The organism is Piscinibacter defluvii, from assembly GCF_004011805.1.
GTDB classification, from domain to species: Bacteria; Pseudomonadota; Gammaproteobacteria; order Burkholderiales; family Burkholderiaceae_C; genus Piscinibacter; species Piscinibacter defluvii.
Window position 1 is genome coordinate 280,324 of record NZ_RCHJ01000003.1, and the last position, 111,335, is coordinate 391,658.

General features: G+C 70.1%; 111 protein-coding genes and 1 tRNA gene (2 of these 112 only partly in view). 67 read left to right on the plus strand and 45 right to left on the minus strand.

Annotated elements, in window-relative coordinates; translation table 11 throughout:
- The 12 genes from D9C15_RS10800 to nirB form a co-directional block, all read right to left on the minus strand.
- On the minus strand, positions 1-242 hold the beginning of the coding sequence (locus tag D9C15_RS10800; protein ID WP_127997453.1) for a sugar phosphate isomerase/epimerase family protein. Its footprint begins 520 nt before the window's first position; only the first 242 of its 762 coding nucleotides appear in the window; its start codon is at positions 240-242; its stop codon lies off the left edge, out of view.
- Between the two features lies 1 nt (position 243).
- Positions 244-1,017, minus strand: coding sequence for an amino acid ABC transporter ATP-binding protein (locus tag D9C15_RS10805; protein WP_127997454.1), 774 nt, complete (start codon positions 1,015-1,017; stop codon positions 244-246).
- Positions 1,018-1,048: 31 nt separating this feature from the next.
- Positions 1,049-1,831 carry a transporter substrate-binding domain-containing protein gene (locus D9C15_RS10810; RefSeq protein ID WP_127997455.1) on the minus strand — a complete coding sequence of 261 codons (783 nt, stop codon included), beginning with the start codon at positions 1,829-1,831 and terminating at the stop codon, positions 1,049-1,051.
- A gap of 38 nt (positions 1,832-1,869) precedes the next feature.
- Positions 1,870-2,523, minus strand: a complete 654-nt coding sequence (locus D9C15_RS10815; RefSeq protein WP_127997456.1) for an amino acid ABC transporter permease — start codon at positions 2,521-2,523, stop codon at positions 1,870-1,872.
- A gap of 12 nt (positions 2,524-2,535) precedes the next feature.
- Positions 2,536-3,207: an amino acid ABC transporter permease gene (locus tag D9C15_RS10820; protein ID WP_127997457.1), complete on the minus strand. Its 672-nt coding sequence runs from the start codon at positions 3,205-3,207 to the stop codon at positions 2,536-2,538.
- A gap of 93 nt (positions 3,208-3,300) precedes the next feature.
- Positions 3,301-4,359 carry a LacI family DNA-binding transcriptional regulator gene (locus D9C15_RS10825; protein ID WP_127997458.1) on the minus strand — a complete coding sequence of 353 codons (1,059 nt, stop codon included), beginning with the start codon at positions 4,357-4,359 and terminating at the stop codon, positions 3,301-3,303.
- A 97-nt stretch (positions 4,360-4,456) separates the two neighbouring features.
- Entirely contained in the window at positions 4,457-5,587 is a 1,131-nt protein-coding gene (locus tag D9C15_RS10830; protein ID WP_127997459.1) for a sterol desaturase family protein, read from the minus strand.
- A 43-nt stretch (positions 5,588-5,630) separates the two neighbouring features.
- Complete coding sequence (cobA, locus tag D9C15_RS10835) at positions 5,631-6,404, minus strand: uroporphyrinogen-III C-methyltransferase (protein WP_127997460.1); 774 nt, start codon at positions 6,402-6,404, stop codon at positions 5,631-5,633.
- Positions 6,401-7,354, minus strand: a complete 954-nt coding sequence (ybiB, locus tag D9C15_RS10840) for a DNA-binding protein YbiB (RefSeq protein ID WP_127997461.1) — start codon at positions 7,352-7,354, stop codon at positions 6,401-6,403. The genes cobA and ybiB overlap by 4 nt, the downstream gene beginning before the upstream one ends.
- Positions 7,355-7,384: 30 nt before the next feature.
- Positions 7,385-10,168, minus strand: coding sequence for a nitrate reductase (locus tag D9C15_RS10845; protein ID WP_127997462.1), 2,784 nt, complete (start codon positions 10,166-10,168; stop codon positions 7,385-7,387).
- 1 nt (position 10,169) lies between these two features.
- Positions 10,170-10,517 carry a nitrite reductase small subunit NirD gene (nirD, locus tag D9C15_RS10850; RefSeq protein WP_127997463.1) on the minus strand — a complete coding sequence of 116 codons (348 nt, stop codon included), beginning with the start codon at positions 10,515-10,517 and terminating at the stop codon, positions 10,170-10,172.
- Positions 10,517-12,952, minus strand: coding sequence for a nitrite reductase large subunit NirB (gene nirB / locus D9C15_RS10855; protein WP_127997464.1), 2,436 nt, complete (start codon positions 12,950-12,952; stop codon positions 10,517-10,519). Before nirB ends, nirD begins: the two co-directional genes overlap by 1 nt.
- A 56-nt stretch (positions 12,953-13,008) precedes the next feature.
- Here nirB and D9C15_RS10860 point away from each other — a divergent pair, with 56 nt between their 5' ends.
- Positions 13,009-14,715: a bifunctional protein-serine/threonine kinase/phosphatase gene (locus D9C15_RS10860; RefSeq protein WP_127997465.1), complete on the plus strand. Its 1,707-nt coding sequence runs from the start codon at positions 13,009-13,011 to the stop codon at positions 14,713-14,715.
- Between the two features lie 17 nt (positions 14,716-14,732).
- On the opposite strand, the gene D9C15_RS10865 is transcribed toward D9C15_RS10860, so the two are convergent.
- Positions 14,733-16,028 carry an MFS transporter gene (locus tag D9C15_RS10865; RefSeq protein WP_127997466.1) on the minus strand — a complete coding sequence of 432 codons (1,296 nt, stop codon included), beginning with the start codon at positions 16,026-16,028 and terminating at the stop codon, positions 14,733-14,735.
- Positions 16,029-16,375: 347 nt separating this feature from the next.
- Between D9C15_RS10865 and D9C15_RS10870 the strand changes: the two genes are divergently transcribed.
- Positions 16,376-17,650, plus strand: coding sequence for a type IV pili methyl-accepting chemotaxis transducer N-terminal domain-containing protein (locus D9C15_RS10870; protein ID WP_127997467.1), 1,275 nt, complete (start codon positions 16,376-16,378; stop codon positions 17,648-17,650).
- Positions 17,651-17,814: 164 nt separating this feature from the next.
- Positions 17,815-18,855: a GGDEF domain-containing protein gene (locus D9C15_RS10875; protein WP_127997468.1), complete on the plus strand. Its 1,041-nt coding sequence runs from the start codon at positions 17,815-17,817 to the stop codon at positions 18,853-18,855.
- A 33-nt stretch (positions 18,856-18,888) separates the two neighbouring features.
- Here D9C15_RS10875 and D9C15_RS10880 read toward each other — a convergent pair whose 3' ends face one another.
- A complete protein-coding gene (locus tag D9C15_RS10880; RefSeq protein WP_127997469.1) occupies positions 18,889-19,704 on the minus strand; it encodes a sulfite exporter TauE/SafE family protein in 816 nt (271 codons plus the stop codon).
- Positions 19,705-19,932: 228 nt separating this feature from the next.
- On the opposite strand from D9C15_RS10880, the gene D9C15_RS10885 reads away from it, so the two are divergent.
- The 5 genes from D9C15_RS10885 to D9C15_RS10905 are packed head-to-tail and all read left to right on the plus strand — an operon-like array spanning position 19,933 to position 25,527.
- Complete coding sequence (locus D9C15_RS10885; RefSeq protein WP_205854775.1) at positions 19,933-21,453, plus strand: acyl--CoA ligase; 1,521 nt, start codon at positions 19,933-19,935, stop codon at positions 21,451-21,453.
- Positions 21,454-21,494: 41 nt separating this feature from the next.
- Complete coding sequence (locus D9C15_RS10890; protein ID WP_127997471.1) at positions 21,495-22,490, plus strand: Bug family tripartite tricarboxylate transporter substrate binding protein; 996 nt, start codon at positions 21,495-21,497, stop codon at positions 22,488-22,490.
- Between the two features lie 4 nt (positions 22,491-22,494).
- The gene (locus tag D9C15_RS10895; protein ID WP_127997472.1) at positions 22,495-22,995 is read left to right on the plus strand and encodes a tripartite tricarboxylate transporter TctB family protein; all 501 of its coding nucleotides are present in this window, start codon (positions 22,495-22,497) and stop codon (positions 22,993-22,995) included.
- A gap of 10 nt (positions 22,996-23,005) precedes the next feature.
- A complete protein-coding gene (locus tag D9C15_RS10900) occupies positions 23,006-24,520 on the plus strand; it encodes a tripartite tricarboxylate transporter permease (RefSeq protein ID WP_127997473.1) in 1,515 nt (504 codons plus the stop codon).
- Positions 24,517-25,527: a 2-dehydropantoate 2-reductase gene (locus D9C15_RS10905; protein ID WP_127997474.1), complete on the plus strand. Its 1,011-nt coding sequence runs from the start codon at positions 24,517-24,519 to the stop codon at positions 25,525-25,527. Before D9C15_RS10900 ends, D9C15_RS10905 begins: the two co-directional genes overlap by 4 nt.
- Here D9C15_RS10905 and D9C15_RS10910 read toward each other — a convergent pair.
- The 9 genes from D9C15_RS10910 to D9C15_RS10950 form a co-directional block, all read right to left on the minus strand.
- The gene (locus D9C15_RS10910) at positions 25,518-26,282 is read right to left on the minus strand and encodes a fumarylacetoacetate hydrolase family protein (RefSeq protein WP_127997475.1); all 765 of its coding nucleotides are present in this window, start codon (positions 26,280-26,282) and stop codon (positions 25,518-25,520) included. The two genes, D9C15_RS10905 and D9C15_RS10910, sit on opposite strands and share 10 nt — an antisense overlap.
- Before the next feature lie 4 nt (positions 26,283-26,286).
- Positions 26,287-26,748 carry an EVE domain-containing protein gene (locus D9C15_RS10915; RefSeq protein ID WP_127997810.1) on the minus strand — a complete coding sequence of 154 codons (462 nt, stop codon included), beginning with the start codon at positions 26,746-26,748 and terminating at the stop codon, positions 26,287-26,289.
- 240 nt (positions 26,749-26,988) lie between these two features.
- Complete coding sequence (locus D9C15_RS10920; protein WP_127997476.1) at positions 26,989-27,309, minus strand: cell division protein ZapA; 321 nt, start codon at positions 27,307-27,309, stop codon at positions 26,989-26,991.
- Positions 27,306-27,527: a DUF904 domain-containing protein gene (locus D9C15_RS10925; protein WP_127997477.1), complete on the minus strand. Its 222-nt coding sequence runs from the start codon at positions 27,525-27,527 to the stop codon at positions 27,306-27,308. The genes D9C15_RS10920 and D9C15_RS10925 overlap by 4 nt, the downstream gene beginning before the upstream one ends.
- 137 nt (positions 27,528-27,664) lie before the next feature.
- Entirely contained in the window at positions 27,665-28,273 is a 609-nt protein-coding gene (locus D9C15_RS10930) for a GAF domain-containing protein (RefSeq protein WP_127997478.1), read from the minus strand.
- A gap of 73 nt (positions 28,274-28,346) precedes the next feature.
- A complete protein-coding gene (gene nth / locus D9C15_RS10935; RefSeq protein WP_127997479.1) occupies positions 28,347-28,985 on the minus strand; it encodes an endonuclease III in 639 nt (212 codons plus the stop codon).
- On the minus strand, positions 28,982-29,653 hold the full coding sequence (gene rsxB, locus D9C15_RS10940) for an electron transport complex subunit RsxB (protein WP_240668365.1): 672 nt from the start codon (positions 29,651-29,653) through the stop codon (positions 28,982-28,984). The genes nth and rsxB overlap by 4 nt, the downstream gene beginning before the upstream one ends.
- A gap of 7 nt (positions 29,654-29,660) precedes the next feature.
- Positions 29,661-30,953: a polyhydroxyalkanoate depolymerase gene (locus tag D9C15_RS34015; protein ID WP_127997481.1), complete on the minus strand. Its 1,293-nt coding sequence runs from the start codon at positions 30,951-30,953 to the stop codon at positions 29,661-29,663.
- Between the two features lie 142 nt (positions 30,954-31,095).
- Positions 31,096-32,307, minus strand: a complete 1,212-nt coding sequence (locus D9C15_RS10950; protein WP_127997482.1) for an amino acid aminotransferase — start codon at positions 32,305-32,307, stop codon at positions 31,096-31,098.
- A 100-nt stretch (positions 32,308-32,407) separates the two neighbouring features.
- Between D9C15_RS10950 and uvrB the strand changes: the two genes are divergently transcribed.
- The 9 genes from uvrB (at position 32,408) to fdx (ending at position 40,502) form a co-directional block, all read left to right on the plus strand.
- Positions 32,408-34,525, plus strand: coding sequence for an excinuclease ABC subunit UvrB (uvrB, locus tag D9C15_RS10955; protein WP_127997483.1), 2,118 nt, complete (start codon positions 32,408-32,410; stop codon positions 34,523-34,525).
- Entirely contained in the window at positions 34,522-35,010 is a 489-nt protein-coding gene (locus D9C15_RS10960; protein WP_127997484.1) for a low molecular weight protein-tyrosine-phosphatase, read from the plus strand. The genes uvrB and D9C15_RS10960 overlap by 4 nt, the downstream gene beginning before the upstream one ends.
- A 175-nt stretch (positions 35,011-35,185) precedes the next feature.
- A complete protein-coding gene (iscR, locus tag D9C15_RS10965) occupies positions 35,186-35,719 on the plus strand; it encodes a Fe-S cluster assembly transcriptional regulator IscR (protein ID WP_112183273.1) in 534 nt (177 codons plus the stop codon).
- Between the two features lie 25 nt (positions 35,720-35,744).
- The gene (locus D9C15_RS10970) at positions 35,745-36,965 is read left to right on the plus strand and encodes an IscS subfamily cysteine desulfurase (protein ID WP_127997485.1); all 1,221 of its coding nucleotides are present in this window, start codon (positions 35,745-35,747) and stop codon (positions 36,963-36,965) included.
- A 22-nt stretch (positions 36,966-36,987) separates the two neighbouring features.
- Positions 36,988-37,392, plus strand: coding sequence for a Fe-S cluster assembly scaffold IscU (gene iscU, locus D9C15_RS10975; protein ID WP_112183275.1), 405 nt, complete (start codon positions 36,988-36,990; stop codon positions 37,390-37,392).
- Between the two features lie 8 nt (positions 37,393-37,400).
- Complete coding sequence (gene iscA, locus D9C15_RS10980; RefSeq protein WP_112183378.1) at positions 37,401-37,724, plus strand: iron-sulfur cluster assembly protein IscA; 324 nt, start codon at positions 37,401-37,403, stop codon at positions 37,722-37,724.
- Positions 37,725-37,781: 57 nt separating this feature from the next.
- Positions 37,782-38,300 (plus strand): Fe-S protein assembly co-chaperone HscB, encoded by a 519-nt coding sequence (hscB, locus tag D9C15_RS10985; protein ID WP_127997486.1) that lies wholly within the window; start codon positions 37,782-37,784, stop codon positions 38,298-38,300.
- A gap of 4 nt (positions 38,301-38,304) precedes the next feature.
- Positions 38,305-40,161: a Fe-S protein assembly chaperone HscA gene (gene hscA, locus D9C15_RS10990; RefSeq protein ID WP_127997487.1), complete on the plus strand. Its 1,857-nt coding sequence runs from the start codon at positions 38,305-38,307 to the stop codon at positions 40,159-40,161.
- A gap of 2 nt (positions 40,162-40,163) precedes the next feature.
- Positions 40,164-40,502 carry an ISC system 2Fe-2S type ferredoxin gene (gene fdx, locus D9C15_RS10995; protein WP_127997488.1) on the plus strand — a complete coding sequence of 113 codons (339 nt, stop codon included), beginning with the start codon at positions 40,164-40,166 and terminating at the stop codon, positions 40,500-40,502.
- Between the two features lie 157 nt (positions 40,503-40,659).
- On the opposite strand, the gene D9C15_RS11000 is transcribed toward fdx, so the two are convergent.
- The 6 genes from D9C15_RS11000 to D9C15_RS11025 form a co-directional block, all read right to left on the minus strand.
- Positions 40,660-41,460, minus strand: coding sequence for an ABC transporter ATP-binding protein (locus tag D9C15_RS11000; RefSeq protein ID WP_127997489.1), 801 nt, complete (start codon positions 41,458-41,460; stop codon positions 40,660-40,662).
- A gap of 16 nt (positions 41,461-41,476) precedes the next feature.
- Positions 41,477-42,379 carry a nitrate ABC transporter permease gene (gene ntrB / locus D9C15_RS11005; protein ID WP_127997490.1) on the minus strand — a complete coding sequence of 301 codons (903 nt, stop codon included), beginning with the start codon at positions 42,377-42,379 and terminating at the stop codon, positions 41,477-41,479.
- Between the two features lie 24 nt (positions 42,380-42,403).
- A complete protein-coding gene (locus tag D9C15_RS11010) occupies positions 42,404-43,642 on the minus strand; it encodes a CmpA/NrtA family ABC transporter substrate-binding protein (protein WP_127997491.1) in 1,239 nt (412 codons plus the stop codon).
- A 278-nt stretch (positions 43,643-43,920) separates the two neighbouring features.
- Entirely contained in the window at positions 43,921-44,556 is a 636-nt protein-coding gene (locus tag D9C15_RS11015; RefSeq protein ID WP_127997492.1) for an ANTAR domain-containing response regulator, read from the minus strand.
- 49 nt (positions 44,557-44,605) lie between these two features.
- Positions 44,606-44,881, minus strand: coding sequence for a hypothetical protein (locus tag D9C15_RS11020; RefSeq protein WP_127997493.1), 276 nt, complete (start codon positions 44,879-44,881; stop codon positions 44,606-44,608).
- Positions 44,882-45,027: 146 nt separating this feature from the next.
- A complete protein-coding gene (locus D9C15_RS11025; protein WP_127997494.1) occupies positions 45,028-45,402 on the minus strand; it encodes a DUF4902 domain-containing protein in 375 nt (124 codons plus the stop codon).
- A gap of 152 nt (positions 45,403-45,554) precedes the next feature.
- Here D9C15_RS11025 and D9C15_RS11030 point away from each other — a divergent pair, with 152 nt between their 5' ends.
- The 5 genes from D9C15_RS11030 (at position 45,555) to tsaD (ending at position 51,117) form a co-directional block, all read left to right on the plus strand.
- Positions 45,555-46,268, plus strand: a complete 714-nt coding sequence (locus D9C15_RS11030; protein WP_127997495.1) for an autoinducer binding domain-containing protein — start codon at positions 45,555-45,557, stop codon at positions 46,266-46,268.
- Between the two features lie 149 nt (positions 46,269-46,417).
- Complete coding sequence (locus D9C15_RS33375; RefSeq protein ID WP_164886706.1) at positions 46,418-46,582, plus strand: hypothetical protein; 165 nt, start codon at positions 46,418-46,420, stop codon at positions 46,580-46,582.
- Positions 46,583-46,673: 91 nt separating this feature from the next.
- Positions 46,674-47,915: an HlyD family secretion protein gene (locus D9C15_RS11035; protein WP_164886707.1), complete on the plus strand. Its 1,242-nt coding sequence runs from the start codon at positions 46,674-46,676 to the stop codon at positions 47,913-47,915.
- A gap of 2 nt (positions 47,916-47,917) precedes the next feature.
- The gene (locus D9C15_RS11040; protein ID WP_127997497.1) at positions 47,918-50,044 is read left to right on the plus strand and encodes a peptidase domain-containing ABC transporter; all 2,127 of its coding nucleotides are present in this window, start codon (positions 47,918-47,920) and stop codon (positions 50,042-50,044) included.
- Positions 50,045-50,073: 29 nt separating this feature from the next.
- A complete protein-coding gene (gene tsaD, locus D9C15_RS11045) occupies positions 50,074-51,117 on the plus strand; it encodes a tRNA (adenosine(37)-N6)-threonylcarbamoyltransferase complex transferase subunit TsaD (RefSeq protein ID WP_127997498.1) in 1,044 nt (347 codons plus the stop codon).
- Between the two features lie 14 nt (positions 51,118-51,131).
- On the opposite strand, the gene D9C15_RS11050 is transcribed toward tsaD, so the two are convergent.
- The gene (locus D9C15_RS11050) at positions 51,132-51,536 is read right to left on the minus strand and encodes an Hsp20/alpha crystallin family protein (RefSeq protein ID WP_127997499.1); all 405 of its coding nucleotides are present in this window, start codon (positions 51,534-51,536) and stop codon (positions 51,132-51,134) included.
- Between the two features lie 88 nt (positions 51,537-51,624).
- Between D9C15_RS11050 and D9C15_RS11055 the strand changes: the two genes are divergently transcribed.
- The 24 genes from D9C15_RS11055 to D9C15_RS11170 all read left to right on the plus strand — a co-directional run bounded on the left by D9C15_RS11055 (position 51,625) and on the right by D9C15_RS11170 (position 74,905).
- Positions 51,625-52,902, plus strand: a complete 1,278-nt coding sequence (locus D9C15_RS11055) for a branched-chain amino acid ABC transporter substrate-binding protein (protein WP_127997500.1) — start codon at positions 51,625-51,627, stop codon at positions 52,900-52,902.
- Entirely contained in the window at positions 52,899-54,050 is a 1,152-nt protein-coding gene (locus D9C15_RS11060; protein WP_127997501.1) for a pyridoxal phosphate-dependent aminotransferase, read from the plus strand. The genes D9C15_RS11055 and D9C15_RS11060 overlap by 4 nt, the downstream gene beginning before the upstream one ends.
- 143 nt (positions 54,051-54,193) lie before the next feature.
- Positions 54,194-54,457, plus strand: coding sequence for a 30S ribosomal protein S15 (gene rpsO / locus D9C15_RS11065; protein WP_127997502.1), 264 nt, complete (start codon positions 54,194-54,196; stop codon positions 54,455-54,457).
- Between the two features lie 203 nt (positions 54,458-54,660).
- The gene (pnp, locus tag D9C15_RS11070) at positions 54,661-56,784 is read left to right on the plus strand and encodes a polyribonucleotide nucleotidyltransferase (protein WP_127997503.1); all 2,124 of its coding nucleotides are present in this window, start codon (positions 54,661-54,663) and stop codon (positions 56,782-56,784) included.
- Positions 56,785-56,797: 13 nt separating this feature from the next.
- Complete coding sequence (locus D9C15_RS11075; RefSeq protein ID WP_127997504.1) at positions 56,798-57,784, plus strand: NAD(P)H-quinone oxidoreductase; 987 nt, start codon at positions 56,798-56,800, stop codon at positions 57,782-57,784.
- Between the two features lie 19 nt (positions 57,785-57,803).
- On the plus strand, positions 57,804-58,547 hold the full coding sequence (gene tpiA, locus D9C15_RS11080) for a triose-phosphate isomerase (protein WP_375138774.1): 744 nt from the start codon (positions 57,804-57,806) through the stop codon (positions 58,545-58,547).
- A gap of 34 nt (positions 58,548-58,581) precedes the next feature.
- Positions 58,582-59,007 carry a preprotein translocase subunit SecG gene (gene secG / locus D9C15_RS11085; protein WP_127997506.1) on the plus strand — a complete coding sequence of 142 codons (426 nt, stop codon included), beginning with the start codon at positions 58,582-58,584 and terminating at the stop codon, positions 59,005-59,007.
- Positions 59,008-59,159: 152 nt separating this feature from the next.
- Positions 59,160-59,244: transfer RNA gene (locus tag D9C15_RS11090), tRNA-Leu, on the plus strand.
- Between the two features lie 14 nt (positions 59,245-59,258).
- Positions 59,259-59,618, plus strand: coding sequence for an NADH-quinone oxidoreductase subunit A (locus D9C15_RS11095; RefSeq protein ID WP_127997507.1), 360 nt, complete (start codon positions 59,259-59,261; stop codon positions 59,616-59,618).
- Between the two features lie 15 nt (positions 59,619-59,633).
- Positions 59,634-60,110, plus strand: a complete 477-nt coding sequence (locus D9C15_RS11100; protein WP_112183298.1) for a NuoB/complex I 20 kDa subunit family protein — start codon at positions 59,634-59,636, stop codon at positions 60,108-60,110.
- A 10-nt stretch (positions 60,111-60,120) separates the two neighbouring features.
- Positions 60,121-60,717, plus strand: coding sequence for an NADH-quinone oxidoreductase subunit C (locus tag D9C15_RS11105; RefSeq protein ID WP_127997508.1), 597 nt, complete (start codon positions 60,121-60,123; stop codon positions 60,715-60,717).
- 85 nt (positions 60,718-60,802) lie between these two features.
- Positions 60,803-62,056, plus strand: coding sequence for an NADH-quinone oxidoreductase subunit D (locus tag D9C15_RS11110; RefSeq protein WP_127997509.1), 1,254 nt, complete (start codon positions 60,803-60,805; stop codon positions 62,054-62,056).
- A gap of 7 nt (positions 62,057-62,063) precedes the next feature.
- Positions 62,064-62,546, plus strand: a complete 483-nt coding sequence (gene nuoE, locus D9C15_RS11115) for an NADH-quinone oxidoreductase subunit NuoE (protein ID WP_127997510.1) — start codon at positions 62,064-62,066, stop codon at positions 62,544-62,546.
- A gap of 2 nt (positions 62,547-62,548) precedes the next feature.
- On the plus strand, positions 62,549-63,913 hold the full coding sequence (gene nuoF / locus D9C15_RS11120) for an NADH-quinone oxidoreductase subunit NuoF (protein ID WP_127997511.1): 1,365 nt from the start codon (positions 62,549-62,551) through the stop codon (positions 63,911-63,913).
- 5 nt (positions 63,914-63,918) lie between these two features.
- A complete protein-coding gene (nuoG, locus tag D9C15_RS11125; RefSeq protein ID WP_127997512.1) occupies positions 63,919-66,243 on the plus strand; it encodes an NADH-quinone oxidoreductase subunit NuoG in 2,325 nt (774 codons plus the stop codon).
- Between the two features lie 13 nt (positions 66,244-66,256).
- Entirely contained in the window at positions 66,257-67,321 is a 1,065-nt protein-coding gene (gene nuoH, locus D9C15_RS11130) for an NADH-quinone oxidoreductase subunit NuoH (RefSeq protein WP_127997513.1), read from the plus strand.
- Between the two features lie 10 nt (positions 67,322-67,331).
- Positions 67,332-67,829, plus strand: coding sequence for an NADH-quinone oxidoreductase subunit NuoI (nuoI, locus tag D9C15_RS11135; RefSeq protein ID WP_112183305.1), 498 nt, complete (start codon positions 67,332-67,334; stop codon positions 67,827-67,829).
- A 43-nt stretch (positions 67,830-67,872) separates the two neighbouring features.
- Positions 67,873-68,502, plus strand: a complete 630-nt coding sequence (locus D9C15_RS11140) for an NADH-quinone oxidoreductase subunit J (RefSeq protein ID WP_127997514.1) — start codon at positions 67,873-67,875, stop codon at positions 68,500-68,502.
- Positions 68,499-68,816 (plus strand): NADH-quinone oxidoreductase subunit NuoK, encoded by a 318-nt coding sequence (gene nuoK, locus D9C15_RS11145; protein WP_127997515.1) that lies wholly within the window; start codon positions 68,499-68,501, stop codon positions 68,814-68,816. Before D9C15_RS11140 ends, nuoK begins: the two co-directional genes overlap by 4 nt.
- A 7-nt stretch (positions 68,817-68,823) precedes the next feature.
- Positions 68,824-70,851: an NADH-quinone oxidoreductase subunit L gene (gene nuoL / locus D9C15_RS11150; protein ID WP_127997516.1), complete on the plus strand. Its 2,028-nt coding sequence runs from the start codon at positions 68,824-68,826 to the stop codon at positions 70,849-70,851.
- Positions 70,852-70,864: 13 nt separating this feature from the next.
- Positions 70,865-72,343 (plus strand): NADH-quinone oxidoreductase subunit M, encoded by a 1,479-nt coding sequence (locus D9C15_RS11155; protein WP_127997517.1) that lies wholly within the window; start codon positions 70,865-70,867, stop codon positions 72,341-72,343.
- Positions 72,344-72,355: 12 nt separating this feature from the next.
- A complete protein-coding gene (nuoN, locus tag D9C15_RS11160; RefSeq protein WP_127997518.1) occupies positions 72,356-73,837 on the plus strand; it encodes an NADH-quinone oxidoreductase subunit NuoN in 1,482 nt (493 codons plus the stop codon).
- 14 nt (positions 73,838-73,851) lie between these two features.
- Positions 73,852-74,448, plus strand: a complete 597-nt coding sequence (locus D9C15_RS11165) for an NUDIX domain-containing protein (RefSeq protein WP_127997519.1) — start codon at positions 73,852-73,854, stop codon at positions 74,446-74,448.
- 25 nt (positions 74,449-74,473) lie between these two features.
- Positions 74,474-74,905: a DUF1178 family protein gene (locus D9C15_RS11170; RefSeq protein ID WP_127997520.1), complete on the plus strand. Its 432-nt coding sequence runs from the start codon at positions 74,474-74,476 to the stop codon at positions 74,903-74,905.
- Positions 74,906-74,912: 7 nt separating this feature from the next.
- Here D9C15_RS11170 and D9C15_RS11175 read toward each other — a convergent pair whose 3' ends face one another.
- Together D9C15_RS11175 and D9C15_RS11180 are read right to left on the minus strand one after the other, a co-directional pair.
- Positions 74,913-76,313: an FAD-binding oxidoreductase gene (locus D9C15_RS11175; RefSeq protein ID WP_127997521.1), complete on the minus strand. Its 1,401-nt coding sequence runs from the start codon at positions 76,311-76,313 to the stop codon at positions 74,913-74,915.
- On the minus strand, positions 76,310-76,708 hold the full coding sequence (locus D9C15_RS11180; protein ID WP_240668366.1) for a DUF2069 domain-containing protein: 399 nt from the start codon (positions 76,706-76,708) through the stop codon (positions 76,310-76,312). Before D9C15_RS11180 ends, D9C15_RS11175 begins: the two co-directional genes overlap by 4 nt.
- A gap of 22 nt (positions 76,709-76,730) precedes the next feature.
- Between D9C15_RS11180 and D9C15_RS11185 the strand changes: the two genes are divergently transcribed.
- Positions 76,731-77,978: a YihY family inner membrane protein gene (locus D9C15_RS11185; protein WP_127997523.1), complete on the plus strand. Its 1,248-nt coding sequence runs from the start codon at positions 76,731-76,733 to the stop codon at positions 77,976-77,978.
- Here D9C15_RS11185 and D9C15_RS11190 read toward each other — a convergent pair whose 3' ends face one another.
- The 4 genes from D9C15_RS11190 to D9C15_RS11205 are packed head-to-tail and all read right to left on the minus strand — an operon-like array spanning position 77,979 to position 81,709.
- A complete protein-coding gene (locus D9C15_RS11190) occupies positions 77,979-79,265 on the minus strand; it encodes a GGDEF domain-containing protein (RefSeq protein ID WP_127997524.1) in 1,287 nt (428 codons plus the stop codon).
- A complete protein-coding gene (locus tag D9C15_RS11195) occupies positions 79,265-79,594 on the minus strand; it encodes an Mpo1-like protein (RefSeq protein WP_127997525.1) in 330 nt (109 codons plus the stop codon). The genes D9C15_RS11190 and D9C15_RS11195 overlap by 1 nt, the downstream gene beginning before the upstream one ends.
- 13 nt (positions 79,595-79,607) lie before the next feature.
- Positions 79,608-80,408 carry an alpha/beta fold hydrolase gene (locus D9C15_RS11200; RefSeq protein WP_127997526.1) on the minus strand — a complete coding sequence of 267 codons (801 nt, stop codon included), beginning with the start codon at positions 80,406-80,408 and terminating at the stop codon, positions 79,608-79,610.
- Positions 80,408-81,709, minus strand: a complete 1,302-nt coding sequence (locus tag D9C15_RS11205) for an O-acetylhomoserine aminocarboxypropyltransferase (protein WP_127997527.1) — start codon at positions 81,707-81,709, stop codon at positions 80,408-80,410. Before D9C15_RS11205 ends, D9C15_RS11200 begins: the two co-directional genes overlap by 1 nt.
- Before the next feature lie 90 nt (positions 81,710-81,799).
- Between D9C15_RS11205 and D9C15_RS11210 the strand changes: the two genes are divergently transcribed.
- The 7 genes from D9C15_RS11210 (at position 81,800) to D9C15_RS11240 (ending at position 91,478) form a co-directional block, all read left to right on the plus strand.
- Positions 81,800-82,264, plus strand: a complete 465-nt coding sequence (locus D9C15_RS11210) for a CBS domain-containing protein (RefSeq protein ID WP_127997528.1) — start codon at positions 81,800-81,802, stop codon at positions 82,262-82,264.
- Between the two features lie 95 nt (positions 82,265-82,359).
- Positions 82,360-83,460 (plus strand): chorismate synthase, encoded by a 1,101-nt coding sequence (gene aroC / locus D9C15_RS11215; RefSeq protein WP_127997529.1) that lies wholly within the window; start codon positions 82,360-82,362, stop codon positions 83,458-83,460.
- Positions 83,461-83,599: 139 nt separating this feature from the next.
- Positions 83,600-85,594: a methyl-accepting chemotaxis protein gene (locus tag D9C15_RS11220; protein WP_240668367.1), complete on the plus strand. Its 1,995-nt coding sequence runs from the start codon at positions 83,600-83,602 to the stop codon at positions 85,592-85,594.
- Positions 85,595-85,774: 180 nt separating this feature from the next.
- On the plus strand, positions 85,775-86,926 hold the full coding sequence (locus tag D9C15_RS11225) for an efflux RND transporter periplasmic adaptor subunit (RefSeq protein ID WP_127997530.1): 1,152 nt from the start codon (positions 85,775-85,777) through the stop codon (positions 86,924-86,926).
- A gap of 10 nt (positions 86,927-86,936) precedes the next feature.
- Positions 86,937-90,035 (plus strand): efflux RND transporter permease subunit, encoded by a 3,099-nt coding sequence (locus tag D9C15_RS11230; protein WP_127997531.1) that lies wholly within the window; start codon positions 86,937-86,939, stop codon positions 90,033-90,035.
- Between the two features lie 152 nt (positions 90,036-90,187).
- Entirely contained in the window at positions 90,188-90,658 is a 471-nt protein-coding gene (locus D9C15_RS33730) for a hypothetical protein (RefSeq protein ID WP_205854776.1), read from the plus strand.
- 37 nt (positions 90,659-90,695) lie between these two features.
- A complete protein-coding gene (locus D9C15_RS11240; protein WP_127997532.1) occupies positions 90,696-91,478 on the plus strand; it encodes a hypothetical protein in 783 nt (260 codons plus the stop codon).
- Positions 91,479-91,491: 13 nt separating this feature from the next.
- On the opposite strand, the gene gntR is transcribed toward D9C15_RS11240, so the two are convergent.
- Positions 91,492-92,514, minus strand: coding sequence for an HTH-type transcriptional regulator GntR (gene gntR, locus D9C15_RS11245; protein ID WP_127997533.1), 1,023 nt, complete (start codon positions 92,512-92,514; stop codon positions 91,492-91,494).
- 161 nt (positions 92,515-92,675) lie between these two features.
- On the opposite strand from gntR, the gene D9C15_RS11250 reads away from it, so the two are divergent.
- Genes D9C15_RS11250 through D9C15_RS11265 form a run of 4 tightly spaced genes read left to right on the plus strand, consistent with a single transcriptional unit; the run spans position 92,676 to position 96,020 of the window.
- Entirely contained in the window at positions 92,676-93,182 is a 507-nt protein-coding gene (locus D9C15_RS11250; RefSeq protein ID WP_240668368.1) for a gluconokinase, read from the plus strand.
- Positions 93,179-93,679: a TRAP transporter small permease subunit gene (locus tag D9C15_RS11255; protein WP_127997534.1), complete on the plus strand. Its 501-nt coding sequence runs from the start codon at positions 93,179-93,181 to the stop codon at positions 93,677-93,679. The genes D9C15_RS11250 and D9C15_RS11255 overlap by 4 nt, the downstream gene beginning before the upstream one ends.
- Before the next feature lie 5 nt (positions 93,680-93,684).
- Entirely contained in the window at positions 93,685-94,977 is a 1,293-nt protein-coding gene (locus D9C15_RS11260; protein ID WP_127997535.1) for a TRAP transporter large permease, read from the plus strand.
- 23 nt (positions 94,978-95,000) lie between these two features.
- Positions 95,001-96,020 (plus strand): TRAP transporter substrate-binding protein, encoded by a 1,020-nt coding sequence (locus D9C15_RS11265; protein WP_127997536.1) that lies wholly within the window; start codon positions 95,001-95,003, stop codon positions 96,018-96,020.
- 1 nt (position 96,021) lies between these two features.
- Here D9C15_RS11265 and D9C15_RS11270 read toward each other — a convergent pair whose 3' ends face one another.
- Complete coding sequence (locus tag D9C15_RS11270) at positions 96,022-97,236, minus strand: polyhydroxyalkanoate depolymerase (protein ID WP_127997537.1); 1,215 nt, start codon at positions 97,234-97,236, stop codon at positions 96,022-96,024.
- Positions 97,237-97,342: 106 nt separating this feature from the next.
- Here D9C15_RS11270 and D9C15_RS11275 point away from each other — a divergent pair, with 106 nt between their 5' ends.
- The 9 genes from D9C15_RS11275 (at position 97,343) to D9C15_RS11315 (ending at position 103,867) form a co-directional block, all read left to right on the plus strand.
- Entirely contained in the window at positions 97,343-98,065 is a 723-nt protein-coding gene (locus D9C15_RS11275; protein WP_127997538.1) for a glutathione S-transferase family protein, read from the plus strand.
- Positions 98,066-98,216: 151 nt separating this feature from the next.
- Positions 98,217-98,867: a cytochrome c biogenesis heme-transporting ATPase CcmA gene (ccmA, locus tag D9C15_RS11280; protein WP_240668369.1), complete on the plus strand. Its 651-nt coding sequence runs from the start codon at positions 98,217-98,219 to the stop codon at positions 98,865-98,867.
- Entirely contained in the window at positions 98,864-99,532 is a 669-nt protein-coding gene (ccmB, locus tag D9C15_RS11285) for a heme exporter protein CcmB (protein WP_127997540.1), read from the plus strand. The genes ccmA and ccmB overlap by 4 nt, the downstream gene beginning before the upstream one ends.
- Before the next feature lie 7 nt (positions 99,533-99,539).
- A complete protein-coding gene (gene ccmC / locus D9C15_RS11290; protein WP_127997541.1) occupies positions 99,540-100,295 on the plus strand; it encodes a heme ABC transporter permease CcmC in 756 nt (251 codons plus the stop codon).
- Complete coding sequence (ccmD, locus tag D9C15_RS11295) at positions 100,292-100,456, plus strand: heme exporter protein CcmD (protein WP_127997542.1); 165 nt, start codon at positions 100,292-100,294, stop codon at positions 100,454-100,456. Before ccmC ends, ccmD begins: the two co-directional genes overlap by 4 nt.
- A 4-nt stretch (positions 100,457-100,460) precedes the next feature.
- A complete protein-coding gene (gene ccmE, locus D9C15_RS11300) occupies positions 100,461-100,919 on the plus strand; it encodes a cytochrome c maturation protein CcmE (RefSeq protein WP_127997543.1) in 459 nt (152 codons plus the stop codon).
- A complete protein-coding gene (locus D9C15_RS11305) occupies positions 100,916-102,886 on the plus strand; it encodes a heme lyase CcmF/NrfE family subunit (protein ID WP_127997544.1) in 1,971 nt (656 codons plus the stop codon). The genes ccmE and D9C15_RS11305 overlap by 4 nt, the downstream gene beginning before the upstream one ends.
- A complete protein-coding gene (locus D9C15_RS11310; RefSeq protein ID WP_127997545.1) occupies positions 102,883-103,413 on the plus strand; it encodes a DsbE family thiol:disulfide interchange protein in 531 nt (176 codons plus the stop codon). Before D9C15_RS11305 ends, D9C15_RS11310 begins: the two co-directional genes overlap by 4 nt.
- The gene (locus tag D9C15_RS11315) at positions 103,406-103,867 is read left to right on the plus strand and encodes a cytochrome c-type biogenesis protein (protein WP_127997546.1); all 462 of its coding nucleotides are present in this window, start codon (positions 103,406-103,408) and stop codon (positions 103,865-103,867) included. The genes D9C15_RS11310 and D9C15_RS11315 overlap by 8 nt, the downstream gene beginning before the upstream one ends.
- On the opposite strand, the gene D9C15_RS11320 is transcribed toward D9C15_RS11315, so the two are convergent.
- From D9C15_RS11320 to D9C15_RS11350, 7 genes are all read right to left on the minus strand, one after another.
- Positions 103,857-105,185, minus strand: coding sequence for a metallopeptidase TldD-related protein (locus tag D9C15_RS11320; protein WP_127997547.1), 1,329 nt, complete (start codon positions 105,183-105,185; stop codon positions 103,857-103,859). The two genes, D9C15_RS11315 and D9C15_RS11320, sit on opposite strands and share 11 nt — an antisense overlap.
- Complete coding sequence (locus tag D9C15_RS11325; protein ID WP_127997548.1) at positions 105,182-106,639, minus strand: TldD/PmbA family protein; 1,458 nt, start codon at positions 106,637-106,639, stop codon at positions 105,182-105,184. Before D9C15_RS11325 ends, D9C15_RS11320 begins: the two co-directional genes overlap by 4 nt.
- A gap of 51 nt (positions 106,640-106,690) precedes the next feature.
- On the minus strand, positions 106,691-107,758 hold the full coding sequence (locus D9C15_RS11330) for an ABC transporter ATP-binding protein (protein WP_127997549.1): 1,068 nt from the start codon (positions 107,756-107,758) through the stop codon (positions 106,691-106,693).
- Between the two features lie 5 nt (positions 107,759-107,763).
- Positions 107,764-108,588, minus strand: a complete 825-nt coding sequence (locus D9C15_RS11335) for a carbohydrate ABC transporter permease (protein WP_127997813.1) — start codon at positions 108,586-108,588, stop codon at positions 107,764-107,766.
- 50 nt (positions 108,589-108,638) lie between these two features.
- Positions 108,639-109,484, minus strand: coding sequence for a carbohydrate ABC transporter permease (locus tag D9C15_RS11340; protein ID WP_240668394.1), 846 nt, complete (start codon positions 109,482-109,484; stop codon positions 108,639-108,641).
- Between the two features lie 163 nt (positions 109,485-109,647).
- Positions 109,648-110,892 carry an ABC transporter substrate-binding protein gene (locus D9C15_RS11345; protein WP_127997814.1) on the minus strand — a complete coding sequence of 415 codons (1,245 nt, stop codon included), beginning with the start codon at positions 110,890-110,892 and terminating at the stop codon, positions 109,648-109,650.
- A 203-nt stretch (positions 110,893-111,095) separates the two neighbouring features.
- A protein-coding gene (locus D9C15_RS11350) for a sensor histidine kinase (protein WP_127997551.1) crosses the window boundary here: on the minus strand, positions 111,096-111,335 show its 3' end. It continues 1,209 nt past the right edge of the window; only the last 240 of its 1,449 coding nucleotides appear in the window; the start codon falls outside the window, past its right edge; its stop codon occupies positions 111,096-111,098.

A 111,335-nucleotide genomic window follows, 5' to 3' on the forward strand; every position in this document is an offset into this window, starting at 1 on the left:
GCGTCGCGATCCAGGCTGCCGGCCTCGGACCACAGCCCCTCGGGGCTGGAGTAGACAAGCTGCAGCGGCCCGGCCGCGTCGGCGATGGCCGGCAACTCGGCCTCGCCGTCGACCAGCAGTTCGCCGCGCACCTCGATGCCGTCGGCGCCGGCCTGGGCGGCCAGGCGCGTGAACCAGGGCTGCCCGTGGCGCCGCACCTCGGCGGCTCCGAACGAGGACAGCGAGATCAGGATGCTGCTCATCTCAGGCATGCGCCGGCTGGCCGTGGTGCGAGCTGAGGATCTGGCCGAGGAAGGCCTGCAGCTTCGGGTGCTCGGGCTGCGCGAAGAAGCGCTGCGGCGGCCCCTGCTCGAGGATGCGACCGTCGGCCATGAAGATCACCCGGTCGGCGACGCTGCGCGCGAAGCCCATCTCGTGGGTGACGCACAGCATGGTCATGCCGTCCTCGGCCAGCGAGATCATCGTGTCGAGCACCTCCTTGACCATCTCCGGGTCGAGCGCCGAGGTCGGCTCGTCGAACAGCATGATCTTCGGGCTCATGCACAGCGCACGCGCGATCGCGACGCGCTGCTGCTGGCCGCCGGAGAGCTGGCTCGGGTACTTGTGGGCCTGGTCGGGGATGCGCACCCGCCGCAGGTACTTCATCGCCGTCTCCTCGGCCTCGGCCTGGCTCGTGCCGCGGGTGTGCATCGGCGCGAGCGTGCAGTTCTGCAGCACGGTCAGGTGCGGGAACAGGTTGAACTGCTGGAACACCATGCCGACCTCGCGCCGCACCGCGTCGACGTTCCTGCGGTGGTGGCCGGTGAGCTCGATGCCGTCGACGACGATGCGGCCCTGCTGCACCTTCTCGAGGTGGTTGATGCAGCGGATCAGCGTCGACTTGCCCGAGCCCGAGGGCCCGCAGATGACGATGCGCTCGCCCTGGCGCACGTCGAGGTCGACGTCGGTCAGGACCTGGAAGTGGCCGTACCACTTGCTGACCTTCTCGATGCGGATGATGGGATCTTGGGTGCTCATCGCGGTGTCCGGTGAGAGTGAAGGGGCAGCTTCAGTTGGCTGCCGGCAGCGCCGGCAGGTCGGACTGCAGCCACTTCTTGTAGAGCTTGCCGAGCTCGCCGTTGGCGGTGTTCTTCGCCACGAAGGCGTCGACCGTCTTCAGCAGGTCGGGCTGGCCCTGGCGCATCGCCACGGCCATGAACTGCTGCTTGAGCACCAGCTTGTTCTCGAAGGCGTCGCCGGCGCGCCGGGCGATCTGCGCGGCCACCGTCGTCGAGCAGCCGATCGCGTCGACCTGGCCGGACAGCAGCGCCTGCATCGCCGAGGCGTCGTCGTCGAAGCGGCGGATCTCGGTGCCTTCGGGTGCGATGGCGGTCAGCGCGGTGTCCTGCGTGCTGGCGCGGGCCACGGCGACGCGCACGCCCTTCAGGTCGGCCGGCGTCTTGATGGCCTTGGCCTTCGCGCCGTAGAGCACGATGGTCGCCGCGGAGTAGGGGCGCGAGAACTGCACCTGCCTGGCACGCTCGGGCGTGACCGCGAGCGAGGCCACCAGCAGGTCGACCTTGTTGGTCAGCAGGAACGGGATGCGGTTCGGGCCCGTCACCGGCACGAGGTTGAGCTTGACGCCCAGGTCCCTGGCGAGCAGCCTGGCGACGTCGGCGTCGTAGCCGTCGGGGTTGTTCGACGCGTCGACCGTGCCGTAGGGCGGGAAGTCGACCAGCATGCCGATCGTGATCGAGCCCTTCTTCCTGATCTCCTCGGCGGTCTGGGCCGAGGCGAACAGCGGAACGAGCGCGAGGGCCAGCGCGGCGGCGGCGAATTGGCGGCGGATCATGGACGAGTCTCCTGGGAGCATGGGGGGAGGTGAGGAGGTCAGCGCGCCAGCACGGCAGCGCGGCGTTTCTCGATGCGGCCGGCCCACAGCGAGAGCGGCCAGCACAGCGCGAAATAGATCGCCCCGACCACGCTGAACACGATCAGCGGCTGGAAGGTGGCGTTGTTGATGATCTGCCCGGCGCGGGTGATCTCGGTGAAGCCGATGATCGCGGCCAGCGAGGTGCCCTTGATCACCTGCACCATGTAGCCGACCGTCGGCGGCAGCGCGATCTTCCAGGCCTGCGGCAGCACGACGAGGCGCATGCGTGCGGCGTAGTGCAGGCCGAGCGCATCGGCCGCCTCCCATTGCCCGCGCGGGATGGCCTGGATCGAGCCGCGCCAGATCTCGCCCAGGAAGGCGCTGGTGTTCAGGATCAGCGCGACGCTCGCCGCGATCCACGGGCTGATCTCGATGCCCAGCACCGGGGCGCCGAAGAACACCAGGAACAGCTGCATCAGCAGAGGTGTGCCCTGGAACACCTGGATGAAGGCGGTGGCCAGGCGTTGGGCGACGAGGTTCTCCGCGGTGCGGGCGAGTGCCACGGCGAGCCCGCCGATCGCACCGCCGACGAAGGCGATCAGCGACAGCAGCACCGTCCACTGGGCGGCCTGCAGGATGAACCAGAAGTCTTGGAAGCCGAAGGTGCGCATGGGGGGCCTCGTTCAGCGGCGGTCGGGGTAGGACAGCGCGTGGCGCTGGATCAGGCGGAACAGCGCCGAGAAGGCAAGCGCCAGCGCCAGGTAGATGGCGGTGACGACGATGTAGATCTCGAAGCTGCGGAAGGTCTGCGACTGCAGGTTGGCGGCCACCGAGGTCAGGTCGTCGGCCGAGATCACCGAGACCACCGCCGAGCTCAGCATCAGCAGGATGAACTGGCTGGTCAGCGCCGGGAAGATCGCGCGCAGCGCCGGCTTCAGGATGATCAGCCGGAAGATCTGGTGCGCCTTCAGGTTGAGCGCCATCCCGGCCTCGATCTGCCCCTTCGGGATCGACTCGATGCCGGCGCGGATGATCTCGGTCGCGTAGGCGCCGAGGTTGACGACCATCGCCGTCAGCGCCGCGGTGTACGGCGACCAGCGCAGCCCGATCGCCGGCAGCGCGAAGAAGAAGAAGAACAGCTGGACCAGGAAGGGCGTGTTGCGGATCAGCTCGATGTAGGCCTGCACGACCCAGCGCAGCGGCCGCGGGCCGGAGGTCTTGGCCCAGGCGCACGCGATGGCGACCAGCAGACCGAGCAGCGTCGCCATCAGCGAGAGCTGCACCGTGATCCACGTGCCCTTGAGCAACAGCGGCCAGGCGGCCAGCACGTCGCCGAACTGAAAGTCGTAGTCCACCTGAATCGCCCTTTCGTCTGAAACCGGTTTCTAGTTTAGGAAACCGGTTTCAGAATGCGATCAGTGCAAACCCTAGGGTGTGGATCGGGGTGGTCAGGCGGCCGCGCCGGCCGGGCGCGACGAGGCCCGTTGCACGAGTCGCCCGGCCAGCAGGATCTGGCGCGGCGGCAGGTCGCGACCCTGCAGGCGTTCGAGCAGGCAGCTCGTTGCCACGCGCCCGATGTCGTCGGTCGGCTGCTCGATCGTGCTCAGGCCCGCACCGACCAGGGGGGCCCACTCGGTCTCGTCGAAGCCGACGAAGCCGAGCTCGCGGCCGAACTGCCAGCCCAGCCGCGCCACCGCGGCGGCGACGCGCAGCGTGACCAGCGCGTTGCTCGACAGCACCGCGGCCGGCCGCGCCCCGGCGCGCCGCTTCAGGTCGCGCAGCGCGCGGTCGAGTGCGGCGTCGTCGGCGTCGGCCAGCTCGATCGCGCGTCCGGCGCGACCGTCGTCGCGGGCGGCGATGCAGGCGCGGAACGCCGCTTCGCGTTCGATGCGCGAACTGACGCCGCTGACCGCCTCGGTCACGTACAGCAGTTCGCGGTAGCCGTTGCCGACGAGGTGCTCGACCGCCTGCCCGACGGCGTCGGCGTTGTCGAGCGAGACGAAGTCGGCCTTCATGCCGGGGTGCCGGCGATCGACCAGCACGGCCGGCTTGCCATGGCGTGCCACCTCGCTGGCGGCGCTCTCGTCGGCGCCCAGCGTGTTGAGGATGAAGCCCTCGACCTGGTAGGCCGCCAGCGCCTCGATGCCCTCGCGCTCGCGCTCGCTCGCGTTGCCGAGGTTGAACAGCATCACCAGATAGCCGGCCTGCTGCGCGGCCTTCTCGGCGCCGCGCAGCATTGCCACCGAGTACGGGTTGGCGATGTCGGCCACGACCAGGCCGATCAGGCGCGAGCGCCCGCGCTTGAGCGCCTGTGCCATCGGGCTCGGGACGTAGCCCAGGGCGGCAATCGCCTTCTCCACCTTGCTCGCGATCTCGGGCGTCAGCAGGGTGTCGCGGTGGTTGAGGAAGCGCGAGACGGTCGCCTTGGAGACGCCCGCGGCACGTGCGACGTCGGCGATCGTGGCCCGGCCCTCGGGCTTCGCATCGGCGGGAGTTCCGGGGTTCATCGGCGCGGAGTGTGAAACCAGTTTCACGACCAATGCTACCCAAAACGGACCGCCGGTCAAGGCGATCGTCGCCGGGCACGGCGCCCGGCGCCGTGCCTCAGCCCTTCCAGGTGAACGGGAAGGCGAGCTGGCGGAAGAACCCGTCGGGCACGTAGTCGCCCTGCACGCCGTAGCGCTCGGGCCAGTCGCGCCCGGACTGCACCGCGGTGCCGAACAGGTGGTCGAGGAAGGCGAAGTGTGCCGCGTAATTGCGGTCGATCGCGTCGTCGTCCTGCGAGTGGTGCCAGTGGTGGAAGTTGGGCGTGACGATCAGGTAGCGCAAGGGCCCGAGCCGCACGCTCACGTTGGCGTGGTTGAACACCGCCTGGAAGCCGACGATCACGATGTAGGCGTCGATCACGTCCTTGCTGAAGCCGAGCACGACGATCGGTGCCAGCACCAGCGTGCGCGTGATCAGCAGCTCGACGATGTGCTGGCGCGAGCCGGCCAGCCAGTCCATGCTCTTCACGCTGTGGTGCACGGCGTGCAGGCGCCAGAGCAGCGGGATCTCGTGGTACGCGCGGTGCGTCCAGTACTGCACCAGGTCGGCCACCAGCACGATCAGGAACAGCGCGACGAAGAAGTTCAGCCCCTGCACCCAGCCCCGCACGCCGTCGTGTGCGGCCCAGCCGAACAGCTGGTGCACCGCCAGGTTGGTGGCCAGCAGCACGAAGCCGACCACCATGTGGTTGACGATGAAGTGGTGGAAGTCGGTCTGCCACTCGGCGCGGAACACCGGCTGCTCGCGGCGCAGCGCGAACAGCTTCTCGACGAAGATGAAGATCAGCGAGGAGCCCAGCAGGTCGAGGATGAACCAGTCCAGGCCGATGTAGGGCGTGTGGTCGGCGAAGTCGGCCACCGGCACCTTGTGGCCGCCCAGCAGCGCGGACAGCACCACGAGCGCGAAGGCCGCCAGCGCCAGCCAGCGTGTGCGCCACAGCACGATGTTCAGCAGCGCCAGGCCGCCGGCCACGACCATCGACCAGTACAGCAGCGTGCGCATCGCCTCCACGCTGTAGCTCTTGCGCAGCTGGGGCGTGGTCAGGTACTCGGGAAAGTGGAAGGCCAGCACGCCGAGGAAGCACAGGATGGCGAGCACCAGCGCGATCACGCCGGTGATCATCCCGCTGCCCGGGCGCAGCGCGCCGTGCGAGGCGCTCAGGCGGTTCAGCTTGTCGAGTTCTTCCATGCGCAAACTCCTCCGCCGCGCATGGTAGGGGCCTGTCGTGCCGTCAGGCGGCCTGCTCGTGTTGCATTGGTTGTGGCTGCGTTGCGCCGGCGTGAACCAGGCCACGCAGCACGTCGCCGACGATCACCACCGCCGGGCTGCCGAGCCCGGCGGCCGCCACGTCCGCGGCCAGCGTGCCCAGCGTCGTGACGAGCTGGCGCTGCTGCGGCAGGCTGGCGTGCTGCACCACGGCCGCGGGCGTCGCGGCCGGCAGCGCCGCCAGCAGGCCACGCTGCAGCTCGGGCAGCGTCGCCACGCCCATGTAGACCACCAGCGTCAGCCCCTGCGCCGCCGCGGCGGCGAGCGTGGGCCAGTGCAGCGCCGCGTCGGCGCCGCGTGCGTGGCCGGTGACCAGCATCACGCCGTGTGCATGGTCGCGGTGCGTCAGCGGCGCGCCCAGCGAGGTCGCAGCCGCGAGGCCGGCCGTGATGCCGTTCACCACCGCGACCCGGATGCCCTGCGCACGCAGGTGCTCGGCCTCCTCGCCCCCGCGGCCGAACACGAAGGGGTCGCCGCCCTTCAGGCGCACCACACGCTCGCCCTTCAGGGCCTCGGCGGCCATCAGCTTCTCGATGAAGGCCTGCGGCGTGCTCGCACAACCGCCGCGCTTGCCGACCTGCACGATGCGCGCCGAGCGCCGCGCGTAGCGCAGCACGCCGGGGCCGACCAGGTCGTCCACCAGCAGCACGGTCGCCGAGCGGATGGCGCGCACCGCCTTGATCGTCAGCAGCTCGGGATCGCCGGGGCCGGCGCCGACCAGGGTGACCTGTCCGGTCATGCGGATTTCTCCTGGGTCTGCAGGTGCGCGACGGCGATCAGCGCGCGCGCCAGGCAGTCCACCTGCTGGGTGATGGGTGTCGGCGCCGGCTTCTCACCGCTGACGACCGACTGGATGTACAGCGCCGTGGTGGCCGCGTCGCACTCGCGCGGCAGCACCGGCAGCTCGGTCAGCACGCCCTCCTGCGCCGGGCGCGAGAGCTCGGGGCGCAGCTGGCCGGCCACGTAGACGTCGAGCCGCGGCGCGCGCCGCGGGTCGGCCACCGGCTCACCTTCGGTGCCGCGCATCAGCACCGCATGCGCGGCGGTGTGGGCCAGGAACTGCGCCAGCGTGGTGCCGTATTCCGGGTGCGTGTAGTTGACGACCCGCAGCGTCGCGCCGCTGCGGCAGGGCGAGAGCAGCTTGGCCACGGTGTGCCCGGGGTTGCGCAATCCGATCACCCAGCGTGCATCGAGCAGGTGCGCCAGCGGCGGGCACAGGGCCTCGGTGCGGATGAACACCGGCTCGTGCCGCGACCAGGCATGTTCGATGTCGGCCACGTCGTCCGCGCAGGGCAGGCCGAGGTCGTGGAACACCTCGGCGGTGGTGACGCGCCCCGGGTCGTGCTGCGGGCCGTGCACCAGCACCTGCACGCCTTCCTGCGCCAGCAGCAGCGCGAGCAGCGCCGTCAGGTTGGGCAGCTTGCGCGCGCCGTTGTAGGACGGCAGCACGATGGTCGGCCGGCTGGGGCGGACCGGGAGGCAGCGCTCCTGCACGGCCTCGAGGAAGCCGGCCAGCTCGTCGATCGACTCGCCCTTGATGCGCATGGCCACCGCGAACGCGCCGATCTCCAGCTCGGTGACGCGCCGGTCCAGCACCTGGCTCATCAGGTCGTAGGCCTGGGCCTGGGTCAGCGCCCGCGCGCCTTCCTTGCCACGGCCGATCTCCTTGATGTACGGGGCGATGCTCATGTCGGTCTCCGGGCGGCGATTCCGCAAACTCTATGCCGCCTGCTGGCGCAGCCGCACGATCCGTTTCAATTCCGGGATGCAGGATCCGCAATTGGTGCCGCAGCGCAGCGTGTCCTGCAGCGCGGCGAGCTGCGCCTCGGGCGAGCCGGTGCAGCGCGCCAGCGCCTCGCCGATGCGCGCCTCGGAGACGTCGAAGCAGCTGCAGACCTGGCGGCCGGCGGGCGCGACGGCCACCGGCGCCTTCGCCCCGGGCTGCAGCAGCGCGCGCCCGAACGCCTGCGCCGGCCGGCGCTCCTGCAGCAGCGGGCGGATCCAGGCCTCGGCGCTGATGTCGCCGGCCAGCAGGCAGGCCTCGAGCCGCGCCTGCGCGCCGTCGGGCACCAGCTTCATGCTGCGGCGCTGGCCGCGCCGCCGGTCGGCGTAGTGCAGCACGCCGGCGCGGTCGAGCCCGAGCAGCGCCTCGATCTGCAGCAGCAGTTCGTCGGGCGGTGGCTCGTAGGCGGCGGCGCGCAGCAGCACGCCGCAGGCCTCGCGCCCGAACGGCACGGCCGCCGCGTAGGCCAGCGAGCCGGCCAGCGCGAGCAGGCGGCGCTGCACCTGGGGTGCGGCGTCGGCCGGCAGCCAGGCCAGCGCGAGCAGCTTCCACGGCAGCTCGGCCTTGAGCACCTTGACGGCGGCATGCTTGAGCTCGGGCTGCTTCGAGCTCGGGCAGAAGGCCGGCACGGTCAGCGCGTTGATGCCGGTCAGGCGCTGGCCGGTGGCGCTGCAGCCGGTGACGAACTCCTCGCCCCAGTGCATCGGCGCGAACAGCTGCGCCGGGCGCAGCTGTTCGCTGGCGCGCACCGGCAGCACGATGCTGCCGCGCCGCGAGGTGACATGCGCCAGGTCGCCCTCGGCGAGCTTCAGGCGCGCCATGTCCTGCGCATGCATCTCGAGCGCCGGCTCGGCCACGTGGCCGAACAGCCGGCCGACCGTGCCGGTGCGGCTCATGCCGTGCCACTGGTCGCGCAGCCGGCCGGTGTTGAGCGAGAACGGAAAACGTGCATCGCGCGGCTCGGCCGGTGCGGCCCAGGGCGTGTCGACGAAGCGGGCGCGGCCGTCGGGCGTGGGGAACACGCCGTCCTCGTACAGCCGCGCACGGCCCTGCGTCGCGTCCGCGGGGAAGGGCCACTGCTGCGGTGCCGCCTCGAGCTGCGCCCAGCTCAGGCCGGTGATGTCGAGGTCGCGGCCGCGGGTCGATTCGCGGTGCTCGTTCCACACCGCCTCCGGCGCGCCGTAGGGGAACAGGCTGGGCCGGCCGGGCCGCAGCCGCGCCTCCAGCCGGCGTGCCACGTCCACCGCGATGGCCCAGTCGTGTCGCGCCTCGCCGGCCGGCCACACGGCCGGGCGAACGCGGCTGATGCGGCGCTCGCTGTTGGTGACGGTGCCGTCCTTCTCGCCCCAGGTGGTGGCGGGCAGCAGCAGGTCGGCATAGGCCGCGGTGGCGGTGGTGGCGAAAGCCTCCTGCACGATCACGAACTCGGCCCGCTCGAGCGCGCGCCGCACGGTGGCCTGGTCGGGCAGCGACTGGGCCGGATTGGTGCAGGCGATCCACAGCGCCTTCACCGCGCCGTCCGCCGCCGCCTCGAACATCTCCACGGCGGTCTTGCCCGGCGCGGCCGGCACGCTGTCCACGCCCCACAGCCGGGCGACCTCGGCGCGGTGTTCGGCGTTGCCGAGATCGCGGTGGGCCGAGAGCAGATTGGCCAGCCCGCCGACCTCGCGCCCGCCCATCGCGTTGGGCTGGCCGGTCAGCGAGAAGGGTCCCGCGCCCGGCTTGCCGATCTGCCCGGTGGCCAGGTGCAGGTTGATCAACGCGGCGTTCTTCGCGGTGCCGCTGGCGCTCTGGTTCAGGCCCTGGCAGTAGAGCGAGAGCGTCGGGCGGCGCGCGGCGCGGCCTTGCTCCAGGCCGGCGAACCAGCGCGCCGCCTGCACCAGGTCGGCCTCGGGGATGCCGCAGGTGGCGGCCACGTCCTTCGGCGCGAAGGCGCGCACGCGCTCGCGCAGGGCCTCGAAGCCGCTGGTGTGGGCGTCGATCCAGGCCGCATCGACCAGCCCCTCCCACAGCATCAGGTGCAGCATGCCGTGGAACAGCGCCACGTCGGTGCCCGGCAGGATGGGCAGGAACAGGTCGGCCATGTCGGCCGTCTCGGTGCGCCGCGGGTCGACCACGATCAGCCGCAGCGCCGGGTTGGCGCGCTTGGCGTCCTCGATGCGGCGGAACAGGATCGGGTGCGCGAACGCGGTGTTCGAGCCGGCGATGAACAGCGTGTCGGCGTGCTGCAGGTCGTCGTAGCAGGCCGGCGGGGCGTCTGCCCCCAGCGTGGCCTTGTAGCCGGCCACCGCGCTGCTCATGCACAGGCGCGAGTTGGTGTCGATGTTGTTGGTGCCCAGCAGCCCCTTGGCGAGCTTGTTGAAGACGTAGTAGTCCTCGGTCAGCAGCTGGCCGGAGACATACAGGCCGACCGCGTCGGGGCCGTGGTCGGCGGCGATGTCGCCCAGGCGTTGCGCGGCGAGGTCGAGCGCCGCGTCCCAGGCGATGCGCTGCGGCGCCGCCCCCCGTTCGAGCCGCTGCATCGGGTGCAGCAGGCGCGCCTGGCGCGTGATCTCCACCGTGGCCGTGTGGTGCAGCGTGCTGCCCTTGGTGCAGAGACGGCCGGCGTTGGCCGGGTGGTCCGGGTCGCCGCGCACGCCGGTGATCCGGTGCCCGTCGGACTCGATGATCACCCCGCAGCCGACGCCGCAGTACGGGCAGGTGGAGCGGGTCTCGGCCACGTCAGGCTTCGGTCGTCACGGCCAGGGTGGCGAGTTCTTGCGCGTCGAGCGACACCGTGCCGTTCTCGACCTTGACGGCGAACCTCGTCGTGCAGCCCTCGTCCGGCGCCTTGGCGCAGCCGTCGGCCAGCCCGATGGTCCAGTTGTGCAGCGGGCAGGCCACGCTCTCGCCGAACACGATGCCCTGGCTGAGCGGGCCGCCCTTGTGCGGGCAGCGGTCGAGCAGGGCGAACACCTTGTCCTCGGCGTTGCGGAACACCGCCACCTCGCCGCCGGCCGGCCGCGCCACGCGCCGCGCGCCGAGCTTCGGAATCTCGTCGACCCGGCAGATCACCTTCCATTCGCTCATCACAGCGCTCCCACCGGCGTGAACTGCCGCGTGTCGACCGCGGCCTTGTCGAACTCGAACCACGGATCGGGCTCGCCGTCGAGGCTGAACTGCAGCCGCTCCCAGAGCGCCTTGCGGCCCGCGTGGTCGTCGAGGATCTTCTTCTTCACGTAGTCGAGCCCGACGCGGCCGACGTAGTGGCAGGTGCGCTCGAGGTACCAGCCTTCCTCGCGGTAGAGCTGCAGGAAGGCGCCGCTGTACTCCAGCACTTCGGCCGCCGTCTTCAGCTTGACGAGGAACTGCGCCACCTCGGTCTTGATGCCGCCGTTGCCGGCGACGTAGATCTCCCAGCCGGAGTCGACGCCGATCACGCCGACGTCCTTGATGCCGGCCTCGGCGCAGTTGCGCGGGCAGCCCGAGACGGCCAGCTTGACCTTGTGCGGCGCGTACATGCGCCAGAGCGCGCGCTCCAGGTCCTTGCCCATCTGCGTGCTGTCCTGCGTGCCGAAGCGGCACCACTCCGAGCCGACGCAGGTCTTCACCGTGCGCAGCGCCTTGGCGTAGGCATGGCCGGAAGGCATGCCGATGTCCTTCCAGACGTTGACGAGGTCTTCCTTCTTCACGCCCAGCAGGTCGATGCGCTGGCCGCCGGTCACCTTGACCGTCGGGATTTTGTACTTGTCCACCGCGTCGGCGATGCGGCGCAGCTCGTCGGCGGTGGTCTCGCCGCCCCACATGCGCGGGATCACCGAGTACGTGCCGTCCTTCTGGATGTTGGCGTGGCTGCGCTCGTTGATGAAGCGGCTCTGCGGGTCGTCCTTCGCCTCCTTGGGCCAGGTGCTGATCAGGTAGTAGTTGACGGCCGGGCGGCAGGACGAGCATCCGTTGGGCGTGCGCCAGCCGAGCGTGTGGTAGACCGAATCGATGGTCAGCAGCTTCTCGGCGCGGATCGCCTCGCGCACCTCCTGGTGGCTGGCGTCGGTGCAGCCGCACATCGCCTTCTTGGTGGGCGCCTTGGAGTAGTCGCCGCCGGCGGTGAACATGAGCAGCTGCTCCACCAGGCCGGTGCAGGAGCCGCAGCTCGCGCTCGCCTTGGTGTGCTTGCGCACCTCGTCGAGCGTGAACAGGCCCTTGTCTTTGATGGCCTTGCAGATGGTGCCCTTGTTGACGCCGTTGCAGCCGCACACCTCGTCGCTGTCGGCCATCGCGGCGGCCCGCGTATTGCCCTCGTGGCCGGTGTCGCCGATGTTGCTCTCGCCGAACATCAGCTTGTCGCGGATGTCGTTGATCGTTCGGCCCTCGCGCAGCAGCTTGAAGTACCAGCTGCCGTCGACCGTGTCGCCGTACAGGCAGGCGCCGACCAGCTTGTCGTCCTTGATGACGAGCTTCTTGTAGACGCCGCCGTAGGGATCGCTCATCACGATCTCCTCGCAGTCCTTGCCGCCCATGAAGTTGCCGGCGGAGAAGAGATCGATGCCGGTCACCTTCAGCTTGGTGCTGGTCTGGCTGCCGGTGTAGCGGCCGATGCCGAACTCGGCCAGGTGCGTGGCGCAGACCTTGCCCTGCTCGAAGAGCGGCGCCACCAGGCCGTACGCGATGCCGCGGTGCGCCGCGCATTCGCCCACCGCGTAGATGCGCGGGTCGGTCACGGTCTGCATCGTGTCGCTGACGACGATGCCGCGGTTGCAGTGCAGGCCGATCTTCTCGGCGAGTTCGGTGTTGGGGCGGATGCCCGCGGCCATCACCACCAGGTCGGCCGGGATCTCGCTGCCGTCCTTGAACTGCACCGCCATCACGCGGCCGTTCCTGTCGCCGACCAGTGCCTGCGTCTGTGCGCCGATCATGAACTTCAGGCCGCGGTTCTCGAGCGATTGCTGCAGCAGCTTGCCCGCGGTGTCGTCGAGCTGGCGCTCCATAAGCCAGGGCATGATGTGCACCACGGTCACCTGCATGCCGCGCAGCATCAGGCCGTTGGCCGCCTCGAGCCCGAGCAGGCCGCCACCGATCACGACCGCATGCTTGTAGGTCTTGGCGGCCTCGATCATCGTGTTGGTGTCTGCGATGTCGCGGTAGGCGATCACGCCGTCGAGCTCCTTGCCCGGCACCGGCAGGATGAAGGGGTTGGAGCCGGTGGCGATCAGCAGGCGGTCGTACTCCTCCTCGGTGCCGTCGGCGGCGCGCACGATGCGGCGCCGCCGGTCGACCTCCACCACCTTCTTGCCCAGGTGCAGGCGGATGCGGTTCTCCTCGTACCAGGACAGCGGGTTGAGGATGATCTCGTCGACGGTCTGCTCCCCGGCCAGCACCGGGCTGAGCAGGATGCGGTTGTAGTTCGGGTGCGGCTCGGCACCGAAGACGGCGATGTCGTACAGGTCCGGCGCGATCTTCAGCAGCTCTTCGAGCGTGCGCACGCCGGCCATGCCGTTGCCCACCATCACCAGTTTCATCTTCTTCATGCAAGCCTCCGGACAGCGTCGATAGCAAGAGGGGTGCCACGAGACACAATGTCTGCATGACATTCGAGATCGAGGTCGGCCACGCGAGCCGCAACGGCCCGCGCGAGACGAACGAGGATTTCGCCGGCGCCACGCGCTCCGCGCCGGGCGACGCGGTGCCGGGGCTGATCGCGGCGATCGCCGACGGCGTGAGCAGCGGCGGCCGCGGCCGCGAGGCCGCGCAGACCAGCGTGATGGGCCTGCTGGCGGATTTCTTCGCGACGCCGGCCACCTGGGAGACCAGCGTCGCGCTGGATCGGCTGATCGGCGCGCAGAACGCCTGGCTCGTCGCGCAGAACCGGCAGCGCGGCGGACGTGGCGGCGAGCTCGCGCTGACCACGCTGTCTGCGCTGGTGCTGCAGGGCCAGCGCTGGACGCTCGCCCATGTGGGCGACACGCGCATCTGGCGCGTGGCCGGCGGCGAGATCCAGCAGCTCACGCTGGACCACGCCTTCAGCCAGCCCGACCTGCGCAACCGCCTGACGCGTGCGGTCGGCCTGGACGAGCTGCTGCACGTCGATTCCTTGCACGGCGAGCTGCAGCTGGGCGACTGCTTCGTGCTCAGCAGCGACGGCGTGCACGGCGTGCTCAAGCCACGCCAGATTGGCACGCTGGCCGGGCAGGGCAGTGCCGCGCAGGCGGCCGAGGCGATCGTCGAGGCGGCGCTGGCGGCCGGCACGCGCGACAACGCCAGCGCGCTGGTGGTGCGCGTGCGCGGGCTGGATGCGGCGCGCCTGGAGGACGAGGCCGCGCGCCTGCGTCACCTCGCGCCGCTGCCCCCCCTGCGCGTGGGTGACGCGGTGGACGGCTACACCATCACCGCGCTGGTGGCCGACACCGGCGTGCACCGGCTCTACCAGGCGCGCGACGCGCGCACGCAGCAGCTCGTCGCGCTGAAGACGCTGCACGAATCGCGCGCCGCCGACGCCGAGGAGCGCGCGATGCTGGCGCACGAGGCCTGGCTGTCGCAGCGCGTCACCGAGCGCGATGCGCGCGGCTTCGTGCGCAGCCACCCGGTTCACGAGGCGAGCGCGCTCTACACCGTGTTCGACTGGCATGGCGGCCAGACGCTCGAGCAGCGGTTGGCCCGGCAGCCGCGCGGCGAGCCGGCCGAGGTGGTGGCCGCGGCGATCGCGATCGTGCGCGCGCTCGGCCGGCTGCACCGCCAGGGCGTGATCCACCGCGACGTCAAGCCCGGCAACCTGCACCTGGGCGACGACGGCCAGTGGCGGGTGCTGGACCTCGGCGTCGCGCTGTCCGGCCGCGAGGGGGGGGCGCAGCGCGAGCTGCACGCCGGCACGCCGAGCTACATCAACCCGGAGCAGTGGGCCGGCGCACCGGCGGACGCCGGCTCCGACCTGTTCGCGCTCGGCGTCACGCTGTACCGATGGCTGGCCGGCCGGCTCCCGTACGGCGAGATCGAGCCCTACCAGGGCGCGCGCTACCGGCGCGACCCGGTGCCGCTGTCGCGCATCAGGCCGGACGTGCCGATCTGGCTCGATCATCTGGTGCTCCGCGCCATCGCGATCGACCCGAAGCAGCGCTTCGAGACGGCCGAGGAGATGCTGCTCGCGCTCGAGCGCGGCGCGGCGCGCCCGGTGTCGGCCCCCGCCGCCACGCCGCTGGCCGCTCGCGACCCGACGGCCTTGTGGAAGATCGCGCTCGGCATCTCGCTGCTCTTCAACGCGCTGCTGGTGTTCTGGCTGGTGTTCCTGCCGCACTGAGCCGGGAGGCATGCGGCTCAGGCGTCGAGCCGGTAGCTCGCGCCGCCGGCCTCGCCGGTGGTCGCCTGGCGCGCCCGGCCGCCCTTCTCGGCCCAGGTGCGCGTCCAGCGGATCTGCACCACGCGCAGCATCACCAGCATCAGCACGGCCAGCGCGGCGAAGGAGACGAAGCCCCACAGGTAGGTGCCGAAGTACTGCTTGGACAGGCCCATCGCGTTCGGGATGAAGCCGCCGCCGAGCGCGCCGATCTCGCCGATCATCGAGCCGGCCACCGCGGTGGTCAGCGGCCAGCGCAGCGGCACGAGCTGGAACAGCGCGCCGTTGCCGGCGCCGAGGCAGGCGAAGCAGAGCATGAACAGCAGCGTCGTCGCCGCCACCGAGCCGCTGCTCATGCCGCACAGCACCAGCGTCGCCGCCACCGCCAGCAGCACGCCGGTGAGCGTGTGGATGCCGCCCACGCGGTCGGAGATGTAGCCGCCGACCACGCGCACCGCCGAGCCCATCAGCGTGGCCAGCATCGTGAGCTGGCCGGCCTCGACCTTGGTGACCTTGAACTGGTCGTAGAAGTAGGTCGGCAGGAAGCTCGCCAGGCCGATGAAGCCGCCGAAGGTGACGATGTAGATCAGGCTGAAGGCCCAGCCGTCCTTCTCGAACAGGCAGGCGACGTGCTGGCGGAAGGTCTGGTGCTCGCGGTCCGGCGGCTCCTTGGCGGCGAACCACATCACGAGCATCGGCACCAGCATGGTCAGCGCGGCCAGGCCGTAGACCGCCTGCCAGCCGAACTTGGTGGCCAGCGGCGGGGCGAACAGCACCGCCAGCACCGTGCCCGAGTTGCCGGCGCCGGCCAGGCCCATCGCCAGACCCTTGTACTTCGGCGGGAACCAGCCGCTGCCCAGGCTCAGCGCGACGCCGAAGCTCGCGCCGGCGATGCCCAGCAGCACGCCCATCAGGATCACCTCGTCGTAGGTGTCGACCGCGAGGTAGCCGAACACCAGGGCGGCGACGATCAGCGCCATCTCCACCAGCGCGGCATTCTTGCGCCCGATGTACTGCGACAGCACGCCGAGCGGGAAGCGCATCAGCGCGCCGGCCAGGATCGGCACCGAGATCATGGAGCCCTTCTGCGCCGCGCTGAGTTGGAAGGTCTCGCTGATGAACGGCCCCATCGCGCCGTTCAGCACCCAAATCGCGAAGCAGAAGTCGAAGTACAGGAACGACGCGAGCAGCGTCGGCCAATGGCCCGACTGCAGGAAGGCGCGGGCGCCGGAGGCGGAGGAACTCGAGCGCGAGGGCACGGCGTGGACGGCGGGCATGGTGACTCCGAACGAGGCCGGCCGGCACGGGCCGGTCGGCAGGAGATACATCACCACGCACGTCGCTGTGCGCGCGGCCCGGCGTATCGTCACGGGCCGGGTGCGGCAGCGCACCCGGCCGGTCCATTGCAAGAGGTGGGCCAGGTGCCAGCTTGCCCCGGCCGACCGGGCGCCAACCCGCGCCGGTGCTCGCGCTGCGCCCGGCGTGCCCGGCCCGGGCGGGGCCGGCGCGACGCGCTACGGTGCAGCCGGTTCACCGCGTTGGTGCGGTGCAGCATCGCAGGCTGGTGCAGGCCGCGCACGTCGTATGCTTGCAATCGTCCGTGCTGCCTCCCGCCTGCCTGCCCATGCCCAGAGTCCTGCTGATCGCCCCTGCCGGCGCACCGCCGATCGAGCAGGACCTGGCCGCGCAGGGCGTGCCGGTGATCGCGCACAGCGAGCCGTCCCGGCTGGTGGCCGACGCGGTGCGCGGCGAGGCGGGCGTGGTGGTGGCCTGGGAGCCGTATCCGGCCGCCGGCCTGCTGCAGGCCTTCGAGTCGCTGCAGCAGCACGCGCCGCTGCCGGTGCTGCTGTTCACCGACGATGCCGATGTGGCGACGCTCGAGCGCGCGCTGCGCAGCGGCGTGCATGCCTATGTGGTGAAGGGCTACGACCCGGTGCGGCTGCGCCCGCTGCTGCAGCTCGCACGCGCCCGCTTCGAGCGCGACGAGGCACAGCGTGCGGCCCACGCGGACCTGGCCGACCGCTTCGAGGAGCGCAAGCTGGTCGAGCGCGCCAAGGGCATCCTGATGCGCGAGCATCAGATCTCGGAGGACGAGGCCTTCCGCCAGCTGCGCCAGGTCTCGATGCTCGGGCAGCAGCGCGTGGGCACCGTGTCGCGCCGGGTGATCGACGCTGCACGCGATGCGGATGCGGTGAACCGCGCCGGGCAGTTGCGCATGCTGTCGCAGCGGCTGGTCAAGCTGTACGCGCTGCGCTGTGCGCGCGCCGATGCCGAGCAGGCCGGGCGACTGCAGGTGGAGGCGGCGCGCCGCGTCTCGGAAATCGTCGCCGGGCTCGGGCAGAGCCTGTCGCAAGCCACCTTTGGCGACCTGCTCGAGGGTGTGGACCAGGCGTGGTCGGCGCTGCAGCCGGCGTTGCAGGGCAGGCCGCAGGTCGACCGGCTGCCGGCCGCCGACGCGGCGGCCGAGCGGCTGCTGGTGGCCGCCGACGCGCTCACGACCGCTCTGGAGTCGGCCAGCCCGCTGCGCACGCTGGCGGTGGTCAACCGGGCCGGGCGGCAGCGCATGCTGTCGCAGCGGCTGGCCAAGCAGGCCCTGCTCGGCGCGTTGTGCGACGGGCCGGTGGCGCAGTCCGCGGCGGCGGACGCGGTGCGCAGCGTCGAATCCTTCGAGCAGGCGCTGCGGGCGTTGCAGCAGGCCCCGCTCAGCTCGCCCGAGATCCGCGCCCAGCTCGAGGTGGCCGAGCAGGCGTGGCGCGAACTGCTCACCGGCCTGGGCGATGCGTTCGCGGCGGACGGGCGCAGTCGCATCGCGGTGGCCAGCGAACACCTGCTGGACCGCTTCGAGCGCCTGACCGCGCTCTACGCACGCGCCGCGCAGTCGCTGTTGGAACGCGGCTGAACGCCCCCCTGTTCGAGCGGTGCCCGGCGGACGCCGCCAGATATGATCGACTGGCAAGTTAGGGGGGTGGGCGGCGGCGCTCTGGTGTCTTCTTGTCAAGCTCGACGCTCGAGAACACCATAGCCGTCCCGTGGCCCGCGCCCTCGGGCCCACGCACCATGTCCATGACCGAGTCCTCGCCAATTGCCACGGGCACGCTAGCCGCGCGTGGCCTGGCGTTGCTGTCCGGTCTCGGCCTGGCGGAGGGCACGCTGCTCGGCGGCCTGCTCGAGTTGCTCGACCGCCTCGACCTGGCGGTGGCCGTGAAGGACCTGTCGAGCGGGCAGTACCGGTACGTCACGGCGCGCATGGCGGGCCTGTTCGGCGCGAGCCCGCAGCAGCTCCTGGGCAGTACCGATGCGCAGTGGCTCGAGCCGGCGCAATGGCCGCCGCTGCGCACCGCGGAGCAGGCGGCCGCGGCGATGCCCAGCGGTGCGCTGACCGAGCACCGGCTCGACCTGGCTGGCCAGCGCCGCGAGTTCAGCGTCGCGCGCATCGTGCTGCCGTCGGCCGACGCAGGCGCGCCCCGACTGGTGGTCTGCCTGTGGCACGAACTGACCGAGCTGCGTGCGCGCGATGCGCGGCTGCAGCAGGCGCTGGCGCAGATCGAGCAGCAGCAGCAGGCCGCCGAGCAGCTGCGCCGGGAGGCCTACGACCAGGCGCTGCGCGACGGCGTGACCGGCCTGTACCAGCCAGCCCATTTCGACGATCAGCTGCGCCGCGAGGTCGACCTGTCCTCGCGCGAGCACCGCGAGTTCGCGCTGGTGTCGATCGCGCTCGATCCTCCCGGCGAGCAGGTCGCGGCGCTCGGCCCCGCCGCGCACACCCGGATCCTGGAGGCGCTCGGCCGGCTGCTGCGCGGCAACACCCGGGCGATGGACGCCTCCTGCCGCATCGACGACAGCCGCTTCGCCGTGCTGCTGTCCGGTGTCGGCCTGGCCACGGCACATTCACGCATGGAGGGCCTGCGGCGCCAGTGCGCCACGCAGATCGTCGTGCTCGACGGCCAGAACATCGGCTTCACCGTCTCGATGGGCGTGGCGAGCTTCCCGCACACCGCGCACTCGCAGGAGGCCTTGCTGCAGGCCGCCGACGCCGCGCTGGCCGAGGCGCGCAAGCGCGGCGGCAACCACGTCACGCTGGCCAGCATCCGCTTCGAATCCTGAGCCGCCGGCCGCCTCGGGTTCTCTCACACCTTCTCAGGCCAGGCCCTTGTAGAGCATGTAGCTCGCCAGGCCGTAGAGCAGCAGCGCGAACACGCGCTTGAGCTGGCGCACGTCCAGGCGGTGCGCGGCCCGCGCGCCCAGCGGCGCGGTCAGCACGCTGGCGCTGGCGATGCACAAGAGCGCCGGCAGGTACAGGTAGCCGAAGGCGCCGGGCAGGGCCGGCGGCAGGCCCCAGCCGCCGATCACGTAGCCGGCGGTGCTGGCCAGGGCGATCGGGAAGCCGAGCGCGGCGCTGGTGGCCACCGCCTGGTGGATCGGCACGTTGCACCAGGTCATGAACGGCACCGAGACGAAGGCACCGCCGGCGCCGACCAGCCCCGACAGGAAGCCGATGCCGGCCCCGGCGCCGGCCAGACCGAGCGGGCCGGGCAGCGTCCGGCTCGGCGCCGGGCGCTTGTCCAGCAGCATCTGCGTGGCCGAGAAGCCGACGAACAGCGCGAAGCCGATCGCCAGTGCCGCGCCCTTGAGCAGCGCGAATGCGCCGGCCCCGGCCAGCAGCGAGCCGGCCAGGATGCCCGGCGCGAACCGGCGCACCAGTGGCCACTGCACCGCGCCGCGCCGGTGGTGGGCGCGCAGGCTCGACAGCGAGGTGAACAGGATCGTGGCCATCGAGGTGGCGATGGCCATCTTGACCGCCAGGCCCGGCGCGACGCCGCGCGAGGAAAGCACCCAGGTGACGAAGGGCACCATCAGCATGCCCCCGCCCACGCCCAGCAGCCCGGCGAGGAAGCCGGCCAAGGCGCCCAGGGCGAGCAGTTCGGCGACGAGAGGCAGTGGCGGCAGCGGCATCGGGGCAGGAGGGTGTCCCGCGCGACGCCGGACAGCAGGCAGGGAGATTATTGGTTGTCGAGCCCGAACCGTCGGGTTATAAGGTGAACATTGCGGTCAGGGCCAGCATCGTGGCCCGCGTGCTCACCGGCCACCAGCCGCGCCTCCCGCCGCAAGCTTCCACGTTCCCATCTGCCTGTCGGCACGCCTGCCGACATGAGCATCCGTTTTCCGCGCACGAGGGCCCCGATGCCGACCTTGAAGGACCTGCTAGCCCATGGAACCGACGCCGACGCGGCGATTTCCGCGCCGGGCCGCCCGCCGCTCACGCACGGCGGACTGCGTGCGCAGATCGGCGCCACGCTGGAGCGCCTGAACGCGCTGGGGCTGGGCCGCAACGACCGCGTCGCGATCGTGCTCGACAACGGCCCCGAGATGGCGAGCTGCTTCATCGCCTGCGCCAGCGGCGTGGCCAGCGCGCCGCTGAACCCGGCCTACCGCGCCGACGAGTTCGAGTTCTATCTCTCCGACCTGAACGCCAGGGCGCTGATCGTCGCGCGCGGCAGCAGTTCGCCGGCCATCGAGGTGGCGGCCAAGCTGGGCGTGCCGGTGCTCGACCTGGTGGTGGCCGAGGGCGCGCCGGCCGGTGCCTTCACGCTCGAACCGCGCACGGCGATCGCGGCCGCCGCCGCGGCCGCACCGGGCTATGCGCAGGAAGGCGACGTGTCGATGGTGCTGCACACCTCCGGCACCACCTCGCGCCCGAAGATCGTGCCGCTGTCGCAGGGCAACCTGGCCGCGTCGGCACGCCACATCGCCGCGACGCTGCAGTTCACGGCCCGGGACTGCGGCCTGAACATCATGCCGCTGTTCCACATCCACGGCCTGATCGCCGGGGTGCTGGCGCCGCTGACCGCGGGCTCGCAGGTGTTCTGCACGCCCGGCTTCAACGCGCTGAAGTTCTTCGGCTGGATGGACGAGGCCCGGCCCACCTGGTACACCGCCGTGCCGACCATGCACCAGACCATCCTGGCGCGCGCGGCGAAGAACGCCGACGTGATCGCGCGCCACCCGCTGCGCTTCATCCGCTCGTCCTCCTCGTCGATCCCGCCGCAGGTGATCCGCGAGCTCGAGGAGGTGTTCAAGGCGCCGCTGATCGAGGCCTACGGCATGACCGAGGCGACGCACCAGATGTGCTCCAACCCGTTGCCGCCGGCCGCGCGCAAGCCCGGCACGGTGGGGCGCGCAGCCGGGCCGGAGGTGGCCATCATGGCCGAGGACGGCAGCCTGTTGCCGGCCGGCGAGACCGGCGAGATCGTGATCCGCGGGCCCAACGTCACCGCCGGCTACGAGAGCAACCCCAAGGCCAATGCCGAGGCCTTCACCAACGGCTGGTTCCGCACCGGCGACCAGGGCGTGATGGACGCCGAGGGCTACGTCTCGATCACCGGCCGGCTCAAGGAGATCATCAACCGCGGCGGCGAGAAGATCAGCCCGCGCGAGGTCGACGAGATCCTGATGGACCACCCGGCCGTGGCGCAGGTGGTGTGCTTCGGCATGCCGCATCCGAAGCTCGGCGAGGAGGTGGCCGCCTGCGTGGTGCTGCGCGAGGGCGCGCAGGCCACCGAGCGCGAGCTGCAGGAGTTCGTCGGCCAGCGCGCGGCGGACTTCAAGGTGCCGAAGAAGATCCTGTTCATGCCCGAGATCCCCAAGGGCGCCACCGGCAAGCTGCAGCGCATCGGCCTGGCGGCCAAGCTGGGGCTGACCTGATTCCTCATCCACTGTTCATCGAGTCGACGAAAGGAGTTCGCATGTCGTTGGGTCACCTCGCGCCGCGTCTGGCGGCGGCGCTGATCGCCTGTGCGTCCACGGCCGCCTTCGCCTGGGAGCCGGCCAAGCCGATCGAGTTCGTCGTGCCGGCCGGCACCGGCGGCGGTGCCGACCAGATGGCGCGCTTCATCCAGGGCGTGGTCGCGAAGAACAACCTCGCCAAGCAGCCCATCGTCGTGGTCAACAAGTCCGGCGGCGCGGGGGCCGAGGGCTTCCTCGACGTCAAGGGCGACAGCGGCAACCCGCACAAGATCATCATCACGCTGTCCAACCTGTTCACCACGCCGCTGGCCACCGGGGTGCCGTTCAACTGGCGCGACCTGACGCCGGTGCAGATGCTGGCGCTCGACCAGTTCGTGCTGTGGGTCAACGAGGAATCGCCGCACAAGACGGGCAAGGCCTGGTTCGAGGCGCTCAAGGCGGGCGCGCCCAGCAGCGTCAAGGTCGGCGGCACCGGCTCCAAGCAGGAAGACCAGATCATCACCGTGATGATCGAGAAGGCGGCCGGCAAGAAGATCACCTACATCCCGTTCAAGGGCGGCGGCGACGTGGCCGTGCAGCTGGTGGGCAAGCACATCGATGCCACCGTCAACAACCCGATCGAGGCCGAATCGCACTGGCGCGCCGGCAAGCTGCGCGCGTTGTGCGTGATGGACAAGCAGGCCATGCCCTACAAGGAGAAGGTCACCGCGACCCAGGCCTGGGCCGACCTGCCGACCTGCACCAGCGCCGGCGTGCCGGTGGAGTACCAGATGCTGCGCGGCGTCTTCATGCCGCCGGGGGTCACGCCGGACCAGGTGCAGTACTACCTCGACCTGTTCGCCAAGGTGCGCGCGCTGCCGGAGTGGAAGGACTTCATGGCCAAGGGCGCCTTCAACCAGACCGCGCTCACCGGGCAGGCCTACTTCGACTGGCTCGGCAAGGCCGAGCAGCAGCACCGCGTGCTGATGAAGGACGCCGGCTTCCTGGCGAACTGAGGTCATGGACGCCGACCAGAAACCCGCCGGCCCCGGCCAGCGCGGGCCGGAGGCGGGCGTGGCCCTGTTCCTGGTGCTGCTGGGCGCGCTGGTGATCAAGGACAGCCTGCGCGTGGGCACCGGCTGGGCCGACGACGGCCCGCGCTCGGGCTACTTCCCCTTCTACATCGGGCTGCTGCTGATCGCCTCGTCGGGCTGGGTGCTGCTGCGCCAGCTCTGGCGCTGGAAGGCGCCGGACAAGCTGTTCGCCGAGCGCGCGCAGCTGTCCGGCGTGTTCGCGGTGCTGGTGCCGATGCTGGTGTACGTGGCGCTGATCGCCGGCATCGGCATCTACGTCTCGTCGGCGCTGCTGATCGGCTACTTCATGCGCCGCCACGGCCGCTACGCCTGGGCCGCCACGCTCGCGGTGGCCATCGGCGTGCCGCTGTTCTTCTGGGCGGTGTTCGAGCGCTGGTTCCTGGTGCTGCTGCCCAAGGGCCCGCTCGAGCGCCTGCTCGGGCTGTGAGGGGGCGACGATGGAAGAGATCGGCAACCTCCTGCACGGCTTCCAGGTCGCGCTGACGCTGCCCAACCTGGGCTTCATGCTCGTGGGCCTGCTGCTGGGCGTGCTGATCGGCGTGCTGCCGGGGCTGGGCGGCGCCAACGGCGTGGCCATCCTGCTGCCGCTGACCTTCAGCATGAACCCGACGTCGGCCATCATCATGCTGTCGTGCATCTACTGGGGCGCGCTGTTCGGCGGGGCGATCACCTCGATCCTGTTCAACATCCCCGGGGAGCCCTGGTCGGTGGCGACCACCTTCGACGGCTACCCGATGGCCCAGCAGGGCAAGGCGGCGCAGGCGCTGACGGCCGCGTTCACCTCGTCCTTCGTCGGCGCGTTCTTCGCCGTCGTGCTGATCACCTTCCTGGCGCCCTGGCTGGCGAAGTTCGCCCTCAAGTTCGGGCCGGCCGAGTTCTTCGCGGTGCAGCTGCTGACCTTCTGCAGCTTCGTGGGCATGAGCAAGGAGCCGCCGGCCAAGACCATCGCGGCCATGATGCTCGGCTTCGCGCTCGCGGCCGTCGGGCTCGACTCGGTCACCGGCACGCTGCGCATGACCTTCGACGTGCCGCAGCTGCTCAAGGGCTTCGACTTCCTGATCGCGGTGATCGGCCTGTTCGGCATCGGCGAGATCCTGCTGACGATGGAGGAGGGCCTGGCCTTCAAGGGCAAGAGCGCGCGCATCAGCCCGAGGGTGGTGCTGCAGACCTGGGGCGAGCTGCTGCAGTACTGGAAGGTGTTCCTGCGCTCCACCGCGATCGGCTGCTGGATGGGCATCACCCCCGGCGGTGCGACGCCGGCCTCGTTCATGGGCTACGGCACGGCGCAGCGCTTCTCGAAGAACCCTCAAGCGTTCGGCAAGGGCGCGATCGAGGGCGTGGTCGCGCCCGAGACGGCGGCCCACGCGGCCGGCACCTCGGCGCTGCTGCCGATGCTGACGCTGGGCATTCCCGGCTCGCCGACCGCCGCGGTGCTGCTCGGTGGCCTGCTGATCTGGGGCCTGCAGCCCGGGCCGATGCTGTTCGTCGAGCAGAAGGACTTCGTCTGGGGCCTGATCGCCTCGATGTACCTGGGCAACCTGGTCGGCCTGCTGGTGGTGCTGACCACCGTGCCGTGGTGGGCGGCGCTGCTGCGCATCCCGTTCGCCGTCATCGCCCCGGTGATCATCATGATCTGCGCGATCGGCGCCTACACGGTGCACAGCTCGATGTTCGACGTGGTGCTGATGATGGTGTTCGGCGTGCTCGGCTACCTGTTCAAGAAGCTCAAGTACCCGCTCGCGCCGCTGGTGCTGGCGCTGGTGCTGGGCGACATGGCCGAGGCCAGCTTCCGCCAGGCGATGCTGCTGTCGCAGGGCAGCCTGGCGATCTTCTGGTCCAACGCGCTGGTCGGCACGATCACCGCGCTGGCGCTGGTGATGCTGGTGTCGCCGCTGTGGGGCATCGCCAAGAAGGTGGCCCGGCGGCGCGAGTACTCGGAGGCCAAGTCATGAGGTTCGCGGTGGTGGGCGCCGGGGCGATCGGCGGCTATCTGGGCGCGCGGCTCGCGCTGGCGGGCGAGGACGTCACCTTCATCGCGCGCAACCGCAACCTCGAGGCGATCAACGCGCGCGGCTTCCGCCTGATCGAGGAAGACGGCAGCGAGCGCCACGCGAGCACGGTGCGCGCGGTGCAGCGCATGACCGAGGCCGGGCCGCAGGACGCCGTGCTGCTGACGCTCAAGGCGCACCAGGTGCGCGACGTGCTGCCCGACCTGCGCGCGCTGTTCGGCCCGCAGACCATGGTGGTGACGATGATCAACGGCATCCCGTGGTGGTACTTCCACAAGCTCGCCGGTCCTTACGAGGGGAGGCAGCTCGAGAGCGTGGACCCGGGCGGCGTCATCGCGCAGCACATCGAGCCCGAACGCATCGTCGGCAGCATCGTCTACCCGGCCAGCGAACTGCTCGAGCCCGGCGTGGTGAAGGTGATCGAGGGCAACCGCTTCTCGGTCGGCGAACTCGACGGGGCACGCAGCGAGCGCGTCGAGGCGCTCTCGCAGGCACTGATGAAGGCCGGCTTCAAGGCGCCGGTGGCGCGCGACATCCGCTCCGAGCTGTGGGTCAAGCTGTGGGGCAACCTGAGCTTCAACCCGATCTCGGCGCTGACGCATGCGACGCTGGAGCAGATCTGCCGCTTCGGCCCGACCCGCGAGCTGGCCGCCGCGATGATGCGCGAGGCCCAGGCGGTGGCCGAGAAGCTCGGCGTGCGCTTCAAGATCACGCTCGAGCAGCGCATCGCCGGGGCCGAGGCCGTGGGCTCGCACAAGACCTCGATGCTGCAGGACGTGGAGCACGGCCGCGCGCTCGAGCTCGAGGCGCTGGTCGGCTCGGTGGTCGAGCTCGGCCGCATCTCCGAGACGCCGACCCCCACGATCCAGGCGATCTACGCAGCCACCAGCCTTCTGGCGCGCACCCTCGCCGAGCAGCGCGGGCGCCTCGCGGTGCAGGCTCAGCCGTAGGTGTTGGCGAGCCGGCCGATGCCGTCGATTTCGACCTCGACGCTCGTGCCCGGCTTCATCGGCAGCACGCCCAGCGAGGTGCCGCACAGGATCACGTCGCCCGGCTCGAGCGTCATGTCCTGAGAGAGCCGCGAGACGAGTTCGTGCGGCCCGAAGATCATGTCGGAGAGCGTGTAGTTCTGGCGTTCGCGGCCGCCGATGAGCGTCTTCACGCTGGCGGTCACCGGGTCGAAGTCGGTCTCGATCACCGGGCCGAGCGGGGCGAAGCCGTCGAAGCCCTTGGCGCGGGTCCATTGGGCGAACGCGGGGTCGCGGTTCAGCAGTTCGAGCGCCGTCAGGTCGTTGGCGCAGGTGTAGCCGAAGATGTGGACCGCCGCCTGCTCGCGGGAAACGCCTTGGGTGCGCCGGCCGATCACGATCGCGAGCTCCCCCTCGTAGGCCACGCGTCCCACCTCGGGCGCCACCGCGGCGATGGCCTGGCCGTGGGCGGCCAGTGCGTTGGGGGTCTTCAGGAAGTACAGCGGTTCGGCCGGCACCGCCCAGCCGTTCTTCTGTGCCGCGGCGTGGAAGTTGTTCCACAGCGCCAGCATCTTGCCGGGCCGGCAGGGCGGCAGCCATTGCGCGCCCTCGAGCGACACCGTCTCGCCGGTGGGGCGGGGTGCGTCGAACAGGTCACCCTCGTGCACGACGAGCCGGCCGTCCTCGAGCACGCCGAACCACTCGCGGCCGCCGACGCGGCAACGCATCCACTTCATCGGATCAGTCCTTCAGCAAGGCATTGACGGCGCGCCATTCGGCGTCGGTCACTGGCGTGATCGACAGGCGGTTGCCGGGGCGCAGCAGCAGCATCGCGGCGAGCTGCGGCAGCTCGCGCATGTGTTTGAGGTGCAGCAGCGGGGTCTTGCGGCGCAGCTTCACGTCGACGAGCAGCCAGCGCGGAGCCTCGCGGTTCGACTTCGCGTCGAAGTACGGGCTCTTCGGGTCGAACTGCGTCTCGTCGGGGTAGGGCGTGCTGGCCACCTCGGCCAGCCCGGCCACGCCGGGCTCGGGGCAGGACGAGTGGTAGAACAGCACGCCATCGCCGACGCGCATCTGGTCGCGCATGTAGTTGCGCGCCTGGTAGTTGCGCACGCCGAGCCAGGGCACCGTCTGCTTCGGTGCGGCCACGAGGTCGTCGATCGAGCACTCGGAGGGCTCGCTCTTCATCAGCCAGTAGGCCATCGCGCGGGGAAGGGCGGACGAACGGAAGAAGGTGTCCGCCACGAACCGGGAGCCGCATTCCTGAACCCAGGGGATTCAGGTGGGCGAGGTCAGCGGGGCTTCGGGTTCATCTGACGCGAGACGATCACACCTGCCGGGCGATGTTCCAAGCCCTTGCTCGTACGAGCATCGGTTCCAGGAAATATAAGACTCACGCGAACGCGACGGACGAAACCATTCTACGCGCCGGTCCGCGGCGCGCTAGAGCAATTGACCGTCGTTTGCCAAGGATTGGTCGATGCGGCGGATCAGCGACTCGACGTCGACCGCCTCGTCGGCGCCGGCCGCTGCGGTCGACGCCGGTACCGCTGCCGGGGACGCCGGTCGCTCGGCCAGCGCGAAAGCCAGGTTCAGCGCCGCCAGCACCGCGATGCGTTCGCGCGCCTTGACCTTGCCCGCGTCGCGGATCGCGCTCATCTCGCGATCGACATTGCCGACCGCCTCGAGCAGCGACTGCTCGCCGCCTTCGGGGCAGCCGAGGATGTAGCTCTGCCCCATGATCGTGACTTCGATCTGCTTCACGCCCGGCCTCCGTCGCCCGCATCGCGTGTCTCGGCCGGCAGGCGTTCGAGCAGCGTGTCGATGCGCTGGCGTGCGGTGTTCAGGCGGCTGCGCAGCTGGTCGCGCTCCTGCGTGACCGCGGCGAGCTGCTGCTGCAGCAGGGCATGGGTGCGCTGCTGTTCCTGGTGGCGCAGCAGCAGGCGTTCGACCCGGTCCGCGAGTTCCTGGAGCTTGGACATGACGCGCAAGTGGAGGGCGTAGCGGTCATTGTAGGCGGCGGCCCCCCATCGGCCGATCCGTCGCAGCGGCGGGCCGTGCAGCGTGTCACGCGGCTGTCGCGCACCGGTCGGGCGCGGCCCGTGGCGGGAGGGGCCGCTCATGGCTTGTCGTCCGGCAGCGGCAAGGGCAGCGGCTGGGTCAGCAGGCGGTTCGGCGAACTCGGCTCCCACAGCGCCGCCGGTTCGGTGTCGATGGTGGCCGTGGCTGCGTGGAGCAGCGCCAGGCTGGCGCGGGAGCCGATCTGGCGCACCAGCTGCAGCTGGCGCTGCGTCCAGGTGACCGGCGCGCCGGTCTGCTCGCAGCTGAAGGTGCCGAACAGCACCCCGTTGATCGAGAAGCAGACGTCCAGCACCGAGTGGATGTCCTGCGGCTCGAGGTAGTCCTCCAGGAAGATGCGCGTGGTGGCGTGGTTGCGCGCGTCGGAGGCGATCACGCAGCCGTCGGCCAGCAGGGCGTCGAAGTACGGCCCGACGGCGGCGTTGAGCATGTCGGTGGCGGTCACCATGCCGCTGTAGCGCCGGTCGTACATCGCCAGGCAGCGCAGCGCCCGGCCCTCGGCGGTGTCGATGAAGATCCAGACGCCGGCGCGGGTGCAGCCGATCTGCGCCGCCAGCGCCTCGGTGAACTGTTCGAGGAAGCGTACCCGGTCGATCTCGCCGCGGTCGAGGCGGCCGCAGATTTCCTGGATGTCGTGCAAGTCGGGCATCGGCCGATTCTCTGGACCTGTCCCCGCGGCCGACACTGCAAGACCTTGCAGGTGTCCCGCGAACGAGGGGGGGTCAGACGGCGGGTCGGGTTCGGAACCAGTCGCACCAGCGGGCGACCGCACAGTCGCCGCAGCGCGGCGAACGCGCCGTGCAGACGTAGCGGCCGTGCAGGATCAGCCAGTGGTGCGCGTCTGCCAGGTAGGCCGCCGGCACACGCGCCAACAGGCGCTGCTCGACTTCCAGCGGATTGCGCCCCGGCGCCAGGCCGGTGCGGTTGGCGACCCGGAACACATGGGTGTCGACCGCCAGCGTCGGCTCGCCGAAGGCCACGTTGAGCACCACGTTGGCGGTCTTGCGGCCGACGCCGGGCAGTGCCTCCAGCGCCGCGCGGTCGCGCGGCACCTCGCCGCCGTGGCGCTCGATCAGCAGGCGGCAGGTCTCGTGCAGGTTCTTCGCCTTGTTGCGGTACAGGCCGATCGTGCGGATCGCCTCGGTCAGGGCCGGCAGGCCGAGCGCGAGCATCTTCTGCGGCGAGTTGGCACGCGGAAACAGCCGGCGGGTCGCCTTGTTGACCCCGGCATCGGTGGCCTGGGCCGACAGCAGCACGGCGGCCAGCAGCTCGAACACGTTGGTGTATTCGAGCTCGCTGGCGGGCTGCGGGTTGGCGGCCTTGAGCGTGGCGAAGAAGGGTTCGATGGATTCAGGCTTCATGGCTCCTTCGCCGCAGCGCGCCGGGCGCGCGCCCGGGCCAGCGCCTCTTCGATGACCCGGCGCTTGTGTTCGATGGCCGCCGGGTCGCTCAGGCGGGTCTGGTTCGGCAGGTCGGCCAGCTTGGCCTCGGCCTTGGCAGCCAGCCGAGCCTCGTTCTCACGCGCGTCGCGCGCCACGCGCAAACGGTGGAAGGCGTAGCGCTCGCGCGCCCGGTCGGCCTGCACGGGCGACCAGGCATCCCAGCCGGTGCGCCCGTCGCCGGTCTCGCGCATCGCGATGCAGTCCACCGGACAGGCCGGCACGCACAGCTCGCAGCCGGTGCACTGGCTCGCGATCACGGTGTGCATCACCTTGGCGGCACCGACGATGCAGTCCACCGGGCAGGCCTTGATGCACAGGGTGCAGCCGATGCACCAGCTTTCGTCGATCACCGCCAGGCGCAACGGCCCTTCGGCGCCGTGCGCCGGATCGAGCGGCAACGGTGCCCGGCCGGTCAGCGCCGCGAGCCGGGCGATGCCCTCGGCGCCGCCTGGTGGGCACTGGTTGATGCCGGCCTCGCCCGCGGTCACCGCGCGCGCGTACGAAGCGCAGTCCGGGTAGCCGCAGCGGGTGCACTGCGTCTGCGGCAGCGCGGCGTCGATGGCGTCGGCCAGGGCCTCGGGAGTCACCCGGGGATTATCGGCTGCGGCGTGGCGCCTTCCGGGCCGGGGCCTTGCCGTTGCCGGCCGGCGTCTGGTGGCCGGCGATGAAGTCGCGCACCACCGGGTAGACGGTCTCGCGCCAGCGCCGGCCCGAGAAGATGCCGTAGTGGCCGGCACCTTCCACGTCGTAGTGGAACTGTCGCTGCTTCGGGATGCCGGTGCACAGGCCATGCGCGGCCCGTGTCTGGCCGGCGCCGGAGATGTCGTCGAGCTCGCCCTCGATCGTCAGCAGCGCGCTGGTGGTGATGTCCTGCGGGCGCACCAGCTGCCCGTCGACGCGCCAGGTGCCGTTGACCAGGGCGAAGTCCTGGAACACCGTCTTGATCGTGTCGAGGTAGTACTCGGCAGGCATGTCCAGCACCGCGTTGTACTCGTCGTAGAAGGCGCGGTGCGAGTCGGCGCTGTCGTCGTCGCCGCGCACCAGGTCGAGGAAGTAGTCGTAGTGCGAGCTGAGGTGGCGGTCCGGGTTCATCGCCACGAAGCCGCTGTGCTGCAGGAAGCCGGGGTAGACGCGCCGGCCGGCGCCCGGGTAGTTGACCGGCACGCGGTAGATGACGTTGTGCTCGAACCAGTTGTGGCTCTTGTTCATCGCCAGGTTGTTGACCGCGGTCGGGCTCTTGCGGGCATCGATCGGGCCGCCCATCATGGTCATGGTGCGCGGCGTCGGTTCGCCCGCGCTGGCCATCAGCGAGACCGCGGCCAGCACCGGCACCGTGGGCTGGCACACCGAGATCACGTTCACCTCGGGGCCGATCAGGCGGATGAACTCCTGCACGTAGGCGACGTAGTCGTCCAGATGGAACGGGCCCTGCTCGACGGGCACCATGCGCGCGTCGGTCCAGTCGGTGATGAACACCTTGTGGTCGCGCAGCAGCGCGCGCACGGTGTCGCGCAGCAGGGTCGAGTGGTGCCCCGACAGCGGCGCGACCACCAGCACCTTGGGCTGGTCCTTCATCTTCGCCAGGGCGGTCAGGTCGTCGCTGAAGCGCTTGAAGCGCAGCAGCCGGCAGAACGGCTTCTGCAGCGCCACCTGCTGCTGCACGGCCACGTCGATGCCGCCGACGTTGACCGAGGTGATCTCGAACTCCGGCTTCTCGTACTCCTTCGAGAGCCGGTGCATCAGGTCCAGGCCGGCGGACACCCGGTCGGCCATCGGCGTGTGCGCGAAGGGCGACAGCGGGTGGCTGTAGAGCTTGGACGAGGCCGCTGCGAACTCGGCGAAGGGGCTCAGCAGCGCGCGCTGGGTTTCGTACAGCTGATACAGCATCGGTTCGCTTTCGTGGTGCGATGCAGCATTCTAGGAACAATGCTTGCAGGTTGCTGTCGTTGCGTGCGGGGGAAACCCGCAAGGCGCATGAAAAAGGGGCGCTCGGCGCCCCCCATGCACAGTCGCCGAGGTGACACGGACCTCAGGACACCTTGACGATGGCCGAGACGACGTAGTCGATGTTCTTGCTGTTCAGCGCCGCCACGCAGATGCGGCCCGAATCGACGCCATACACGCCGAACTCGCTGCGCAGGCGCTGCATCTGCTCCTTGCCGAGGCCGGAGTAGCTGAACATGCCCTTCTGGCGGGTGATGAAGCTCAGGTCCTGCTTCAGGCCGGCAGCGGCCAGCTTCTCCTGCAGCGCCTGGCGCATCTGCTTGATGCGCACGCGCATCTCGGCCAGTTCCTGCTCCCACATCGCGCGCAGCGCCGGGGTGGTGAGCACCAGGGCGACCACCTGCGCGCCGTGCGTCGGCGGGTTGGAGTAGTTGGTGCGGATCACGCGCTTGAGCTGGCTGAGCACGCGGTCGGCCTCGTCCTTCGACTCGCACACCACGCTCAGCGCACCGACCCGCTCGCCGTACAGCGAGAAGCTCTTCGAGAAGCTGGTGGCGACGAAGAAGTCGACCCCCGACTCGACGAACTGGCCGATCACCGCGCCGTCCTCGGCGATGCCCTCGCCGAAGCCCTGGTAGGCCATGTCGAGGAAGGCCACGAGGCCGCGCGCCTTGACGGCCGCCACCACCCGCGCCCATTGCTCGGGCGTGATGTCGTAGCCGGTCGGGTTGTGGCAGCAGGCGTGCAGCACGACGATCGTGCCCGGCGCGGCGGCGTTCAGCGCGGCCAGCATGCCGTCGAAGTCGACCCCGCGCCGGGTGGCGTCGTAGTAGGGGTAGCTCTTGACCGGGAAGCCGGCGCTCTCGAACAGCGCGCGGTGGTTCTCCCAGCTCGGGTCGCTGATCAGCACGGTGGCGTTCGGGGCGAGGCGCTTGAGGAAGTCGGCGCCGAGCTTCAGCCCGCCGGTGCCGCCGAGCGCCTGCACGGTGGCCACGCGGCCGGCCTTCAGGATCGCGCTGTCGGCGCCGAACACCAGGCCCTGCACCGCCTTGTCGTAGGCCGCGATGCCGTCGATCGGCAGGTAGCCGCGCGCCTTGGGCGCCTCCATCATCAGCTTCTCGGCCTCCTGCACGCACTTGAGCAGCGGCAGCTTGCCGTTGTCGTCGTAGTAGACGCCGACGCCGAGGTTGACCTTCGCCGGGTTCGGGTCCGCGGCGAACTGCTCGTTCAGGCCGAGGATCGGGTCGCGGGGGGCCAGTTCGACGGCGGCGAACAGCGACGTGGCGGGCGAAGACATGCGTCAGTCCTTGTCAGTGGAGCAGGGAGGCGATTTCCGTTAACCTGAACGATTGCCTTGCCCGATGGCGAGGCGGGTTAACCCGGAGATTTTAGCCGCCATGGCCGAGTTGTCAGAAGCCGTGCCCGCGAACGCGCCCGAGGCGACCGCGGGCGAGTTCGTCAGCTTTCCCGATTCGCCCTTCCAGCTGTTCCAGCCCTACCCGCCGGCAGGCGACCAGCCGACCGCGATCGCGCAGCTCGTCGAGGGCATCCAGGACGGCCTGAGCTACCAGACCCTGCTGGGCGTCACCGGCTCGGGCAAGACCTTCACGATGGCCAACGTGATCGCGCGGCTTGGCCGGCCGGCGATCGTGTTCGCGCCCAACAAGACGCTGGCCGCGCAGCTCTACAGCGAGTTCCGCGAGTTCTTCCCGAAGAACGCGGTCGAGTACTTCGTCAGCTACTACGACTACTACCAGCCCGAGGCCTACGTGCCGCAGCGCGACCTGTTCATCGAGAAGGACAGCTCGATCAACGAGCACATCGAGCAGATGCGGCTGTCGGCCACCAAGAGCCTGCTGGAGCGGCGCGACGTGATCATCGTGGCCAGCGTCAGCGCGATCTACGGCATCGGCAACCCGAGCGACTACCACCAGATGGTGCTGACGCTGCGGGTGGGCGACAAGCTCGGCCAGCGCGACGTGATCGCGCACCTGATCCGCATGCAGTACCAGCGCAACGAGACCGACTTCTCGCGCGGCACCTTCCGCGTGCGCGGCGACACGATCGACGTGTTCCCGGCCGAGCACTCGGAGCTGGCGATCCGCATCGAGCTGTTCGACGACGAGGTCGAGACGCTGCAGCTGTTCGACCCGCTGACCGGGCGCATCCGGCAGAAGATCCCGCGCTTCACGGTCTACCCGTCGAGCCACTACGTGACGCCGCGCGAGCGCGTGCTGGCGGCCATCGAGTCGATCAAGGCCGAGCTGCGCGAGCGGCTCGACGAGCTGGTCAATGCCGGCAAGCTGGTCGAGGCCCAGCGGCTCGAGCAGCGCACCCGCTTCGACCTGGAGATGCTGCAGGAGGTGGGCCACTGCAAGGGCATCGAGAACTACACGCGCCACCTCTCCGGCGCGGCGCCGGGCGAGCCGCCGCCCACGCTGGTGGACTACCTGCCGGCCGACGCGCTGATGTTCCTCGACGAGAGCCACGTGCTGATCGGCCAGCTCGGCGGCATGTTCAACGGCGACCGGGCGCGCAAGACGGTGCTGGTGGAATACGGCTTCCGCCTGCCCAGCGCGCTGGACAACCGCCCGCTGAAGTTCGAGGAGTTCGAGAAGAAGATGCGCCAGGCGGTGTTCGTCTCGGCCACGCCGGCCGACTACGAGAAGACGCATGCCGGCCAGGTGGTCGAGCAGCTGGTGCGCCCCACCGGCCTGGTCGACCCGGAGGTCGAGGTGCGGCCGGCCGGCCACCAGGTCGACGACGTGCTGCAGGAGATCCGCGAGCGCGTGAAGATCAACGAGCGCGTGCTGATCACCACGCTGACCAAGCGCATGGCCGAGCAGCTGACCGACTACCTGAGCGACAACGGCGTCAAGGTGCGCTACCTGCACAGCGACGTCGACAACCTCGAGCGCGTCGAGATCCTGCGCGACCTGCGGCTGGGCACCTTCGACGTGCTGGTGGGCATCAACCTGCTGCGCGAGGGGCTGGACATCCCGGAGGTGTCGCTGGTGGCCATCCTCGACGCCGACAAGGAAGGCTTCCTGCGCGCCGAGCGCAGCCTGATCCAGACCATCGGCCGCGCCGCGCGCAACCTGAACGGGCGCGCCATCCTCTACGCCGACAAGGTCACCGACTCGATGCGCAAGGCGCTCGACGAGACGGCCCGCCGGCGCGCCAAGCAGCTGGCCTTCAACGCCGAACACGGCATCGTCGCGCGCAGCATCAGCAAGAAGGTGAAGGAGCTGATCGACGGCGTGTACAGCGAGAAGGGCGCCAAGGACGACCTGAAGGCGGCCACCGAGGCGGCCGCGATCGAGGCCCTGTCCGAGAAGGACCTGGGCAAGCGCATCAAGCAGCTCGAGAAGCAGATGCTCGACCATGCCCGCAACCTCGAGTTCGAGAAGGCCGCACGCATCCGCGACCAGCTGGCGCAGCTGCGCGAGCAGGCCTTCGGTGCGGCCACGCACGACAACGTGGTGCCGATCGGCGGCACGAAGGGCGCGGCATGACGATCCGCAGCGTGCTGATGGTCTGCATGGGCAACATCTGCCGTTCGCCGACCGCCGAGGGCGTGCTGCGCCACAAGCTGCGCGAGGCCGGGCTGGACGGCCAGATCACGGTCGATTCCGCGGGCACGCACGGGCACTGGCATGCCGGCGAGGCCCCCGACCCACGCTCGCAGGCGCATGCCCGCCAGCGCGGCTACGAGCTCTCGGCGCTGCGCGCGCGCCAGGTGGTCGAGGCCGACTTCGAGCAGTTCGACCTGATCCTGGCGATGGACTGGGACAACCTCGCGCTGCTCGAGGACATGAGCCCGCCGACCGCGCGCCACAAGCTGCGCCGGCTCTCCGAGCACTGCCGGCACCACGACGAGCCGGTCGTCCCGGACCCGTACTACGGCGGGCGCGACGGCTTCGACCGGGTGCTCGACCTGGTCGAGGACGCCTGCGACGGCCTGGTGGAACTGCTGCAGCGGCAAACTCGCGCCGGCTGAAGGGGAACTTCCGCGCGCAATGCCGACCAAATCAGTCGGCTTCCGCTATACTCGACAAAACCAGTCGGGGAATCCCTAGGTCGTCGTCCACGGGCGGCGGTCGGGGAAGTGGGGCCGGCTTCCGCCAGACCCTTCCGACCGATTCAGCGCCGTTCCGAGGCGACAGGAGATTGAGATGCGATTGACCACCAAGGGCCGTTTTGCCGTGACCGCGATGATCGACCTGGCGCTGCGCGAGCACCAGGGCCCGGTGGCGCTGGCCGCCATCAGCGCCCGCCAGCAGATCTCGCTGTCCTACCTCGAGCAGCTGTTCGGCAAGCTGCGCCGCCACGAGCTGGTGGAGAGCACCCGCGGCCCCGGCGGCGGGTACTCGCTGGGCCGCAAGGCCGAGGAGATCACCGTGGCCGACATCATCGTCGCGGTGGACGAGCCGATCGACGCCACCGGCTGCTCCGGCAAGGAGAACTGCATGGGCGACGACAGCGGCCGCTGCATGACGCACGACCTGTGGGCCAGCCTGAACGCCAAGATGATCGAGTTCCTCGACTCGGTGTCGCTGAAGAAGCTGGTCGACGAGCAGATCGCCAAGGGCGTGTCGATCGAGGAGCAGCCGGTCAAGCGGGCGATCTCCTCGCAGCCGGTCGTCAAGCCGATCAAGGTGACCGCGCCGAACTCGGTGTTCGCCCTGGGCAGCGCACTGTCGAAGTAACTCCGCCAGACCTTCCGATCCAGCAATGGACATGACCCCGCACTTCCCGATCTACCTCGACTACGGCGCCACGACGCCCGTGGACCAGCGCGTCGTCGACGCGATGATCCCCTGGCTGCGCGAGCACTTCGGCAACCCGGCCTCGCGCAGCCATGCGTGGGGCTGGGAGGCCGAGGAGGCGGTCGAGAAGGCGCGCGCCCAGGTGGCGGAGCTGGTCGGGGCCGATCCGCGCGAGATCGTCTGGACCTCGGGCGCCACCGAGTCGAACAACCTCGCACTCAAGGGCGCGGCGCAGTTCTACAAGGGGCGCGGCAAGCACATCGTCACGGTCAAGACCGAGCACAAGGCGGTGCTGGACACGGTGCGCGAGCTGGAGCGCCAGGGCTTCGAGGCGACCTACCTGGACGTGCAGGAAGACGGCCTGCTCGACCTCGATCGCTTCAAGGACGCGCTGCGGCCCGACACCATCCTCGCCTCGGTGATGCTGGTCAACAACGAGATCGGCGTGATCCAGGACATCTCTGCGATCGGCGCGATCTGCCGCGAGCGCGGCATCGTCTTCCACGTCGATGCGGCGCAGGCTACCGGCAAGGTGACGATCGACCTGAAGACGCTGCCGGTCGACCTGATGAGCCTCGCCTCGCACAAGACCTACGGGCCCAAGGGCATCGGGGCGCTGTACGTGCGGCGCAAGCCGCGCGTGCGCATCGAGGCGCAGATGCACGGCGGCGGTCACGAGCGCGGCATGCGCTCGGGCACCTTGCCGACGCACCAGATCGTCGGCATGGGCGAGGCCTTCCGCATCGCGCGCGAGGAGATGGGCACCGAGATCGAGCGCATCCGCATGCTGCACCGCCGGCTGCGCGACGGGCTGTCGGCGATCGACCAGACCTTCGTCAACGGCCACGCCGAGAGGCGCGTGCCGCACAACCTGAACATGAGCTTCAACTTCGTCGAGGGCGAGTCGCTGATCATGGGCATCAAGGGCATCGCGGTGTCCTCGGGCTCGGCCTGCACCTCGGCGAGCCTGGAGCCGAGCTACGTGCTGCGCGCGCTCGGCCGCAGCGACGAGCTGGCGCACTCCAGCCTGCGCATGACGATCGGCCGCTTCACGACCGAGGACGAGATCGACTACGTGGTCAGCACCCTGAAAGACCGCGTGGCCAAACTGCGCGAGCTGTCGCCGCTGTGGGAGATGTACCAGGACGGCGTCGACCTGAGCACCATCCAGTGGACCGCGCACTGAACACGACGTTGGAGAGATAGCGATGGCATACAGCGACAAGGTCGTCGAGCACTACGAGAACCCGCGCAACGTGGGTTCGTTCGCCAAGGGCGACGAGACGGTGGGTACCGGCATGGTCGGCGCGCCGGCCTGCGGCGACGTGATGAAGCTGCAGATCAAGGTCAACCCGGCCACCGGCCTGATCGAGGACGCCAAGTTCAAGACCTACGGCTGCGGCTCGGCGATCGCCTCGAGCTCGCTGGTCACCGAGTGGGTCAAGGGCAAGTCGCTCGACGAGGCGCTGACGATCAAGAACACCCAGATCGCCGAGGAACTGGCGCTGCCGCCGGTGAAGATCCACTGCTCGATCCTGGCCGAGGACGCGATCAAGGCCGCCGTCAACGACTACAAGGCGAAGACGGGCCAATCTACCGGCCAGGCGCAGTGAACGACACCATGGCCGTCACGCTGACCGAACGCGCCGCGCGGCACGTTTCGCGCTACCTTGCCAAACGTGGCAAGGGCGTGGGCGTGCGCCTGGGCGTCAAGACCACCGGCTGCTCGGGGCTGGCCTACAAGCTCGAGTACGCCGACGAGTTCGCCCCGGAGGACCATGTCTTCGAGGGCCACGGCGTCAAGGTGCTGGTCGACCCGAAGAGCCTGCCCTACATCGACGGCACCGAGCTGGACTTCGTCCGTGAGGGGCTCAACGAGGGCTTCAAGTTCCACAACCCGCGCGAGAAAGACCGCTGCGGCTGCGGAGAATCCTTCCGCGTCTGAGCACGCGGCGTGCTTGGCGAACGGGCGCGGCATCGACCGCGCCCTTTTGTTGGACCCATGAACCTGACCAGCGACGACTTCGAACTGTTCGGCCTGCCGCGGCTCTTCGCGCAGGACCGCGCGGCGCTGGACGCCCGCTGGCGCGCGCTGCAGGCCGAGGTGCACCCCGACCGCTTCGCGTCCGAGGGCGCCGCGGCGCAGCGCGTCGCGGTGCAGTACGCGGTGCGTGTCAACGAGGCCTACCAGCGCCTGAAGGATCCGCTCAAGCGCGCCGCCTACCTGTGCGCCCTGGCCGGCCAGTCGGTGGACGCCGAGAACAACACCGCGATGCCGCCGGCCTTCCTGATGCAGCAGATGGAATGGCGCGAGGCCCTGGACGAGGCCGACGGCTCCGAAGCCGTGCAGGCGCTGGCCGACGAGGTGGAGCGCGCGCGCCGCGACGCGCTCGCGGCGATCGAGCAGGTGCTCGACGTGCGCGGCGACGCCGCCGCAGCCGCGCAGCAGGTGCGAGCCCTGATGTTCGTCGAGCGCTTCGCCGCCGACATCGAGCGCCGCCTCGAGGCGCTGGAAGGCTGATTCCGTGGCGCTGCTCCAGATCTCCGAGCCCGGCGGTACGCCCGACCCGCACCAGCGGCGCATCGCGGTGGGCATCGACCTGGGCACCACGCACTCGCTGGTGGCGGCGGTGCGCCACGGCGTGGCGGAATGCCTGCCGGACGAACACGGCCGCGTGATCCTGCCTTCGGCGGTGCGCTATCTGCCCGGCGGCCGGCGCCAGATCGGTGCGGCCGCGCTGGCCGAGGCGGCGCTCGACCCGCGCAACACCATCGTCTCGGTCAAGCGCTTCATGGGCCGCGGCGTCGCCGACATCGCCCAGCGCGCCAAGCTGCCCTACGAGTTCGTCGACGCGCCGGGCATGCTCAAGCTGCGCACGCTGGAGGGCGACAAGTCGCCGGTGGAGGTGTCGGCCGAGATCCTCGCGGCACTGCGCCAGCGCGCCGAGGACAGCTTCGACGACGAGCTGTTCGGCGCGGTCATCACCGTGCCGGCCTATTTCGACGACGCCCAGCGCCAGGCCACCAAGGACGCCGCGCAGCTGGCCGGCCTCAACGTGCTGCGCCTGATCAGCGAGCCGACCGCCGCGGCCATCGCCTATGGCCTGGAGCATGGGTCGGAAGGGCTGTACGCCGTCTACGATCTGGGCGGAGGCACCTTCGACATCTCGCTGCTGCGCCTGTCCGCCGGGGTCTTCGAGGTGATCGCCACGGGGGGTGATTCGGCGCTCGGCGGCGACGACTTCGACGCGCTGCTGGCCGACTGGGCGCTGCAGCGCGGCGGCCTGACCGCCGACACGCCGCAGGACAAGCGCGCCGTGCTGGCCGCCGCCCGGGCGGCGAAGGAGAAGCTCTCGTCGGCCGACCATGCCACGCTGGCCTGCCCGCTGGGCGGCGGGGAGCTGCAGGTGCGCGTGACGCGCGACGAGTTCGTGGCGCTGACCGAGCCGCTGGTCGCCCGCACGCTGGCCGCGGTGCGCAAGGTGCTGCGCGACGCCCGGGTCGGCGCGGCCGAGGTGCAGGGCGTGGTGATGGTGGGTGGCTCGACGCGCATGCCGCGCGTGCAGGCGGCGGTCGGCGAGCTGTTCGGCCGCGCGCCGCTGACCAACCTGAACCCGGACGAGGTGGTGGCGTTGGGGGCGGCCATCCAGGCGCACGCTCTGGCCGGCAACGCCGGTGCCGAGGAGCTGCTGCTGCTCGACGTGATCCCGCTCTCGCTGGGCATCGAGACCATGGGCGGGCTGGTGGAGCGCATCATCCCGCGCAACAGCACCATCCCGACCGCCCGCGCGCAGGACTTCACCACCTTCAAGGACGGCCAGACGGCGATGGCCATCCACGTCGTGCAGGGCGAACGCGAGCTGGTGGCGGACTGCCGTTCGCTGGCGCGTTTCGAACTGCGCGGCATCCCGCCGATGGCCGCCGGCGCCGCGCGCATCCGCGTCAGCTTCCAGGTCGATGCCGACGGGCTGCTGGCGGTCAGCGCGCGGGAGGAGGGCTCCGGCGTGCAGGCCTCGATCAGCGTCAAGCCGAGCTACGGCCTGGCCGACGAGGACATCGCTCGCATGCTCAAGGAAGGCTTCGCGACGGCGGAGCAGGACATGCGCGAGCGCAGCCTGCGCGAGGCACGCGTCGAGGCCGAACGCATGCTCCTGGCCACGCAGGCGGCGCTGCAGGCCGACGGCGACCTGCTCGAGGCCGCCGAGCGCGCGGCGATCGGCAAGCTGGTGTCCGATCTGCAGCGCTTGCGCGAAGGCAGCGACCACCATGCCATCGACGCTGCCGTCGAGGCACTGGCGCGTGGCACCGAGGCCTTCGCTGCCCAACGCATGAACCGCGGCATCCGCCAGGCGCTGGCCGGGCGCCGCGTCGACGACGTCTGACCATGCCTGTCATCAAGATCCTGCCGCACCCCGAGTACTGCCCGAACGGTGCCGAGGTGAGGGCACCCTCCGGCACCTCGATCTGCGAGGCGCTGCTGGACAACGACATCGAGATCGAGCACGCGTGCGAGATGAGCTGTGCGTGCACCACCTGCCACGTGGTGGTGCGCGAGGGCTTCGCTTCGCTCGGCGAGATGGACGAGAGCGAGGAAGACCTGCTCGACCGCGCCTGGGGCCTGGAGCCGACTTCGCGCCTGTCGTGCCAGGCCATCCTGTCGAACCAGGACGTGACGATCGAGATCCCGAAGTACTCGATCAACCACGCGAAGGAAGGTCGCTGAAGGCCCCCGAAGAAAGACGCCTCCCGGGCGTCGCGACCGGGAGGCGTATGCAAAGGGACGAGCCCTGCTGAGGAGACAGCAGCGGGTGCTCTGCCACCCGCTGCAGATCCGTTAGCAAGTCGTGTGCCGGTGCCGGTGCCGGTGCCGGTGCCAGGGCTCAGGCGGCTTCGCGCTCCACATGCCCGTGGCGGGTATAGAGGAAGTCCAGCACCTCGCGGCGGTAGTGCACGTAGCGCGTGTCCTCGGCCAGTTCCACGCGGTCGCGCGGGCGCGGCAGCTCGACGGCGAGGATCTCGCCGATCGTCGCGGCCGGGCCGTTGGTCATCATCACGATGCGGTCCGACAGCAGCACCGCCTCGTCGACGTCGTGCGTGACCATCACCACCGTGCTGTGCGTGCGGCCCACGATCTTCAGCAACTCGTCCTGCAGCTTGGCGCGGGTCAACGCGTCGAGCGCGCCGAAGGGCTCGTCCAGCAGCAGCACCTTGGGCTCCATCGCCAGCGCACGGGCGATGCCCACGCGCTGCTTCATGCCGCCGGAGATCTCGTGCGGCCGCTTGCCGCTCGCATGCCCCATGCCGACGAGGGCGAGCGCCGCCTCGGTGCGCGCCTTCAGCGCGGTCTTCGCCTCCTTCGCACCGAACACGCGCTCGACGGCGAGGAACACGTTCTCGAAGCAGGTCAGCCAGGGCAGCAGCGAATGGTTCTGGAACACCACCGCCCGCTCCGGCCCGGGGGCGGCGATCTCCCGGTTGTCGCACAGCAGCACACCGCTGCTGGGCCGCAGCAGACCGGCAATCAGGTTCAGCAGGGTCGACTTGCCGCAGCCCGAGTGGCCGATCAGCGTGACGAACTCGCCCTTGGCGACGCTCAGGTCGATCTCGCGCAGCGCGTGGAAGCGCCCCTTCTTGGTCTGGAACACCATCTCGGCGTTCTGCACCTGGATGAAGTTGTGCATGGCTCGAGGCTCCGTTTCAGTGTTCGTCGTAGCTGAAGCGCTTGGCGATGTTGACCAGCAGCAGTTCCAGCAGCAGGCCGACCACGCCGATCACGACGATGGCGATCAGGATGTGCTTGACGTTCAGGTTGTTCCACTCGTCCCAGACCCAGAAGCCGATGCCCACGCCGCCGGTCAGCATCTCGGCAGCGACGATCACCAGCCAGGCCGTGCCCACCGACAGGCGCACGCCGGTCAGCATGTAGGGCAGCACGGCGGGCAGCAGGATCTTCGTGATGACCTTCCACTCGCTCAGGTTCAGCACCTTCGCGACGTTCAGGTAGTCCTGCGGCACGCGTTGCACGCCGACGGCGGTGTTGATGATCATCGGCCAGATAGAGCAGATGAAGATGGTCCAGATCGCTGCCGGGTTGGCGGCCTTGAAGACGAGCAGCCCGATCGGCAGCCAGGCCAGCGGCGAGACCGGGCGCAGCAGGCTGATCAGCGGCGAGACCATGCGGTTGAGCACCTCGAAGCGGCCGATCATGAAGCCCATCGGGATGCCCACCAGCGCCGCCATGCCGAAGCCGACCGCGACACGCTCGAGCGAGAACAGGATGTTCCAGCCGATGCCCTGGTCGTTCGGGCCGTTGCGGTAGAACGGGTCCGAGAACACCTTCACTGCCTCGACGAAGGTCTCCGCCGGCGTCGGGAAGGTGCCGCCGTTGATGGTGAACAGCGCCCACACGCCCACCAGCAGGCCGAGGCCGGCCAGCGGCGCGAGCAGGCGCAGCGCGAGCGCCGACCAGTCGATCGGCGTGCGCGGGGCGGGCGCCTCGCGGGCCGGCGCCGCGGCGGGCTCGGCCTTCACGGCTGCGGCGCGCGGCGCGCGCGCTTCATCGGCGGCACGCTGCGGGGAATGGAACACGGCACTGACCATGGTGGACTCCTGGGCGACGCGGGTTCAGAGCTGGACCTTGAAGCCGTCGGCGTACTTGGCCGGGTCCTTGCCGTCCCAGACCACGCCGTCGACGAGTTTGCTGCTGCGCAGCGGGCTGGCCGGGATGCTGACCTTCAGCGCGCCGGCCGCCTGCTTGTACAGATCGATCTGGTTGATCTGCTTGGCCACGCCGAGGTAGTCGGGGTGCTCCTTCAGCAGGCCCCAGCGCTTGTGCTGCGTCAGGAACCACATGCCGTCGGAGAGGTAGGGGAAGTTGACCAGCCCGTCGTTGAAGAACTTCATGTGGTTCGGGTCGTCCCAGGTCTTGCCCAGGCCGTTCTGGTAGCGGCCGAGGATGCGCTGGTTGATCACGTCCACGCTGGTGTTGACGTAGGCCTTGTCGGCCACCGTCTCGGCCATCTTGTTCTTGTTCTGCAGGCCGGCATCGATCCACTTGCTCGCCTTGAGCACGGCCATGATCACCGCGCGGCAGGTGTTGGGGTGCTTCTTGACGAACTCGGCCGTGGTGCCCAGCGCCTTTTCCGGGTGGTCCTTCCAGATGTCCTGCGTCGTGGTGGCGGTGATGCCGATGCCGTCGGCGATCGCGCGGTGGCCCCAGGGCTCGCCGACGCAGTAGCCGTCCATGTTGCCCACGCGCATGTTGGCCACCATCTGCGGCGGCGGCACGGTGATGACCTTGGCGTCCTTCATCGGGTTGACGCCCACGCTGGCGAGCCAGTAGTACAGCCACATCGCGTGCGTGCCGGTGGGGAAGGTCTGCGCGAAGGTGTAGTCGCGCTTCTCGGCCGCCATCAGCTTGGCGAGGCTCGCGCCGTCGACCGCGCCCTTGTCCGCGAGCTTCTTCGACAGCGTGATGGCCTGTCCGTTGTGGTTCAGGTTCATCAGCACGGCCATGTCCTTCTTCGGACCGCCCACGCCCAGGTGCACGCCGTACACCAGGCCCCACAGCACGTGGGCCATGTCGAGCTCGCCGTTGACCAGCTTGTCGCGCACGCCGGCCCACGAGGCCTCCTTGGTGGGCACGATCTTCACGCCGTACTTCTTGTCGAAGCCCAGCACCGAGGCCATCACGACCGAGGCGCAATCGGTCAGCGGGATGAAGCCGATCCGCACCTCCTCCTTCTCGGGCTTGTCGGATCCCTGGGCATGGACGGCACTCTGCAATCCGGGCACGAGGCCGGCGGCGCTGGTGGCTGCGGCGGCCTTGATCAGGGTTCTGCGGCTCATGGTGGTCTTTCGCATCGTCTGGCTGCTCATGGCGAGTGGAAAACGCAGTCGAAAAAAAACGTCCACACGTCGTCGGCCCGTCGGGCCAAGTTCGTGAGGACGTCGTCGTCCCACCGGATCCGCGCCAGCCGTGGCGCGAAACGGTGCTCTGGCGGATCGCCGTTGACCCGCCTGCAGAGCATGAGCAAGCCGCGTGCCCGGTGAGATCGGGTCCCTTGTCGCCCCCGCGTGCTGCAGTGCACCACAAGAGGCGCGCTACCGTCGCACGCCGCACCCCGAGGGTGCGGCGCCGCTCAGAGCAGGTCGGACACGTCGAGGATGCGCTGGGCCACGTCGACGAGCTTCATGCCGCGATCCATCGCCGTGCGACGCAGGCGCGAGTAGGCCTCTTCCTCGTCCAGCTGATGACGCCGCATCAGGATGCCCTTGGCGCGGTCGATGGTCTTGCGTTCGGACAACTGCGTGCGCGCATCGGCCAGCTCGCGCCGCAGCGTCTCCTCGTGGCGGAAGCGGGCCAGGGCGATCTCCAGCACCGGGCGCACGCGCTCGGGCGCCAGCCCGGCCACGACGTAGGCCGACACGCCTGCGGCAATCGCCGCGCCCACCTGGCTGGTGTCGTTGTCGTTGGTGAACAGCACGATCGGCCGGCGCTCGTCGCGCGTGGCCATCACGACATGCTCGAGCGTGTCGCGTGCCTGGCTCTCGGCGTCGACGATGATCATGTCGGGCGAGATCTGCGCCAGCCGCTCGGGCAGGAAGGGATCGGCCGGCAGCACGGCGACGATGTTGTAGCCGCTCTGCAGCAACCCGATGCGCAGGCTGCGCGAGCGTTCCGCCTCGGCCGCCTCGTCGGCGGACAGCGCCATTCCGGCCGGACCGGCCAGTTCGGGCGCGACGATGACGATGCGGATGGCCGACGGAACGGACATGCCCGTTCCGGCAGCAACATTCAAGCCAGTGTGGGGCCGGTGCGGCGGCTCAGCGTGCCTGCAGGGACTGAACCGCCCGGCGCAGCCAGCGCGCCAGGGGCTGACCGGTGGCGGCGCCCGGGCCGAACTCCCGGCAGCTGACCAGGCCACGGGCGACCAGATCGTCGAGCAGCCGTGTCACCTCCTGCCGTCCCAGCCCGCTGCGCGCCATCAGGTGATCGAGCGGCACGTGACGCTGCGACATCTCCGTCAGCAGGCGACGGTACGCGGTGCGGTTACGGGCCGGATCGAGCTCGGGCCACCCTACGAGGCGATACTCTTTCATGGTTCCAACGACTGAGCTGGGCAACCGGCAATACTTTGTTGCCGGTATGATTGAAAGAGTAACCGCGCGTGCTGTTGTCGGGGGGTGTATTGGGTCAAGGTTCCGGGAAAGTCCGGATTCCAACACGTAACTGAATGCAGCGGCCGTCAGTCGTTCAGGTGGTGTATCGCGCGCTGGACCTCGGTCTGCCAGGGCAGGGAATGAACCAGACCGTTCAGATGAACTGCGACCTGGAAGTCGCTCAGCGCCACACCGCGGACGTCGAGCAGCTTCAGGTTGGTGACGACGCCCAGCGGGTCGGCCATCGCCACGACGCCGTCCTGAACCTCGACCCAGTCCCACGCCACGCCGGCCACGGGCTCGGCGCTCGTTTCGCCCCACAGCGTCTGTCCGATGAGCGGTCCCTCGTCGTTGCCGAAACGAAGCACGCGTGTGCCGAGATGCACGAGGTGCAGGGGAGCGGTTTCGTCCACCTGCCACAATACCGGCGGCCAGGCGCATACGATCCAAGCGGGTGTCATGAGCATCTCGAACCGGACGTCGGTCCTCCGATGGTGATCGATGGTCGGCAGTGTCGCGATGCGTCGGCCCGATGACATCTGTAAGACCTTGCAGGGACCGCGCATGCGCGGGGTGACTCTGCACGGGATGCACGGGAACGTGTAGGAAGCGCATGCTGCAGGACGGCTACCTGTCGGTGCTGGAAGCCAAGGATCCGGATGAGTTCCTCGGCCATGTCGTGCGCTTCGCCAAGCAGCTCGGCTTCGACACCGTCAGCGCGACGACGGTGATCGACCATTTCCTCGGCGAGTCGGAGTTCATCAGCGTCGACAACGCCCCGGCCAACTTCCGCGAGGTCTACGAGGACGTCGGCTCCGGGCGCACCGACCCGGTGATGCAGCACTGCAAGCGGCAGAGCGTGCCCATCATCTGGAACCGCGAAACCTACCTCGGTGCAGGCAAGCTCGACCTGTGGGACGAGCAGGCCCGCTTCGGGTACCACACCGGCATCGCGATGGCGCTGCACCTGCCCGAAGGCCGGCACTTCGTGCTCGGTGTGGACCGCGACCAGTCCCTGCCCAGCGACAAGTCCGAACTGACCCGCATGGTGGCCGACCTGCAACTGTTCGCCGTGCACGCACAGGAGGCTGCGCTGCGCATCCTGATGCCGGCCACGCCCGAGCACGGCACGCCGAACCTGACGCCGCGCGAGATCGAGAGCCTGCGCTGGACGATGGATGGCAAGACCGCGTGGGAGGTCGGCAACATCCTCGGCATCAGCGAGCGCACGGCGGTGCTGCACGTCAACAATGCGATGCACAAGCTCGGCTGCGTCAACAAGCACCAGGCGGTGCTGAAGGCGCTGCGCCTCGGCTTGATCCGCTGAAGCTCCGGTCTGTGTCCGGCTGTATCGCGGCGTGTGCGCGACGACGCTCCATTCACCTGTAAGAGCTGACAGTTACGCCGCATCGCGGCCCCTGATGAAATGAGTTCACGCGCAACGGTGCGCGATCTCAGACAGCCCAGGAGCCTCAGATGCAATCGCAACAACGCACCCCGACGTCGTTTGTCCCGGCCGCCAAGCAGTCGACGCCTGCCCGCCAGCAGCGCGTGGATGCACGCCCCGCGCCGATCGAACTCGACATGCGCGCCCTGCGTCAGGTGGCCGGCGGTACCGACCTGCCCAAGAAGGTCTGGTGAGATCATCCGGGCGTCGCAGCGCGGCGCTCTTGCATGCCGATGCGGCCGGGCGGGTGAGCGCCTCGGCCGCTTCGTCGTCTTCAGAGTCTCCATGACCACCCTGTTCCGTCCCGAGTCCCTCGAAAGCCGTCAGAGGCAGTGGCTGGGCGGCATCCGCCTGATGCAGCCGCTGTCGCTGCAGCTGCTGACGCTGTGCGCGCTGGGCGCGGCCGCCGCGGTGCTGGCCTTCCTGGTGTTCGGCGAGTACACGCGCAAGGCGCGCCTCGAGGGACAGCTCGTGCCGGAGCGTGGTGTGGTGCGGCTGATGGCGCCGCAGATCGCCACGGTGCTGGAGAGCCATGTGGTCGAAGGCCGCAGCGTGCGCGCCGGCGAGCTGCTCTACGTGCTCTCGGTCGATGCCGCCAACCAGCGCGGCAGCGTGCGCGAGTCGCTCGACGTGCGCCAGCGCAGCCTGCGCGACGCCGCACGCCAGCAGGACGACCTGGAGCGCGAGCGCGTCGCCGCGCTGTCGCGCCAGCTCGAGGGCCTGCGTGCCGAACTGGCGCAGATCGACGCCGAGGCCAAGCTGCAGGCGCAGCGCCTGCTGCTGGCCGAACAGGCCCTGCAGCGCCTCGAGGCGCTGCGCGCGGACAACTTCGTCTCGCCGACCCAGGTGCAGAACAAGGCCGAAGAGGTGCTCGGCGTGCGGGCCCAGGCGCAGTCGCTGCAGCGCCTGCGCGCGGCCCATCTGCGCGAGATCGAGCAGATGCAGGCACGCCTGCGCGAGCTGCCGATGCAGGGCGAGGCACGCCGTGGCGAGATCGACCGGGACATCGCCGAACTCGCCCAGGAAGCGGCCGAGAACGAGGCGCAGCGGCGCATCGAGCTGCGCGCCCCGCACGCTGGCGTGCTGACCGCCGTCGTCGCGCAGCCCGGCCAGTCGGTCGGCCCGACCGTTGCGCTGGCCAGCCTGCTGCCGGAAGGCGCAAGGCTGCAGGCACAGCTGCTCGCGCCCTCCAGCGCGATTGGCCTGGTGCAGGCGCACCAGCGCGTGCAGCTGCGCTACCAGGCCTTCCCGTACCAGAAATTCGGCGTGCACGGCGGCGAGATCGTGCAGGTGTCGCGTGCACCGATGCAGGCGGCCGAGCTCGCCGAGCTCGCGTCGCCGGGCGCGCCCGCCGGCGAACCGCTGTACCGCATCACCGTCGCCCTCGACCGTCAGGCCGTGCCCGCCGCCGGCCACGAGCAGGCGCTGGCGCCCGGCATGCGCCTGGAGGCCGACGTGATGCTCGAGCGGCGCCGGCTGATCGAGTGGATCTTCGAGCCGCTGCTCGGGCTCGCGCGGCGCGTCTGACCATGCTCCAGGGCCTGCGCACCGGCTTCGGCGCCCAGCGCCTGCCCATGCTGCTGCAGACCGAAGCGGCCGAGTGCGGCCTGGCCTGCCTGGCGATGGTGGCGTCGTACCACGGCCTGCGCAGCGACCTGCAGACCCTGCGCCGGCGCTTCACGCTCTCGCTGCGCGGCGCCACGATGGTCGACATGGTGCGCATGGCCGATGGGCTGCAGCTCAACGCCCGCGCGCTGCGGGTCGAGCTGGACCAGCTCGACCAGCTGGTGCTGCCCTGCGTGCTGCACTGGGACCTGAATCACTTCGTCGTGCTCAAGGAGGTGCGGCGCGGCCACGTGGTGCTGCACGACCCGGCGCGCGGCGTGCGGCGGGTGCCGATGGCCGAGGTGTCGCGCCGCTTCACCGGCGTCGCGCTCGAGCTGACGCCGCGTGCCGACTTCCGCCCGCGCATCGAGCGCCAGGCGCTCAGCCTGCGCGCGTTGCTGGGCCACGTGTCGGGGCTGAAGCGCTCGCTGCTGCAGATCTTCGCGCTCGCGCTGGCGCTCGAGGTGTTCGTGCTGCTGTCGCCGTTCTTCATGCAGTGGGTGGTCGACGGCGTGGTCGTCAGCGCCGACCGCGACCTGCTGCTCACGCTCGGCCTGGGCTTCGGCCTGCTGGTGCTGCTGCAGGTGGGCACCGGGGCACTGCGCTCCTGGGCCGTGTTGCACCTGTCGAGCACGCTGAACCTGCAATGGCTGGGCAACGTGTTCGCGCACATGATGCGCCTGCCGGTCGAATGGTTCGAGAAGCGCCAGACCGGCGACGTGCTGTCGCGCTTCGGCGCCGTGCAGCACATCCAGCAGACCCTGACCACCAGCTTCATCGAGGCGGTGCTCGACGGGCTGCTGGTGCTGGTCACGCTCACGATGATGGCGATCTACAGCCCCCTGCTCTCGGCCGTGGCGGTGGGCGGCGTGGCGCTGTACGCGCTGCTGCGCTGGAGTTTCTTCCGCCCGCTGCGCGACGCCAGCGAGGAAGCCATCGTGCACGAGGCGCGCCAGTCGACCCACTTCCTCGAGTCGCTGCGCGGCGTCGCGGCGATCAAGCTGTTCAATCGGCAGGAGGACCGCCAGGCCCGCTTCATGAACCTGGTGGTCGACGCGATGAACGCCGACATCGTGAAGCGCAAGCTCGAGCTGCTGTTCGGCGTGCTGCACAAGCTGGTGTTCGGCCTCGAGCGCGTGGCGGTGATCTGGATCGGCGCGCTGCTGGTGCTGGACCAGCGCTTCACGGTGGGCATGCTGTTCGCGTTCTTCGCCTACAAGGAGCAGTTCGCGCTGCGCTTCTCGGCGCTGATCGACAAGGCCGTCGAGCTGAAGATGCTGCGCCTGCAGGCCGAGCGCCTGGCCGACATCGTGCTCTCCGAGCCCGAGCAGCGCGACGCGCCGCAGCTGCGGCGCGAGCTGCCGGCGCGCATCGAGCTCGCCGGGCTGCGCTTCGCCTACTCCGACGGCGAGCCGCCGGTCATCGACGGCCTCGACCTGAGCATCGAGCCGGGCGAGTCGGTGGCCATCGTCGGTCCCTCGGGCTGCGGCAAGACGACGCTGCTGAAGCTGATGCTGGGCATCCTCGCGCCGCAGGGTGGCGAGGTGCGCGTGGGCGGCGTGCCGCTGCGCCAGCTCGGCCTGCCGGCGTGGCGCGACATGATCGGCACCGTGATGCAGGACGACCAGCTGTTCGCCGGCTCGATCGCCGACAACATCAGCTTCTTCGACGCCCAGCCCGACCTCGACCGCATCGAGCAGTGCGCGCGACTGGCCGCGGTGCACGACGAGATCGAGGCCATGCCGATGGGCTACCACACCCTGATCGGCGACATGGCGGTCAGCATCTCGGGCGGGCAGAAGCAGCGCATCCTGCTGGCCCGGGCGCTCTACAAGCGGCCGCGATTCCTGTTCCTCGACGAGGCCACGAGCGCGCTGGACGTCGACCGCGAGCGCGAGGTCAACCAGGCGATCCGGGCACTCGACATCACGCGCGTGGTGATCGCGCACCGGCCCGAGACCATCGCCGCTGCCTCGCGCGTGGTGGTGCTGGGCGAGGGCCGGGTCGCGCAGGACCTGCGCAGCGTGGCGGGAACGGCCGCCCAGCGCTAACGCGCCGCGGCGGGCCGTAGACTCGCCGCATGATCGTCCTCGGCATCGAATCGTCCTGCGACGAAACCGGCGTCGCGCTGGTGCGCAGCGACGGACCCGGCACGCCGCGCCTGCTGGCACATGCGCTGCACACGCAGATCGACATGCACCGCGCCTACGGCGGCGTGGTGCCTGAACTGGCCTCGCGCGACCACATCCGGCGCGTGCTGCCGCTGACGCGCCAGGTGGTCGCGGAGGCCGGCATCGGGCTCGGCCACGTCGACCTGGTGGCCTACACGCAGGGTCCGGGCCTGGCGGGAGCGCTGCTGGTCGGCGCCGGTGTGGCCTGCGCGCTGGCCGCGGCGCTGGAGCGGCCGGTGGTCGGCATCCACCACCTCGAGGGGCACCTGCTGTCGCCGTTTCTCTCGGCCGACCCGCCGGTGTTCCCGTTCGTCGCGCTGCTCGTCTCCGGCGGCCACACGCAGCTGATGCGCGTCGACGACGTGGCCCGCTACAGCCTGCTCGGCGAGACCATCGACGATGCGGCCGGCGAGGCGTTCGACAAGTCGGCCAAGCTGATGGGCCTGGGTTACCCGGGCGGGCCGGCGCTGGCCCGGCTGGCAGAGTTCGGTGACCCGTCCGCCTTCGAGCTGCCGCGCCCGCTGCTGCACAGCGGCGACCTGGACTTCTCGTTCGCCGGCCTCAAGACCGCGGTGCGCACCCGGCTGGGCAAGCTCGGGACCAACGTGTGCCAGCAGGACCTGGCCAACCTGGCCGCGGCCACCCAGCAGGCCATCGTCGACGTGCTGGTGCGCAAGGCACTGCAGGCGCTGCGGCAGGAAGGCCTGACGCGGCTGGTCGTGGCCGGCGGGGTGGGCGCGAACCGGCTGCTGCGCACCCGGCTCGACGCCGAGGCCGCGAAGCGCGGCCTGCGCGTGCACTACCCCGAGCTGGCACTGTGCACCGACAACGGCGCGATGATCGCGCTGGCTGCCGCGCTGCGGGCCCAGCGCGGTCTGACCGTCCCGCAGGCCGACCACGCCTTCGGCGTGCGGCCACGCTGGCCGCTGACCGAGGTGTCGGTGGCGGCCTGAGCGTCCGGGCGGCCTTACTGGACCTGGACGTTTCGCGTGCCGCCGCGCGGCTTCTTCGGCAGCGTGAGCGTGAGCACGCCGTCGGCGAAGCGGGCCTGCGCGGCCTCGGCGTCGATCTCCAGCGGCAGCTCGATGCGCCGCGCGAAGCGCGGCACGCGCCGTTCGCGGTGCAGCACGCGCGAGCCGTCGGCCGCGTTCGCCTCGCTGGCGGCGGCCTCCACGCTGACCAGCTGGCCGGTAACGGTGACATTGACCTGCTCCCGCGTCAGGCCGGGCAGGTCGAAGGTCAGCGTGTAGGCGGTGTCGGTCTCGCTCGCGTCCATGGCCGGGCGCAGCGGCGCGCTCTCGGCAGTGCGGCGTGCCCAGGCCGGGTGGAAGGCGCGGCGGGGCAGGGGATAGGCCAAGGGCAGGACGTACATGCGGTGCTCCTAGAATCGATCGGCTCGGCCGCGACTGCGGCAGCCCGTGCCGTCGAGTTGGGAGCGGCGCGGATTCTTTCAAGAGCCGATGACCACACTTCGACGACTCGCCGCCGGCCTGCTCGGCGCCAGCCTCCCGTTCATCCAGGCCCTGCCGGCCCGCGCCGACGAGACCATTCCGATCGCGCTGATCGAAGGCCTGTCCGGCAGCTTCGCCAACGCGGGCGAGGCGGTCTACCGCAACCTGCTGTTCGCGGTCGAGCGCGTCAACCAGCGCGGCGGCGTCAAGCTGCCCGGCGGGGCGAAGCGCTTCGAGCTGCAGCGCTTCGACAGCAAGGGCGGCACCGAGGAGGCGCAGGCGATGCTGCGTGCCGCGCTCGACCGCCAGGTCGGCTTCGTGCTCCAGGGCAACAGCTCGGCGGTGGCCGCCGCGCTGGTGGACGCGCTGAACAAGCACAACCAGCGCGAGCCGCAGCGCCGCGCGCTGTTCCTCAACTACTCGGCCGTCGACCCGGTGCTGACCAACCAGAAGTGCAGCTTCTGGCACTTCCGCTTCGATGCGCATGCCGACATGCGCCTGGCCGCGCTGATCGACGTGCTGGCGCAGGACCCGGGCGTGCGGAAGATCTACCTGATCGGACAGGACTACAGCTTCGGCCAGCATGTGCTGAAGGCGGCGCGCGAGGCGGTGGCCACCCGCCGCCCGGACATCGACATCGTCGGCGAGGAACTCCACCCGGTCGGTCGCGTGAAGGACTTCCTGCCCTACGCGCTGAAGATCAAGGCCAGCGGTGCGCAGGCCGTGCTGACCGGCAACTGGGGCAACGACCTGACGCTGCTGGTGAAGGCGGCGCGCGAGGCCGGCGTCGACGCGCGCTTCTACACCTTCTACGGCAACGCACTCGGCGCCCCGGCGGCGATCGGCGAGGCCGGCGTGGGCAAGGTGCTGGCGGTGGCGGAGTGGCACCCGAATGCCGGCACGCCCGGCTCGGAGCGCTTCTACGCGGACTTCCGCGCACGGTTCCCGAAGCCCGAGGACGACTACGTGCACGCACGCATGCAGGTGCTGGTGGAGATGCTCGCCGCAGCCATCGAGCGCGCCGGCAGCACCGAGGCGGCCGCGGTGGCGCGCGCGCTCGAGGGCATGAGCTACGACGGCGCCAGCCTCGGTGGCCTGCACCAGGGCACGATGCGTGCCGCGGACCACCAGTTCCAGCAGCCGCTGGTTGTCAGCGTGATGGACAAGGCCGGCGCGCCGGGCGTGCGATTCGACAACGAGGGTTCGGGCTACGGCTTCCGCACGCTGCGCCGCCTGGAGGCGAAGCAGACCGAGCAGGCCCACCAGTGCGCCATGGAGCGCCCATGAGGAGCGTGATCGCCGGCCTGCCCGGCTCGAAGATCCGCGAGGTGGCCAACGCCGGGCTCGGCCGGCCCGACGTGCTCGCGTTCTGGTTCGGCGAGAGCGACGAGGTCACGCCCGAGCCGGTGCGCGCCGCGGCGGCGGCATCGCTGGCGGCCGGCGAGACCTTCTACGCCCACAACCTCGGCCTGCCCGAATTGCGCGAGGCGATCGCCGCCTACACCGCGAGCCTGCACCCGGCCGTCGGCGCCGGGCGCATCGCCGTCACCTCCTCGGGGGTCAGCGCGCTGATGCTGGCGATGCAGGCCCTGGCCGGAGCCGGTGACGAGGTCGTCGCGGTCGTGCCGGTGTGGCCCAACCTGACCGCGCAGCCGGAGATCCTCGGCGCGCGGGTCGTGCGCGTGCCGCTGGTGCCGCGCGCGGGCGCCTGGCGACTCGATCTCGAGGCCCTGCTGGCCGCGGTGACGGACCGCACCCGCGTGTTGCTCGTCAACGCGCCGAACAACCCGACGGGCTGGACACTCACCCGGCCCGAGCAGCAGGCGCTGCTCGACCATTGCCGCCGCACCGGCACCTGGATCGTCGCCGACGAGGTGTACGAGCGGCTGTACTACGTGCCCGGGGCGGCCTGCGCGCCGAGCTTCCTGGACCTCGCCACGTCCGAGGACCGGGTGGTCGCGGTGCACAGCTTCTCGAAGAGCTTCCTGATGACCGGCTGGCGGCTCGGCTGGATGGTCGCGCCGGCGCCGCTGGTGGAGGCGCTGGGCAAGCTGATCGAGTTCAACACCTCCTGCGCGCCGGTGTTCGTGCAGCGCGCCGGCCTGGCCGCGCTGGCCGGCGCGGCAGCGTCGGTGCCCGCGCTGGTGCATCGCCTGCGGGCCTGCCGCGACACCCTGCTGCCGGCGCTCGCCGCCCTGCCCGGCGTCGAGACGGCCGTGCCGGACGGCGGCATGTACGCCTTCTTCCGTGTGGCCGGGCAGGGCGACTCGCTCGCCTTCGCCAAGCGCCTGGTAACCGAACATGGCCTCGGCCTGGCGCCCGGCGCCGCCTTCGGGCCGGAGGCCGAAAGCTGGCTGCGCTGGTGCTTTGCGTCACGCGACCCGCAGCGGCTGCTGGCGGGGGTGCAGCGGCTGGCCGGCGCCTTGCCGCTATAATCCCCAGGTTCTGCGCCTCGACGGGCGTAGGCAGGCACGGCGCCGGTCGGTTTCACCGGCGACCGCAAGTGAAACCGGAAACCGCGGCAGGTGCGCTCGCAGGCGAGCCCCGGCTCGGTTTCTCCGACCAGGAAACGAGCGACATGCCGAACATCGACAAGGCCGAGATCGTCAAGGCCAATGCCCGCAGCGCGAACGACACGGGCTCCCCGGAAGTGCAGGTGGCCCTGCTGACCGCCCGCATCAACGAGCTGACGCCGCACTTCAAGACCCACCTGAAGGATCACCACGGCCGCCGTGGTCTCCTGAAGCTGGTCAACCAGCGCAAGAGCCTGTTGTCCTACCTGAAGGCCAAGGACGCCGAGCGCTACAGCGCGCTGATCCACAAGCTCGGCCTGCGCAAGTAAGCCACGCATGATCACGAAGAGCCTGTCTGGACCCGCCAGCACAGGCTCTTTGGGTTAGGAGTACGGCTGCCACCGCTGACGATGTGTCATTCCAGCGACGCTCACCCGACGAGCGCCCCTGGAATGGCATCGCGCCAGGGGCCGCAACTCCGGGAACCGGACGACGCCCGACAAGTCGTCCGCCTGAAGCAACGGAGACTGCCATGAGCATGTTCAACAAGGTCACCAAGACCTTCCAGTGGGGCCAGAACACCGTCACCCTCGAGACCGGCGAGATCGCGCGCCAGGCCAGCGGCGCGGTGCTGGTCAACGTCGACGACACCGTGGTGCTGGCCACCGTGGTGGCGGCCAAGAACGCCAAGCCCGGCCAGGACTTCTTCCCCTTGACCGTCGACTACATCGAGAAGACCTACGCCGCCGGCAAGATCCCCGGCAGCTTCTTCAAGCGCGAAGGCCGCCCGAGCGAACTCGAGACGCTGACCTCGCGCCTGATCGACCGCCCGCTGCGCCCGCTGTTCCCGGACGGCTTCTTCAACGAGGTGCAGGTCGTCATCCACGTGCTCTCGCTGAACCCCGAGGTGCCGGCCGACATCCCGGCACTGATCGGCGCGAGCGCCGCGCTGGCGATCTCAGGCATTCCGTTCAACGGCCCGATCGGCGCGGCGCGCGTGGGCTACATCGACGGCCAGTACGTGCTGAACCCGGGCAAGACGCAGCTGCTCGACTCTAAGATGGACCTGGTGGTCGCCGGCACCGAGGCCGCCGTGCTGATGGTCGAGAGCGAGGCGCTGCAGCTGTCCGAGGAAGTGATGCTCGGCGGCGTGGTGTTCGGCCACGAGCAGGGCAACATCGCGATCAACGCGATCCACGAGCTGGTGCGCGACGCCGGCAAGCCGGCCTGGGACTGGAAGGCGCCGGGCAAGGACGAGGCCTTCATCGCCAAGGTCGTGGCGCTCGGCGAGGACAAGCTGCGCGCGGCCTACCAGATCCGCTCCAAGCAGGCCCGCACGCAGGCCTGCCGCGAAGCCTACGCCTTCGTGATCGGTGCGCTGACGGAAGAGGGCGTCGCGTTCGACACCGTCAAGGTCGAAGGCCTGCTGTTCGACATCGAGGCGCGCATCGTGCGCGGCCAGATCCTGGCCGGCGAGCCGCGCATCGACGGCCGCGACACCCGCACCGTGCGTCCGATCGAGATCCGCAATGGCGTGCTGCCGCGTGTGCACGGCTCGGCGCTGTTCACCCGCGGCGAGACGCAGGCGCTGGTGGCCGCGACGCTCGGCACCGAGCGCGACAGCCAGAAGATCGACGCGCTGGCCGGCGAGTTCAGCGAGCACTTCATGCTCCACTACAACATGCCGCCGTTTGCCACCGGCGAGACCGGCCGCGTCGGTTCGCCGAAGCGGCGCGAGATCGGCCATGGCCGCCTGGCCAAGCGCGCGCTGGTGGCGGTGCTGCCGGGCCGCGACGAGTTTCCGTACTCGATGCGCGTCGTCTCGGAAATCACCGAGTCGAACGGCTCGTCGTCGATGGCCTCGGTGTGCGGCGGCTGCCTCGCCTTGATGGACGCCGGCGTGCCGCTGAAGGCCCACGTGGCGGGCATCGCGATGGGCCTGATCAAGGAAGGCAACCGCTTCGCCGTGCTGACCGACATCCTCGGCGATGAAGATCATCTGGGCGACATGGACTTCAAGGTCGCCGGCACCACCACCGGTGTGACCGCCCTGCAGATGGACATCAAGATCCAGGGCATCACCAAGGAGATCATGCAGGTCGCGCTGGCCCAGGCCAAGGAAGCCCGCATGCACATCCTCGGCAAGATGGTCGAGGCGATGGGCGGCGCGAAGACCGAGGTGTCGCAGTTCGCGCCGCGCCTGTACACGATGAAGATCAACCCGGAGAAGATCCGCGACGTGATCGGCAAGGGCGGCGCGACGATCCGAGCGCTGACCGAGGAGACCGGCACGACGATCGACATCGCCGAGGACGGCACCATCACGATCGCCTCGACCGACGCCGACAAGGCCGCGCACGCGAAGAAGCGCATCGAGGAGATCACCGCCGAGGTCGAGGTGGGCAAGGTCTACGAGGGCCCGGTCACCAAGATCCTGGACTTCGGGGCGCTGATCAACCTGCTGCCGGGCAAGGACGGCCTGCTGCACATCAGCCAGATCGCGCACCAGCGCGTCGAGAAGGTCACCGACTTCCTGAAGGAAGGCCAGATCGTCAAGGTCAAGGTGCTCGAGACCGACGAGAAGGGCCGCGTCAAGCTGTCGATGAAGGCGCTGATCGACCGCGACCAGCAGCCGGCGCCGGCGGCGCAGGAGTGACGCGGCCGCGCGCATGAAGGCGATCGAGATCGCGTCCTACGGCGCGCCCGAGGTGCTGCGTGCGGTGCAGCGGCCGGACCCGGTGGCCGGGCCCGGCGAGCTGCTGATCCGCGTCGCGGCCTCCGGCGTGAACCGGCCGGACGTGCTGCAGCGCAAGGGCCAGTACCCGGTGCCGCCGGGCGCGTCCGACCTGCCGGGCCTGGAAGTGGCCGGGACCGTGGTGGCCGGCGATGCGGCGGCCCTGGCCGTGGCCGGCCTGGCGGTCGGCGACCGCGTGTGTGCGCTGGTGGCCGGCGGGGGGTACGCCGAGCTGTGTGTCGCGCCGGTCGGCCAGTGCCTGCCGGTGCCGGCCGGCCTGACGGACATCGAGGCCGCGAGCCTGCCCGAGACCTTCTTCACCGTCTGGTCGAACGTGTTCGAGCGTGGCCGCCTGCAGTCCGGCGAGACGCTGCTCGTGCAAGGCGGCACCAGCGGCATCGGCGTCACCGCGATCCAGCTGGCCAAGGCGGCCGGTGCGGTGGTGATTGCCACCGCCGGCAGCGACGACAAGTGCGCCGCCTGCACCGCGCTCGGCGCGGACCATGCGATCAACTACCGCAGCGCCGACTTCGCCGCCGAGGTGAAGCGGCTCACCGGCGGGCGCGGCGCCGACGTGATCCTCGACATGGTCGCGGGCGACTACGTCGCGCGCGAGTTGTCGTGCCTGGCCGACGACGGACGGCTCGTGATCATCGCGGTGCAGGGTGGCACGAAGGCGGAGATCGACGCGGGCCAGGTGCTGCGCCGGCGCCTGACGATCACCGGCTCGACGCTGCGGCCGCGGCCGGTGGCATTCAAGGCCGCGATCGCACAGGCGCTGAAGAAGAACGTCTGGCCCTGGCTCGAAGCGGGTCGCGTGAAGCCGGTGATCTTCAAGGTGTTCCCGGCCGCCGAGGCGGCCGCGGCGCACACGCTGATGGAATCGAACCAGCATGTCGGCAAGCTGGTGCTGCAGTGGTGAGCAAGACAGGATGCCTTCGATGAATCGTCGCAAGCTGGTGGTCGGCAACTGGAAGATGAACGGCACGCGGGTCGGCAACGTCGACCTGCTCGGCGCACTGCGCGAGGCTGGGCCGTACGTCGCCGAGGTCGCGGTGTGCGCGCCGTTCCCGTACCTGGCCGACGTGGCGCTGTCGCTGCAGGGCGCGGACGTCGCGTGGGGCGCGCAGGACTGCTCGGCGCACGAGAGCGGCGCCTACACCGGCGAAGTCAGCGCGCCGATGCTGGCCGAGTACGGCTGCCGCTACGTGATCGTCGGGCACTCGGAACGCCGCGCCTACCACGCCGAAAGCGACCAGCTTGTTGCCGACAAGGCCAAGGTCGCGCTGGCGCACAAGCTCACGCCGATCGTCTGCGTCGGCGAGACGCTCGCCGAGCGCGAGGCCGGGCAGACCGATGCGGTGGTCAAGCGCCAGATGTCTGCGGTGATCCACACGCTCGGCCATTGCATCTCGCAGGTGGTCGTGGCCTACGAGCCGGTGTGGGCCATCGGCACCGGCAAGACCGCCACGCCCGAGCAGGCCCAGGCGGTGCACGCGCTGCTGCGTGCGCAGCTCAAGGCCGCCAGCGAGAAGGCCGGCGAGATGAAGATCCTCTACGGCGGCAGCGTCAAGCCCGACAACGCGGCCACGCTGTTCGCGCAGGCGGACATCGATGGCGGCCTGATCGGCGGCGCGTCCTTGAAGGCGGCCGACTTCATCGCCATCTGCCGCGCCGGCGCCTGAGGCCGCGCGAGTTTCCCTTCCGGAGTCCAGAAGAATGAACCTGTTGATGAATGTGGTGGTGGCGGTGCAGATCATCACCGCCCTGGTGATGATCGGCCTGGTGCTGATCCAGCACGGCAAGGGCGCGGACATGGGCGCGTCCTTCGGCAGCGGCGCCTCGGGCAGCCTGTTCGGCGCCACCGGCAGCGCGAACTTCCTGTCGCGCTCGACGGCGGTGTGCGCGGCGATCTTCTTCGCCTGCACGCTGGCGCTGGCGTTCCACTCGGATGGCCGTGCCACGCGCAGCGAAGGTGGTGGCAGCGTGCTCGACAAGCCCGCGGTCGGCGCGCCGGCCAGTGCCCCGGCCACCGGCGCGGCGCTGATCCCCGGCGCGGCGAGTGCCACGGCGCCGGCCGCAGTGCCGGCGCCGGCGCCTGCACCCGCGGCGTCCTCCGGCGCGGGCGCGGTGCCCGCGAAATGAGCCTCCTGCGGGCCGTGCGCGCCCGCCTTGCTGGGCGCTGACGCAGTTGCTGCGGTGCAGCGAATCCCTCGGGAAGCCGAGGGTTTGTGGTTAGAATCTCGGGCTGTCCGGTGAGCCAATCCTCACGCGATCCGGGCCAAGTGGTACACACCGCCGACGTGGTGAAATTGGTAGACACGCTATCTTGAGGGGGTAGTGGCGAAAGCTGTGCGAGTTCGAGTCTCGCCGTCGGCACCAGAACCGCGCCCTCCATGACTCTGGAACCCTACCTCCCCGTCATCCTGTTCATCCTGGTCGGCGTCGGAGTGGGGGTGGCACCGCAGGTGCTGGGCTTCCTGCTCGGCCCGCGCCGGCCGGACACCGCGAAGAACTCCCCCTACGAATGCGGCTTCGAGGCCTTCGAGGACGCGCGCATGAAGTTCGACGTGCGCTACTACCTCGTCGCGATCCTCTTCATCCTGTTCGACCTCGAGATCGCGTTCCTCTTCCCCTGGGCCGTGTCGCTGAATGAAATCGGCGCGTCAGGCTTCTGGGCCATGATGATCTTCCTGGGCATCCTCGTCGTGGGCTTCGTCTACGAGTGGAAAAAGGGCGCCCTGGACTGGGAATAAGACGCGAGCACCGAGATGGGCATCGAAGGCGTTCTGAAGGAAGGCTTCGTCACGACGAGCCTGGACACGCTGATCAACTGGTCCAAGACGGGCTCGCTGTGGCCGATGACCTTCGGCCTCGCCTGCTGCGCGGTGGAGATGATGCATGCCGGCGCGGCGCGCTACGACATCGACCGCTTCGGCATGCTGTTCCGCCCGAGCCCGCGGCAGAGCGACCTGATGATCGTGGCCGGCACGCTGTGCAACAAGATGGCGCCGGCGCTGCGCAAGGTCTACGACCAGATGGCCGAGCCGCGCTGGGTGCTGAGCATGGGCTCCTGCGCCAACGGCGGCGGCTACTACCACTACAGCTACTCGGTGGTGCGCGGCTGCGACCGCATCGTGCCGGTGGACGTCTACGTACCCGGCTGCCCGCCCACCGCCGAGGCGCTGCTCTACGGCGTGCTGCAGCTGCAGGCGAAGATCCGGCGCGAGAACACCATCGCTCGCTAAGCACAAGAACATGAGCAGACTCGACACGCTCCAGGCGGCCCTGGAATCCGCGCTCGGCGCGCGGCTGGACAAGCTGGTGCGCGACCGCGGCGAGATCACCGTCACCGTCAGCGCGCTCAACTACCCCGAGGCCGCCCGCACGCTGCGCGACCACCCGGAGCTGCAGTTCGAGCAGCTGATCGACCTGTGCGGCATGGACTACTCGAGCTGGAAGGACCAGCCCTGGGAAGGCCCGCGCTTCTGCGTCGTCACGCACCTGCTGTCGGTGGCGAAGAACTGGCGCGTGCGGCTGAAGGTGTTCTGCCCCGACGACGAGCTGCCGCTGGTGAAGTCGCTCACCGAGGTGTGGAGCGCGGCGAACTGGTTCGAGCGCGAGGCCTTCGATCTCTACGGCATCGTCTTCGAAGGCCACCTCGACCTGCGCCGCATCCTGACGGACTACGGCTTCATCGGCCACCCGTTCCGCAAGGACTTCCCGACCTCGGGCCATGTCGAGATGCGCTACGACCCCGAGCAGCAGCGCGTGATCTATCAGCCGGTGACGATCGAGCCGCGCGAGATCACGCCGCGTGTCGTCCGCGAAGACAACTACGGCGGGTTGCACTGATGAACAGCCCCCAAGCTCACATTCGTTCGCTACCCCCCGAGGGGGCGCAGGCCTCCCTTGGGGCGGCCCGGCGGGAAGCCTAGCCATGGCCGAGATCAAGAACTACACCCTGAACTTCGGCCCGCAGCACCCGGCCGCGCACGGCGTGCTGCGCCTCGTGCTCGAGCTCGACGGCGAGGTCATCCAGCGCGCCGACCCGCACATCGGCCTGCTGCACCGCGCCACCGAGAAGCTGGCCGAGAGCAAGACCTTCATCCAGTCGCTGCCCTACATGGACCGTCTCGACTACGTGTCCATGATGTGCAACGAGCACGCCTACTGCCTGGCCATCGAGAAGCTGCTGGGCATCGAGGTGCCGCAGCGCGCGCAGTACATCCGCGTGATGTTCAGCGAGATCACCCGGCTGCTCAACCACCTGCTCTGGCTCGGCTGCCACGGCCTGGACTGCGGTGCGATGAACATCTTCATCTACTGCTTCCGCGAGCGCGAGGACCTGTTCGACATGTACGAGGCGGCGTCGGGCGCGCGCATGCACGCCGCCTACTTCCGCCCGGGCGGTGTCTACCGCGACCTGCCGGACGAGATGCCGCAGTACCAGGCGAGCAGGATCCGCAACGCCAAGGCGATCGCCCGGCTGAACGAGAACCGCCAGGGTTCGCTGCTCGACTTCATCGACGACTTCACCAAGCGCTTCCCGACCTACGTCGACGAGTACGAGACCCTGCTGACCGACAACCGCATCTGGAAGCAGCGCACCGTGGGCATCGGGGTGGTCTCGCCGGAGCGCGCGCTGAACCTCGGCTTCACCGGGGCCATGCTGCGCGGCTCGGGCATCGAGTGGGACCTGCGCAAGAACCAGCCCTACGACGTCTACGCGGCGATGGATTTCGACGTGCCGGTCGGCGTCAACGGCGACACGTACGACCGCTACCTCGTGCGTGTCGAGGAGATGCGCCAGTCCAACCGCATCATCAAGCAGTGCGTCGACTGGCTGCGTGCCAACCCCGGCCCGGTGATCACCGACAACCACAAGGTGGCGCCGCCCTCGCGCCTGGGCATGAAGTCCAGCATGGAAGAGCTGATCCACCACTTCAAGCTCTTCACCGAGGGCTTCCACGTGCCCGAAGGCGAGGCCTACGCGGCGGTGGAGCACCCGAAGGGCGAGTTCGGCATCTACCTGGTGAGCGACGGTGCCAACAAGCCCTACCGGTTGAAGATCCGCGCCCCCGGCTTCGTCCACCTGGCGGCGCTCGACGAGATGGCGCGCGGCCACATGATCGCCGACGCCGTGGCGGTGATCGGCACCATGGACATCGTGTTCGGCGAAATCGACAGGTGAACGATCGATGAGCTTGAGTGACGCCACGCTGGCCCGCTTCGCGAAGGAAGTGGCCAAGTACCCCGCGGACCAGAAGCAGTCCGCCGTGATGGCCTGCCTGGCCATCGTGCAGCAGGAGCAGGGCTGGGTCTCCACCGAGAGCGAGCAGAAGGTGGCCGACTACCTCGGCATGCCGGCGATCGCGGTGCACGAGGTCACCACCTTCTACAACATGTACAACCAGCAGCCGGTCGGCAAGTTCAAGCTGAACGTCTGCACCAACCTGCCGTGCCAGCTGCGCGACGGCCAGACCGCGCTCGAGCACCTGTGCAAGCGTCTCGGCGTGGAGGAGGGCGGCACCACGGCCGACGGCCTGTTCACCCTGCAGAAGAGCGAGTGCCTGGGCGCCTGCGCCGACTCGCCGGTGCTGCTGGTCAACGACCGCCAGATGTGCAGCTTCATGGACGAGAAGCGGCTCGACGATCTGGTCGACACCCTGAAGAAGGCCTGAGCATGCTCGACCTGTCGAAATTCCAGTCCACCGGCGCCGAGACCTGCTTCCACGGCCGCCACCTCGGCGCGCAGATCTATGCCGACCTGAACGGCCGCAACTGGTCGCTGAAGGACTACGAGGCGCGCGGCGGCTACCAGGCGCTGCGCAAGATCCTCGGCCAGGACGGCGGCGCGGGAATGACGCCCGAGCAGGTGATCGCCGAGGTCAAGCTCTCCGGCCTGCGCGGCCGTGGCGGCGCGGGTTTCCCCACCGGCCTGAAGTGGAGCTTCATGCCGCGTGCCTTCCCGGGCCCGAAGTACCTCGTCTGCAATTCCGACGAAGGCGAGCCGGGCACCTGCAAGGACCGCGACATCCTGATGTTCAACCCGCACATCGTCATCGAAGGCATGGCGATCGCGGCGTACGCGATGGGCATCGCGACCGGCTACAACTACATCCACGGCGAGATCTTCGAGGTCTACGATCGCTTCGAGGCCGCGCTCGAAGAGGCGCGTGCCGCGGGTTACCTCGGCAACAACATCCTCGGCTCGGCCTTCAGCTTCCAGCTGCACGCCTCGCACGGCTTCGGCGCCTACATCTGCGGCGAGGAGACGGCGCTGCTCGAGTCGCTCGAGGGCAAGAAGGGCCAGCCGCGCTTCAAGCCGCCGTTCCCGGCGAGCTTCGGCCTGTACGGCAAGCCGACCACGATCAACAACACCGAGACCTTCGCTGCGGTGCCGTGGATCATCCGCCACGGCGGCCAACCCTATCTCGAGATCGGCAAGCCGAACAACGGCGGCACCAAGATCTTCTCGGTCTCGGGCGACGTCAACCGCCCGGGCAACTACGAGGTCCCGCTCGGCACGCCGTTCTCGAAGCTGCTCGAGCTCGCCGGCGGCGTGCGCACCGGCCGCACGCTGAAGGCGGTGATCCCGGGCGGATCGTCCGCCCCCGTGCTGCCTGCCTCCATCATGATGGACTGCACGATGGACTACGACAGCATCGCCAAGGCCGGCTCGATGCTCGGCTCCGGCGCGGTGATCGTGATGGACGATTCGCGCTGCATGGTCAAGTCGCTGCTGCGCCTGTCGTACTTCTACGCACACGAGAGCTGCGGCCAGTGCACGCCGTGCCGCGAAGGCACCGGCTGGATGCACCGCGTGATCGAGCGCATCGCCAACGGCCAGGGGCGCAAGGAAGACCTGGACCTGCTGAACTCGGTGGCCGACAACATCCAGGGTCGCACCATCTGCGCGCTCGGCGACGCCGCCGCGATGCCGGTGCGCGCCATGATCAAGCACTTCCGCGACGAGTTCGTGCACCTGATCGAACACAAGACGCCGAAGGTCGGCGCGCCGGCCGCGAAGGTCGCCGTCGCAGCCTGAACACCATGATCGAACTCGAACTCGACGGCAAGAAGGTCAGCGTGCCCGAAGGCAGCATGGTGATGCATGCGGCCGACGCGGCGGGCACCTACATCCCGCACTTCTGCTACCACAAGAAGCTCTCGATCGCGGCCAACTGCCGCATGTGCCTGGTCGACGTCGAGAAGGCGCCCAAGCCCATGCCCGCCTGCGCCACGCCGGTGACGCAGGGAATGATCGTCCGCACCAAGAGCGACAAGGCGATCAAGGCCCAGCAGTCGGTGATGGAGTTCCTGCTCATCAACCACCCGCTGGACTGCCCGATCTGCGACCAGGGCGGCGAGTGCCAGCTGCAGGACCTGGCCGTCGGCTACGGCGGCTCCGCCTCGCGCTACCAGGAAGAGAAGCGCGTCGTCTTCCACAAGGACGTCGGCCCGCTGATCTCGATGGAGGAGATGAGCCGCTGCATCCACTGCACCCGCTGCGTGCGCTTCGGCCAGGAGGTGGCCGGCGTGATGGAGCTGGGCATGATCAACCGCGGCGAGCACTCCGAGATCACCACGGTGGTCGGCGAGACGGTCGACTCCGAGCTCTCCGGCAACATGATCGACCTGTGCCCGGTCGGTGCGCTCACCAGCAAGCCGTTCCGCTACAGCGCGCGCACCTGGGAGCTCTCGCGCCGCAAGAGCGTCAGCCCGCACGACAGCACCGGCGCCAACCTGATCGTGCAGGTCAAGGCGAACCAGGTGATGCGCGTGCTGCCGCTCGAGAACGAGGAGGTCAACGAGTGCTGGATCGCCGACCGCGACCGCTTCTCGTACACCGCGCTCGATTCGGACGACCGCCTCACCGCGCCGATGCTCAAGCAGGGCGGGCAGTGGAAGACGGTCGAATGGACCACCGCGCTCGAATACGTGGCGCGCGGCCTCACGCAGATCAAGGTCGACCATGGCGCCAAGGCCATCGGCGGCCTGGCCTCGCCGCACAGCACGGCCGAGGAACTGCACCTGCTCGCCAAGCTGGTGCGCGGCCTGGGCAGCGAGAACATCGACCACCGCCTGCGCCACGCCGACTTCTCCCAGCCCGCGCCGGCCGGCAAGGCGCGCGGGCTCGGGCTGCCGGTCGCCGCGCTGTCGACCCTGCAGCGTGTGCTGGTGGTCGGCTCCTTCCTGCGCAAGGACCACCCGCTGTTCGCGCAGCGCATCCGCCAGGCGGTGCGCAAGGGCGCGCAGGTGCACAGCGTGCATGCGTTGCAGCCCGACTGGGCGATGCCGGTCGCCTCCTCGCTGGTGGCCGCACCCTCTGCCTGGGTGCAGGCGCTGGCGGACATCGCCACGGCCATCGCTGCGTCCACCGGCGCCGCGGCGCCGGCCGCCGGCACGGCGACGGATGCCGCCAAGACCATCGCCGCCGCGCTGCTGTCCGGCGAACGCAAGGCCGTGCTGCTGGGCAACGCGGCCGTGCAGCACCCGCAGGCCGGCGTGCTGCTCGGCCTGGCGAACTGGATCGCCGCGCAGACCGGTGCCAGCGTGGGCGTGCTCGGCGAGGCGGCCAACAGTGTCGGCGCACAGCTGGTCAATGCGCTGCCGGGCGCGGGTGGGCTGGATGCCGGCCGGATGCTGTCGCCGCAAGGCGGGCTGAAGGCGGCGCTGCTGCTGAACGTGGAACCGCTGGCCGATGCGGCCGATGCGGCCGCCGCGAAGGCGGCGCTCGAGGGCGCCGAGATGGTCGTTGCGCTGAGTGCGTTCAAGGGCGGCGTGATCGACCTGGCCGACGTGCTGCTGCCGATCGCCCCGTTCAGCGAGACCTCGGGAACCTTCGTCAACGCCGAGGGCCGCGCGCAGAGCTTCTTCGGTGTCGTCAAGCCGCGCGGCGAGACGCGTCCGGGCTGGAAGGTGCTGCGCGTGCTGGGCAACCTGCTCGGGCTGAAGGGCTTCGATTACGAGACCTCCGAAGCGGTGCGCGCCGAAGCGCTGGGTGATCTCGCCGCGCTGGGCGCGCGCATCGACAACACGGCCCGGCCGGGTTCCCCCGCGCTGCCGACGGGCGGCCTCGAGCGCATCGCCGACGTGCCGATCTACTGCACCGACGCGCTGGTGCGGCGCGCCGGCCCGCTGCAGGCCACCGCCGACGCGCGGCCGCCGGTCGCCGGCCTGCCGGCGGCGCTGTGGGCGCAACTCGGCCTGGGCGAGGGCGGCCGGGTGCGCGTCTCCCAGGGTGGCGCGAGCGCCGTGCTGGGCGCGCGGCTCGACCCGACGCTGGCCGCCAACACCATCCACGTCAGCGCCGGACACCCGCTGACGGCCACGCTCGGCGCGATGTTCGGCGCCGTCAGCGTCGAGAAGGCCTGAGGGAGGCGCCACGATGCTCGACACCGTCACCTCCTTCGGCAGCGCCGTGCTCGGCCCGGCCTGGCCGGTGGTCTGGACGCTGGTCAAGATCGTCGCGGTCGTGCTGCCGCTGATGATCTGCGTCGCCTACCTGACGCTGTGGGAGCGCAAGGCGATCGGCTGGAGCCAGATCCGCCCCGGCCCGAACCGCGTCGGCCCCAAGGGCCTGCTGCAGCCCATCGCCGATGCCGTCAAGCTGATCTTCAAGGAGATCATCCTGCCGACGGCGGCCAACAAGAACCTGTTCCTGCTCGGCCCGGTGATGACCATCATGCCGGCGCTCGCCGCCTGGGCGGTGATCCCCTTCGGCCCCGAGGTGGCGCTGGCCAACATCAACGCCGGCCTGCTGTTCCTGATGGCGATCACCTCGATGGAGGTGTACGGCGTGATCATCGCCGGCTGGGGCTCGAACTCGAAGTACGCCTTCCTCGGCGCGCTGCGCGCCTCGGCGCAGATGGTGAGCTACGAGATCGCAATGGGCTTCGCGCTGGTCGTGGTGCTGATGGTGTCGGCCTCGCTGAACATGACCGACATCGTGATGGGCCAGTCGCGCGGCATGTTCGCCCACATGGGGCTGAACTTCCTGTCGTGGAACTGGCTGCCGCTGCTGCCGATCTTCGGCGTCTACATCATCGCCGGCATCGCCGAGACGAACCGCCATCCGTTCGACGTGGTGGAGGGCGAGTCGGAGATCGTCGCCGGGCACATGGTCGAGTACTCGGGCATGTCCTTCGCGATGTTCTTCCTGGCCGAGTACGCCAACATCATCCTGGTCTCGACGCTGGCTGCGATCATGTTCCTGGGCGGCTGGCTCCCGCCGATCGACAGCGCGCTGTTCAACTGGATCCCGGGCTGGATCTGGCTCGGCTTCAAGACCTTCTGCCTGTGCACCCTGTTCCTGTGGGTGCGGGCCAGCTTCCCGCGCTACCGCTACGACCAGATCATGCGCCTGGGCTGGAAGATCTTCATCCCGGTGACGCTGGTGTGGCTGGTGGTCGTGGGCCTGTGGATCCAGTCGCCCTGGAACATCTGGAAGTAAGGCACCCACCATGGCTTCCGCAAGCACCCTCAAGGACTTCGTCTCCAGCTTCTTCCTGCTGGAGCTGCTCAAGGGCTTCAAGCTCACCGGGCGGCACTTCTTCCAGCGCAAGATCACCATCCAGTTCCCGGAAGAGAAGACGCCGCTCAGCCCCCGCTTCCGCGGCCTGCACGCGCTGCGCCGCTACGAGAACGGCGAGGAGCGCTGCATCGCCTGCAAGCTGTGCGAGGCGGTCTGCCCGGCGATGGCCATCACGATCGAGAGCGACGTGCGCGCCGACGGCTCGCGCCGCACGACGCGCTACGACATCGACCTGACCAAGTGCATCTTCTGCGGCTTCTGCGAGGAGAGCTGCCCGGTCGACTCGATCGTCGAGACGCACATCTTCGAGTACCACGGCGAGAAGCGGGGCGACCTGTACTTCACCAAGGACATGCTGCTGGCGGTGGGGGACCGCTACGAAGCCGAGATCGCGGCCCGCAAGGCCGCGGACGCGCGCTACCGCTGAGAGCAGCCGGCGCGCGTTCCCCGCGCCCGGCAGGAAAAATACGATGCAAACCGCGCTCTTCTACATCTTCTCGGCCGTGCTGCTGTTCGCGGCCTTCCGCGTGATCACCGCGCGCAGCCCGGTCTATGCCGCGCTGTACCTGGTGCTCGCGTTCTTCAACGCCGCCTGCGTCTGGATGCTGCTGCGCGCCGAGTTCCTGGCGATCTCGCTGGTGCTCGTCTACGTCGGCGCGGTGATGGTGCTGTTCCTGTTCGTCGTGATGATGCTCGACATCAACGTCGACTCGATGCGCGCCGGCTTCTGGAAGCACTTCCCGCTCGCCGCGGCGATCGGCGTCGTCATCGCGCTCGAGATGGCGCTGGTGCTGATCCCCGGCTTCGACGTGCGCCAGGCGCCGGTGCCCGATGCGGCGGCCGCCAAGCTCGGCAACACCAAGCTGCTGGGCATCGAGATCTACACCCAGTACCTGTACCCGCTGCAGATCGCGGCGGTGCTGCTGCTGGTGGCGATCATCGCGGCGATCGCGCTGACGCTGCGCAAGCGCAAGGATTCCAAGTACATCGACCCGGCCGAACAGGTCAAGGCGAAGAAGGCCGGTCGTGTGCGCCTCGTGCCTATGAAACCCACGGTCGAGGCGCCGGCGGCCGCCAGCGCGGCGGGAGAGCAGAAATGACCCTCGGAGCCGTCACGCTCGGCCATTACCTGTCGCTCGGCGCGATCCTGTTCGCGCTGTCGGTGATCGGCATCTTCCTGAATCGAAAGAACCTGATTGTGCTGCTGATGGCCATCGAGCTGATGCTGCTGGCGGTCAACCTGAACTTCGTCGCGTTCTCGCACTACCTCGGCGACATGGCCGGCCAGGTGTTCGTGTTCTTCATCCTGACCGTGGCCGCCGCCGAATCGGCGATCGGCCTGGCCATCCTGGTGGTGCTGTTCCGCAACCGTTCCACGATCAACGTCGACGAGCTCGACACGCTGAAGGGCTGAGCACCCCATGGCAGCAACCCTTTCCCCCAACCTGCTCGTCGCGGTGCCGCTGGCGCCGCTGGCCGGCGCGGTGCTGGCCGGCTTCTTCGGCAAGTGGATCGGCCGGCGCGGCGCGCACCTGGCCACCATCCTCGGCGTGGCGATCGCGTTCGTCATCTCGGCGATGGTGCTCAAGAGCGTCGCCGTCGACGGCGCGCGCTTCAACGCCACCATCTACGAGTGGATGGTCGTCGGCGGGCTGAAGATGGAGATCGGCTTCCTGGTCGACGGCCTGACCGCGATGATGATGTGCGTGGTGACCTTCGTGTCGCTGATGGTGCACATCTACACCATCGGCTACATGGAGGAGGACCCGGGCTACCAGCGCTTCTTCTCCTACATCTCGCTGTTCACCTTCTCGATGTTGATGCTCGTGATGAGCAACAACTTCCTGCAGCTGTTCTTCGGCTGGGAGGCGGTGGGCCTGGTCTCCTACCTGCTGATCGGCTTCTGGTACACCAAGCCGACCGCGATCTTCGCCAACCTGAAGGCCTTCCTCGTCAACCGGGTCGGCGACTTCGGCTTCATCCTCGGCATCGGCCTGATCGTCACCTACGCCGGCACGCTGAACTACGCCGAGACCTTCGCCAAGGCGAACGAACTGGCCGCGATCACGATGCCCGGCACCGGCTGGGCGCTGATCACCGCCACCTGCATCTGCCTGTTCATCGGCGCCATGGGCAAGAGCGCGCAGTTCCCGCTGCACGTCTGGCTGCCCGACTCGATGGAAGGCCCGACGCCGATCTCCGCGCTGATCCACGCCGCGACGATGGTGACCGCGGGCATCTTCATGGTGGCGCGCATGTCGCCGCTGTTCGAGCTGTCCGACACGGCGCTGTCGTTCGTGATGACCATCGGCGCGATCACGGCGCTGTTCATGGGCTTCCTCGGCATCATCCAGAACGACATCAAGCGCGTGGTGGCGTACTCGACGCTCTCGCAGCTCGGCTACATGACGGTGGCGCTGGGCGTCTCGGCCTACTCGGTGGCGGTGTTCCACCTGATGACGCATGCCTTCTTCAAGGCACTGCTGTTCCTGGCGGCCGGCTCGGTGATCATCGGCATGCACCACGACCAGGACATCCGCAACATGGGCGGACTGCGCAAGTACATGCCCATCACCTGGATCACCTCGCTGCTGGGCTCGCTGGCGCTGATCGGCACGCCGCTGTTCGCCGGCTTCTACAGCAAGGACAGCATCATCGAGGCGGTGCACGCCTCGCACCTGCCGGGCTCGGGCTTCGCCTACTTCGCGGTGGTGGCCGGCGTGTTCGTCACCGCGTTCTACTCCTTCCGGATGTACTTCCTCGTCTTCCACGGCAAGGAGCGCTTCCACGACAAGCCCTTCCCGGGCGAGCACGACCACCACGACGACCACGGGCACGGCGAGCACCACGATCCGCACGAGTCGCCCTGGGTCGTCACCGCGCCGCTGCTGCTGCTGGCGATCCCGTCGGTGGTGATCGGCTACCTGACCATCGGCCCGATGCTCTACGGCGAGTTCTTCAAGGACTCGATCTTCGTCAACGCGCAGGCCCACCCCGCGATGGCCGAACTCGCCGAGGGCTTCCACGGCGCGGCGGCGATGGCGCTGCATGGCCTGAGCACGCTGCCGTTCTGGCTGGCGCTGGCGGGGGTCGTCGTCGCCTATGTGTTCTACCTGGTCAAGCCGGAGATCCCGGCGGCGATCGCGCGCACCTTCAAGCCGGTCGTCACGGTCCTCGAGAACAAGTACTACATGGACTGGATCAACGAGAACCTGATCGCCCCCGCGGCGCGCGCGCTCGGCCGAGGTCTGTGGAAGGGCGGCGACGTCGGCCTGATCGACGGCGTCGTGATCGACGGCTCGGCCAAGGCGGTGGGCGGCATCGCCTCGCTGACCCGCCTGCTCCAGACCGGCTACCTGTACTGGTACGCCCTCGTGATGATCGTCGGCGTGATCGCGCTGATGACCTGGCAGCTGTGGCCCTACCTCGGCCACCTGATCGTTCGCTAACCACACAACAACCATGGGTCTCCTGAGCCTCGCCATCTGGCTGCCGATCGCCTGCGGCGTCCTGCTGCTCGCGCTGGGACGCGATCGGAACGCCACCGCGGTGCGCTGGATGGCGCTGGTGGGCGCGTTCGCGAGCTTCCTCGTCACGCTGCCGCTGATCACCGGCTTCGACACCTCCACCGCAGCGATGCAGTTCGAGGAGTCGCTGCCCTGGATCGAGCGCTTCAACGTCAAGTACCACCTCGGCGTCGACGGGCTGTCGATGTGGTTCGTGCCGCTCACGGCGTTCATCACGGTGATCGTCGTGATCTCGGCCTGGGAGGTGATCGAGGAGCGCGTCAACCAGTACATGGGCGCGTTCCTGATCCTCTCGGGCATCATGGTCGGCGTGTTCAGCGCGCTCGACGGGCTGCTGTTCTACGTGTTCTTCGAGGCGACGCTGATCCCGATGTACATCATCATCGGCATCTGGGGCGGCCCGCGGCGCGTCTACGCGGCCTTCAAGTTCTTCCTCTACACGCTGGCCGGCTCGCTGCTGATGCTGGTGGCGCTGGCCTACCTCTACTTCAAGTCCGGCGGCAGCTTCGACATCCAGGCCTGGCACCGGCTGCCTCTGCCGGCCACCGCGCAGACGCTGCTGTTCTTCGCCTTCTTCCTCGCCTTCGCGGTGAAGGTGCCGATGTGGCCGGTGCACACCTGGCTGCCCGACGCCCACGTCGAGGCGCCCACCGGCGGCTCGGTGGTGCTGGCGGCGATCATGCTGAAGCTCGGCGCCTACGGCTTCCTGCGCTTCTCGCTGCCGATCGCGCCGGACGCGAGCCGCGAGTGGGCCTGGTTCATCATCGCGCTGTCGCTCATCGCGGTGATCTACATCGGCCTCGTGGCGATGGTCCAGCAGGACATGAAGAAGCTGGTCGCCTACTCGTCGATCGCCCACATGGGCTTCTGCACGCTGGGCTTCTTCATCTTCAGCGAGCTCGGCGTGGCCGGCGGCATCGTGCAGATGATCTCGCACGGCTTCATCTCCGGCGCGATGTTCCTGTGCATCGGCGTGCTGTACGACCGGGTGCACTCGCGCGAGATCGCGAGCTACGGCGGCGTGGTCAACACCATGCCCACCTTCGCCGCCTTCGCCGTGTTCTTCGCGATGGCCAACAGTGGCCTGCCGGGCACCAGCGGCTTCATCGGCGAGTGGATGGTGATCCTCGCCACGGTGAAGGCCGGCTTCTGGCTCGCCTTCCTGGCCGCCACCGCGCTGATCCTCGGGGCCGCGTACAACCTGTGGATGGTCAAGCGGGTCTACTTCGGTGCGGTGGCCAACGAGCACGTCAAGGCGCTGACCGACCTGAACGCGCGCGAGTTCGTGATGATGGCGATCCTCGCGGTGGCCGTGCTGTGGATGGGCGTCTACCCGAAGCCGTTCACCGACGTGATGCAGGTCTCGGTGACCCAGCTGCTCGAGCACGTCAAGCAGCCCAAGCTGGCGCCCTGAGAGAGACGAGACATGGATGCAATGAACTGGCACGCCGTCGCCCCCGAGATCGTGCTGCTGTGCGCGGCGCTGGTCGTCGCGATGGTCGACCTGTGGGTGACGCACCCGCGCCGCCTGCCCACCTACCTGCTGGCACAGGCCTCGCTGGCGGTGGTGGCGTGGCTGCACCTGCAGCGCTTCGACGCCGGCGAGACGGTCTACGCGATGCAGCGCATGGTGGTGGCGGATCCGATGGGTCATTTGCTCGCCTTCTTCGCCACGCTGGCGGCGATGGTCTCGCTCGCCTACGCGCGTCCCTATGCCGAGCAGCGCGACATGCTCAAGGGCGAGCTGATCACCCTGAACATGCTGTCGCTGCTGGGCATCCAGGTGATGGTCTCGGCCAACAACTTCCTGGTGGTCTACCTCGGCCTGGAGCTGATGTCGCTGTCGCTGTACGCGCTGGTCGCGCTGCGCCGCGACCACGCCCCGGCCACCGAGGCGGCGATGAAGTACTTCGTGCTCGGCGCGCTGGCCAGCGGCTTCCTGCTCTACGGGCTGTCGATGATGTACGGCGCGACCCAGTCGCTCGACATCGGCGAGGTCTTCAAGGCCATCGCCACCGGCCAGATCAACAAGGCCGTGCTGGTGCTGGGCGTGGTGTTCGTGGTCTCCGGGCTGGCCTTCAAGCTCGGTGCGGTGCCGTTCCACATGTGGATCCCGGACGTCTACCAGGGCGCGCCGACGGCGGTCACGCTGCTGGTGGCCGGCGCGCCCAAGCTGGCGGCCTTCGGCATCACCATCCGGCTGCTGGTGGAGGGCATGTCCGGCGTGGCCGAGGACTGGCAGCAGATGCTGATCGTGCTGGCGGTCTGCTCGCTGGTGATCGGCAACCTGGCCGCCATCGCGCAGAGCAACCTCAAGCGCATGCTGGCCTACTCCACGATCGGCCAGATGGGCTTCATGCTGCTGGGCCTCACGCCCACGGTCGTCTCGGGCAACACGCTGTCGGCCGCCAACGGCTACAGCTCGGCGATGTTCTACGTGCTCGCCTACGTGTTCACCACGCTGGGCACCTTCGGCGTGGTGATGCTGCTGGCGCGCAGCGGCTTCGAGTCCGAGCAGATCGACGACCTGAAGGGCCTCGCCAAGCGCAGCCCCTGGTACGCCGCGGTGATGGCGATCTTCATGTTCTCGCTGGCCGGCATCCCGCCGACGGTGGGCTTCTACGCCAAGCTCGCGGTGCTGCAGGCGCTGGTGTCGACCAACCTCGCGTCCTACATCTGGCTCGCGGTGATCGCGGTGCTGCTGTCGCTGGTGGCGGCCTTCTACTACCTGCGCGTGGTGAAGGTGATGTACTTCGACGAGCCGACCGATATGACGCCCATCGGCAGCACCGGCGAGGTGCGCACGCTGCTGTCGCTCAACGGCGTGGCGATCCTCGCCTTCGGACTGCTGCCCGGCGGCCTGATGACGCTGTGCGCGCAGGCCATCGTCAAGGCGCTGGGCACCTGACTCCCGGCGATTGCATGGGCGCGCCGGAGGACGACGACATCGACGCCCACCTGCGCGAGGTCGGCGTCGGCTTCGAGCAGGTGTTCCGCGGACGCCTGCTCGACGTGCGGCGCGACACCGTGCGCCTGCCCGACGGCTCGCAGGCCACGCGCGAGTACATCAAGCACGACGGTGCGGTGATGGTGGTGCCGATCCTCGACGATGGTCGCTTGGTGATGGAACGCCAGTGGCGTTATCCGGTCGGCCAGGTGATGCTCGAGTTTCCGGCCGGCAAGATCGACCCGGGCGAATCGCCGTTCTTCTGCGCGCAGCGCGAGCTGCTCGAGGAAACCGGCTACCGCGCCGCGCAGTGGGCACGCATCGGGGTGATCCGCAACGCGATCGCATACTCGAGCGAGGTGATCGAGGTCTGGTTCGCCCGCGGCCTGCGACACGACGGCGCCAGGCTCGACGACGGCGAGTTCCTCGAGGTCACCCTACTGAGCGTCGACGAGCTCGACGCGCTGTGCGCCGCCGGCCGCGTCAGCGATACCAAGACCCTGTTCGGGCTGCTGTGGTTGCAGAATTGGCGCGCCGGGCGCTGGGCCATCGACTGGCAAAGCGCGCCGTAAGGCACGCCGCCCCATAATGCGGGGCATGAAGGTGCTGAACCTGCGCTGTGCTCACGATCACCGCTTCGAGGGCTGGTTCGCCTCCGGCGAGGAGTTCGAGTCCCAGCGCGAGCGCTCGCTGGTCGAGTGCCCGGTCTGCGGCGACCGCGCCATCGACCGGCTGCCGAGCGCGCCGCACCTGAACGTCTCCACGCCGCGCGAGCCCGCGCCGGCGTCCCCCGAGAAGACTCCCGCGATGCAGGCGGCCTGGCTGAAGGCGCTGCGTCACATGGTCGAGCACAGCGAGGACGTCGGCGAGCGCTTCCCCGAGGAAGCGCGCCGCATCCACTACGGCGAGGTCGAGGAGCGTGCCATCCGCGGCCGTGCGTCGCCCGAAGACGCCCAGTCGCTGCGCGACGAGGGCATCGAGGTGATGGCCTTCCCGTCGCTGCCGGCGCTCAAGGGCACACTGCAGTAACGCCGGCTCAGAGCAGCCGGCCGGGGTTCATGCGGCCGTGCGGATCGAGCGCCTGCTTGATCGCGCGCATCAGCTTCAGGGCCACCGGCGACTTGCGCTGCGCCAGTTCCTCGCGCTTGAGCGCGCCGATGCCGTGCTCGGCGGAGATCGAGCCGCCATGCGCGCTCACCGCGTCGTAGACGATGCGGTTGACCTCGTGTTCACGCTCGCGCAGGAAGGCCTCGGGCGCCAGCCCGACCGGCGCCTGCACGTTGTAGTGCAGGTTGCCGTCGCCCAGGTGGCCGAAGTCCACCAGCCGCACGCCGGGCACGGCACGCGCCAGCGCGGCGTCGGTCGCCGCCACGAAGGCCGGGATGTGCGACACCGGCACCGAGATGTCGTGCTTGATGTTCAGCCCCTCCTGGCTCTGCGCCAGCGGGATCGATTCGCGCAGGTGCCACATCGCGTGCGCCTGCTCGAGGTTGCTGGCCAGCGCCGCATCGTCGATCATTCCCTGCTCGAAGGCGGACTCCAGCAGCGCCTCGAAACGCAGCGTCGCGTGCGACTCGCTCTCCTCGTCGGACTGCTCCAGCAGCACCGTCCAGGGCGCCGGCGCGAGCGGCTGGGCGAGCTGCGGGAAATGCGTGCGCACCAGCTCGAGCGAGAAGCGGTTCATCACCTCGAAGCCGGTCAGCGCGGCGCCGAGGCGCTGCTGCGCCAGGCCGAGCAGGGCCACGGCCTGCTCGAGCGTCGCGAGCGTGGCCAGCGCGGTGGTGCGGGCCGCGGGCAGCGGGTGCAGCTTCAGCGTGGCGGCGGTGATGATGCCCAGCGTGCCTTCGCTGCCGATGAACAGGTCGCGCAGGTCGTAGCCGGTGTTGTCCTTGCGCAGGCCCGACAGGCCGTCCCAGACCTCGCCCTCGGCCGTCACCACCTCCAGGCCCAGGCACAGCTCGCGCGCATTGCCGTAGCGCAGCACCTGGGTGCCGCCGGCGTTGGTGGCCAGGTTGCCGCCGATGGTGCAGCTGCCCTCGGCGGCCAGGCTGAGCGGGAACAGCAGGCCGGCCTCGCGCGCGGACTGCTGCACCAGCTGCAGGATGCAGCCGGCCTCTGCCGTCAGCGTCAGGTTGGCGCGGTCGATGCCGCGCACCCGGTTCAGGCGCTGCAGGCTCAGCAGCACCTGCGTGCCGCTGGCGTCCGGCACCGAGGCGCCCACCAGGCCGGTGTTGCCGCCCTGCGGCACGAGCGCCGCGCCGGCCTCGGCGCAGGCGAGCACCACGGCGGCCACCTCGGCCGTCGAGCCCGGCCGCACCACGGCGCGGGCGCGGCCGCGAAAGCGACGCCGCCAGTCCTGCTCGTAGGCGCTCAGGTCGCCTTCGGTGAGCACGTGGGCCGCGCCGACCAGCCCGCGCAGGCGTTCCTCCAGGCTCACGGCGCCGCCCCCGGCGCGGCATGCCGCTTCGCCTGCGTCAGGCGCCAGTGCACGTGCATCGCGCTGGCCGCGAACAGCAGCAGGCACAGCGCGATCTCCACCAGTGCGAGCTGCGCGGACAGGCCGCGGTCGCCGCTGGCCCGCACCACGCCCTCGATGAAGTAGAGCCAGACGAACAGGCTGACCCAGCGGTAGGTGTAGAGCTTGTTCTTCAGCAGGCCGGCCAGCGGGACGGTCAGCGGCAGCACCTTCAGCGCCAGCGTGCGGTTGCCGGTGGGTGCGAGCCACAGCTCCCAGGCCAGGCCGAGCACGATCAGGCCGAGCAGACCGGTCACCGCGAGCGCGCGGGTCCACACGACGGGGGTGGGCAGGGCGGCGGGCGGGGGCGTGGTCATGTCGCTGGCTATCATGCCATCGATGAATCTCCCGACCCCGCTGAAGGCCCGCCTGGCCCAGCGCTGGCAGGACCGTCTGGCCGAGCTGCTGCAGACGCTGCAGCACTGGCCCTGGCTCGACACGCTGGCCACGCTGCGGCAGCGCTTCCGCGAAGACCGCCTCGGCCTGACCGCCAGCAGCCTGACCTTCACCACGCTGATCTCGCTGGTACCGCTGGTCACGGTGATGCTGGCGCTGTTCTCCGCCTTCCCGATGTTCTCGTCCTTCGAGGACGCGCTGCAGAAGTACTTCCTGCAGAACCTGGTGCCGGAGAACATCGCGCGGCCAGTGCTGCAGGCGCTGACGCAGTTCGCCTCCAAGGCGAACCGGCTCGGCACCGTGGGCCTGGTGTTTCTGGTGCTGGCCGCGCTGGCGCTGATGCTGACCATCGACCGGGCGCTCAACGCCATCTGGCGCGTGCGCACCGCGCGGCCGATCGCGCAGCGCGTGCTGGTCTACTGGGCCGCGGCCACGCTCGGCCCGCTGGCGCTGGGCGTCAGCCTGAGCCTGACCTCGGTGGCTATCACCGCCTCGCGCGGGCTGATCGGCGCGCTGCCGGGCGGCGTGAGCCTGCTGCTGAACCTGATCGAGTTCGTGCTGTTCGCCGCCGCGATGGCCGGGCTGTTCCACTACGTGCCCAACACCCACGTGCGCTGGCGCCACGCGATCGCCGGCGGGGTGTTCGTCTCGGCCGGCTTCGAGGTGGCGAAGAAGCTGCTGGCCTGGTACATCGGTCAGGTGCCGACCTTCTCGGTGGTCTACGGCGCCTTTGCCACGGTGCCGATCTTCCTGGTCTGGATCTACCTCGGCTGGGTGATCGTGCTGCTCGGCGCGGTGGTGGCGGCCTACGCGCCGAGCCTGCAGATGGGCGTCAAGCGCTGGCCCGACAGCCCCGGCGCGCGCCTGGCGCTGGCGGTGCAGGTGCTGCGCGCGCTGCAGTCGGCGCGCAGTCACGAGGGCCGCGGCCTGGCGCTGGAGGCGGTCGCCGAGTCGCTGCGCATCGATCCGCTGCAGGTGGAGACGGTGGTCGACACGCTGGTGGCGCTGGACTGGGTCGGCCGGCTCGACGAAGGCGGCGCGGCGCGCTTCGTGCTGCTGTGCGAGCCGGCCGCGACCGCCGCCGAGCCGCTGCTGGCGCGGCTGCTGATCGAGCCGCTGCCGGCGCTGGCCGGCCTGCGCCAGCGCACCGGGCTGGACCGCATGACGCTCGCCGAGTTGCTGCTGCCCTGATCAGCCAGCCGGCGAATCGCTGCGCTGGGCCGGCAGCGCGCCGTGCTGGACCCGGTCCTTGCCCAGGCGCTTGGCGGCGTACATCGCGTCGTCGGCCGCCTGCAGCAGCTTCATCGGGTGCTGCGCGTCCAGCGGCGCGATCGCGTAGCCGATGCTCGCGGTGACGCCGCCGCCCTCCTGCGCCGCCACCTGGCGCAGCGCGGTCAGCATGTGCAGCGCCAGTGCACGCGCCCCGGCCGGGCTGCGCACGCTGGCCAGCACCAGGAACTCGTCGCCGCCGAAGCGGCCGACCGCGTCGTCGGCGCGGACGCTCCCCTGCAGCGCCTGCGCCACGCGCACCAGCAGTGCGTCGCCCTCGCGGTGGCCGAGCCGGTCGTTGACCGCCTTGAAGCCGTCCAGGTCGATGAAGAACAGCGCCACCGGCACCTGCACCGCGTCGACCAGCGCGGCCTCGATGCGGTCCATCATCGTGCGGCGGCTCAGCACGTCGGTCAGCGCGTCGCGCTCCACGCTGCGGCGCAGCTGCTCCTGCGCGACCGTCAGGTCGTGCACGTCGATGGTCACGGTATAGAGCCCGACCACGCGGCCCTCGGCATCGCGGTCGGGCACGTAGCTGGTGCGCATCCAGCGCGGGCCCTGCGGCAGCTCGGCGACGAGTCGGGTGTACTGCACCGTCTTGCCCTCCAGCGCGCGCCGGAAGTGCGGCTCGTGCTCGGACCAGCGGCGCATGCCGCGCACCGCGCCGATGTGGCGCCCGACCAGCTGCTCGGGCGTCATGTGGGTGGCCTCGCAGTAGGCCTTGTTGACGAAGCGGATCACGCAGCCGGCGTCGAGGTAGGTCAGCGGGTACGGGATGTTCTCGGTGAAGCGGTCCAGGCGCTGGCGCGCGGCGATCAGCGCCTCGCGCGCGGTGACGTCCTCGTGGATGTCGGTGGCGATCGTGAAGATGCTGTCCACGCTGCCGCTCGCGTCGACGTCGGGGAACACCTGGATGCGTGCCCAGCGGCCGCCATGCGCGCCGTGGTTCAGGCGGCGCTCGTAGTGGGTGGTCTGGCCGGCGAAGGCGAGCTCGAAGGCCGGGCGCGCACGTTCCCAGGCCTCGGCCCCGAACAGCTCGGCGAGCGTGCGGCCAAGCAGTGCCTCGCGCGGCCGCGCCGCCCACCCCTGGTAGGGCGGGTTGCAGAACACCAGCCGGGCGTCGCGGTCCCAGCGGCCGATCGGCAGCGCGACGACGTCGACGAGGCGCTCGATCGCACTGACCGGCGCCGGCGCGGGTTGCTCGCTCATCAGAAGGGGATGCGGCCGGTCCAGATGTCCTTGTACATCACCCAGTCGCCGAGAAAGCTGTACAGCGGGCGCTTGAACGAGGCGGGCCGGTTCTTCTCGAACACGAAGTGGCCGATCCAGGCGCAGCCGTAGCCGGCCACCAGGCCCAGCAGCAGGTACAGCGGGCGGCCGGTGACCACCAGCAGCGCCAGGCACACCAGGGCCAGCGTCGAGCCGAGGAAATGCAGCCGCCGGCAGCTGCGGTTGGCATGCTCGCCCAGGTAGAAGGGATAGAACTCGGCGAAGCTCGTGAAGCTCTTCGGATCGATGGCGCTGCCGGTGGCGTTCATCGCGGACCCTCCGTCAGGCAAGGGCCTGGCGCAGCACATTCAACACGCCGTCCGGCGACTCGGCCATCAGTGAATGCCCGGCCGGCAACTCGTGCAGCGTGGCCTTCAGCGCCGTCGCCAGCGCACGGCCCGAGCGCGGGCTGGTCATCTGGTCGCGCTCGCCCAGCACGCAGTGCACCGGGCAGCGCACCTGCGCGGCGGCCTGCAGGCCGTTGCCGTAGGCGTCGCAGATCCGGAAGTCGCGCTCGAACAGGTTCAGGTCGGTCAGCCCAGCCTGGATGCGTCGCATCAATGCGCGGTTGCTGCCGTGCAGCCACATGCCCGGGCCGGGGAACGAGGGCTTGGCGGCGAGGCCGGAGAACGAGAACGCGTTGACCATGTCGATCGCCCGCAGCGGCTGCTCGCGCGCGGCATCCAGCAGCGCGTCCGAGACCTTCATCGGGAACGCGGTGCCGATCATCACCAGCCGCGTGATGCGCTGCGGCGCGCGGGCGGCGGCCTCCAGGCCGATCAGCGATCCGAGGCTGTGCCCGACCAGCGTGGCGCCGGCCACGCCGGCGGCGTCGAGCAGCGCGAGTGTCCAGTCGGCCAGCGCCTCGACGCTGGCGAGCGGCGGCCCGGCGCTGCGGCCGTGGCCGGGTTCGTCGACCGCCAGCACCGCGTGGCCATGGTGCGCGCACCAGCGCGCCAGCAGGTTCCACACGCTGTGGTCGTGCAGCGCGCCGTGCAGGAACACGACGCAGGGCAGGGCGGCATCGAAGGGCTTGCCGCCGGTGTACGCATAGGCGCGCCGGCCGTCGACCTGCAGTTCCATCAGGCCCCCGCCTTCTCGGCCGCCTTCAGCGCCCGCTTCAGGTCGTCGAGCAAGTCGTCCGCATCCTCCAGGCCGATCGACAGCCGGATCGTGCCCGGGCCGATGCCCGCCTGTGCCAGCGCCGCGTCGTCCATGCGGAAGTGGGTGGTCGATGCCGGGTGGATCACCAGCGAGCGGCAGTCGCCCACGTTGGCCAGGTGCGAGAAAATCCTCAGCGCCTCGATGAAGGCGCGGCCCTGGGCGCGAGAGCCCTTCAGGTCGAAGCTGAACACCGAGCCGCAGCCGCGCGGCAGCAGCGACTTCGCCAGCGCGTGGTCCGGATGCGACTCGAGTTCCGGGTAGGCCACCGACGCGACGAACGGATGCGCGGCCAGGAAGCCCACCACCTTGCGCGTGTTCTCCACGTGTCGTGCCATGCGCAGCGGCAGCGTCTCGAGCCCCTGCAGGATCAGCCAGGCCGTGTGCGGGCTCATGCAGGCGCCGAAGTCGCGCAGGCCCTCGCGGCGCGCGCGCAGCAGGAAGGCGCCGACCGTGCTCTCCTCGCTGAACACCATGCCGTGGAAGCCGTCGTAGGGCTGCGTCAGCTCGGGGAATCGCCCGGAGGCATCCCAGTCGAAGCGGCCCGAGTCGACCAGTACGCCGCCGATCACCGTGCCGTGGCCGGAGAGGAACTTGGTGGCCGAGTGGAACAGCAGGTCCGCACCGTGTTCGAAGGGCTGCATCAGCCAGGGCGTGGTGAAGGTCGAGTCCACCAGCAGCGGCAGGCCGTGCTCGTGCGCGAGCGCCGCCACGGCCGGCACGTCGAGCACGTCCAGGCCCGGGTTGCCGAGCGTCTCGCCGAACAGCAGCCGCGTGTTCGGCCGGATCGCGGCGCGCCAGGCGTCGAGGCTGCGCGGCTTGACGAATGTCGTCTCGATGCCGAAGCGCGCCAGCGTGTAGTGCAGCAGGTTGTGCGAGCCGCCGTACAGCGCGCTCGAGGCCACCACGTGGGCGCCGGCACCGGCCAGCGTGGCGATCGCCAGGTGCAGTGCGGCCTGGCCGCTGGCCGTGGCGATCGCGCCCACGCCGCCCTCGAGTGCCGCCACGCGCTCCTCGAGCACCGCGTTGGTCGGGTTCGAGATGCGGCTGTAGACATGCCCGGCGCGCTCGAGGTTGAACAGCGAGGCGGCTTGCTCGCTGGACTCGAACACGAACGAGGTGCTGAGGTGGATCGGCACCGCGCGTGCGCCGGTGGCCGGGTCGGGTGCGGCACCGGCGTGCAGCGCGAGGGTGTCGAAGCCGGGGTCGTTGATGCCGGGCATGTTGCGTCGGGGCTGGCCGGGGAAGCCCGGGGGTGGTCTTGCCACATCATTGTGGGCTATATTGGTTTGGACGCACCCTGGGAGACGAGCATGAAGGTCAGCGACATCCTCCGTGTCAAGGGCGGGACGCTGTTCACGGTCACCCCCAACGAGCCGCTTGCCCAGGCGGTCAACACCATGGCCGAGCGCGACATCGGCTCGCTGGTGGTGATGGATCACGGCGAACTGGCCGGCATGCTGACCTTCCGCGAGGTGATCCTGGCCGTGGTGCGCAACGGCGGCTCGGTCGGCTCGACCACCGTGCGCAGCGTGATGGACGACCACCCGCTGACCTGCACGCCCGAGACCGAGATCGACGAGGTGCGCCGCATGATGCTCGAGCGCCACGCGCGCTACATGCCGGTGATGGACCAGCGCACCCTGATGGGCGTGATCTCCTTCTACGACGTGGCCAAGGCGGTGGTCGACAGCCAGGATTTCGAGAACCGCATGCTCAAGGCCTACATCCGCGACTGGCCGGTCGACGAGAGCCCGGCGCAGCCGGCTGCGAACTGATGCTGCCCCCCAGTCGCTTCGCTCCTGCCCCCGAGGGGCGCGGTCCGGCTTGGGACGGCCCGGCGCCGAACTAGCCGCCAACTAGAATCGCCTGCATGGCAGGCAGCACCTTCGGAGAACTCTTCCGCGTCACCAACTTCGGCGAGTCGCACGGCCCCGCCATCGGCTGCGTGATCGACGGCTGCCCGCCCGGGCTCGAGCTGAGCGAAGCCGACATCCAGCCCGAGCTCGACCGGCGCCGCCCCGGCACCAGCCGGCACGTGACCCAGCGCAACGAGCCCGACGCGGTGGAGATCCTCTCCGGCGTGTTCGAGGGTCGCACCACCGGCACGCCGATCTGCCTGCTGATCCGCAACACCGACCAGCGCAGCAAGGACTACGGCAACCTGCTGGCCACGTTCCGCCCCGGCCACGCCGACTACACCTACCACCAGAAATACGGCCTGCGCGATCCGCGCGGCGGCGGGCGCTCGTCGGCGCGGCTGACGGCACCGATGGTCGGCGCCGGCGCGGTGGCGAGGAAGTGGCTGAAGCAGGCCTACGGCACGCGCTTCACCGGCTGGATGACGCAGATCGGCGACATCGAGATCCCGTTCGAGGGCGAAGAGCACATCGGCGCGAACCCGTTCTTCGCCGCCAACGCCAGCGACATCTCGCGCCTGGAGAGCTACATGGACGAGCTGCGCAAGGCCGGCGACAGCTGCGGCGCGCGCATCCGTGTCGAGGCGCGCGGCGTGCCGGTGGGCCTGGGCGAGCCGCTGTTCGACAAGCTCGATGCCGACATCGCCTACGCGATGATGGGCATCAACGCCGTCAAGGGCGTGGAGATCGGCGCCGGCTTCGCCAGCGTGGCGCAGCGCGGCACGACACACGGCGACGAACTGACGCCGCAGGGCTTCGCCGGCAACAACGCCGGCGGCGTGCTCGGCGGCATCTCGACCGGGCAGGACATCGTCGTCTCCATCGCGATCAAGCCGACCAGCTCGATCCGCAGCCCGCGCCGCTCGGTGGGCCTCGACGGCCAGCCGACCACGGTGGAGACCTTCGGCCGCCACGACCCCTGCGTCGGCATCCGCGCCACGCCGATCGCCGAGGCCATGCTGGCCCTGGTGCTGATGGACCATGCCCTGCGCCACCGGGCGCAATGCGGTGATGTCCGCGTCGGCATGACACCGATCGTCGGGCGCCGCGCCTGAACGGCTCGCGGATTGATCTCCGTCACGATAAGTGACGGGGATTGGGCTCATTTCTCCTCAATTCCGGGGCGAGGTCGGCCGATAAGCTGGCCATCCCAGTCTTCGGGACCGGCCGATCTGTGCCGGTCGAGAACCGCCGATGAGCTCACATCCCTTGCCTATCGCTGCCGGCGCGCCCGACCGTGCCGCGCCGGCCTCGCCGCTGATCGAATTCTTCCGGCATCACGGCATCTGGGCGCCGGGCGTGCGCTTGTTCCGACGCCTGCAGTTCCGCGCCAAGGCCTTGATCATCGCGCTGGTGCTGCTGCTGCCGTCGGTGGTGCTGGGCTGGAGCTACTTCCACGACAAGGCGGCCGACATCGACTTCACGGCGCGGGAACGGGTCGGCGTCGAGTACTCCCGCGTCGCTCTGGGGATCGTCGAGGCATCCCAGCAGCTGCGCGGCAACCCGGGTGACGCTGCGGCCGCCAGCGCCTACGAGTCCCGGCTGCGGGCACTCGAGGAGGTCGATCGCCGCCTCGGCGAGCAGCTGCAGACCAGCGCGGAGGTTCAGGCGCTGCGGGCGCTGAAACCGGCTGTCGGGTCGGACTGGAGCGAGTCCTACGAAGCCGGTGGCGAACGGGTCGCGTCCACGATGACGCTGCTGACCCACGTGGCCGACAACTCCAACCTGACGCTGGACCCCGACCTCGACACCTACTACCTGATGGATGCGGCGTTCGGCTCGCTGCCGCAGCTGATCGAATCCACCGTGCGCCTGCGCGACATCGCGGTGGCGCAGGCCCAGGGCAAGACGGGCGGGCCGCTGGCGGAGGTGAGCATGGCCCGCTCCGAGGCGTTGGGCGACCACAACGACGAGCGCTTCCAGGCCGGCATGGCCAAGGTGTACTCGCTGCATCCGGCCCTGAAGGAGCAATTGAGCGGGGACGACGTGCGCCGCCGCATGCATGCGCTGCATGAGTTCGCCACCGCGGGCAACGGCCAGGCCGCCGAGCTGCAACGCGCAGGTGATGCCGCCGTGGCGGAACTGCGCCGGCTGCAGCAAGCGGTGCTGGACGAGCTCGACAAGCTGCTGGCCGCGCGCGCCGACCAGCTCGCGACGCACCGCAACCTCACACTCGTGGTGGTGCTGCTGTCGGTGCTGGCAGGCGCCTACCTGTTCCACAGCTTCTTCCTCGTCACGCAGGGAGGCCTGCGCGAGGTGCAGAAGCATCTGGAGGCGATGACCGCGGGCGACCTGAGGACACAACCCCGCCCCTGGGGCCGCGATGACGCGGCCCGCCTGATGGGCTCGCTGTCGGACATGCAGGCGTCGCTGCGGGCGATCGTGACGCAGGTGCGCGGCGCGTCGGACAACATCGTGCATTCCAGCACCGAGATCTCCGAAGGATCGATGGACCTGTCGGCGCGCACCGAGCTGACCGCGGCGAACCTGGAGGAGTCCGCCTCCTCGATGGAGCAGATCACCGCGACCGTCAAGACCACGGCCGAGAGCGCCGGCGAGGCAGCCCGGATCGCCGCGGCCAACGCGTCGCTGGCCGAGCGCGGCGGGCAGATCATCGGAAGCGTGGTGGCCACCATGCAGGACATCCACGGCTCGTCGAGCCGCATCGGCGACATCATCGGCGTGATCGACGGCATCGCCTTCCAGACCAACATCCTGGCGCTCAACGCGGCCGTCGAGGCGGCGCGTGCCGGCGAGGCCGGGCGCGGCTTCGCGGTGGTGGCCTCGGAGGTGCGCGCGCTGGCGCAGCGCTCGTCGGCCGCGGCACGCGAAATCAAGGACCTGATCACCGCCAGCGTCGGCCAGGTCGACACCGGTACGCGGGTCGTCGGGGACGCCGGGGCGACGATCGCCGAGATCGTCTCCAGCGCGCAGAAGGTCAACGGCCTGCTGGCGGCGATCTCCACCGGCACCAACGAGCAGTCGCTCGGCGTGTCGCAGACCACCGCGGCCGTGCACGAGCTCGACGCGATGACGCAGCAGAACGCCGCGCTGGTGGAGCAGACGGCGGCGGCGGCCGCGTCGCTGCGCGATCAGGCCGTCCGGCTGGCCGGCGAAGTGGCGCGCTTCCAGCTGCCCGCCGACAGCCTCGCGCCGTCCCGGTCGCAGGTCTCGTCGAGACGTCCCTGATCCAGGCCGGGCGCGGCTGCTGACCCGGCCGCAGCCGGTCGGCCCGCGCCGCCGTCTGTCGCCCCTGCCCGCAGGTTGTCGCCCCTGCCCGCAGGTTGTCGCATCCGGGCTGCGCCTTCCTGCGCCGCTGCCTAGAGTGGCGCCGCTCCACGAGAGCGGCAACCACGAGGAGAGGGCGGCATGCACAAGGCAGCACGGCTGGGGGGCTGGGCAGTGGGCGTGGCGGCGGCGGCCGTCGCCGTGGCACGGGTGGCCGGGTTCGGCGCCGGCACCGAGGCGCCGCCCGTGCCCGAACCCGCGCTCGAGTTCACCACGCTCGAGGTGGTGGAGCCGGTGACCGCCGCGCTGCCGCTGCGCCTGGCCTTTTCCGGACCGCTGGTCGCGCCGTCGAGCGCGGTCGTCAAGGCGCGGGCACCCGGCACCCTGTTGAGCCTGGCGGTCGCCGAGGGCCACCGGGTTCGCGCCGGCCAGGCGCTCGCCCGACTCGACCTGGCCGAACTCGACGGCCGCGTGGCCGAACGCCAGGCCAGCGTCGCGGCGGCACGCGCCAACTGGCTGCAGGCCGAGCGCAGCCACGCCTCGAATCGGCGCCTGGCCGACCAGAACTTCATCTCGCCCAATGCGCTGGACGCGTCGCGCGCCGCGCTCGACGCCGCCCGCGCCGCACTCGACGCCGCCCAGGCGCAGCTGGACACCGCCCGTGTCGGGCTGCGCGATGCCTCGCCGGTGGCGCCGATCGCAGGTGTCGTGGCGCGCCGGCATGTCGTGCCCGGCGAGAAGCTGGCGGCCGAGCAGCCGGTGCTGACCATCGTCGACCTGGCCACGCTGGAGCTGGCCGGCAGCGTCGGTACGCACGAGGTCGGACTGCTCGAGCCCGGCCTGGCCGTCCAGGTGCAGGTCGAGGGGCGAGCCGAGCCGGTGGCCGGGCGCATCGACCGCATCGCCCCGGCCGCCGAGCCGGGCACGCGCGCCATCGGCGTCACCGTGGCGGTGCCCAACCCGGGCGAGAAGCTGCGCGCCGGCCAGTACGCGGTGGCCCGCGTCAGCCTGGGCGACCCGGTGGCGCGCCTGACGGTGCCGGCCGGCGCCGTGACCAGCGAGGCCGGCCAGGCGCAGGTGTGGGTGATCGAGCAGGGCGTGCTGCGGCGCCGCGCCGTCACGCTGGGCCGGCAGGACGAGGCGTCCGGTCGTGTCGAGGTGCTCGCCGGCCTGGCGCCCGGCGTGCAGCTGCTGGCCTTGCGCTTCGACGGGCTGCGCGAGGGCCGCCGGGCGGTTGTCGTGTCGCGCGGGGCGGCGCTGGCCGCGGCGGCGGCGTCGGCCGCGGTCCGTTGAGGAGCCGACCATGTGGATGACCCGCGTGGCGATCGCCAACCCGGTGTTCGCGACCATGCTCATGGTGGCACTGTGCGTGCTGGGCCTGTTCTCGTACGCGCGCCTGGGCGTGGAGCAGATGCCCGACGTGGCACCGCCGGTGGCCTTCGTCGAGGTCGCCTGGCCCGGGGCCTCGCCGGAGGCCGTCGAGCGCGAGCTGACGCGCAAGATCGAGGAGTCGGTGAACAGCATCGCCGGCGTCAAGCGCATCAGCTCGCGCAGCTTCGAGGGGCGCAGCCAGACCAATGTCGAGTTCACGCTCGACGCCGACATGGGCCGCGCGATGCAGGAGGTGCGCGACCGCATCGCGGTGGTGCAGGCCGCCTTCCCGACCGACGTGCGGCCGCCGCGTGTGGCGCGCTACGACAACGACAACAGCCAGCCGGTGGTGGTCAGCGCGCTGCTCTCGCCGACCCGCAGCGCACGCGAACTGTCGATCCTGGCCGAGCAGGTGGTGGCGCGGCGGCTGCAGCGCGTGCAGGGCGTGGCCAGCGTGGAAGTCACCGGCCTGGCCCGGCGCGAGCTGCGCATCGACCTCGAGCCCGAGCGCCTGCGCGCCTACGCCATCACGCCGGCGCAGCTCGCCGCGGCGCTGCGCGAGGCGCATGCCGACCAGCCGGTCGGCCTGCTGTCGGACGCGGCGCAGGACACGCTGCTGCGGGTCGAGGGCCGCCTGGCCGACCCGCGCGGCTTCGCCGAGCTGGTGGTGGCGCAGCGCAACGGCCTGCCGCTGCGGCTCGGCGACCTGGGCACGCTGGTCGAGCGCGAACGCGAGCCCGACAGCCTGGCGCGCCTGAACGGCCAGCGCGCGGTGAACTTCAACGTCTTCAAGCAGCAGGACGCCAACGCCGTGGCCACCGGCGAGGCGGTCAAGGAGGCGCTCGACGAGCTGCGCCAGGGCCTGCCGCCCGACGTCGAGCTGCACCTCGTGCAGGCCAACAGCGACTTCGTGAAGGCCTCGCTGACCGGCCTGCAGCACACGCTGATCGAGGGCGCGCTGCTGACGGTCGCGATCGTGTTCCTGTTCCTGCATTCCTGGCGCAGCACGGTGATCACCGGGCTGACCCTGCCGATCTCGGTGATCGCCAGCTTCATCGCCGTGCAGGCCTTCGGCTACACGCTCAACTTCATGACGATGATGGCGCTGTCGCTGTGCATCGGGCTGCTGATCGACGATGCGATCGTGGTGCGCGAGAACATCGTGCGCCACCTCGGCCTGGGCAAGAGCCACCGCCAGGCGGCGCAGGACGGCACCGACGAGATCGGCCTGGCGGTGCTCGCCACCACCTTCGCGATCTGCGCGGTGTTCGTGCCGGTGGCCTTCATGGGCGGCATCGTGGGGCGTTTCTTCCAGCCCTTCGGCATCACCGTGGCGGTGGCGGTGCTGGTGTCGCTCGTCGTCAGCTTCACGCTCGACCCGATGCTCTCGAGCGTCTGGCGCGATCCGCCCGGCGCCGCATGGCGCACGCGGCCGTGGCTCGGCGCGCCGCTGCGTGCCGTCGACCGCGCCATGGACGCGCTGCACGCCGGCTACGCGCGGCTGATCCGCTGGGTGTTCGCCACGCGCCACCGCAACCGGCTGCTCGTGCTCGGCGGCGGGCTTGCCAGCTTCGTCGGCGCGCTGGCGCTCGCGCCGCTGGTGGGCACCGAGTTCATCCCGCAGGCCGACCAGGGCTTCACGCAGCTGGCGATCCGCATGACGGTGGGCTCGAGCCTGGCGCGCAGCGACGCCAAGGTGCGCCAGGTGGAGCAGATCGTCGCCGGCTTCCCCGAGGTGAAGAGCGTCTCCACCAACGTGGGCGGCAGCGGCACCGGGCTGGCGGTCGGGCGCAGCCAGGCGACGCTGAACATCGCCCTGGTGCCGCGGCGCGAGCGGCAGCGCTCGCAGAAGGAGGTGGAGGATGCGATCCGCGCGGCGATCGCCGGCATCCCGGGCATCGAGGTGTCGGTCGGCTTCGACCGGCCGATCTACGTGGCGATCCTCGGCAGCGACCCGGACGGGCTGGCCCGCATCGCCAGCGAGTTCGCCGAGAAGGTGAAGCAGATTCCCGGCATCGCCGACGTGGAGCTTTCGGTCAAACCCGGCCTGCCGGCCTACGCGGTGCGATTGAAGCCCGACGCGGTGCGCGAGCTCGGCCTGACTGCCCCGCAGCTGGCGGCGAGCCTGCGCACCTACGTGAACGGCGAGGCGGCCACCACCTGGACCACGCCCGACGGCGAGCAGGTCGAGGTGATGCTGCGCCTGCCCGAGGCGCAGCGCGAGCGCGTCGCGCAGATGGGCAAGCTGCCGGTGGCCTTCGCGCGCGACGGCAGCGCGATCCCGCTCGACGCGGTGGCCGACATCGTGCCGGTGCGCAACCCGGAGGTGATCCGGCGCCAGGACCTGCAGCGCCGCGAGGCGATCTTCGCCGGCGCGCAGGGACGGCCGGCCGGCGACGTCGGCGCCGACGTGCAGAAGCTGGTGAAGGCGACGACCCTGCCGCCCGGGTACCGCTTCGACGTGGGCGGCGCCACGCGCGAGCAGCAGGAGGCCTTCGGCGCGATGCTCGGCGCGATGCTGCTGGCGGTGATCTTCATCTACATCGTGCTGGCCAGCCAGTTCGCCAGCTTCGTGCAGCCGCTGGCCATCATGGCCTCGCTGCCGCTGGCGCTGATCGGCGTGATGCTCGCGCTGCTGGCCTGGCGCAGCACGCTGAACGTGTTCTCGATGATCGGCCTGGTGATGCTGATGGGCCTGGTGACGAAGAACGCGATCCTGCTGGTCGACTTCGCCAACCGCGCGCTGCGTGCCGGCGCGAGCGTGCCCGAGGCGCTGCTGCAGGCCGGCCAGACCCGACTGCGCCCGATCGTGATGACCACCGCGGCGATGGTCTTCGGCATGCTGCCGCTCGCGCTGGCGCTGAACGACGGCGGCGAGCTGCAGGCGCCGATGGGCCGCGCCATCATCGGCGGCGTGCTGACCTCGACGCTGCTGACGCTGCTGGTGGTGCCGGTGGCCTGGAGCTACCTGGCTGGCCGGCCGCACCGCACTGCGGCAGCTGCGCACGCCATCCCCCAGATCGCTCCCTAAGTCGGCTGCCGGCCTGGGGAGCCGGCGCTGGAGTCCGATTCCTAACCTCTCGTCCGAGTGCTTCGACGTTTCCGGCATCGCAAGGCGGCCGGGCGGGGCGCCTCGGGACCGCGTGACGGCCCGGATCGTCAACCTGGAAAGAGGACCACACCATGGGCATCGGAATCAAGTCTCTCGTCGTCGCTTCGGCGATCTCGCTCTTCGCGCCGCTGGCCAGCGCCGGCTCGGCCGTGCTGACGCTGACGCGCACCACGCTGACCAACGTGTCGGACGCGGCGGGCCTGTGGCAGCACCAGGCCGGCGACATCTTCAAGGGCGGCGTCAAGGTCGGGCAGTACGCGCTGCACCGGCGCGTCACCACCGGCGGCACCACGGCGCCGCTGAACACCGCGATGACCACCCTGACGCTGTTCTTCGCCACCGCGGCGGGCAGCGCGCCGCAGAACATCACGCTGCAAGGCGCGCACGACTTCGGCCCGGGCAACTTCCGCGGCAGCGTGAGCGGCGCGTCGAACCGCTTCAGCTGGATCCAGGGCGCCGACGCCACCTACGCGTCGCTCTCGGGCGGCAACCTGAGCCTGGCGATCTCCTGGACCGGCGCGTCGCAGCTGACCCTGCCCTGAGCGAGGCCCGCCGGTGCGCTGCGCCCATCGCCCCGTGGTGGCCCTTGCACTCGCCGGCGCGTTGCTGGCGGGCCTGTGGCTGGCCCGCGCGCCGGAGGCCGAACCGGTGCCGGCGCAAGCCGCTGCGCCGATGCAGCCGGCGCTGCCGAACCTGCGCCTCGCGGTCGAGGAACTGGCGCGGCGCCAAGGCGTGCAGCTCGTGATGGCCGATGCGGTGGCGGCGGACCTGCTCGCGATGCCGGCGCCGGCCGGCAGCCCGGACGCGGCGTCGCCCGAGGCCAGTCTGCGGCGCTGGCTGAACGGCTTCGAGCTGGTGCTGCACTACGGCGGCGACGACGGCACCGGTCGTGCACGCCTGAAGGCGGCCTGGGTGTTCCCGCTCGGCAAGGCCGGGGTGCTGCAGGCGGTCGCCGAGCCGCTCCGGCGCCCGGCACCGACAGCCGCCGACCGCCAGGCCCCGACCATCGCTGCTGCGCCCGCCGCGGTGTTGGCGGCTGCCGCAGCGAGTGGCCTGCACGACGCCGACGAGGCCGGCCGCCTGCAGGCGCTGCAGCGCGTGCGGCAGGGCGAGCTGGCGGCGAGCCTGCACGAACTGGGTGGCCTGGTGACCGGCGATGCCTCCGAGGCGGTCCGCATCGACGCGCTGGATGCCTACGTCATGCATCCGGAGGCCGGCGACGCCGACGTTCAAACCCTGCTCGAGCAGGCGAGCCGGGCCGGCGCCGGCCTGCTCGCCGAACACGCCCGGGCGCTGCGCGAATCGCGTGCTGCGCCCGCCGCGCCGCTGGCCGTGCCCGACCCGATCGAGCCCGGTCTCTGATCGGCCGCGGCGTTCAGGTGCTGGCGCGCGGCACCAGCTCGTAGCCCAGGTCGACGACCGGCGCCGGCACCGGCTCGCCGCGCATCAGCGCGAGCAGCATGCGCGCCGCGGCCGCACCGACCTCGGCGCGCGGCGTGCGCACGGTGGTCAGCGGCGGCAGCATCTGGTCGCTGCCGGTCAGGTCGTTGAAGCCGGCCACCGCGATGCGCTCGGGCACCCGGATGCCCAGCCGCAGCGCCGCCAGCAGCGCGCCCTGGGCCAGGTCGTCGTTGCAGAAGAACACCGCGTCCACCGCCGGCGTCTGCCCGGCGATCTGCTCGAGCATGGTGCCGCCGAGTGCAAGCGAGGAGGGCGCCGGGTTGAGCCACTCGAGCGTCGGCGCATACAGCCCGGCCTCGCGCATCACCCGGCGCCAGCCCTCCAGGCGCTGCATGGTGCGCGGGTCGAGCTGTGCGGCGGCGAAGGCGATGCGGCGCCGGCCCCGCGCGAGCAGGTGGCGCGTCATCGCCGCGCCGGCGTCGGCCTGCGAGAAGCCGACGCTGTAGACGCCCGCGGCCGAGGAGGTCTCCATCAGGTGCACGCAGGGCACGCCGCTGCCGGCGATCAGCGCGCGGGTGGCGTCGCTGCGGTCGAAGCCCGTCACCAGCAGGCCGGCCGGGCGGTGCTGCAGCTGCTCGCGCAGCAGCTGTTCCTCCTCGGCGGCGTCGTAGTGGGTCACGCCGATCAGGGTCTGGTAGCCGGCCGGGCGCAGCGTGTGCTGCACCGCCTCCATCAGGTCGACGAACAACGCGTTGGACAGCATCGGGATCAGCAGTGCCACATGCGTGCTGTGGCGCGAGGCGAGGGCGCGGGCGGCCGGGTCGGGCACGTAGCCGAGCCGCTGGGCCGCGGCCTGTACACGCGCCACCAGCTCCGGGTCGACCGCGCGTTCGCCACGCAGCGCGCGCGACACGGTGATCGGGCTGACGCCGGCGGCCTGGGCCACGTCGGCCAGGGTGACGCGGCCGGTGGCGCGATGACGGGGTGGCGGTGGCATAGGGTAAGTACGGATCAGGTTCGGCGGGCTGTCGACTAGGATAGCGCTATCCAAAGACGGACAACAACTCGACTGTAGCGCAGACGCACCGCGAGGTGCACAGGTGCGGTGGGCGGGCGGTTCTCCGTCAATTCTTTACCTCAACCGGATAGCGCTGTCCAATGAAACAGGCGATCGTGATCATGGGCGTGGCGGGCTGCGGCAAGTCCAGCCTCGGCGCCGCGCTGGCCCGGGCCCTGGGCCTGCCGCTGGTGGAGGGTGACGACTTCCACAGCCCGGCCAGCCGCGACAAGATGAGCCGCGGCATCGCACTGACCGATGCCGACCGTGCCGGCTGGCTCGACACGCTGGGCGGCCAGCTGCGCGCCCACCCGGCCGGCCTGGTGCTGACTTGCTCGGCGCTCAAGCGCGCCTACCGGGACCGACTGCGCAGCGCCGAGCCCGGACTGCGCTTCGCCTTCCTCGAGCTCGACCGCGCGGCCGCGCTGCAGCGCGTGGCGGCGCGCGCGGCCTCGCACTTCTTCTCCGCGAGCCTGGTGGACAGCCAGTTCGCGACGCTCGAATCGCCGGTCGGCGAGCCCGGCGTGCTGCGCCTGGACGCGCTGCAGCCGCTCGACGTGCTGTGCGCGGCCACGGCCGCCTGGCTGCAACAGGAGGACGCGCGATGAACCTGCCCCTGGCCTCCGGCCGCTTCCAGCGCTTCACCCATGCCGCCATGGCCGCCTGCCTGGGCGTGATGGCGCTGGCGGTGTTCGTCAACGTGGTGCTGCGCTACGGCTTCGGCAGCGGCATCCCGGCCAGCGAGGAGCTGTCGCGCCTGCTGTTCGTCTGGATGGTGTTCCTCGGCGCCACCGCCGCCTACCCGGCCGGCGAGCACATGGCCTTCACCAGCCTGGTCGGGCTGCTGAAGACCCGCCCCGCGGCGCTGGCGGCGATGACCGCGCTGATCCGGCTGCTGGTCATCCTGGCCTGCGTGCTGGTGGGCTGGGGCGCCTGGCAGCAGGTGATCGTGGGCCTCGGCAGCCACTCGGTGGTGCTCGGCTACCCGACCGCCTTGCTGCCGCTGCCGGCGCTGCTGGCCTGTTCCGCGATCGGCGTGATGGCGCTGGTCGAACTCATCCGGCGCGAACCGCTCGACCTCGGGCACGCGCATGACGTGGAGTGACCGACATGTCTCCTGAAGGACTCGCGTTCGTCGTCTTCTCCGCCGGCATGCTGGTGCTCATGGGCATCGGCATGAACATGGCGCTCGCCCTCGTGCTCACCGGTGCCGGCATGGCCTACGTGCTCGGCTTCTGGGACACCCAGCTGCTGGCGCAGAACCTGGTGGCCGGTGTGGACAGCTTCCCGCTGCTCGCGGTGCCGTTCTTCATCCTGGCCGGCGAGCTGATGAACTCGGGCGGCATCAGCCGCCGCATCATCGACATGGCGCAGGCCTGGGTCGGCCACATCCGCGGCGGGCTCGGCTTCGTGGCCATCGGCGCGGCGGTGCTGATGGCCAGCATGAGCGGCTCGGCGCTGGCCGACACCGCGGCGCTGGCCACCATCCTGCTGCCGATGATGCGCCAGCAGGGCTACCCGATGGCCACCTCGGCCGGCCTGCTCGCCTCGGGCGGCATCATCGCGCCGATCATCCCGCCGTCGATGCCCTTCGTGATCTACGGCGTCACGACCAACACCTCGATCTCGGCGCTGTTCGTCTCCGGCATCGTGCCCGGGCTGATCATGGGTGCCGGGCTGATCATCGCCTGGAAGCTGGTGCTGCGCCGCATCGATCTGCCCGAGGGCGAACCGGTGCCGCTGGCGGCCCGACTGCGCGCCACGGCCAAGGCCTTCTGGGCGCTGCTGATGCCCGTCATCATCATCGGCGGCATGAAGACCGGCGTCTTCACGCCGACCGAGGCGGCGGTGGTGGCGGCCTTCTACGCGCTGACCATCGCGCTGTTCGTGCACCGCGAGATGAAGTTCGCCGAGCTCGGCCCGGTGCTGGTGCGCGCGGCCAAGACCACCGCGATCGTGATGTTCCTGTGCGCCGGCGCGGCCGTGGCGAGCTACATGATCACGCTGGCCGACCTGCCGGCCACGCTGACCGGCTGGCTCGGCCCCCTGGTGGAGCACCCGCGCCTGCTGATGGCGGTGATGATGGTGGTGCTGGTGCTGATCGGCACGGCGCTGGACCTGACGCCGACCATCCTGATCTTCGCGCCGGTGATGCTGCCCATCGCCGTCAAGGCCGGCATCGACCCGGTGTACTTCGGCCTGATGTTCGTGCTCAACGGCGCCATCGGCCTGATCACGCCGCCGGTGGGCACGGTGCTGAACGTCGTCGCCGGCGTCGGCCGCCTGTCGCTGGCGCAGGTGATCCGCGGCGTGAACCCCTTCCTCGTCACCTACACGCTGATCCTGGTGCTGTTCGTGATCTTCCCGCAGCTCGTCACCGCGCCGGTCGCGTGGATGCGCTGAACCTTCATCCCTCGGAGACAACCATGACCTTCGTTCGTCGCTCCCTCGTCGCCGCCGCGGCCGCTGCCGCGCTGCTGGCCCCCTTTGCCGCCTTCGCGCAGGACATCAAGCCGCGCCTGATCCGCTTCGGCTACGGCCTGAACGAGCAGAGCAACCAGGGCCGCGCCGTCAAGTTCTTCGCCGAGCAGGTGGAGAAGGCCTCGGGCGGCAAGATGCGCGTGCGTGCCATCGGCGCCGCCGCGCTCGGCCCGGACGTGCAGATGCAGCAGGCGCTGATCGGCGGGGCGCAGGAGATGATGGTCGGCTCGACCGCCACGCTGGTGGGCATCACCAAGGAGATGGCGCTGTGGGACACACCGTTCCTGTTCAACAACGCGAAGGAGGCCGACACCATCCTCGACGGCCCGATCGGCCAGAAGGTGATGGACAAGCTGCCGGAGAAGGGCCTCGTGGGCCTGGTCTACTGGGAGAACGGCTTCCGCAACCTCACCAACAGCAAGCGCCCGGTGAACAAGCTGGAAGACCTGGACGGCATCAAGCTGCGCGTGATGCAGAACAACGTCTACCTCGACAGCTTCAAGACCCTGGGCGCGAACGCCGTGCCGCTGCCGTTCTCCGAGCTCTTCAGCGCGCTCGAGACCAAGACCGTGGACGGCCAGGAGAACCCGTACAACACCATCCTCTCGAGCAAGTTCTTCGAGGTGCAGAAGTACCTGAGCGTGACCAACCACGTCTACAGCCCGTGGATCGTGATGGTCAGCAAGAAGTGGTGGGACGGCCTGTCGAAGGACGAGCAGAAGATCCTGCTGGATGCCGCCAAGGCGAGCCGCGACTTCGAGCGCAAGGACACGCGCGAGGAAGCGGCCAAGGCGCTGGCCGAGCTGAAGGGCAAGGGCATGCAGATCAACGAACTGCCGGCCTCCGAAGCTGCGCGCATGCGCGACAAGCTGACCAAGGTGAACGCCTCGATCGGCGCGAGCGTGGGCATGGACCTGTGGAACGAGACCCAGGCCGCGCTGGCCAAGCTGCGCGGGGCGAAGTGACTTACTGGCTGAGCTGGATCACGTTGCGGATCAGCGGGTAGATCTGGTTCTGCCAGCGCCGCCCGCTGAACACGCCGTAGTGGCCCACGCCGGGCTGAACGTAGTGGGTGCGCAGGTAGGGGCGCAGTGAGGTGCACAGGTCCTGCGCGGCGAGGGTCTGGCCGGTCGAGCAGATGTCGTCGCGCTCGCCCTCGATGGTGACGAGTGCGGTGCGGCGGATCGCCGCCGGGTCGACGCGCCGGCCGGCCAGCACCAGTTCGCCGCGCGGCAGCCGGTACTCCTGGAACACCTGCTGCACGGTCTCGAGGTAGAACTCGGCCGGGAGGTCGGCCACCGCCATGTACTCCTCGTAGAAGTCGCGGGTCACCTGCGCCTTCTCGTGGTCCTGCTCGACCAGGTGGACGTAGTAGTCGCGGAAGGCATGGAGGTGCCGTTCCCGGTTCATGCTCATGAACGCGGTGAGCTGCACGAAGCCCGGGTAGACGCGCCGTCCGGCACCGCGGAAGCGCCACGGCACGCGGCTGACCAGGTGGCGCTCGAACCACTCGATCGGCTTGCTGGTGGCGAGCTGGTTGACGGCCGTCGGGCCGATGCGGCAGTCGATCGGGCCGGCCATCAGCGTCAGGCTGGCCGGCGCGGCAGGGTGGTCGTCCTCGGCCATCAGCGCCGTGGCCGCCAGCGCCGCCACGCAGGGCTGGCAGATCGCCATCAGGTGGGCGCCCGGGCCGAGCGCGGCCAGGAAGTCGATCAGGTGCTGCGTGTATTCGGCCAGCCCGAAGCGCCCGTCCGACAGCGGCACGTCGCGCGCGTTGTGCCAGTCGGTGACGTACACGTCGTGTTCGGGCAGCAGCGTGCGCACGGTGTCGCGCAGCAGCGTCGCGAAATGCCCCGACATCGGTGCGGCCACCAGTACCCGGGGCTGCGCCGCCACGCCCGGCTTGGCGAAGCGCAGCAGGGTGGCGAAGGGCGTGCGCTGCACCACCTGCTCGACCACCGGCACCGGCGCACCGCCGACGCTCACCTCGCGGAGGCCCCAGTCCGGCCGCGTGTGGGTGATCTCGGCCAGGCGCAGCACCTCGCAGGCCGCCGCCAGCTGGCGCTGCGGCGGATGGCCGCCCAGGCCGAGCGTCGGGTCCAGCAGCATCGGTACCGCGCTGCGGGCCAGCGTGCGCACCGGCCACATCCAGTCGCTGTGGGCCTGGTACGCGTGGTACATGAAGCGGTCTCCGGGCATGGTGGCAGGCGGGCGTCAGCAACTTGCGCGCCAAGCCGGCGTGGCATGTGGATTGCAGCGCTGCAGGCCGGACATCCCGGAGACCGACATGCCTGCCACTACCGCCCCCAGCCGAGCCAGGGCCCCGGCCCGCAAGAAGGCGGTGGCCGCCCCCGCGGCGCGGGCGACGTTGACGCTGTCGAGCAAGAACTACTCGTCCTGGTCGCTGCGCGGCTGGCTGATGGCGAAGTTCGCCGGCCTCGAGTTCGACGAGGTGATGGTGCCGCCCGACGACGCCGACGCGCGCAGGGAACTGCTGCTGCTCGCGCCGTCGATCCGCGTGCCCTGCCTGACGCACGAGGGCGCGAAGGTGTGGAACACGCTGGCCATCGCCCAGTACCTGAACGAGATCTGCCCCGACGCCGGGCTGATGCCGGCCGACCGCATCGCGCGCGCGCATTGCCGCTCGATCAGCGGCGAGATGAACTCCGGCTTCGCCAACCTGCGTTCGGCACTGCCGATGAACCTCAAGGCGCACCGGCCCGGCTTTCGCATCTGGGCCGGCGCCCGTCCCGACATCGACCGCATCCTCGAGATCTGGAGCGACTGCCTGGCCCGCTACGGCGGGCCCTACCTGTTCGGCGCCCAGCGCACCATGGCCGACGCGATGTACGCGCCGGTCGTCACCCGCTTCCTCACCTACGACGTCAAGCTGCCTGCCGACTGCGCCGAGTACTGCCGCACCATCATGGCGATGCCGGAGATGAAGGAGTGGATCGCCGCCGCCAAGGCCGAGCCCGACGAGATCGAAGAGCTCGACATGGAATTCTGACGCGGCGGCCGGTGCGGCCCCGCCTCGTGGCGGTGCCCGCCGGTGCCCCGTTCGGGTGCCGCGGTGGCGCGGGCGCGCTTGACCGGCGCTAAGGGAAGGCCAAGGCGCATGCCGTAAGCTTGCGCCTTTGCACCGTTTTCGCCCTCCACCCGTGCCGCTCGCCCCGACCGACCTCGCCGCGCGCGATCTCGCCTGCCGCCGCGGCGACCGGCTGCTGTTCCGCGGCCTGAACTTCACGCTGGCCAGCGGGCGGATCGTCTGGCTGCGTGGCCCGAACGGCAGCGGCAAGACCAGCCTGCTGCGCCTCTTGGCCGGCCTGTCCACGCCGGCCGGGGGCGAGCTCCACTGGCAGGGCCGCCCGGTGCGCGAGCAGCGCGCCGCCTACGCCCGCGCCACCTGCTACCTGGCGCATGCCAACGCGCTGAAGGAAGACTTGTCGTCGCTCGAATCCCTGCAGTTCCTCGCCCGGCTGCACGGCCACGCCGGCGACGCGTCGTCCTGCACCGAGGCGCTGCGCGCGGTGGGCATGCACAGCCGGCGCCATGCGGCGGTGCGCACCCTGTCGCAGGGACAGCGCCGGCGCATCGCGCTCGCGCGTTTGCACCTGGAACCGTCAGCGCCGCTGTGGATCCTCGACGAACCGTATGACGCGCTGGATGCCGACGGCAGCCGCATGCTCGACCGCACGCTCGCGGCGCATGCCCTGGCCGGCGGCGCCGCGGTGCTGACCAGCCACATCGACCTGTCCGTGAATGAACCTGCGCCCGAGATCCTGCAACTCGATGCCGTCGCCGCCCGATGAGCCCGGTGTTCCTGGCCATCGTCGCGCGCGACCTGCGGCTGGCCGCGCGGCGGCGCGTCGAGGCGCTGCTGCCGATCGCGTTCTTCCTGGTCGCGGTCAGCCTGTTCCCGCTGGGCATCGGCCCGGAGCCGCAGACGCTCAAGCTGATCGCCCCGGGCGTGGTGTGGGTCTGCGCGCTGCTGGCGGCCATGCTCTCGCTGACCTCGCTGTACGGCGCCGACCATGCCGACGGTTCGCTCGAGCAGATGCTGCTGTCGGGCGAATCGGGCTGGGCTATCGCCGCGGCCAAGGCGCTCGCGCACTGGGTCGTCACCGGGCTGCCGCTGGTGGCGGCGGCGCCGCTGTTCGGGCTGATGTTCGACCTGTCGGCGCCGGCCAACCTGTCGCTCGTGCTGACGCTGCTGCTGGGCACGCCCATCCTCAGCCTGCTCGGCGGGCTGGGGGCGGCGCTGACGCTCGGCCTGCGCAGCGGCAGCGTGCTGCTGATCCTGCTGATCCTGCCGCTGTGCATCCCGGCGCTGATCTTCGGCACCGGCGCCGTGGCGGCGGCCGAGGCCGGCCTGTCGGCGCGCGGCCAGTTCTCGCTGCTGGGCGCACTGCTGATCGGCAGCATCCTGCTCGCCCCGCTGGCCACCGGCGCGGCACTGCGCATCGCCACGGAGTGAGGGCCTGATGGAATCGCGCCTGCGCCTGTTCACCTTCGCCTCGCCGGTGCGCTTCTACGGCCTCACCGGGGCGCTCTTGCCATGGCTCTGGCTGGCCTGCATCGGCCTGTCGATCGCCGGGCTCTACATCGGCTTCTTCGTCGCGCCGACCGACGCGACCCAGGGCGACTCGTACCGGATCATCTTCATCCACGTGCCGGCGGCCTGGATGTCGATGCTGCTGTACCTCGTGATGGCCTTCTGGGCCGCCATCGGCTGGGCCTTCAACGCCCGGCTGGCCTCGATGGTGGCGCGCGCGATCGCGCCGACCGGCGCGCTGTTCACCTTCCTGGCGCTGTGGACCGGCGCGCTGTGGGGCAAGCCGACCTGGGGCACCTGGTGGGTGTGGGATGCACGCCTGACCTCGGAACTCATCCTGCTGTTCCTGTATCTGGGCTTCATGGCCCTGGTCAACGCGATCGACGACACGCGCCGGGCCGACCAGGCCGGTGCCCTGCTGGCCATCGTCGGCGCGGTGAACGTGCCCATCATCTACTTCTCGGTGAAGTGGTGGAACACGCTGCACCAGGGGGCGACGATCAGCATGACCGCCGCACCGAAGATGGCGCACACCATGCTGACGGCGATGCTGCTGATGACCTTCGCGTTCTGGGCCTATGCCTTCGCGGTGGTGTTCATGCGCACCCGGGCCATCGTGCTGGAACGCGAACGCCACACGGAATGGGTCGGTGACCTGGTGCGTAGACAGGAAGCGACCGCATGAACTGGGGCAGTGCGAGCGAGTTCTTCGCAATGGGTGGTTACGGGCTCTATGTCTGGGGCTCGTACGCTGTATGTGCCGCGCTGATGCTGGCCGAGCCGCTTCTGGCGCGCCGGCGTCACGCACAGGCCCGCCGCGAGGCGGCTGAATCCGAAGAGGAATGACCGAATGAAACCCCGTCACAAGCGCCTGGCCATTGCCGGTGGTGTCGTCGTCGCCGTCGCGGCCATCGCCACGCTGGTGCTCAACGCCTTCCAGAGCAACCTGGTGTTCTTCTTCTCGCCCTCGCAGATCGCCTCCAACGAGGCGCCGGTCGGGCGCACCTTCCGCCTCGGCGGCATGGTGGAGGAGGGCAGCGTCAAGCGCGACGGCGTGAAGGTGAGCTTCGTCGTCACCGACACCGCCAAGACCGTGCCGGTGGTCTACGAAGGCATCCTGCCGGACCTGTTCAAGGAGGGCAAGGGCGTGGTCGCCCAGGGCCAGCTGCAGGGCGGGGTGTTCGTCGCCCGCGAGGTGCTCGCCAAGCACGACGAGAACTACATGCCGCCGGAGGCCGCCGAGGCCGTCAAGCGCGCCCAGCAGACCAACGAGAAGGTCGGCAAGAGCGTGGTCGGAGCGCAGCCATGATCCCCGAGCTGGGCCACCTCGCGCTCTGGCTGGCGCTGGGTGTCGCCCTGCTGCAGGGCACGCTGCCGCTGGCCGGCGCGCAGAAGGGACGCGCCGACTGGATGGTCCTGTCGCGCCCGCTCACGCTGGTGCTGTTCCTGCTCATCGCCGCCGCGTTCGCGGCGCTCACCGCCGCGTTCGTCAACAACGACTTCTCGGTGCTCTACGTGGCCCAGAACTCCAACTCGGCGCTGCCGCTGGCCTACCGCATCGCCGCGGTGTGGGGCGGCCACGAGGGCTCGCTGCTGCTGTGGGTGGCGATGCTGGCGGTCTGGCAGCTCGCGGTGGCGCGCTTCTCGCGCCACCTGCCGCTGCCGGTGATCGCGCGCATCCTCTCGGTGATGGGGCTGGTCAGCGCGGGCTTCCTGCTCTTCATGCTGCTCACCTCGAACCCGTTCGACCGGCTCTTCCCCGCCGCACCCGACGGGCGCGACCTGAACCCGCTGCTGCAGGACCCGGGCATGGTGATCCACCCGCCGATGCTCTACATGGGCTACGTCGGCTTCTCGGTGGCGTTCGCGTTTGCGGTGGCCGCGCTGATCGGCGGCAACCTCGACGCCACCTGGGCGCGCTGGAGCCGCCCCTGGACCACCTCGGCCTGGATCTTCCTGACCATCGGCATCGCGCTGGGCAGCTGGTGGGCCTATTACGAACTCGGCTGGGGCGGCTGGTGGTTCTGGGATCCGGTCGAGAACGCCTCCTTCATGCCCTGGCTGGTGGGCACCGCGCTGATCCACTCGCTGGCCGTCACCGAGAAACGCGGCAGCTTCAAGAACTGGACGGTGCTGCTGGCCATCATGGCCTTCTCGCTCTCGCTGCTGGGCACCTTCCTGGTCCGCTCGGGCGTGCTGAGCTCGGTGCACGCCTTCGCCACCGACCCGAAGCGCGGCCTGTTCATCCTCGGCTTCCTCGTCATCGTGATCGGCAGCTCGCTGGCGCTGTACGCCTGGCGGGCGCCCAAGGTCGGCCTGGGCGCGCGCTTCGCGCTGCTCTCGCGCGAGACCATGCTGCTGGTCAACAACGTGCTGCTGGTCGCCGCGATGGGCGCGGTGCTGCTGGGCACGCTCTACCCGCTGGTGCTCGACGCGCTCGGGCTGGGCAAGATCTCGGTCGGCCCGCCGTACTTCGACACCGTGTTCGTGCCGCTGATGGCGCCGCTGGTGTTCATGATGGGCGTGGGCCCGCTGGCGCGCTGGAAGCAGGCTGAGCTGCCCGACCTGTGGACACGCCTGCGCTGGGCGCTCGGCGTGGCCATCGTCGCGGCCATCGGCGTCGAGTGGGCCACCGGCGAGATCGGCCTGCTGGCCACGCTCGGCCTGGCGCTGGCGTTCTGGATCATCGCCTCGGTGGCCACCGACCTGCTGGAGCGCCTGCGCGGCGGCCACCCGCTCGAGCGCCTGAAGCTGCTGCCGCGCGCGCTGCTGGGCATGATGGTGGCGCACCTGGGCGTGGCGGCCTTCATCATCGGCGTGACCATGGTGCGCGGCCACGAGGTCGAGCGCGACGTGAAGATGGACAACGGCGACACCACCGAGGTGCGCGGCTACACCTTCACCTTCCGCGGCGTGCGCGAGGTCGAGGGGCCGAACTACGTTGCCGCGCAGGGCCTGGTGGAGGTCAGCCGCAACGGCCGCAAGCTGCTCGACATGAAGCCGGAGAAGCGTGTCTACCGCGTGCAGCAGAACCCGATGACCGAGGCCGACATCGACGCCGGCCTGACGCGCGACCTGTACGTCTCGCTCGGCGAGGCGGTGGGCAACGCCGGCGCCTGGATCGTGCGCATCTACGTCAAGCCCTTCGTCGACTGGATCTGGGGCGGCTGTTTCCTGATGGCGCTCGGCGGCCTGCTGGCGGCCAGCGACCGGCGCTACCGCGCCAAGGTGAAGGCGGGGCAGGGCGTGGCGGCCTCCGCGGGGGCGCAGGCTTGAAGGTCCTGAAGTTCCTGATCCCGCTCGGCATCTTCGTCGTGCTGGTGGGTTTCCTCGGCGTCGGCCTGAAGCTCGACCCGCGCGAGGTGCCCTCGCCGCTGATCGGCAAGCCCGCGCCGGCCTTCGAGCTGACGCGGCTCGACCAGCCCGAGCAGAAGATCCGCCGCGACGACCTGCTCGGCAAGGTCTGGGTGCTCAATGTCTGGGCCTCGTGGTGCGCGCCGTGCCGCGAGGAGCATCCGCTGGTGGTGGCCTTCGCGAAGAAGAAGCTCGCGCCGGTCTACGGCCTGAACTACAAGGACCAGCGCAACGCCGGCCTGGGCTTCCTGCGCCAGCTCGGCGACCCGTACGAGGCCTCGCTGTTCGACGCCGACGGGCGCGTGGGCATCGACTACGGCGTCTACGGCGTGCCGGAGACCTTCGTGGTCGACAAGCAGGGCATCATCCGCTTCAAGCACATCGGGCCGCTCAACCCGGACGTGCTGCGCGACAAGATCGAACCGCTGGTGAAGGAACTCAATGCGTAGCTGGAAGGGGCTTGCGGCGCTGGTGCTGCTGTGGCTGCTGCCGCTCGCGGCGCTGTCCAAGGAGGCCGCGCCGGCGGCCGAGGACCCCGTGCTCGAGGCGCGCGTGCTGCGCATCTCGGCCGAGCTGCGCTGCCTGGTCTGCCAGAACCAGACGATCGCCGACTCGCATGCCGACCTGGCCCAGGACCTGCGCCAGCAGGTGCGCGAGATGATCCGCCAGGGCAAGACCGACCCGCAGATCATCGCCTTCATGACCGAGCGCTACGGCGACTTCGTGCTCTACCGCCCACCGATGAAGTCGACCACCTGGCTGCTCTGGTTCGGCCCGGCGCTGCTGCTGGTCGGGGGCCTCGCGGTGCTGATCCTCGTGCTGCGCCGTCGCAGCAAGCTGCCGCCGGAGGCCTTCGAGCCCGACCTGGACGAGGCTGACGCCGAGCCCCAGGTCAAAGGGTGAGGCGCCAGCCCTCGACCAGGGCGCCGGGGGTGCTGATCGACATCAGCTGGCGTTCGTTGTAGGTGCCGCTTTCGGGAATCAGCTCGGCCTGGTCACCCAGCCCGAGCAGGCCCTCGCCGAACATGCGCAGGAACGAGTCGTCGAAGCGCATCACCGTCACCGGCGCCACCGGCCGGCCGTCTTCCACCCACAGGCAGGCGAAGCGTGTCAGGCCGGTCATGCGGCAGGCGAGGCGGTCCGAGTAGTTCAGGTACCAGAGGTTGCTCACGTACAGGCCGGTGCCGAGCGTGGCCAGCGGGTCTGACACGTTCAGCCGGCCCGGCGCCAGCGCCAGCGCCTCGGGCGTCTCGTTGGCATTCGCGCCGTTGGCCGGCAGGCCGTACTCCTGCGCCGAGCGGGCGCTGTTCAGCGTGTCCGTCGCCAGGCCGCGTTCGACCAGGCTGACCCGCGGCGGCCGCACGAAGCCCTCCGCGGTGAAGGCCGGCGCCAGCCCCTCGGCCAGGTTCTCGTCGAGCGAGAACTCCGGGCTCAGCACCGCGTCGCGGTGCGCCAGCCGCATCAGGCTGGAGGTGCCGGTGCGGCGCCCCCGTGCGCCCAGGCCGGCCCAGGCGACCGTGCCCAGCAGCTCGGCCATCGCGGCCGGTGCGAACCAGCTGCGGTAGGCGCCGGGCTCCAGGCGGCGCGGCGGCAGCGCGAGCAGCGGCAGCTGCGCCGCGCCGGCCGCGACGCGGCGGGCGAACTCGTCGCCGTCCCAGCGCGTGCCGGCGTAGAAGCTCTTGACCGCCTTGTCGGCCGACTGCACCAGGCACCAGTCGAAGTGGAAGGACTCGACCTGGTGCCAGTGGCGCGAGCCCAGGCTGTCGGCAAAGGCGCGCAGCATCGGCCCGCCGGCGTAGAAGCCGACGAAGTCCAGCCCGGCGGCGGCTTCGACGACGCGCCGCACCACCTCGCCGGCCTCCGGCAGGCGGCCAGGGTCGATGCGCTCGCTGCGCGCCGGCGCGTCGGGCAGCAGCAGGTGCGGGTCGTCGGCCACGTCGTCGAGCGCCGCCACGGCCAGCGCGCGCTCGCGCTGCAGCAGCGCGAGGTCGTGTGCCGGCCGGCCCGACAGCGTCACCCGCGCCTCGACGCGGCGCCGTCCGCGTACGACGGTCACGGTGGCGTGCGCCTGCTCGACGCCGGTGGCCTGGCGCACCTGGGCACCGTTGAAACGGATGAAGCTGGAGGCCTCGGCGTGCAGCAGCAGCAGGCAGCGGTCGAGGCCGCCGGTGGTGTGGCACACCGCATCGGCGAGCGCCTCGAACTCGGCTCGCCCGATCATTCCTCGCCTCCGAACACGGCGACGCCGGAGAACTTGCAGGCCGGCGCCGCGTGGCCCACGCGCAGCGTCTGCGAGGGTTCGCCCTTGCCGCAGAACGGCGTGCCCATCACCTCGAAGGTGGATTCGTCGCCCACCATCGCGAGCGAGCGCCAGAAGGTCGCGCTGATGCCGCGGTAGTTCGGGTTGCGCACCACCTCGGCGAGCCGGCCGTCGCGGATCACGCGGCCCCATTCGCAGCCGAACTGGAACTTGTTGCGCGAGTCGTCGATGCTCCACGAGAGGTTGGTGCGCATCATCACGCCCAGCTCGATGCTCGCGATCATCTCGTCGAGCGAGGAGCGGCCCGGCTCGATGTTCAGGTTGCTCATGCGGTCGATCGGCGCGCGGTTCCAGCCGCTCGAGCGCGCGGTGGCCACGCCCTGCAGATCCGGCCGGATGCGCCGCGCGCGCGCCAGCGAGACCGCGCCGCCCAGCGGCCGCTTCAGGATGCCGCGTTCGATCAGCAGCTCGCGGCGTGCCGGCTCGCCCTCGTCGTCGAAGCCGAAGCTGGCCAGCTGCTCGGGCCGCGACGGGTCGTAGCTCACGTTCAGCAGCTCGCTGCCGTAGGCGTAGTGGCCGAACATGTCGAGCGTGACGAAGCTGGTGCCGGCGAAGTTGCGCTCGTCGCCGAGGATGCGGTCGAGCTCGAGCGGGTGGCCGATCGACTCGTGGATCTGCAGCATCATCTGGTCGGGCATCAGCAGCACGTCCATCGTGCCGCTCGGGCATTGCGGCGCCATCGCCAGCGCCAGCGCGTCGGCGGCCACGCGCGGGCCGTCGCTGGCGAAGGCGGCGCGCTCGAGCACCTCCAGCCCGCCCTGCTGGCACCAGCCGTTGTACTGGCCGGCCGACGAGCGGGTCTGGGTCACGCCGTCGACATGCGCGGTGGCCTGGAGGTGCGGGATGGTCTGGCTCCAGCGCTGCTCGTTGCGCGCGCCGTCGCTGGTGATCAGCAGCTGCTCGGTCTCGCCCGAGCCGAGCGTGGCCTCCCAGTCGACGATGCGGGAGTCGGTGCGGATCGCCGCGCAGGCCGCGCGCACGACCTCCAGCCGCTCGCGCAGCGGCAGCGAAGCGACCGGGCGCTCGACGCGGCCGGCATAGCCGCCGCGCGAACGCACCGCGGGCAGCTCGGCCGGGTCGAACACCATGTGCCCGGCCGCCGCCTGCGCCAGCCGCCGCGCCCGCTCGAAGGCCTGCGCCAGGCCGGCCTCGCTCAGGTCGGCGGTGGCCGCGTGGCCGAGGCCGCCGGCATGCGCCACGCTGACCATCACGCCTTCGTCCAGGCCGCGCTGCGGCGCCTCGGGCACGTCCTGGCGGACGATCAGTTGTTCGGTCCGCTCCCGCACCGCGCGCAGCGACCAGCGCTCGACGTCGGGGGCCACGCGGGCGGTGAGGGTCTCGAGCTGGTCGAACATCGTCCGGGGCGCGTACTGCTTCGATGCGCCCCAGTGTAAGCGCGACGCCGCTCAGGCCACGATGCGGCGCTCGGTCCTCGCGTCGAAGACGTGGGCATCCCGCGCCTGCCACTGCAGGTGCACCGTCTCGCCCACCTGCTGGTGCACCTTGCCGGGCACGCGCGCCATCATCTTGCCCATCGGCGTGTCCACCAGCACGTAGGTCTCCGGGCCCGTGGGCTCGACCAGGCTGATGGTGCCGGGCAGGCCCTGGTCGGCGAAGGACACCGCCTCGGGCCGCAGTCCGTAGAGGATGCCGTCCGCGTGAGCGCTGCCGACGATGCCGCGCTGCTCGTCGGTCAGCGCGAGCTCGATGCCGTGCGAGGCGAAGCCGTTGGCCGCGCGCTGGCCGGTCACGATGTTCATCGCCGGGGAGCCGATGAACTCGGCCACGAAGCGGGTCGCCGGGCGGCTGTAGATGTCGTCGGGCGAGCCGAGCTGCTCGATCACGCCGCCCTTCATCACCGCGATGTGGTCGCCCAGCGTCATGGCCTCGATCTGGTCGTGCGTCACGTAGACCGTGGTCACCTGCGCCTTGTTGTGCAGGTGCTTGATCTCGGCGCGCATCTCGACGCGCAGCTTGGCGTCGAGGTTGGACAGCGGTTCGTCGAACAGGAACAGCGTCGGGTCGCGCGCCAGCGCCCGGCCCATCGCGACGCGCTGGCGCTGGCCGCCGGAGAGCTGCCCCGGCTTGCGGTCCAGCAGGTGCTCGATCTGCAGCATCTTCGAGACCCGCGCGATGGCCGCCTCGCGCTCGGCCTTGGGCACATTGCGCATCTCCAGGCCGAAGGCGATGTTCTGCGCCACGTTCATGTTCGGGTAGAGCGCGTAGCTCTGGAACACCATCGCGATGTCGCGGTCCTTGGGCAGCGCGTGCGTGACGTCACGCCCGCCGATGTGCACCTGGCCGGAGGTCGGCTTGTCGAGCCCGGCGATGATGTTCAGCAAGGTGCTCTTGCCGCAGCCCGAGGGGCCGACCAGGATCAGGAAGTCGCCCGCCTCGACCTCGATGTCGATGCCCTTGAGGATGTCGACGCTGCCGAAGCTGCGCCGCACGTTGCGGATGGAAAGTGCGCCCATGATGTTCAGCCTTTCACGGCGCCGGCAGTCAGCCCGCGCACGAAGTACTTGCCTGCGACGATGTAGACGATCAGGGTCGGCAGGCCGGCGATCATCGCGGCGGCCATGTCGACGTTGTATTCCTTCACCGAGCTCGTGGTGTTGGCCAGGTTGTTCAGGCCGACGGTCACCGGCTTGCTGCCGGCGCCCGAGAACACGATGCCGTAGAGGAAGTCGTTCCAGATGTTGGTGAACTGCCAGATCAGCGTGACCACCGTGATCGGCGTCGAGAGCGGCAGGATGATGCGCCAGAAGATGCGCCAGAAGCCCGCGCCGTCGAGCATCGCCGCCTTCACGAGTTCGTCCGGCAGGCCGACGTAGTAGTTGCGGAAGAACAGCGTCGTCGACGCGAGGCCCGCGATCACGTGCACCAGCACCAGGCCCCACACCGAGCTGGCGATGCCCAGCCAGCCGAGCACCTGGCTCATCGGCAGCAGCACCACCTGCATCGGCATGAAGACGCCGAACAGCATCAGCGCGAAGATCACCTCGCTGCCGGTGAAGCGCCACTTCGACAGCACGTAGCCGTTCAGCGCGCCCAGCAGCGTGGAGATCAGCACCGCCGGGATCACCATGATCACCGAGTTCATGAAGAAGGGCTTCAGGCCGCCGCAGTCCACGCCGGTGCAGGCGTGGCTCCAGGCCTTGGACCAGGCGTCGAAGCTCGGCGCGGTGGGCAGCGAGAGCAGGTTGCCGTTGCGGATCTGCTCCATGTCCTTCAGCGAGGTCGTGAGCATCACGTACATCGGCAGCAGGTAGAACACCGCGAACAGCAGCAGCACCGACCACATGGCGATGCGGCCCCAGTCGATGGCGGGCGGGCGGGAGACGGCGATGCTGCTCATTTCCTGGTCCTCAGTTCGGAGTAGAGGTAGGGCACGACGATCGCCGCGACGGTGGCCAGCATGATCGTGGCCGAGGCCGCGCCCAGGCCGATCTGGCCGCGCGAGAACGACATCGTGTACATGAAGGTGGCGGGCAGATCGGTCGCGAAGCCCGGGCCGCCGGCGGTCAGCGCCATCACCAGGTCGAAGCTCTTGATCGCCAGGTGCGCCAGCACCATCAGCGTCGAGAAGAACACCGGGCGCAGGCTGGGGATGATGATGCGCCAGTAGATGCGCGGCAGGCTCGCGCCGTCGATCTGCGCGGCCTTGAGGATCGAGTCGTCGATGCCGCGCAGGCCCGCGAGGAACAGCGCCATCACGAAGCCCGAGCTCTGCCACACGCCGGCGATCACGATGGTGTAGATCGCGCGGTCGGGGTTGATCAGCCAGTCGAAGCCGAAGCTCGTCCAGCCCCAGTCGTGCATCACCTTCTCCAGGCCGAGGCCGGGGTTGAGGATCCACTTCCAGGCCGTGCCGGTGACGATGAAGCTCAGCGCCATCGGGTACAGGTAGACGGTGCGCAGCGCGCCCTCGGCCCGGATCTTCTGGTCCAGCAGGATGGCCAGCAGCAGGCCGATGGCCATGCCGAGGAAGATGAACAGCCCGCCGAAGATGGCCAGGTTCTTCAGCGCCACCCACCAGCGCTCGCTCTCGAACAGCGTGACGTACTGGTCGAAGCCGACGAACTCGTAGTTGGGCAGCAGGCGCGAGGCGGACAGCGACAGGTAGCCGTTCCAGGCCATCAGCCCGTAGATGAACAGGAACGAGATCACGAAGGAGGGTGCCAGCACGAGCCTGGGCATCCACTCCGAGAGGCGGGCGGCGGCGGACACGGACGAGGCCGTGCGTCCACCGCCCGCGGCGGCAGCGGGAGCGTTCATGGTCGAACCCCGGTGAAGAGAGGGACAGGGCGGGGCGGCGGAGCGCCCCGCCCGGGGCGCGCACAGGTGGTGCGCGGGACGCGGCTTACTTGTTCTTCGCCGCGGCGACGAGCTTGTCCATGGCCGCAGCCGCGGTCATCTTGTCGTCGTTCCAGAACTGCGAGACCACGTCCTTCATCGCGCCTTCGGCGGCGGAGGGCACCGCCATGCCGTGGGCGATCGAGGGCACCAGCGCGCCGGCCTTGTCGCTGGCCACGAAGTCGGCCGCCGAGGTCTTGGCGCAGTCGTCGAACTTGTCCAGCTTCATGCCCAGGCGCACCGGGATCGAGCCCTTGTTCAGGTTGAACACCTCCTGGAACTCGGGCGACATGATGGCCGCGGCCAGGTCCTGCTGGGCCTTCTGGTTGCCGGCGTCCTTGAGCTGGAACAGCGCGAAGCTGTCGACGTTGTAGGTGAAGGCCTTGGCCGTGCCCGGCGCGGCGACGCAGGCGAAGTCCTTGCCCGGCGCCTTGCCCGCGGCGATGAACTCGCCCTTGGCCCAGTCGCCCATCAGCTGCATGCCGGCCTCGCCCTTGATCACCATCGCGGTGGCCAGGTTCCAGTCGCGGCCGGGGGCGTTCTTGTCGGTGTAGCCCTTCACCTTCTTGAAGGTCTCGAGCACCTTCTGCATGGTCGGGCTCTTCAGCGTGCCCGCGTCGAGCTGCACCAGCGCCTTCTTGTAGAAGTCCGCCCCGCCCACGCCGAGCGCGACGCTCTCGAAGGTGGTGAAGTCCTGCCAGTTCTGCCCGCCATGCGCGACCGGGATCACGCCGGCCTTCTTCAGCGCTTCCGCGGCGACGAAGAACTCGTCCCAGGTGGTCGGCAGCTTGGCGCCGGCCTTCTGGAACACCGCCGGGTTGGCCCACAGCCAGTTGACGCGGTGCACGTTCACCGGCGCGGCGACGTAGTTGCCCTTGTACTTCAGGCCGTCGGCGACGACCTTGGGCAGCAGCTCGTCCCACTTCTCGGCCTTGGCGACGCTGTCCATGTTGGCCAGCACGCCTTCGCGCGCCCACTCCTGGATCGACGGGCCCTTGATCTGCGCCGCGGCCGGGGCGTTGCCCGAGACCACGCGCGACTTCAGCACCGTCATGGCCGCGTCACCGCCGCCGCCGGCCACCGCGAAGTCCTTCCACGAGTGGCCCTTCTTCTGCATCGTGGCCTTCAGCTCGGCGGCGGCCTTGGCCTCGCCGCCGGACGTCCACCAGTGCAGCACCTCCACTTCGCCCGCGTGGGCCAGCGTCGCGCCGAGCAGGCCGGCCGCAGCCAGCGAGAGGGAAATGCGCTTCATTGCCATGCGTGTCTCCTAGGGAACCAGGGTTGATTTAGAAAACGTTCAGCTTGTTGAATCAAGCCGGGGCGAATGTTAAGAAGGCGTTAAAGTTACGGCAAGGTTTCATGCCCAGGGACTTTCCCTAGGCAGTGACAAACCCTCCGCGGCGCACCGGCCCGGGCCATGCTGCGCGAGCCCGGCGTGCGTGGCGTTGCGGCTGCTCAGTTGGAGGACGAACCCGCCAGCGGCAGGCGCAGCAGCACGCGCAGCCCGCGCGGTGCATTGCCTTCGAGGGTCACGCTGCCGGCGTGGCGCTCGGCGATCTCGCGCACGATGGCCAGGCCGAGGCCGCAACCGTCGCCGGCATTGGTGGCGCGGGCGAAGCGCTGGAACACCCGCTCGCGATCGGCCGGCGCGATGCCGGGGCCGTCGTCCTCGACCTCGACCTGCGCCTGGCCGGC

Bases quoted from the DNA above. Each gene is read 5' to 3' on its own strand.
- D9C15_RS33375 (WP_164886706.1), top strand. From the start codon at position 46,418: ATGCAATCGCAACAACGCACCCCGACGTCGTTTGTCCCGGCCGCCAAG.
- nuoH (WP_127997513.1), top strand. From the start codon at position 66,257: ATGCTCGACACCGTCACCTCCTTCGGCAGCGCCGTGCTCGGCCCGGCC.
- D9C15_RS11260 (WP_127997535.1), top strand. From the start codon at position 93,685: ATGTCTCCTGAAGGACTCGCGTTCGTCGTCTTCTCCGCCGGCATGCTG.
- secG (WP_127997506.1), top strand. From the start codon at position 58,582: ATGAACCTGTTGATGAATGTGGTGGTGGCGGTGCAGATCATCACCGCC.
- tpiA (WP_375138774.1), top strand. From the start codon at position 57,804: ATGAATCGTCGCAAGCTGGTGGTCGGCAACTGGAAGATGAACGGCACG.
- D9C15_RS11095 (WP_127997507.1), top strand. From the start codon at position 59,259: ATGACTCTGGAACCCTACCTCCCCGTCATCCTGTTCATCCTGGTCGGC.
- iscU (WP_112183275.1), top strand. From the start codon at position 36,988: ATGGCATACAGCGACAAGGTCGTCGAGCACTACGAGAACCCGCGCAAC.
- D9C15_RS10885 (WP_205854775.1), top strand. From the start codon at position 19,933: ATGCCGACCTTGAAGGACCTGCTAGCCCATGGAACCGACGCCGACGCG.
- hscB (WP_127997486.1), top strand. From the start codon at position 37,782: ATGAACCTGACCAGCGACGACTTCGAACTGTTCGGCCTGCCGCGGCTC.
- ccmB (WP_127997540.1), top strand. From the start codon at position 98,864: ATGAGCCCGGTGTTCCTGGCCATCGTCGCGCGCGACCTGCGGCTGGCC.
- D9C15_RS10825 (WP_127997458.1), bottom strand. From the start codon at position 4,359: ATGAACCCCGGAACTCCCGCCGATGCGAAGCCCGAGGGCCGGGCCACG.
- D9C15_RS11225 (WP_127997530.1), top strand. From the start codon at position 85,775: ATGCACAAGGCAGCACGGCTGGGGGGCTGGGCAGTGGGCGTGGCGGCG.
- D9C15_RS11060 (WP_127997501.1), top strand. From the start codon at position 52,899: ATGAGGAGCGTGATCGCCGGCCTGCCCGGCTCGAAGATCCGCGAGGTG.
- D9C15_RS10925 (WP_127997477.1), bottom strand. From the start codon at position 27,527: ATGTCCAAGCTCCAGGAACTCGCGGACCGGGTCGAACGCCTGCTGCTG.
- iscA (WP_112183378.1), top strand. From the start codon at position 37,401: ATGGCCGTCACGCTGACCGAACGCGCCGCGCGGCACGTTTCGCGCTAC.
- D9C15_RS10890 (WP_127997471.1), top strand. From the start codon at position 21,495: ATGTCGTTGGGTCACCTCGCGCCGCGTCTGGCGGCGGCGCTGATCGCC.
- aroC (WP_127997529.1), top strand. From the start codon at position 82,360: ATGGCAGGCAGCACCTTCGGAGAACTCTTCCGCGTCACCAACTTCGGC.
- nuoN (WP_127997518.1), top strand. From the start codon at position 72,356: ATGGATGCAATGAACTGGCACGCCGTCGCCCCCGAGATCGTGCTGCTG.
- D9C15_RS10805 (WP_127997454.1), bottom strand. From the start codon at position 1,017: ATGAGCACCCAAGATCCCATCATCCGCATCGAGAAGGTCAGCAAGTGG.
- nuoE (WP_127997510.1), top strand. From the start codon at position 62,064: ATGAGCTTGAGTGACGCCACGCTGGCCCGCTTCGCGAAGGAAGTGGCC.
- pnp (WP_127997503.1), top strand. From the start codon at position 54,661: ATGAGCATGTTCAACAAGGTCACCAAGACCTTCCAGTGGGGCCAGAAC.
- D9C15_RS11050 (WP_127997499.1), bottom strand. From the start codon at position 51,536: ATGTACGTCCTGCCCTTGGCCTATCCCCTGCCCCGCCGCGCCTTCCAC.
- D9C15_RS11330 (WP_127997549.1), bottom strand. From the start codon at position 107,758: ATGGGCGCACTTTCCATCCGCAACGTGCGGCGCAGCTTCGGCAGCGTC.
- D9C15_RS11305 (WP_127997544.1), top strand. From the start codon at position 100,916: ATGATCCCCGAGCTGGGCCACCTCGCGCTCTGGCTGGCGCTGGGTGTC.
- D9C15_RS11105 (WP_127997508.1), top strand. From the start codon at position 60,121: ATGAGCAGACTCGACACGCTCCAGGCGGCCCTGGAATCCGCGCTCGGC.
- ccmC (WP_127997541.1), top strand. From the start codon at position 99,540: ATGGAATCGCGCCTGCGCCTGTTCACCTTCGCCTCGCCGGTGCGCTTC.
- D9C15_RS11100 (WP_112183298.1), top strand. From the start codon at position 59,634: ATGGGCATCGAAGGCGTTCTGAAGGAAGGCTTCGTCACGACGAGCCTG.
- D9C15_RS11200 (WP_127997526.1), bottom strand. From the start codon at position 80,408: ATGGAACTGCAGGTCGACGGCCGGCGCGCCTATGCGTACACCGGCGGC.
- D9C15_RS10960 (WP_127997484.1), top strand. From the start codon at position 34,522: ATGACGATCCGCAGCGTGCTGATGGTCTGCATGGGCAACATCTGCCGT.
- fdx (WP_127997488.1), top strand. From the start codon at position 40,164: ATGCCTGTCATCAAGATCCTGCCGCACCCCGAGTACTGCCCGAACGGT.
- rpsO (WP_127997502.1), top strand. From the start codon at position 54,194: ATGCCGAACATCGACAAGGCCGAGATCGTCAAGGCCAATGCCCGCAGC.
- D9C15_RS11250 (WP_240668368.1), top strand. From the start codon at position 92,676: ATGAAACAGGCGATCGTGATCATGGGCGTGGCGGGCTGCGGCAAGTCC.
- D9C15_RS11035 (WP_164886707.1), top strand. From the start codon at position 46,674: ATGACCACCCTGTTCCGTCCCGAGTCCCTCGAAAGCCGTCAGAGGCAG.
- D9C15_RS10875 (WP_127997468.1), top strand. From the start codon at position 17,815: ATGACCGAGTCCTCGCCAATTGCCACGGGCACGCTAGCCGCGCGTGGC.
- D9C15_RS10950 (WP_127997482.1), bottom strand. From the start codon at position 32,307: ATGTCTTCGCCCGCCACGTCGCTGTTCGCCGCCGTCGAACTGGCCCCC.
- nirD (WP_127997463.1), bottom strand. From the start codon at position 10,517: ATGAGCGAATGGAAGGTGATCTGCCGGGTCGACGAGATTCCGAAGCTC.
- D9C15_RS11230 (WP_127997531.1), top strand. From the start codon at position 86,937: ATGTGGATGACCCGCGTGGCGATCGCCAACCCGGTGTTCGCGACCATG.
- D9C15_RS10895 (WP_127997472.1), top strand. From the start codon at position 22,495: ATGGACGCCGACCAGAAACCCGCCGGCCCCGGCCAGCGCGGGCCGGAG.
- D9C15_RS34015 (WP_127997481.1), bottom strand. From the start codon at position 30,953: ATGCTGTATCAGCTGTACGAAACCCAGCGCGCGCTGCTGAGCCCCTTC.
- D9C15_RS11190 (WP_127997524.1), bottom strand. From the start codon at position 79,265: ATGAGCGAGCAACCCGCGCCGGCGCCGGTCAGTGCGATCGAGCGCCTC.
- D9C15_RS11170 (WP_127997520.1), top strand. From the start codon at position 74,474: ATGAAGGTGCTGAACCTGCGCTGTGCTCACGATCACCGCTTCGAGGGC.
- D9C15_RS11020 (WP_127997493.1), bottom strand. From the start codon at position 44,881: ATGAAAGAGTATCGCCTCGTAGGGTGGCCCGAGCTCGATCCGGCCCGT.
- D9C15_RS10930 (WP_127997478.1), bottom strand. From the start codon at position 28,273: ATGCCCGACTTGCACGACATCCAGGAAATCTGCGGCCGCCTCGACCGC.
- D9C15_RS10915 (WP_127997810.1), bottom strand. From the start codon at position 26,748: ATGGCCTACTGGCTGATGAAGAGCGAGCCCTCCGAGTGCTCGATCGAC.
- D9C15_RS11040 (WP_127997497.1), top strand. From the start codon at position 47,918: ATGCTCCAGGGCCTGCGCACCGGCTTCGGCGCCCAGCGCCTGCCCATG.
- D9C15_RS11140 (WP_127997514.1), top strand. From the start codon at position 67,873: ATGCAAACCGCGCTCTTCTACATCTTCTCGGCCGTGCTGCTGTTCGCG.
- D9C15_RS11025 (WP_127997494.1), bottom strand. From the start codon at position 45,402: ATGACACCCGCTTGGATCGTATGCGCCTGGCCGCCGGTATTGTGGCAG.
- D9C15_RS10905 (WP_127997474.1), top strand. From the start codon at position 24,517: ATGAGGTTCGCGGTGGTGGGCGCCGGGGCGATCGGCGGCTATCTGGGC.
- cobA (WP_127997460.1), bottom strand. From the start codon at position 6,404: ATGACCGGACAGGTCACCCTGGTCGGCGCCGGCCCCGGCGATCCCGAG.
- ccmD (WP_127997542.1), top strand. From the start codon at position 100,292: ATGAACTGGGGCAGTGCGAGCGAGTTCTTCGCAATGGGTGGTTACGGG.
- D9C15_RS11185 (WP_127997523.1), top strand. From the start codon at position 76,731: ATGAATCTCCCGACCCCGCTGAAGGCCCGCCTGGCCCAGCGCTGGCAG.
- gntR (WP_127997533.1), bottom strand. From the start codon at position 92,514: ATGCCACCGCCACCCCGTCATCGCGCCACCGGCCGCGTCACCCTGGCC.
- D9C15_RS11195 (WP_127997525.1), bottom strand. From the start codon at position 79,594: ATGAACGCCACCGGCAGCGCCATCGATCCGAAGAGCTTCACGAGCTTC.
- D9C15_RS33730 (WP_205854776.1), top strand. From the start codon at position 90,188: ATGGGCATCGGAATCAAGTCTCTCGTCGTCGCTTCGGCGATCTCGCTC.
- nuoK (WP_127997515.1), top strand. From the start codon at position 68,499: ATGACCCTCGGAGCCGTCACGCTCGGCCATTACCTGTCGCTCGGCGCG.
- nuoG (WP_127997512.1), top strand. From the start codon at position 63,919: ATGATCGAACTCGAACTCGACGGCAAGAAGGTCAGCGTGCCCGAAGGC.
- D9C15_RS11210 (WP_127997528.1), top strand. From the start codon at position 81,800: ATGAAGGTCAGCGACATCCTCCGTGTCAAGGGCGGGACGCTGTTCACG.
- D9C15_RS10870 (WP_127997467.1), top strand. From the start codon at position 16,376: ATGCCCAGAGTCCTGCTGATCGCCCCTGCCGGCGCACCGCCGATCGAG.
- D9C15_RS11345 (WP_127997814.1), bottom strand. From the start codon at position 110,892: ATGAAGCGCATTTCCCTCTCGCTGGCTGCGGCCGGCCTGCTCGGCGCG.
- D9C15_RS11180 (WP_240668366.1), bottom strand. From the start codon at position 76,708: ATGACCACGCCCCCGCCCGCCGCCCTGCCCACCCCCGTCGTGTGGACC.
- nuoL (WP_127997516.1), top strand. From the start codon at position 68,824: ATGGCAGCAACCCTTTCCCCCAACCTGCTCGTCGCGGTGCCGCTGGCG.
- iscR (WP_112183273.1), top strand. From the start codon at position 35,186: ATGCGATTGACCACCAAGGGCCGTTTTGCCGTGACCGCGATGATCGAC.
- D9C15_RS11155 (WP_127997517.1), top strand. From the start codon at position 70,865: ATGGGTCTCCTGAGCCTCGCCATCTGGCTGCCGATCGCCTGCGGCGTC.
- D9C15_RS11205 (WP_127997527.1), bottom strand. From the start codon at position 81,709: ATGCCCGGCATCAACGACCCCGGCTTCGACACCCTCGCGCTGCACGCC.
- ccmE (WP_127997543.1), top strand. From the start codon at position 100,461: ATGAAACCCCGTCACAAGCGCCTGGCCATTGCCGGTGGTGTCGTCGTC.
- D9C15_RS10910 (WP_127997475.1), bottom strand. From the start codon at position 26,282: ATGAAGTGGATGCGTTGCCGCGTCGGCGGCCGCGAGTGGTTCGGCGTG.
- D9C15_RS11165 (WP_127997519.1), top strand. From the start codon at position 73,852: ATGGGCGCGCCGGAGGACGACGACATCGACGCCCACCTGCGCGAGGTC.
- D9C15_RS11110 (WP_127997509.1), top strand. From the start codon at position 60,803: ATGGCCGAGATCAAGAACTACACCCTGAACTTCGGCCCGCAGCACCCG.
- D9C15_RS10865 (WP_127997466.1), bottom strand. From the start codon at position 16,028: ATGCCCGCCGTCCACGCCGTGCCCTCGCGCTCGAGTTCCTCCGCCTCC.
- D9C15_RS11320 (WP_127997547.1), bottom strand. From the start codon at position 105,185: ATGATCGGGCGAGCCGAGTTCGAGGCGCTCGCCGATGCGGTGTGCCAC.
- D9C15_RS11265 (WP_127997536.1), top strand. From the start codon at position 95,001: ATGACCTTCGTTCGTCGCTCCCTCGTCGCCGCCGCGGCCGCTGCCGCG.
- D9C15_RS10815 (WP_127997456.1), bottom strand. From the start codon at position 2,523: ATGCGCACCTTCGGCTTCCAAGACTTCTGGTTCATCCTGCAGGCCGCC.
- D9C15_RS10810 (WP_127997455.1), bottom strand. From the start codon at position 1,831: ATGATCCGCCGCCAATTCGCCGCCGCCGCGCTGGCCCTCGCGCTCGTT.
- D9C15_RS10860 (WP_127997465.1), top strand. From the start codon at position 13,009: ATGACATTCGAGATCGAGGTCGGCCACGCGAGCCGCAACGGCCCGCGC.
- tsaD (WP_127997498.1), top strand. From the start codon at position 50,074: ATGATCGTCCTCGGCATCGAATCGTCCTGCGACGAAACCGGCGTCGCG.
- uvrB (WP_127997483.1), top strand. From the start codon at position 32,408: ATGGCCGAGTTGTCAGAAGCCGTGCCCGCGAACGCGCCCGAGGCGACC.
- D9C15_RS10970 (WP_127997485.1), top strand. From the start codon at position 35,745: ATGGACATGACCCCGCACTTCCCGATCTACCTCGACTACGGCGCCACG.
- D9C15_RS10880 (WP_127997469.1), bottom strand. From the start codon at position 19,704: ATGCCGCTGCCGCCACTGCCTCTCGTCGCCGAACTGCTCGCCCTGGGC.
- nirB (WP_127997464.1), bottom strand. From the start codon at position 12,952: ATGAAGAAGATGAAACTGGTGATGGTGGGCAACGGCATGGCCGGCGTG.
- D9C15_RS11255 (WP_127997534.1), top strand. From the start codon at position 93,179: ATGAACCTGCCCCTGGCCTCCGGCCGCTTCCAGCGCTTCACCCATGCC.
- nuoF (WP_127997511.1), top strand. From the start codon at position 62,549: ATGCTCGACCTGTCGAAATTCCAGTCCACCGGCGCCGAGACCTGCTTC.
- D9C15_RS11030 (WP_127997495.1), top strand. From the start codon at position 45,555: ATGCTGCAGGACGGCTACCTGTCGGTGCTGGAAGCCAAGGATCCGGAT.
- ybiB (WP_127997461.1), bottom strand. From the start codon at position 7,354: ATGAGCATCGCCCCGTACATCAAGGAGATCGGCCGTGGCAAGGAAGGC.
- D9C15_RS11275 (WP_127997538.1), top strand. From the start codon at position 97,343: ATGCCTGCCACTACCGCCCCCAGCCGAGCCAGGGCCCCGGCCCGCAAG.
- D9C15_RS10830 (WP_127997459.1), bottom strand. From the start codon at position 5,587: ATGGAAGAACTCGACAAGCTGAACCGCCTGAGCGCCTCGCACGGCGCG.
- D9C15_RS11220 (WP_240668367.1), top strand. From the start codon at position 83,600: ATGAGCTCACATCCCTTGCCTATCGCTGCCGGCGCGCCCGACCGTGCC.
- D9C15_RS11010 (WP_127997491.1), bottom strand. From the start codon at position 43,642: ATGCGAAAGACCACCATGAGCCGCAGAACCCTGATCAAGGCCGCCGCA.
- D9C15_RS11325 (WP_127997548.1), bottom strand. From the start codon at position 106,639: ATGTTCGACCAGCTCGAGACCCTCACCGCCCGCGTGGCCCCCGACGTC.
- nth (WP_127997479.1), bottom strand. From the start codon at position 28,985: ATGAAGCCTGAATCCATCGAACCCTTCTTCGCCACGCTCAAGGCCGCC.
- D9C15_RS11075 (WP_127997504.1), top strand. From the start codon at position 56,798: ATGAAGGCGATCGAGATCGCGTCCTACGGCGCGCCCGAGGTGCTGCGT.
- D9C15_RS11015 (WP_127997492.1), bottom strand. From the start codon at position 44,556: ATGTCCGTTCCGTCGGCCATCCGCATCGTCATCGTCGCGCCCGAACTG.
- D9C15_RS11000 (WP_127997489.1), bottom strand. From the start codon at position 41,460: ATGCACAACTTCATCCAGGTGCAGAACGCCGAGATGGTGTTCCAGACC.
- nuoI (WP_112183305.1), top strand. From the start codon at position 67,332: ATGGCTTCCGCAAGCACCCTCAAGGACTTCGTCTCCAGCTTCTTCCTG.
- D9C15_RS11270 (WP_127997537.1), bottom strand. From the start codon at position 97,236: ATGTACCACGCGTACCAGGCCCACAGCGACTGGATGTGGCCGGTGCGC.
- D9C15_RS11335 (WP_127997813.1), bottom strand. From the start codon at position 108,588: ATGTGGTCGGTGCTGCTGCTGTTCGCGGTGTTCTACCTGCTGCCGATG.
- D9C15_RS11055 (WP_127997500.1), top strand. From the start codon at position 51,625: ATGACCACACTTCGACGACTCGCCGCCGGCCTGCTCGGCGCCAGCCTC.
- ntrB (WP_127997490.1), bottom strand. From the start codon at position 42,379: ATGGTCAGTGCCGTGTTCCATTCCCCGCAGCGTGCCGCCGATGAAGCG.
- D9C15_RS11315 (WP_127997546.1), top strand. From the start codon at position 103,406: ATGCGTAGCTGGAAGGGGCTTGCGGCGCTGGTGCTGCTGTGGCTGCTG.
- D9C15_RS11340 (WP_240668394.1), bottom strand. From the start codon at position 109,484: ATGCCCAGGCTCGTGCTGGCACCCTCCTTCGTGATCTCGTTCCTGTTC.
- D9C15_RS10900 (WP_127997473.1), top strand. From the start codon at position 23,006: ATGGAAGAGATCGGCAACCTCCTGCACGGCTTCCAGGTCGCGCTGACG.